Origin of the sequence: Mycolicibacter sp. MU0083 (assembly GCF_963378075.1) — a bacterium.
In the GTDB taxonomy this organism is placed as follows: Bacteria; Actinomycetota; Actinomycetes; order Mycobacteriales; family Mycobacteriaceae; genus Mycobacterium; species Mycobacterium kokjensenii.
In genome coordinates this window covers 4,000,841-4,116,183 of record NZ_OY726394.1, presented here as the reverse complement: position 1 = coordinate 4,116,183, position 115,343 = coordinate 4,000,841, and the positions used below count along the sequence as shown (strand labels likewise).

Here is a 115,343-nt window from a genome sequence, read left to right as displayed (position 1 = left end):
GCCCGGCGGTCGGCCGCCTTCACCCGGCGGCACCTGCCCGAGTCGCGTTCGGCCCGGGCGATCTGGGCCGGCTGCCTGGTGCCCGTGGTGAACCTGGCCTGGGCGCCGGTCTTCGTGATGGAACTGGCATCGCGGGAAGGCCGGCTGGAGCGGCTGCGGAAACCCATCGTGGTGTGGTGGGTGGTGTGGGCGGCCGCCACCGCGGTCGCGGTGTTCGCCACCGCCACCAGCCGCGCCGACGATGCCCAGGGCATCGCGAACAACGTGGTGGCCACGGTGCTGGCCTACCTGCTGGGTCTGGCCGCGGTGCTGACCGCGGCCCGGGTGGTCGAGGGATTCGAGCGGCGCTCGATCGGCCGGCCCGCCCACCACTGGGTGGTGGTCTCCGACGGTCGCGACAGCGCGCCGCCGGAACCGTCGGCCCCGCCGCGGGACACGGCGGCCGACCCGGATCCCGACGCCGAGCCGCCGACCGAGGTGCTCAAGTCGGCCGGGCGCGAACCGGCGGCATAGCGGCATGACACCGGCCGGCGATCTCGTCGCGGAGCACCCGTTCGTGGTCGCGCATCGGGGGGCGTCGGTCGACCGCCCGGAGCACACCCTGGCCGCCTACGACCTGGCGCTGGCCGAGGGCGCCGACGGCGTCGAGTGCGACGTGCGACTGACCAGCGACGGACATCTGGTCTGTGTGCACGACCGGCGGGTGGACCGGACCTCCGACGGGGTCGGCGTGGTGAGCGAGATGACGCTGGCGCAGTTGCAGCGCTTCGACTACGGCGCGCGGCACACCGGTTCCCGGTGGGACGGCGTCGGCGACACCGGCCTGCTCACGCTCGACGCGCTGGTCTCGTTCGTCCTGGACTGGCACCGGCCGGTGAAGATCTTCATCGAGACCAAGCACCCGGTCCGCTACGGCTCGATGGTCGAGCGCGAGGTGCTCAGCCTGCTGGACCGGTACGGGCTCGCGGCGCCGGCATCGGCCTCCCGGTCGCGGGCGGTGGTCATGTCGTTCTCGGCGGCGGCGGTATGGCGGGTCCGCCGGGCCGCGCCGCTGTTGCCCACGGTGTTGCTCGGCGAGGGCGCGCGTTACCTGACCGGCGGCACGGCGACGACGGTCGGCGCCACCGCGATCGGCCCGTCCATCGAGACCCTGCGGGAACATCCGGATCTGGTGGACCAGGCGGCGGCCCGGGGCCGGGCGCTGTACTGCTGGACCGTCGACCGGGCCGAGGACGTCGACTTCTGCCGGGACGTCGGCGTGGCATGGGTGGCGACGAATCAGCCCGCCCGAACCAAGGCGCGGTTGCGGGCGGGCTGATCGGCGGGTGCGGGGCGGGGTCTACCCGCCGGCGATACGTGGCGCGCCGGCCTCCGGGGTCACGGTGCCGATCTCGCGTGCGATGAAGGTCTCCAGTTCGAACATGTTGCCCGCGGCCCGGTCGGCGACCCGCAGCAGCCGGGTCATGGTGGCCACCTCTTCGACCTGCTCGCGCAGGAACCACTGCATGAACTGTTCGCCGAGGTGGTCGTTCTCGTCCCGGGCGACGCCGGCCAGCCGGGTGATCTGCTCGGTGACGGTGCGCTCCTGCTGAAGCATCAGTGCCAGCGCGTCCCGCGGCGCGTCGAACCGGTTGCGGACCGCGTCCACGCCGGGGATCTCCACCTCGATGTCGCGGTCGAGCAGGTACTGCACCAGCATCATCGCGTGGTTACGTTCCTCGACGGCCTGCGCGTAAAAGAATTTCGCCAATTGCGGATAATCCCCGCCGTCGAAATAAACCGCTACCGCCACATATTGCTGCGCCGCGGTGAATTCGTGATAGATCTGCTCCTGGAGCAGCGCATGGAATTTAGTCGTGTGGTTGTCGGTGTCGATCATGTTCGCCATGCTACCGCTGGTCAGCATGGGTGCGCATCCAAGGCGAGGCTTACTCAGGCCAGCGTTGCCTAAGTAAAGATAGGGTACGCTTCGAAATGGCGATTCGACGATCCGAATTGAGGTTTGGCTTAATTAACCCTATCTGATAGGGGGGGGCGGAATCCCGGCGTAATGCGTCGAATAGCCGGGCCGCGCTGGTGTGGTCCCACACCACCGCGTCGCCGGAGTCGGTGTAGACGAACTCGCCGATCGGCACGGTCAGCGACGTCGTCTCACCCCGCACCGCCCAGCCCAGGGCCGCCAGGTCCAGCACGCCGGTGTCGGCATCCACCGTCACCGCGTCCGCGGTCGCGCGCGGCACCGTGTACCAGCGCACCGGATTGAGCCAGACCGCCGGATCGGTCAGCCGGCTCAGCAGGGCGGCCAGGAACAGCCGTTGGTGCTCCATCCGATCCAGGTCGGCGCGCGGGGTGGCGCGACTGCGCACGTAGCCCAGCGCCGCCGCGCCGGACATCTGCCGGCAGCCGGCCGGCAGATCGAGCCCGGCCAGGGGATCCGCGATCGGCTCGTCCGGGCAGAGCGTGACACCGCCGAGCGCGTCGACCAGGCCGGCGAACCCGGCGAACCCGATCTCGAGGTAATGGTCCAGCCGCACCCCGGTGGCCTGCTCCACGGTTCGGGTCAGCAGCGCAGCGCCGCCGAGGGTGAACGCGGCGTTGATCTTGTCGTCGCCGTGACCGGGGATGGCGACATAGGAGTCCCGCGGCAACGACACCACCGTCGGCGCAACGCCCGAACCCGGCGCCGGCAGGTGGACCAGCAGCAGGGTGTCGGTGCGCCCGTCGCCGAGGTTCCCGCCGGTGCTCAGGTCCTGCTGTTCGGCCGGGGTGAGATCGGCGCGACTGTCCGAGCCGACCAGCAACCAGGTGGTCCCGCGTCCTGCCGTCGGGCGGTCGGGGTAATCGGCGAACGCCACGGTGCGACGCAGCGCGCCGTCGAGCCATACCGCGACCCCCGCCGCGCCCGCGGCACCGATCAGCACCACCAGCAGGGCGGACACGGCCAGCCGGCGGGGCCAGGAGCGTCGTCGCCGCCGACGGGATACCGGTGGCCGGGGCGCGGGGGCGACGAGCGGGCGCGGCGGGGCCTGGGGGACCGGGCGCGGCGGCGGCCGCCGGTTGCCGGGTGCAGCGGGTGGCGGGACCGGCCGGCCCGGCGCGGCCGGCGGCCGCCCGTGCGGGTCGCGGTAGAGCACCGGCGGCGGTTCACGGCGCGCGGGTCGCGGTGTATGCCGGGGCCGGCCCGGCCGGTGATCGCCGTTCACCTGCTCAATCTACGTGCCGGATACGCGTCCAGCGGTGGTCGCGCAACCGGCCGGGCCTCTCAGCTTTTATTAGCGATACTCCCAACAAATTGTTACTTTGACCCGGCCGGTCGTAGTCACGGCCGCGGAGAGAGGTCGAGGCGCAGATGGCGAGTCAGAGTCGCACCGAGCGGAAACGTCGGGTCGTCGGGCTGGGAACGGCCGTGGGGGCCTTCTTGGCCCTCGGAGTGACCCCGCTGGTCGCGGCCGCGCCGGCGTCCGCCGAGATCTTCGGCGACGTTTTCGAGCCGGAGCCGTTCGTGGCCACCGCCTTCGACGGGCCGGACTGGGCCGGGCTGCCGGCCGGTGCCGCCGACGCATCGATCCTGGACTTCTCCGACCCCACCGCGTGGTTGCTGGACTTCGTCTACACCCCGCTGCACACCGGTCTGGAGGAGTTGCTCGACAGTGCCGGCGTGGCCCCGCTCGTCGACGGGCTGAACCAGCTCAGCCAGACACTGGGGCTGGGGCTGATGATCGGTGACGGCGCGGCGGGCACCGCCGAGCAGGCCGCCGGCGGGGCGGGCGGCTGGCTGTTCGGTGACGGCGGGGCCGGCTGGGACAACACCGCGGCCGGCGGTGTCGGCGGCGCCGGTGGTGCGGCCGGCATGTTCGGCAACGGCGGGAGCGGCGGCGCCGGTGGCGAGGGCGGCGCCGGCGGGGTCGGCGGTGCCGGCGGCTGGCTGATGGGAGTCGGGGGCACCGGAGGTTTTGGCGGCGACGGGATCACCGGCGGGATCGGTGGCGGCGGAGGCGCCGGGATCGGCTGGCTGCTGGGTGTCGGCGGGACCGGCGGCGTCGGTGGCGACGGTAGCCATCTCGGTGGAAACGGCGGCGACGGCGGGGTCGGCTCGGCCTGGTTGGGCAGCGGCGGCGACGGCGGGGCCGCCGGTGACGGCGTCTACCTCGGCAGCGGAGATCTGCCGGCGCTGGGTGGGGCCGGCGGCACCGGTGGCCTGCTGGGCACCCACGGCGCGGTCGGTCACGCCGGTCTGCTGGACGGGGCCCCGGATAGGGGCCCGGCCGAACTGGCCACCGCCGGCGGCTGGATCGTCGATCACGACGGCCGGGTGGTCATCCTGCAGGGCGTCAACCAGGTGTACAAGTCCGCGCCGTTCTCCCCGGGCGGCAACGGATTCGACGCCGACGACGCGGCGTTCCTGGCCGCCAACGGTTTCAACGCGGTGCGGCTGGGCGTGTACTGGTCGGAGATCGAACCGCAGCCCGGTACCTACAACCTGGAATACCTGGACTCGGTCAAGGAGACCATCGAGACGCTGAAGGCGCACGGCATCGTCAGCGTCATCGACATGCACCAGGACCTCTACAGTGCCGCGATCGGCGGGCACGGCGCCCCGGACTGGGCGACCCTGTTCAACCCCGACGACAACGACACCAGCCAGGCGTTCCCGTTCGCCTACGCGCTCAACCCGGCGCAGAACCAGGCCTGGGATGCGTTCTGGTCCAACACGAAGGTCGACGGCGTCGGGCTGCAGAACTCCTACGCGCGGATGTGGCAGACCGTCGCCGACCACCTGGGCGGGACCCCCGGGGTGGCCGGCTACGAGATCATGAACGAGCCGTGGCCCGGTTCGCCGTGGCTGGGCAGCCTGTTCGGCCCGCACTTCGACGCCCAGACCCTGACGCCGTTCTACGACCAGGTGATCGCGGCGATCCGGTCGGTCGACACCGACACCACGGTGTACTTCGAGCCGAACGTGTTGTTGGGCAACGTCGCCCCGGTCACCCACCTGAACATGGTCGACGACGACAACACGGTGTTCGCGTTCCACGACTACTGCATCTTCGACGCCCTGGGCACCGGCAGTGCCGCGGGCTGCTCGCTCTGGGACGGGCTGATGATGAGCGCGGCCGACGCGTTCGCCGGCGCCCACGGCATCCCGGCGGTGGTCACCGAGTTCGGCGCCACCTCCAACACCGACACCATCGCCAGCCAGCTGGACTCCATCGACCCGCACCGGTTCGGCTGGCTGTACTGGGGCTACACCAACGAGGCGGGGTCGCTGGTGCACGACACCAACGCGGCGCCGACCGGGGACAACGTCAGCGAGTCCATCGTGGCGACACTGGCCCAGCCCTACCCGCAGGTGATCGCCGGCGTGCCGAACGCCTGGTCGTTCTCCGACGGCGTGTTCTCGTTCAGCTACTCCACCGCGATGGCCGACGGTTCGGGCAGCTTCGCGGCCGGGTCGCAGACCCAGATCTCGATCCCCGCCGTCCAATTCCCCGACGGGTATCAGGTCAGCGTGAGCGGCGGCGAGGTCGTCTCGGGCCCCAACGCCGCGGTGCTGGTCATCGAATCCGGTGCCGGAGCCGGCACCGTCACGGTGACCGTGACCCGTTAGCGCAGCCAGCCCAGCTGGTCGGCGAAGAGCGTGTAGCCGACGAACGCCACGGTGTCGATCAATCCGTGGGCCAGGATCAGCGGCCACAGCCGCCCGGTGCGCTGCCAGGCGTAGCCGAACACCAGGCCCATCGCGACGTTGCCCAGTCCGGCGCCGAAACCCTGGTAGAGGTGATACGCCCCGCGCAGCAGTGCCGAGCACACCAGCGCCACCGGGGCCGAGACCCGCAGTTGCCGCAGCCGGGTCAGCAGGTAGCCGACGACGATCACCTCTTCGGCCCACCCGTTGGCGAACGCGATCACGATCAGCATCGGCGCCCGCCACCAGCTGCCGTCGGCGGCCGCGGGCACCACGTCGGCGTTGAGTCCCAGCGTGCGGGCCAGTAGATACAGACCCAGCCCGGGCAGTCCGATCAGGGCGGCCAGCCCGAGGCCGCCGGCGACGTCGGTGCCCCGCGGTCGCCGGTCCAGCCCGATGCGGGCCGGCCCGTATCCGCTGCGCTGCAACAGATAGACCGCCAGCGCGCCCCACGCGATCAGCTGGACCGCCCAGGCGGCGTTGAGACCGAAGTCGATGACGTCGAAGTAGGACCGGCGGGGGTTCAGCGCGATCTTCTGGGCGCTCAGATCGCGCAGCACCGAGTCGGCCAGCTGCAGGATCGCGGTGACGGCGCTCAGGCCGTAGGTGACCGCGAGCACCAGCACGATCTCCAGGCGCAGTGCGCGTCGCTCAACCGGCGGCTCGGTCACCTCGTCACGGTAGCGGCTGGGCCGGCGGCCGCTAGAGACGGCGGGCCGGCAGCCCGTTGCGGAACGGGCAGCCCAGCAGGGCGCGCACCGCCCGGTTCAAACCCTGCACGTCGGTGACCGGGCGCGGGAAGCTCAGCCGGACATCGTGATCACCGTCGGCGGCCTCCACCCGCAGCCACATGCCGTAGCGGTCCACCGCGAGCGGGCGGGGGCGGCCCCGCCGCAGCCGCGGCGGCAGGGTGACCGCGGCCAGCCGGGCCACCATCTCCGGGTGGGCCGAATCCAGGTGCTGCAGCCAGTGCGCCTCGATCGCGCAGAACGGGTCGGGGCGCGCCGCCAGCAGGTCGGTCACCTCGACCGCCTCGGCCCCGGTGGTGTCGGCCAGCACGGCCGAGTCCGGGGTGAGTCGCAGCAGCGCGTAGCCGTCACCACCGTCATCCGGTGTCGGCCCGACACTCCGCGAATGGCTCGCCGACCGCGGTGAGAGGACCTGCAGCAGAGCCGGATTGGGGTCCACCGCGGCGATCTGGTCGAGCAGGACGGGGATGTCGGCGGCGGGCACCGGGTGCAGCAGGCCGCGGATCCATACCAGTGCGCGGACCCGCTCGCGTAGCCGTAGCGGGGCGTGGTCGGTCAACTCCAGCATCGCCTGCACGCCGGATTCGGCGGCGGCCACGGTGACCGGGTCGCCGGCGGGAACGGCGACCACCAGCGATCCGTCGGCCAGCAGGTGGCAGACCGGCGCGTCGACCGGTGCGGCATCGGCCGAGTCGGCGATCGCCAGGAGTGCCTGGCCGCGGATGCAGGCGCTGCGAATCCGCTCGGCGGAGGTCGGGACGGTGACTGCTGTCGTGGTGGCCATCTATCACCCTTTCGAAGTGAGGTAAGCCTAACTTAATTAAAGACCGGGGGGAGCGCAACAGCGGAATCCGGATTCGATTCGTCCCCCGGTGTCGCCGACGGCCGCGCCGGCGGGCCGCGGCCGATAGGGTTGAGCGGTGACCCGCATCAGCTATCTCGGCCCGGCGGGGACCTTCACCGAAGCGGCACTGCTCGCACTGACGCGTGCCGGATTGGTCCCCGGCGACGATCACCGCCCGGTTCCCGTCGACAGCACGCCGGCCGCCCTCGCGGCGGTGCGCGACGGTGCCGTCGACTACGCATGTGTGCCGATCGAGAACTCGATCGAAGGCGGTGTGACGCCCACCCTCGACGGGCTCGCCATCGGGACGCCGCTGCAGATATTCGCCGAAACCGCCTTGGACGTCGCGTTTTCGGTGGTGGTGCTGCCGGGCCGCACGCTCGCCGACATCCGCACCGTCGCCGCTCACCCGGTGGCCGGCGCCCAGGTGCGCCGCTGGCTGGCCGAGCGGCTACCGCACGCGCAGGTACTGCCGGCCAACTCCAATGCCGCTGCCGCGCAGCAGGTTTGCGACGGTGAAGTGGACGCCGGGGTCAGCACCGCGCTGGCCGCGCGGCAGCGCGGCCTGACGGCGCTGGCCGAGGGCGTCATCGACGAGGACAGTGCGCGGACCCGTTTCGTCCTGGTCGGCCCGCCCGCTCCGCCCCCGCCGCGCACCGGCTCGGATCGCACCTCGGTGGTGCTGCGGCTGAAGAACAAGCCCGGGGCGCTGGCCGCGGCCCTGATCGAGTTCGGCAGCCGCGGAATCGATCTCACCCGCATCGAGTCCCGGCCGACCAGGACCGGACTGGGCACCTACCTGTTCTTCCTGGACTGCGTGGGCCACATCGACGACGGTGTCGTCGGCCAGGCGCTGGAGGCGTTGCGGCACAGCTGTGACGACGTGCGCTATCTCGGTTCCTGGCCGGCCGGAACGGGGGCATCATGAGTGGACGGTTGATCCTGCTGCGGCACGGCCAGTCCGTCGGCAACGTCGCCCGCCGCCTCGACACCCGCCCGCCGGGATCCGAGCTGACACCGCTGGGGCGCGACCAGGCGCGGGCGTTCGCGACCTCGACCGCGGGCGTCCACCGCCCGATGCTGATCGCCCACTCGATCGCCACCCGGGCGGTGCAGACCGCCGCCGAGATCAGCGGCCGGCTCGGCGTGACCGCCCGCGCGCTCGACGGCATCCACGAGGTGCAGGCCGGCGCGCTGGAGAATCGCAGCGACGACGACGCGATCGCCGAATTCAACGAGACCTACAAGCGCTGGCACTGCGGCGAACCGGGGATCGCGCTGCCCGGCGGGGAGTCGGCCGAACAGGTGCTGGACCGGTACCTGCCGGTGGTGACCGACCTGCGGATGCGCTACCTCGACGACGACGACTGGACCGGCGACATCGTCGTGGTAAGCCACGGCGCGGCGATCCGGCTGGCCGCGGCGACGCTGGCCGGCGTGGACGGCGGGTTCGTGCTGGACAACCACCTGGAGAACGCCACCGCGGTGGTGCTCGCCCCGATCACCGATGGGCGCTGGAGCTGCGTGCAGTGGGGCGCGCTGACCCCGCCGTTCTATCCCGAGCCCGATGCGGACCCGGTCGGGGACGCGCTGCGCTCCGACACCGACCCGATGGGGTAGGGCGGTCAGCCCCAGCCCAGTTCGTGCAACCGGTCGTCGTCGATACCGAAGTGGTGGGCGATCTCGTGGATCACCGTGATCCGGACCTCGTCGACGACTTCTTCCTCGGATTCGCACATCTCCAACAGCGCCCGCCGGTAGATGGTGATGGTGTCGGGCAACGACCCGGCGTAGCTCGAATCGCGTTCGGTCAGCGCGATGCCCTCGTAGAGGCCCAGCAGATCCGGTTCCTCGGCGTTGCGGTCCTCCACCAGGATGACGACGTTGTCGAAGGCGGCGGCCAGCTCGGCCGGGATCAGGTCCAGCGCGTCGGCGACGAGTTCGTCGAACCGGCGCGGGTCCATCTCGACGCTCACCGTGGCTGCGGCAGTTGGTTCAGCCGTTCCGCGGGGATCGAGGGCGGCGGGACGGGTGGCTGGCCGTTGATCAGCAGCGGGCCGCGGGCGCTGTTGAGCAGTGCCGCCCAGCCGCCGTTGCCCAGCGCGGCACCCACGCTGCACGCCACCTCGCGGCTCCCCGCCGACCAGCTGGGCAGCGACAGGGTGGCGTAGGTCAGGGTCAGCGTGGTGTCGCGCAACTGCACCGGGTCGAGGTATTCGTCGGTGAGCCGGGTGCAAGTGTCCTTGATGTAGGCGTCCTGCTCGGGCTCGGGCGGCAGCACGTCGGGGAACCGCTCGGCCAGGTTGACCGTGCCGGTGACCTCCTTGGTGTGCGGTGCGGCGCAGTCGACCGGGACGTCGTTGGGCTGATTGGTGGCCGGGTCGATGCCCAGGCAGGTGCCCGGCGGCCAGACCTTGGACTGGTCGATGTCGGCGACTTTGCCGGTGAACGCGGCCTGTCGGCCGCCCTCGCCGGGCAGTTGCAGGCCGCAGAGCATCCGCCGTTCGCCGTGCAGGCGCCACGCCCGGTCGCCGGCCCACAGCATGCTGGCGACGAACTTGCTGTGCGGGTCGAACTTGGGCCCCAGGTAGCGGCGGACCGAGGACTCGCACTGCTCCTGGGTGATCTGCTCGATGCGGGCGGTCGACGGCGGCGGGGCGTCGGGCCCGTACTCGGATCCCGGGAACATGTTCATGTCCACCGGGCCGGCGACCTCGAACTTGTGCTCCTCGGCGCAGCCGACCACCGTGGCCCCGTCCAGGTCGTCGTCCGGCCAGTTCAGGCAGTCGCCGGCCAGCGCGCGGTCGATCGCCTCGTTGCCCTTGACCGGGCCCAGCCCCAGTGCCGGGGCCGCCGCTTTGCCGCCGGCCACCGCCACCGGTTCGGCGCCCAGGTGGCTCAGCAGGGCGGCCGGGCCCTCGTCGAGCAGCGGTGCGACGGTCACCAGACCGGCGATCAGCAGGCCGCCCAGCGCGGTCAGCAACAGCGTGCGGCGCGTGGAGGTGGCCCGCAGCGTGCGTCGCAACGACACCCGCTTGGCGGGTGGATCCGGCTGGTCGGCTGCCTTCGACATCGGGTCCATTCTGACAGGCAGTCCTCGACGCGTGACAAATGATGCGAAAGTGATGCCGTCCGCCAGGTTGTAGGGTTTTGCCGTGATCGACCTGAAGCTGCTGCGTGAAGACCCCGACCGTGTGCGCCGCTCCCAGGTGAGCCGCGGTGAGGACCCGGCCCTGGTGGACGCCCTGCTCACCGCCGACACCGCGCGCCGCGCCGCGATCGCGGCCGCCGACACCTTGCGGGCCGACCAGAAGACCGCCAGCCGGTCGGTGGGCAAGGCGTCGCCCGAGGAGCGGCCCGCCCTGCTGGCGCAGGCCAAGGAGCTTGCCGAACAGGTCAAGGCCGCCGAGACCGCCCAGGGCGAGGCCGAGACGGCGTTCACCGCCGCGCACCTGGCGATCGCCAACGTCGTCATCGACGGGGTGCCCGCCGGCGGCGAGGACGATTACGCGGTGCTGGACGTGGTGGGTGAGCCGCCGTCGATCGAGAACCCGCGCGACCACCTGGAACTCGGCGAAGCGCTGGGCCTGATCGACATGGGCCGCGGTGCCAAGGTCTCCGGCTCGCGGTTCTACTTCCTGACCGGCCGCGGCGCACTGCTGCAGCTGGGCCTGCTGCAGCTGGCGGTGCGGGTGGCCGTCGACAACGGCTTCACCCCGATGATCACCCCGTCGCTGGTCCGCCCCGAGGTCATGTCCGGCACCGGTTTTCTGGGGGCGCACGCCGACGAGATCTATCGCCTCGAAGCCGACGACCTCTACCTGGTGGGGACCTCCGAGGTGCCGCTGGCGGGCTACCACTCCGACGAGATCCTGGACCTGTCCGCCGGGCCGCTGCGCTACGCCGGCTGGTCGTCGTGTTTCCGCCGGGAGGCCGGCAGCTACGGCAAGGACACCCGCGGGATCATCCGGGTGCACCAGTTCGACAAGGTGGAGGGCTTCGTCTACTGCCGGCCCGAGGACGCCGAGGCCGAACACCAACGGCTGCTCGGCTGGCAGCGCGAGATGCTGGCCCACATCGAGGTGCCGTATCGGGTGATCGACGTCGCCGCAGGCGATCTCGGGTCCTCGGCGGCGCGCAAGTTCGACTGCGAGGCGTGGGTGCCGTCCCAGGCCACCTACCGGGAGCTGACCTCGACGTCGAACTGCACCACTTTCCAGGCCCGCCGACTGTCGACCCGCTACCGCGACGAGAACGGCCGACCGCAGACCGCCGCGACGCTGAACGGCACGCTGGCGACCACCCGCTGGCTGGTGGCGATCCTGGAGAACCACCAGCAGCCCGACGGCAGCGTGCGGGTGCCGCAGGCGCTGGTGCCCTACGTCGGGGTCGAGGTGCTGGAGCCGACGCGCTAGTCGCCGAGCGGCGACTCGACCCGGATCTTCTCGTCGCGGATCAGCCCGCGCAGCAGCGCCGTGCTGAACTCCGCGGCGATCTCCTTGGCGCTGCGCCGGCCACTGGGCCGCAACCAGCGGTAGGCGCCCAGCGTCATGCCGATGTAGCCGAGCGCCAGCACGTGCGAATCGCACGGGTAGAACTCGCCGCTGGCGATCCCGCGGTCGATCAGGCCGTGCACGTGCTCGTAGACCTGGGCTTCCTTCTCGCGGATCTCGGCGACCTGCTCCTCGGTGAACCACTCGGTGATGTAGGGCTGCTCCTGGAAGTAGACCGCCGCGCCCTCGGGATTGACCGCGATCTGGTCCAGTAGCCGCACGGTGTACTGGTACAGCGCCTCGCGTGCGGTCCAGGACGGGTCGTCGTGGACCGCGGCCAGGGTGCGTTCCGCCGCGCCCTGGTAGATGTCGTAGAGGATCAGCGACTTACTGGCGTAGTAGTGGTAGACGGTTGCCTTGTTCAGCCCCACCACGTCGGCGACGTCGTCCATCCGGGTGCCGTGGTAGCCGCGGGCGGCGAACAACTTGGTGGCGACCGCAAGCAGCTCCTCGCGACGGGAGGGACCCTGGGTGGATGCCCCCGGCGTAGCCTTGCCGTTTGCCATGTTCACTCGCTATCCGGCCGGCCGCGTTAACGGCGCGTCAATCAACTGGTTGGAAGGATTCTATGCAGTCCGGTGTCCCGACGTTGACGAGCGGACTAAACTGGGCGGATCCAAGCTAAGGGGATGACGACATGGGTCCTGGTTACGGTTACGATCCGAATCCGGATTACGAGATGAGCGACGAAGCCGAGTTCTTCTTCAAGTACCTGACCTGGGGTCTGCGCGGCGTCGACGGCGGCGGCGGTTACCCCCCGCAGAACTACCCGCCGATCTAAGGCGCCGGTACACCGCACGACCCCCGATCCCAGCGCGGATCGGGGGTTTTTGCGTCTGCGCGACGACGCCGCCGGCGCGGTGCCCTATCGTGGCCGGGTGACCTCCCAGCCGAATCTGCCCGGGGCGTGGAATTTTCGCGACGTGTCGGAGACCGCCGGCGCATTGCGTCCGGGCCGCCTGTTTCGCTCCAGTGAACTGAGCCGACTCGAGGACCGGGGCCGCGAGGTGTTGCGCAGCCTCGGGGTGGCCGATGTGGCAGACCTGCGCTCGCCCCGAGAGGTCACCCGCCGCGGGCCGGGCCTGGTGCCCGAGGGCGTCGGAATCCACCTGCTGCCCTTCCCCGACCTGGCCGGTGACCACGACCCCGACCCCGACGGCGCGGCGCCGCACGAAGACGCGTTCCGCAACATGATGGCGGAGAAGCCCGACGAGGACTCGGCCGCCGATGTGGCCGCACGTTTCATGCTCGAGGAGTACGAGCGTTTCCCCACCCTGGCGGGGTCGCGTCGCGCGGTGCAGACGGTGGTGTCGCTGCTGGCGACCGGCCGGCCGGTGCTGGCGCACTGCTTCGCGGGCAAGGACCGGACCGGTTTCGTCGTCTCGGTGGTGCTGCAGGCGGCCGGGGTGGACCGCGATGCGATCGTCGCCGACTATCTGCGCAGCAACGCCGCGGTGCCGGTGCTGCGCGACCGGATCATGGAGATGGTCCGGTCGCGGCCGGAGGCCGAGATCACGCCCGAGGTGCTGACCTTCACCGAGGCCCGGCTCTCGGACGAGGTGCTGGGGGTGCGGCCGGATTACCTCGACGCCGCCGACCGCTCCATCCAGCAGAACTTCGGTTCGTTCGACGCCTTCCTGGCGGCCGCCGGGGTCACCGACGCCGACCTGGACGGACTGCGCAACGCGCTGCTGCGCTGACCGCCCGGCCGGCGCCGGTGACCCGGCACGACAACCGGCTCGGCCGGGTTACTGCAGCGAGAAGTTCGCGGCCTTGGCCGCCGACAGGTCGGCGATGGTCGACCACTGCGCGGCGATCTCGTCGACCGACGGCGGGTTCTCGAAGACCGCGCCGGCGTTCTCGAACAGCGCCGCGCGCTGCACCTTGCCGCCGCCGGCGATGAACACCGAGCCGGTCTCGGCGACCTCTTCGGTGCACAGGTAGGCGACCACCGGCGCGACGTACTCGGGCTTGAGCTTGGCCAGCACCTCCGGCGGGAGGATGTCCTCGGTCATCCGGGTCGCGGCGATCGGGGCGATGGCGTTGGCCTTGATGTTGTACTTGGCGCCCTCGATGGCCAGCGTGTTGATCAGGCCGACCAGGCCGAGCTTGGCCGCGCCGTAGTTGGCCTGGCCGAAGTTGCCGAACAGCCCGCTGGTGGAGGTGGCCACGACCACGCGGCCGTAGCCCTGCTCGCGGAAGTGCGTCCACGCCGCCCGCACCACGTTGTAGCCCCCGTAGAGGTGCACCTGCAGCACGGCGTCCCAGTTCTCCGACGTCATCTTGTGGAAGGTGCCGTCACGCAGGATGCCGGCGTTGCTGACGACGCCGTCGATCTTGCCGAACTCGTCGACCGCGGTCTTGACGATGTTGGCCGCGCCGTCGGCGTCGGCGACACTGTCGTAGTTGGCGACGGCCCGGCCGCCGGCCTCCTTGATCTCGCTGACCACCTGGTCGGCCATGTTGTGCCCGGCACCGGTGCCGTCGCGGGCACCACCGAGATCGTTGACCACCACACAGGCCCCCTCGCGGGCCAGGGTCAGGGCGTATTCACGGCCCAACCCTCCACCGGCTCCGGTGACGACGACAACACGATCCTGCACTCCGGACATCAGATTCCTTCCTCGATTCGATCCAGGCCTTCTCTGTATACGGGGAGTGAATCGGCGACGCCAGGGCGGGTCGGGGTATGGGGGATCAGGCGCGCACCGCGGTGACGAAGTCCGAGAAGGCGTCGGCGTCGTCACCCATGGGCACCTCCACCCAACGGTTCAGCCGGCGCATCTCGGCGGCGGCGGGCTGGGCCGCGGCCCGCCAGCCGTGCCCGTCGAGCCACTCCCGCACCGGCGCGCGATCCTCGTCGGCGTAGATCAGGTCCTGGATGTCCACGCTCTGCGCCACGCCGATGGTGTCGGCGATCTTCTTGAACCGCTCGGACAGTTGCTCGCGGCGCTCGTCGGAACGGTGGTTGCCGGCGGTCTCCGCCGCGATTCGGCTGCCGGGCGCACTCAGGGCGGTGATCTGTTCGAACAACCGGTCCTGGGCGTCGGCGGGCAGATACATCAACAGCCCCTCGGCCAGCCACGCGGTGGGTGCCGCCGGGTCGAAGCCGGCCGCGGTCAACGCGGTGGGCCAGTCCTGCCGCAGGTCGATGGCGACCGTCCGGCGCTGCGCCGACGGCGTCACACCGGCCGCGGACAGCACCCGCTCCTTGTATTCGAGGACCTTCGGCTGGTCGATCTCGTAGACCGTGGTGCCGGCCGGCCAGTCCAGCCGGTAGGCCCGCGAGTCCAGCCCGGATGCCAGGATCACCACCTGCCGGATCCCGGCCGCGGTGGCGTCGGCGAAGAAGGCGTCGAAGAAGTGGGTCCGGACCGCCTGATAGTTGCGCATGTGGTGGTACACCGCGGCGATCTCCGGGTCGATGGCGGCCACCTTGTCGACCAGGCTGCCGTCGAGCAGCGTCTCCCAGATCCCGGTACCGGCGTCGGCGACCAGGAGGTGGGCGTACGGGTCGGAGATCAGCGGGTCCTGCCCGGCGGTCTCGGCCGCGCGCGCCGCGGCCACCATCACCGCGGTCGAGCCCACGCTGGTGGCGATGTCCCAGGTGTCGTCGTCGGTACGCAGTGCACTCATCGGGTTACCTCGCTTGGTTGCGGCCCGGGTCGTACCCCGGGGTCGCCGACCATGCTAGCGACGAAAGTTAGCCGGTCTATTAACCGTTGCCGTCGGCCGGCTGACGCAATTGCCAGAGTTGCTGAGACAGCAGGGCCTGCACGTTGGCGATCACGCGCGCCGAGGCGTCCTGGCTGTCCACCAGTGACACGTAGAAGCCGATACCCCAGAACACCGCCAGGACCGTCTCGGTCAGCTCATCGATCCCCGCCTCGGTGACCAACTCGCCTCGGTCGACGGCGTTGCCGAGCACACCGGACAGGAACTGGCGGGTGGGTGCCTGTAGGTCGCCGACCAGCTCCCGCAGTTCCGGGTCGCGCTGGGCGTCGAGCACCGCGGTCACCGCGAAGGCCGCCGCGGTGCGGTTCTCCTCGCCGAGCTGCGCGAAGGACAGGATCACCGACGACAACTGCCCGATCAGGGTGGTCTCCGAACGCGCCCGCTCGACCGCACCGTCGAACAACGCCCAGGTCTGCGCCAGGACCGCCTGGTAGAGCAGGTCTTTGCGGGGGAAGTAGTGGTTGATCGCCGGGCGGGTCAACTGTGCGCGTTCCGCTATCGCCTGGAAGGTGGTCGCGTGGTAGCCGAGCTCGCCGAAGATCCCCCCGGCGGCCGCCACGATGCGTTCCCGGGTCAGGCCCGACCGGGGCCCCCGGGGACGCCCGACCTGGCGAAATCCGGACTTCTGCATGAGAAGAATCCTGACATGAAGGGCGGTTACCCGGCAGTATTTCCAGAATATTCATTCACTTACCGGCGTCTGGGGGAGGCATCGTCGTATACCCGCCGCCCGCAGGTCACGCCAACTAAAGTCGACTTATGGCTCCGGTCCTCTCTCGTCAGGCGTATTTCGAGACAGGTCTCGACGTGCTGTCCGAACTGGGCTACGGCGGTCTCAAGCTGGCCGAGGTCTGCAATCGGCTCGGTGTGACGACGGGCTCCTTCTACCACTACTTCGCCAGCTGGCCGGTCTACACCCGTGACCTGATCCAGCACTGGCTGGAGGAGCGCACCGTCCAGCACGTGGAATTCGTACGGGCCATTCCAGATCCACGTCAGCGCGTCGGCAGCCTGATCGAGATCGCCATGACGTTGCCGCACGGCGCCGAAGGCGCCATCCGGTCGTGGAGTTCGGCCGATCCGCGGGTGTATGAGGTGCAGGCCGAGGTGGACCGGCAGCGCTACGACATCGTCTACCAGTCGGCGCGCGAGGTGCTGCAGCACGACCGCCAGGCCGAGTTGTTCGCCAACTGGGCGATGTACCTGCTGGTCGGGTTCGAGCAGGTCCTGTTGCCCCGCGACAACGCCGCGTTCGCCTGGATCGCCGACCAGTTGCTCGAGGCGCTGGACTCCGGCCGGTTCGCCACCGCGCCCCCCGTCGAAGAGCCCGGGCCGATCACCGGGAGCTGATCCGCTGCACCGGCAGGCGCGGGCCGCGGCGCCGGCCGTCGGCCAGCCCGCTCGCGATCAACAGGCGCACCACCCGGTACCGGTGCGGTCGCATCGGCTCCAGCAGTTCCACCATCGCCTCGTCGTCGATCGGATGGCCCAACAGCGTGCGACCGATCATCGGGGCCAGATGGTAATCCCCGACCGACAGTGCGTCGGCGTCGCCGAAGGCCCGCTGGGCGGTCTCGGCCGCCGTCCACCGGCCCACCCCCGGCAGTGAGCGCAGGGCGGCCCGCGCGTCGGCCGGCGACCGGCCCGCCAGCCGTTCCAGCGCGGCCGCCCGCCCGGCGCAGCCGACGATGGTGCGGGCCCGCCCGCCGTCGACGTTGGCGCGGTGGAACGTCCACGACGGAATGCGGCGCCACACCTCCGGCGACGGCGGCACCCGCATACCCGCCGGTGCCGGTCCGGGCGCCGCGGTGCCGAACTCGGTGACCAGCAGACGCCAGGACCGGAAGGCGTCGGTCCCCGGCACCCGCTGTTCGAGGACCGCCGGGATCAGCGCTTCGAGCACCCGCCCGGTCCGGCCCAGTCGCAGGTGCGGCAGTGCGCGCTGCGCGGCGAGCACCGTCGGCTCCGACGGGACGAAATCCGATGCGTCGTCGTCGGCGCCCAACAGTCCGGGCGCGGTGTCGAGGAATTCTGCGGCCCCGGCACCCCACGCGACGCACTCCACCGTCGTCGGCGACGTCCGCGCGATGCGTGCCGTCACCGGTCCGCCGGCCATCAGGCTGGTGCGCCAGATGGTGTCGCCGTCGACCCGCAGGCACGGATCGCCCGGCCCGCGGCGCAACGGCGCCAGGGTCAGCCCGGGGCTGACCGGGCCGGGAAAGGTGACGGTGCGGCGCACGGAACGGTCGATGACGCGATCATAGGTATGCGGTGTTCGCGTTGACCATCGCGTTTCCCCACGCCACCATGGGGGAGTGGCCACACCGTTCGATGACCCGCAGGCGGAACTGGCATGGATGTTTCTGCAGGGCATCTGTGGCGATGACGATCTGGACGACACCTTCGCGCTGGTCAGTGACGACTTCACCTGGTGGAGCATGCTGACGCGGCAGGACGTCGACAAGCAGACCCTGCGTCGGCAGGTGGAGCAGCGCCGTGCCGGGCTGCAGATCAGCCTGGATCTGGTCCGCTGCATCAACGAGCACGAGACCGTGGTGATCGAGGCGCTCGGGGAGTGCACGACCGCCGACGGTTCGCATTACGACAGTCCGCTGGCCTACATCGTCGACACCCGGGACGGCCGGATCGTCTCGGTGCGCGAGTACACCGACACCCGGTTCGCCGGGCCGGCGCTGGGGCTCTGACGCGGCTCAGCCGTCGGCGACGGTGATGTCGGCCTTGTCCGGGTAGAACGCGACGTGCCCGGCGATCGCGGCGACCGCGTCGAACGGCTGCTCGTAGGCCCAGATCGCATCATCGACGACCCTGCCGTCCGGGGTGGTCACCCGGTAGTAGACGGCATCGCCCTTGAACGGGCAGTAGGTGGTGGTGTCGGTCCGGCTCAGCAGGTCGCCCCGCACGTCGGCCATCGGCACGTACTGCACCGCGGGCCGGTCGGCTTCACGCAGCGTCAGGGCGTCGACGGTGTCGGCGACGATCTGGCCGCCGATCCGCACCGTGACCCGCCGGCCGGTCGGGGCCACGGTGATCGGGTAGTCGGCGGTCGGGATGTGCACCGGCCGCCGGTTCGAATCGCCGTGACTCATCGGCCATCACCTCACTTCTTGGCGTGCTTTCGGGCGTCGCGCATTTTCATCCAGAAACGCGCCGCTTCCCGGATCGATTCCTCGACCGGGCGCGGCTGCCAGCCCAGCTCGCTGCGCGCCTTGGTGCAATCCACCGGCGCCTCGGCGCGCATCATCCGCACCGATTTGAGGCTGAGCTCGGCGTCCTTGCCGGACAGTCGCGCCCGCAGGGTGCCCAGCGCGCCCAGCGCGTAGAGCACCGGCACCGAGATCGAGCGCGACGGCGGGGGAACCCCGGCCTCGTCGGCGGCGATTTTGATGACATCCGACAGTTCGATGAGTCGTTCGGAGACCAGGTAGCGCTGGCCGTTGCGGCCGTGTTCGGCGGCCAAGATCATCGCCCGGGCGGCGTCGTCGACCCCGACCACCTCCAGCTCGATGCCCTTCATCAGGAACGGCAGTTTGCCGAAGACCGCGCCGGCGATGAACGCGCCGTGCGGGGTGCGCCCCCAGTCGCCGTCGCCGTAGGTGGTGGACACACACATCGCCACCGCGGGCAGCCCGGTCTCGGCGGCGCTGCGCAGCACCAGTTCCTCGGCCTGCACCCGGGACTGCACGTAGGGGGTCAGCCCGCGCGGGTCGATGACGTCGGCTTCGGTGGAGACGTGCCCGCGCCGCCGATTGACCGTGGAGTAGCTGCTGGTGAACACGAACCGGCGCAGGCCGGCGGCGATCTCGGGTTCGGCGGCCACCGCCAGCACGTTGCGGGTGCCCTCGACGTTGGTGTGGAACAGCGGGCTCGGATCGCGCAGCCAGGCCCGGGTGTCCACCACGCAGTAGTAGACGTCGTCGCAGCCGGTCATCGCCTCGCGCAGCGTGGCGGAGTCGAAGATGTCGCCGTGGAAACGGGTGACGTCGAGGTCGTCGATGGCGACCGTGTTCGCACCGTCGCGCACCATCACGCGGACGTCCTCGCCGGCGTCGACCAGCAGGCGGGTGACGTGCGAGCCGAGGAATCCGTTGGCGCCGATGACGAGTTTGGGGTGGGCGCTCACGCGTTGCCTCCGAACTTCTTCATCCAGGCGGCTGCCTCGTCGTCGAGGGTGCCGAGCTCCTGGGCTTTGCGGCACCATTTCATCGACGCGGCGGCGAACCGCAGCGGGTTGTAGATGTCTTCCTGACGGCACCATAGGCCGTCGCCGGCGTAGGTGACGATCGAGATGTTGGTGGCGCTGATGACGGTGCCGTCGCCCGGGTCGCGCATCGGGTTGTCCAGTTCGCAGATGATGCGGCCGCCGGCCTCGTCGATGACCGACCAGCGCGACGGGAACTCGGTCATGTAGCTGCCGGGGAAGGTCGACATGGTGTTGCGGATCCAGGCGCGGACCTCGTCGCGGCCGTGCATGGTGCCCATCGCATGTTCGATGTATTCCACGTCCGGGGTGTAGTGCGCCACCCAGGCGTCCCAGTCTTTGGTCTCGGCGGCGCGGGCGACGGTCTGCTCGAACACCTCGAATGCGGCCGCCAGTTCGGCGCGGCTGAACTGCGGATTCGTCATGCGAAGAACTAGAACATGTTCTATCCGGGTTTGTCGAGGGCGCGCCAGCAGAACCGAATCTGATTTTAGATTCAGTTCTGGTGCTACGGTATCGCCGTCAGCCCCGCCGCGGTCCCCCGAGGAGGTTCGAGCGTCATGGCACTCCCCACCCCCGCGGCCGGGCTGCACCCCGCCACTCCCGCCCGCCGGCTCGGCTGAGCCGGGCCGACCGGCATGACGTCGACCGGAGGCGAGGCGCGGCCCACGATCCGCGGCCGCGACACCCAGGCCCGCCTGGAGCAGGCGGCCCGCGAGGTGATCGCCCGCAAGGGCTTCTTCAAGACGACCATCACCGACATCACCTCGGCCGCCCGGCGCTCGCCGGCGTCGTTCTACCACTACTTCGAGTCCAAGGAAGACCTGCTGGCCTCGCTGGCCGAGGACTTCCGGGCGCTGGCCCGCAGCCGGGCCGTGCAGGCGCTGCATCCCGGCCAGGATCTGCGGGAGATCATCGAGGAGTCGGTACGCGCGCACTGGGAGACCTACCGGGAGCATCGCGGCGTCATGGTCGGGGTGTTCCAGCTGGCCATGATCAACGACGACTTCGCCCAGCGCTGGCGCGACATGTGCGGCGACGCGATCGCCTGGGTCGCGCAGACGGTGCGGATGGCGCAGCGCAAGGGCTATGCACCCGACGCCGACCCGGAACTGGTCGGATCGGCGATCGTCGCCATGCTCAACCACTTCACCTACGTCTGGCTGGTGGCGGGCGGCGACGTCGCGGGCCGCGAACTCGACGAGGAAGCGGCCATCAAGACCCTCACCGACACCTGGTATCGCTCGGTGACCTGGCGCGAACAGAGCTGAAGGATCAAAGGAGTAACACAGTGGCGGTGACCCGCGAATTCGTCTCACTCACCTCGGCAACGGGGGTGGTGAACCCGGCCGGCTACCACCCGGCGCAGGGCCTGTACTGGACGCCGGCGGGCGCCGCACCGAAGGTGGCGGTGATCGCCGCCCACTACAACGTGGACTTCGCCGAGCATTACCTGGCGCCGCTGATCGCCGAACGCGGCTACGGATTCCTGGGCTGGAACACCCGCTACCGCAGCGGCGAGTCGCTGTTCCTGCTCGAACACGCGCTGTTGGACATCGCCGCGGGTGTGCAGTGGCTGCGGGAACAGCGCGGGGTCGACGTGGTGGTGCTGCTGGGCAACTCCGGCGGTGGCTCGTTGATGGCCGCCTACCAGTCGCAGGCGGTCGACCCGCACATCACCGCGGTCGGCGGTGGCCCGGTGCCCGACGCGGTGAACGCGCTGCCGCCCGGCGACCTCTACATCTCCACCCAGGCGCATGCCGGGCGTCCCGAGGTGCTGACCGCCTGGATCGACCCGTCGGTGACCGACGAGTCCGATCCGCTGTCGTGCGACCCGACCCTGGACATGTACGACGAGCGCAACGCGCCGCCCTACACCCCGGAGTTCATCGCCCGCTACCGGCAGGCCCAGCGCGACCGCAACGACCGGATCACCGCATGGGCGCAGGCCGAATTGGCGCGGCTGAAGGCCGGCGGCAGCTACGACCGGGCGTTCTCGGTGCACCGGGTGTGGGCCGACCCGCGCTACCTGGACCCGTCGCTGGACCCGTCGGACCGCCCGCTCAACACCTGCTACCTGGGGGATCCGCGTCGCGCCAACCGGTCGCCCTACAACATCGCCGCGCACTGCACGCTGCGCACCTGGCTGTCGATGTGGAGCCTGCAGACCTCGTTCTGCCAGGGCACCCCCCACCTGGAACGGATCACCCTGCCGTCGCTGGTGATTCAGGGCACCGCGGACACCGGGGTGTTCCCCAGCGACGCCCGCCACATTCACGATTCGCTGGCCGCCACCGACAAGCAGTTGCACTTCATCGCCGGCGACCACTACCTGGAGCAGCCGACCGACAGCCGTACCGTCTGCGCCGACCTGGTGGCGTCCTGGCTCGCCGAACGGACCTGATGGCGGGGCTCGACTTCGACTTCCGCGACCCGGACCTGCACGCCGATCCACTGGCGTACCAGCGCCGGTTCGCCGAAGCCGAGCCCGTGCACCGCAACAGCCAGGGCCTGTGGGTGCTGACCCGATACGCCGACGTGCTGGCGATGCTGCGCGACGATCGGGCCGGCACCGACAGGCGAAACCTGTACCGCCGCAAGCTCGACCCGGGACGGGCGTACCTGACCCATGTGGAGCACAACCTGTTCTACCGCTCCGGCGCGGATCACCGCCGGCTGCGGGCCCCGCTGTCGCGGGCCTTCACCCCGCGGGCCCTGGCCCCGCTGGAATCCGACGTCGACGCCCGGGCCCACCGGCTGGCGGCCGGCCTGGACGCGGACGGCTTCGACCTGGTCGCCGAGTTCGCCAAACCGCTGCCGCTCGGGATGATCGCCACCCTGCTGGGCGTACCCGACAGCGAGCTGGACAACCTGGCGGCCTGGTCCACGGCACTGATCGCCGCACTGGAACCGGCCGCACCGCGCAGTGTGTTCGGCGCCGCGGACACCGCCGCCGCCGCGATGAAGGACCTGCTGGCCGATCTGCTGAAGCTGCGCCGCGCCGCTCCCGGTCACGACCTGCTGTCGGTGGTGGCCACCGGCGGTCTGCCGCTCTCCGACGACGAACTGCTGCACAATGCCATCTTCTTGCTGTCGGCCGGCCACGACACCACCACCGCGGTACTGACCGGGGCGACCGCCGCACTGATCGACGACCCCGGGCAGCGGCGGCTGCTGGCGGATCCGGCCGCCGCCCCGCACGCCGTCGACGAACTGGTCCGGATGGTCAGCCCCGCCCTGATGGTCTCCCGGGTGGCCACCGCACCGATCGAGATCGGCGAGCACGTCATCGAGGCCGGCGCGCCGATCCTGCTCGGATTGGCCGCCGCCAACCGCGACCCGGCGGTCTTCGACGACCCCGATCGGCTCGACCTGACCCGGCCGCCGACCGGCCACCTGGGCTTCGGATTCGGCCCGCACGTCTGCCTGGGCGCGCCGCTGGCCCGGATGCAGATCCGGTCGGGCCTGCGGGCGCTGTTCGACCGATTCCCCGGCTTGGCCCCGCAGGCGCCGCCCAGCCGGGTGCCCAGTGCGGTGTTGACCAGCTATCGCTCGTATCACCTGGCGAGCGCCGCCTGAGTCCGGATAATCGGTGCCATGACCGATTACCCGAAAGCGATCCTGGCCGGCGGCTGCTTCTGGGGCATGCAGGATCTGATCCGCAGACAGCCCGGTGTGGTGAGCACCCGGGTCGGCTACACCGGCGATCCCGGGCTGCCCAACGCCACCTACCGCAACCACGGCAACCACGCCGAGGCCATCGAGATCAGCTACGACCCGGCGGTGACGCGCTACCGCGATCTGCTGGAGTTCTTCTTCGCCATCCACGACCCGACCACCCGCAACCGGCAGGGCAACGACGTCGGCGCCAGCTACCGTTCGGCGATCTTCTACCTCGACGACGAGCAGCGCCGGATCGCCTGCGAGACCATCGCCGACGTGGACGCCTCCGGGCGCTGGCCGGGCAAGGTGGTGACCGAGGTCAGCCCGGCGAGCGACTTCTGGGAGGCCGAGCCCGAACACCAGGACTACCTGGAGCGGTTCCCCAACGGCTACACCTGCCACTACCTGCGGCCGGACTGGCGGTTGCAGCCGCAGGGCTGACCGGCCTCAGCGCCGCGGGCGCACCGTGATCCGGCCGCCCCGTTTCGGGGTGAAGGCGATACCGCGGGAGTGGAACTTCTCCCCGGCTGCGGTGGTCGGCTCGATGGTCAAGTGCTGCAACACCGTTCGCAGCACCACGTCCATCTCCAGGTTGGCGAACGTCGAGCCCGGGCAACGCCGGCTGCCGCCGCCGTAGGGCATCCACTCGAACGCCCCGGGGTTGCCGTCCAGGTAGCGCCGGGGGTCGAAGTCGTCCGGGCCGGCGAACGCGCCCCGGTTCTGGTGGATCTGGTTGATCGCGACGATCACGCTGTAGCCGCGCGGAATCACCCATTCGCCCACCCGAATGCTGGGCGCGTAGATGTGCCGGCCGGCGAAGTCGATCACGGTCCGGGTGCGTTGCACTTCCCGAATGGTGGCGCGGCGCAGGATGTTTCCGCCCGCGTCGGCTTCGGCGGTCAGTTCGTCGAGCAGTTCGGGGTGGCGGCTCAGCCGTTCGAACACCCAGCCCATGGTCGACGCGGTGGTCTCGTGCCCGGCGGCCAGCAGGGTCAGCAACTCGTCGCCGATCTCCTGGCGGGTCATCATGGTGCCGTCTTCTTCGCACGTGCTGTTCAGCAGCATCGTCAGCACATCGGAGCGGTTCTCGAAGTCGGGATCGGCGCGGACGTCGGCGATCAGCTTGTCCAGGATGGTTTCGTACTCTGCACGCCACTTGGCCAGCCGGCCCCACGGGGTGAAGCGGCCGTAGTCGCCGATCGGAACCGGCAGGGCCGCCAGTTTGGAGCCCAGCGTCACCCACTTGGGCAGGCCGACCCGCAGCCGGTCCAGGTCGGCGCCCTCGGCGCCGAAGATGGCCCGCAGGATGACGTTGATGGTGATCCGGTTCATCGCGGGCAGGCTCGCAAAGGGCTTACCGATCGGCCAGTCCGCGATCTCGGCCAGGGTCTCCTCGACGATGATCTGCTCGTAGTTCTTCACCCGCTTGCCGTGGAACGGGGGACTGAGCAGATTGCGCCGGCGCCGGTGCGCCGCGCCGTCGAGCGCGAACACCGACCCCTCGCCCAGGATGCGCGAGAGGTTCGGCTGGACGTTGCCGACGTCGTCGGGGCTGGCCAGCAGCACCTGCCGGGCCAGTTCCGGTTCGGTGACGATGACGGCCGGCCCGAACAGCGGCATGTCGACGTTGATGGCCCCACCGTATTTGCGGGTCAGGCGTTGCAGCGCCCACCGCCGGTTGGCGATGAACAGCAGCCCGGAGAGTCCTTTGAACGTCCGCGGCCCGGGGGGCAGGTTGACCGGCGGCGAGGTCTCGGTGCTGTCCGCGGTGGTGCCGGCGATCGTGTGAGTCATGGGGCCTCTTCCGTCGCAACGTGTGGTACGAACGCGTACCAAATGCTTGCGGGACACGGTACTCTTTAGTACCAACCACTGGCAAGGGGTCCGAGCGAGGAGGCGCGACGATGACGATGCCCGCTGTCGACAGCCCGGCGACCGACTCCACCGACCCGTTCCGGCGTCGCCTGCTCGACGGCCTGGCCGAGTCGATCGCCGAACGCGGGTACCGGGCGAGCACGGTGGCCGACATCGTCCGGGCCGCCCACACCTCCAAGCGCACCTTCTACGACCACTTCGCCAGCAAGGAGGAGTGCCTGCTGGAGTTGCTGCGTGCCGACAACGAGGAACTGGCACTGCGCATCCGTGCCGACGTCGATCCGGAGGCCGACTGGCAGGTGCAGATCCGGCAGGCCGTGCAGGCCTACGTCGCGCAGATCCGGGCCCGGCCGGCGATCACGCTCAGCTGGATCCGGGACATGCCGTCGCTGGGCGAGGTGGCCCGGCCGGCGCAGCGTCGCGGCCTGGAACTGATGTCGAACCTGCTGATCGAACTCAGCGGCAGCCCGGGGTTCCGCCGGGTGAACCTGCCCGCGCTGAGCCCGCCGCTGGCGGTGATCCTGCTGGGCGGTCTGCGTGAGCTGACCGCGCTGGCGGTCGAGGACGGCACCGACATCGGGATGATCACCGAGCCGGCCGTGGACGCCGCGATCGCGCTGCTGGGCCCCCGGGGCTGAGCACCCGGGGGCCCGTCGGCGCCGCTCAGTTCCAGGGCAGCGCCAGTTTGCAGATCTTGCGGACCACGCTGCCGAACTGCCGCAGCAGCGGGCCGGAGTTGTAGGGCACGCCGTAGCGCTCGCAGATCTCGCGCACCTGCGGTGCGATCTCGGCGTAGCGGTGCGCCGGCAGGTCGGGGAACAGGTGGTGTTCCACCTGGAACGACAGGTTGCCGGTGAGGATGTGGAACCACTTGCCGCCGGTCAGGTTCGCCGAGCCGAGGATCTGGCGGTAGTACCACTGGCCGCGGGTCTCGTTCGCGGTCTCCTCGACGGTGAATTCCTGTGTGCCGTCGGGGAAGTGGCCGCAGAAGATGATCGAGAACGCCCACACGTTGCGCATCAGGTTGGCGGTCATGTTGCCGGCGAACACCAGCGGCGCGAACGGGCCGGCCAGCAGCGGGAACGCGACGTAGTCCTTCAGCGTCTGCCGCCGCACCTTCCGCCAGGTCTCCAGCAGCATCTCGCGCTTGTCGGCGAACCCGATCTCCCCGGCCCGGATGCGTTCGGTCTCCATCTCGTGCACGGCCACGCCGTACTGGAACAACACCATCAGCAGGAAGGCGTAGAGCGGGTTGCCCAAAAAGTAGGGCTCCCAGGGCTGCTTCTCGCTCATCCGCAGGATGCCGTAGCCGACGTCGCGGTCCATCCCGACGATGTTGGTGTAGGTGTGGTGCATGTAGTTGTGCGAGTGCCGCCACTGGTCGGCCGGGCAAGCGGTGTCCCACTCGAAGTGCTTGCCGTACAACGCCGGTTCGCCCATCCAGTCGTACTGGCCGTGCATGACGTTGTGGCCGATCTCCATGTTGTCGAGGATCTTCGACAACCCCAGCATCACCGTTCCGGCCAGCCAGGCCGGCGGCAGGATCCCGAAGAACAGGCACGCGCGCCCGCCGACCTCCAGGGTGCGCTGCGCTTTGATGATCCGGTGGATGTAGTCGGCGTCGCGCTCGCCGAGGTCGTCGAGAACACGCTGCCGGAGGGCGTCGAGTTCGGCGCCGAACGCGTCGAGACGGTCGGGCTGCGGTGCCGTGGTGGGCAGTTCGAGAGTTGCTGTGCTCATGATGGGCTCCCTGGGGGTTTCTAGAGGTCGATGTCGACGTCGCCGACGGGCACCGACACGCAGATCTGGATGTCTTCGCTCTCGGCGGTGGAGATCGCGCCGGTGATCAGGTTGCGCACCGTGCCACCGGTTTTGCGGCAGGTGCAGCTGTGGCAGATGCCCATCCGGCATCCGCTGGTCGGGTTCAGGCCGGCCGCCTCGGCCTGCTCCAGCAGCGGCCGGCCGTCGTCGACCACCGAGACGGTGCTGCCCAGGAACGTGACCCGCCCCCCGGAGGCCTCGGCGGGCGCGCTGAACTCCGGGGGCACGAAGCTCTCCGAGAGCGCGTCCGGACGCAGTTCGCGCACCGCCGCCACCAGTGCGGGCGGCCCGCAGACGTAGACCGCCTCGGCGTCGGGCATCGCTGCCTGAAGGTGTTCGGCACCGAAGTGGCCCGCCAGCTCGCCGGCCTCCGGTGTGCGGGTGTAACCGTGCAGCACCCGCACCCGCGGCATGGCGGCGAGTTCGGCGCGGTAGCAGGCCTCTTCGGGGTTGCGGGCGTAGTGGACGAACGCCACCCGGCCGGCGTACTGCTCGGCGTGCAGGGTGCGCAGCATCGACATCATCGGGGTGATCCCGCTGCCGCCGGAGATCAGCAGGATCCGCCGCGGGCGGATCGCCGGGAGCACGAAGTCGCCCCCGACCTTGTCCAGTCCGACGGTCATGCCGGGCCGGGCGTTGCGGTACAGGTGCTCGGAGACCAGCCCGCCGTCGTGCCGGCCGATGGTCAGCTCGATCGGGCGCCGGCCTTCCGCGCTGGCCGGCGAGTAGCACCGGGTGCGGCGGCGGCCGTCGATGTCGACCGAGAGGTTGATGTGCTGGCCGGCGGTGAAGCCGCCGAACGCGTCGTTGGGTTCCAGCAGCAGGGTCACGCTGCGCGGGGTGGCGCGCCGCACGGCGACCACCCGGGCGCGGGCGTCGCCCTGGGTCCAGGTCGGGTCCACCAGCTCGGTGTAGCGGTCGACCCCGTGCGGGCCGGTGAGCAGATCGACCAGGCCGGAGCCCAGTACCCGCCGCGTCAAAGTTTGAGTGAACATATGTACACAGTGAACACTTGTTCACGACGAGTCAAGGGCTTTACGCCCGCTGTGTTACGCTTCACAACAGTGAACAGTCGTACGCCGAATTCACGGTCCGGGCGCGCGCGACCACCCCGTCCGCCCCGGCCCGAACGCCCGCCCCGTCCGGAACGGCCGGAGCGGGTTTCGCGTGAGGAACGCAAGGAAGCCACCCGGCGCGCCATCATCGGCGCGGCGCTCACCCTGCTCGACGAACGCAGCTTCAGCGCCCTGAGCCTGCGCGAGGTCACCCGCGCGGCCCACATCGTGCCCGCGGCGTTCTACCGCCATTTCGAGTCGATGGACGCCCTGGGGTTGGTGCTCATCGACGAGTCGTTCCGGGCCTTGCGGGACACCCTGCGCGACGCGCGCAGCGGCGGGGTCGACCCCAGCCGGGTCATCGAGTCCTCGGTGGACATCCTGGTCGACAGCGTGGCCGAACGCCACGAATACTGGCGGTTCATCAACCGGGAACGCTTCAGCGGAATGACGGTGCTGCGCTACGCCATTCGCACCGAGATCCGGCTGATCACCTCCGAGTTGGCCACCGACCTGGCCCGCTTTCCCAAACTGAGCGGCTGGAGCACCGAGGACCTCAACGTCTTGGCGGGGCTGTTCGTCAACGCCATGATCGTCACCGCCGAGGCCATCGAGGAGGCTCCGGATGCCGAGACGCTCACCGAGATCAAACACGTTGCGGTCAAACAACTCCGGATGATCGCCGTCGCGGCGGGCAACTGGCGTAGTAAACCTTGACCGGTGTGCCCCGCCGTGCGGAATACCCCCGGGAAGCTGACCGACGTCACCGGCCCGGGCATCACCGACCGTTGGGGCGTCACCTGCGCCGACCTGGGCGCCTCGGTGCTGGCCCCCGACGGAGCCCTGGTGTCGGTGTTCGGCGACACCTTCGCCGGGCCGAAGGTGGGCCACGGCGACTGGCGCTCCCCGGTGGTCCTGATCGGCACCGGCGACGCCGCGCACCCGGTGCGCTACCGGCGGGCCGGCGGCGCCGAGCCCGACTACGCCCGGCAGTTGTGGCACTACCGGCACCGTGAGCCGTCGTCGCGGCTGGACCGCAGCGCGATCAGCACCGTGATCCCGTCGGATCTGCTGCGGGTGGACCAGAGCCTCTACTTACACGCGATCGTCAACCGGGGCTTCGGAAACGTGGCGTGGACCGAGATCTGGCGATCGGACGACAGCGGCATCGGCTGGCGCAACACCGGCGCCCGGTTCTCGGCCCGACTGCACCGCGGCCACGCCCAGTGCTGGTCCTGGGACTACGACCCCGACGACGGCTGGGTGTATGTGGTCTCCACCGGTTTCCAGCGCGACAAGGGCGTCATCCTGCGCCGCGTGCGCCCCGCCCACCTCGCGGATCCGCGCAAATACTCGGGCTGGGGCTACCGCGACGGCCGGCGCGCCTGGGGCCGGACCCCGGTGCCGATCACCCCGCCCGGCGAGCGGTGGGGGGAGCTGACGCTGCGGCGGCTGGCCCCGCGCACCTGGGTGCTGGGCGGATTCCTCGCATCCCGCTACGCGCTGGGCTACCGGGTGCTGGACGCGCCGAACACCGACCTGGCCGCCGCGGAGCTGCAACTGCCGGTGGTCGGTTGCGGGTGGGACGACGAGGACCACGCCGGCGGCCGGGTCGCCCAGCTCTACGGCGGCTATGTGCTGCCCGGGTCACGGGTGGACCGCGTCGGCGGGGTGGGGCTGATGGTGTCGCAGTGGAACACCGCGGTCGGCTGGCCGTATCGGGTGATGCAGTTCCGGGCGACGCTGACCGGCGGCGCCGCCCGCGCCGCAGGTGCCCGCCCCACCGCAGGTCCCGGCCCCAGATCCGGCCAAACCCCAGAGAATATTTAGTAACTTCCAGCCGAAACGGCCCGCCACGCCGAGAAGCCTGAAATTTTCCTGGGAGTGACTGCTAGCATCGCCGGGATTGATTCGGGGATCTTCGGTAAGGAATTTCGATCGTGGCAACAGTCAAGCAGTTTCTGTGCAGTGCGGCCGTCGCGGGCCTGGTCGCCGGGACCGGTGCCGCCGTCGGGACCCAGGCCGGGCCGTCGGCCCTGACCGCCGACGTGCTGCTGGCCGCCGAGCACGTGCTGCTGATCGGCTTGGACGGCGTGACCCTGTCGAAGGTTCTGGAATACGCCTACGACGACGACAGCGGCTTCAAGACGGCGATGGAGCAGGGCATCACCGGCGCCACCAGTCTGGTCGACCACACCACGCTGTCCGGGCCGTCGTGGTCGACGGTGCTCACCGGTGTATGGGACGACAAGCACGGGGTCTTCAACAACGTGTTCCGGCCCGAGCCGTACAACGCCTGGCCGACGGTGTTCAACCAGATCGAGTACCACAAGCCCGAGATCGACACCACGATCATCAGCAACTGGGCGTACCTCAACGAGTTGGCCGACGCCGGGAGCTACCCGGTCGACAACAACATCGCCGTCGGCCCCGGCGACAGCCCGGCCGACTCCGACGAGATGGTCACCGCACTGACCATCGAGCAGATCCTGGCCACCGCCGACAACCCCGACGACGTTTCGAGTTTCCTGTTCTCCTACCAGTCCCAAGCCGACCACGCCGGGCACGAGTTCGCCGGCGGGTCGGAGGAGTACATGCAGTCGATCATCAACCTCGGGGCCAACCTCCAACAGATCCTGGCCGCGATCGCCTCGGTGCAGGCCATCACCGGCGATGACTGGTCGGTGATCGTCACCACCGACCACGGACACCAGGAGTCACCGACCCTGCCCGGTCTGAGCATCGGCCACGGCTTCCAGTCGCCCAATGAGACGACGTCGTTCGTGATCTTCGACCAGGCCGGCCAGGACGCCTCCGACGGCGGTCAGAACCTGCACTACTCCACGGTCGACATCACGCCGACCATCCTGTCGCTGTTCGGCGTCCCGTTGCGCTCGGACTTCGACGGTGTCTCGCTGACCGACGACCCGACCGTCCTGGACAGCCACATCACGCCCACCGATCCCGAACAGGCGCTGCGCGCGGCGATCGCGATGTTCGGCTACCCCAATATCGGCAACGACATCACGCTGGGGATCCGGACGGTGTTCGGGTCCGTGCCGTACTTCATCGACAAGTTCATGACGATGATCGACGGCTACCTCCAGTCGGTCGTCGACGAGGACATCTTCCTGGTCAGCGATCTGGCCGAGGTCGCCCAGCAGATCAACGGCTTCTTCGGCGGCCTGTCGGTCGACGTCACCAATGCGGTGGCCATGGGAGTCGCGCACCTGCTGGGGTCGGGTGTCATCGCACCGACGGACGACCCGCTGCCGCTGCCGGGTGGCGCCGAGTTCACCGAGCTGCCCGAGCTGCTCGACGTCGCGGCTCTGCTGGGCTGATCCGCTTACCGCGGCAAGGGAGTCCGATCGTGACAACAGTCAAGAAGTTTCTGTGCGGCGCAGCGGTCGCCGGTCTGGTGGCCGGGACCGGCGCCGCGGTCGGAACCTCCCCGGTGGCGTTGTCGGCGGTGACCGCCGAGTGGATGCTGGCCGCCGAGCATGTGCTGCTGCTCGGCACCGACGGCACCAACCTGGACAAGATCCTCGAGTACGCCTACGACGACGACAGCGGCTTCAAGATGCTGATGGACCGCGGTGTCACCGCGGCCACCTCCATCGTCGGCCACCAGACCATGTCCACCCCGTCCTGGTCGACGATCCTGACCGGGGTGTGGGACGACAAGCACGGGGTGGTCAGCAACGTCTACCGGCCCGAGCCGTATACGACCTGGCCGTCGGTGTTCAACCTGATCGAGTACCACAAGCCCGAGGTCGACACCACGGTGATCTCCGGTCGCGGCCTGTTCACCGAGATGGCCTCCACCGGCGGCTACCCCGCCGACCACATCGTCGGGATCTCCGGTGGGGCGACCTCGGAGGAGATGGACGCCCTGGTCACCGCAGAGACCATCTCCCGGATCTTGGCGACCACGCAGAACCCGAACCTCGACACGTTCATGTTCTCCTACCAGTCCCAGGTCGACCATGCCGGACACTCGTTCAGCGGCGGGTCGGAGGAGTACCGGGACGCGGTCATCAACGTCGGGGACAACTTCCGGCAGATCCTCGAGGCGGTGGAGCAGGCCGAGGCGGCCACCGGCGACAAATGGACCATCATCGCGGTCACCGATCACGGTCACCACCAGACCGTGACGCTGCCCGGTTTCAGCCTGGGTCACGGCTTCCAGTCGCCCAACGAGACGTCGAGCTTCATCATGTTCTCGCTGGCCGGCAACGAGGCGCAGAACGGCGCGCAGAACCTGAGCTATCAGACCGTCGACATCACGCCGACCATCCTGCAGGCCTTCGGGATCCCGATGCGGTCGGACTTCGACGGCACCCCGATGCAGCTCGACCCGGAGATCCTGAACAGCACCGTCTTCCCCGACGATCTCAAGCAGGCGCTGACCGATGCCATCGACAGCTACGGCTACCCGAACATCGGCACCGACATCGCGCTGAGCATCCGGGCGCTGGCCGGTGGTGCCGGCTTCTTCATCGGGAGCTACCTGCTGCCGCCCATCATCGACTACCTGCAGACGATCGTGGACAAGGACATCTTCCTGATCAGCGATCTGGCCGAAGGCGTCCAGTGGGTGCTCAACACGGTGGGTCCGGTGGTGGCCGACGTGGCCACCGAGGTGGGCCGGGCGATCGCCTACCTGACCGGTGCCGGAGTGATCGCCCCGAACGACGATCCGCTGCCGCTGCCGGGCGGCGCGGAGTTCACCGTGCCCGACTTCGGCGACCAGGACGTGCCGCTGCTGGACATCGACGCGCTGCTGAGCTGATAGCGCTCCTCAGTTACGCACTGCACAGATAAGCGGATTTGTCCGCAAAACTAAGTTTTCGCTGGGTGACTGCTAGCCTTATTCCCAATTGTCCTGCGCAACTTCGACGAGGGAATCCGATCGTGACAACAATCAAGAAGTACCTCACCGGAGCAGTCGTCGCAGGTCTGGTCGCCGGCACCGGCGCCGCGGTCGCAGCACCGGCCGGACTGTCCGCCACCACCGCCGATTGGTTGCTGGCCGCCGAGCATGTGCTGCTGATCGGCACCGACGGCACCAACCTGTCGAAGATCCTCGAGTACGCCTACAACGAGGACAGCGGCTTCAAGACCGCCATGGACCAGGGCATCACCGGCGCCGCCACCGAGGTCAACCACACCACGATCTCCGGTCCCTCCTGGTCGACCATCCTGACCGGGGTGTGGGACGACAAGCACGGCGTGATCAACAACGTGTTCTACCCGCAGCCCTATGACAAGTGGCCGACGGTGTTCAACCTGCTCGAGAACCACGACTCGAACATCGAAACCACGGTGATCGCCGACTGGGACTTCATCAACGACATCGGCGCCGCGGGCAGCCAGGGCGCCGACAACAACCTGTTCATCCCCGAACAGGGCACTTGGGCCGAAACGGACCACGCGGTCACCCTCGAGACCATCTCCCAGATCCTGGCCACCACCGAGAACCCCAACATCGACACCTTCATGTTCTCCTATCAGGTGCAGGTCGACGAGGCCGGACACGAGTTCGGCGGTGGGTCGGAAGAGTACGAGCAGGCCGTCATCAACGTCGCGGCCAACATCCAGGCGATCCTGGCCGCGGTGGCCCAGGCCGAGCAGGCCACCGGTGACGAGTGGTCGGTGATCATCACCACCGACCACGGCCACCAGCAGTCAGTGGGCTTCGGGCACGGCTTCCAGTCGCCCAACGAGACGTCGCAGTTCGTGATCTTCGACCAGGCCGGTGACCACACCAACGACGGCACGCAGAACCTGAACTACTCCATCGCCGACATCACGCCCACCATCCTGGCCCTGTTCGGTGCACCGATGCGCTCCGACTTCGACGGCGCCCCGATGTTCAGCGACCCGGCGATCGTCGACAGCCTCGTCCGGCCCGACAATCTCGAGCAGGCGCTGCTCTCGGCGATCGCGATGTACGGCTACCCGAACATCGGCAATGACATCGCCCTGGGCATCCGCACCGTTGTCGCCACCATCCCGTACCTGGTCAACGGCGTGGTCACCCAGATCGACGACCTGCTGCAGGGGCTCGTCGACAAGGACATCTTCTTGATCAGCGATCTGGCCGCGTTCGGCATCCAGGTCAACGACTTCTTCGGCGGCATCACGGTCGATGTGCTCCAGGAGATCGCCCGCGGAGTCGGCTACCTGACCGGTGCCGGCACCATCGCGCCGACCGACCCGCCGCTGGAGGTCCCGGGCGGCTCGGAGTTCACTCCGCTGGAGTCCCTCGACCTCGACGCCCTGCTGGGCTGACAGATCAGCGTGTGACGGTGCCGCCGGGTCGGATGACTCGGCGGCATCGTCGTTTTCGGGCCGCGCTGGCGTCCCGGCAGTTCTTCGACGAAGGAGCGGTGCGACCGTGAAGACCCCCATCTGCGAGCAGTACGGCATCGACTTCCCGCTCTTCGCCTTCAGTCACTGCCGCGACGTGGTGGCCGCGGTGACCAACGCCGGCGGTTTCGGCGTGCTCGGCGGCGCCGCCTACACCCCCGAACAGCTCGACCGGGAGTTGAGCTGGATCGACGAGCAGGTCAAGGGCAGGCCCTACGGCATCGACATCATCGTGCCCGCCAAATTCGAGGGCAAGGGGGAGAACCTGTCCCGCGGCCAGCTCTCCGACCGGATCCCCGACGAGTTCAAGGCCTTCATCGCAGAGTTGTTGGCGCGCCACGACATCGAGCCCGAGGAGCAGCCCCGGGTGGGTTCGGCGCTGCTGGCCGGCGGCGACGGTGAGCGCCTGCTCGAGGTCGCCGTCGCGCACCCGATCAAGATGATGGCCAACGCGCTCGGCGTGCCCCCGGACTACATGATCGCCGCCGGCAAGCAGCACGGCATCCCGGTCGCGGCACTGGTCGGCGCGAAAGAGCATGCCCTGAAGCAGGTCGCGGCCGGGGTGGATCTCATTGTGGCGCAGGGCACCGAGGCCGGCGGGCACTGCGGCGAGGTCTCCACGCTGGTGGTCGTCCCCGAAGTCATCGAGGCCATCGACGACGCGGTGCCGGTGCTGGCCGCCGGCGGGATCGTCACCGGCCGGCAGATGGCGGCCTGCGTCGCGCTGGGCGCCGCCGGCGCGTGGACCGGATCGGTCTGGCTGACCACCGAGGAAGCCGAGACCGAACCGCACACCGTTGCCAAGATGCTGGCGGCCACCTCCCGCGACACCATCCGCTCCACCGGGCGCACCGGCAAACCGGCGCGGCAGTTGATCTCGGACTGGACCGACGCGTGGCGGCCCAACGAGGCCGGGCACCCGACGCTGCCGCTGCCGTTGCAGTCCATGATCGCCGAGCCCACCCTGCGCCGCATCGACAAGCTCGCGGCCGCCGGGCATCCGGGCGCCCGGGCCCTGTCCACCTACTTCGCCGGGCAGGGGGTGGGCCTGATGAACAAGGTCAAGCCGGCCCGCGACGTGGTGTTCGAGTTCGTGCAGGACTACCTCGCCGCGGCCGAGCGGCTCGGCGGATCGGTGCGCGACTGAGTCGTTCGAGGGCCTACGGGCGCTGCGGTTCCCGCCACATCTTCCACAGGGTGGGGCCGCCGCCGGGCAGGGTGATCTCGCCGATCACCCGGAAACCGAACCGCTCGTAGTAGGGCACGTTCTCGGCCTTGCTGGACTCCAGGTAGGCCGGGCACAGTTCGGCGTCGCACCGATCCAGCCGTGGCTGCATGACGGCCTGGCCGAAACCCTTCCCGCGCACCGACGGATCACTGCCGAGGACCGCCAGGTACCAGTGCGGCTCCTCGGGATGGTTGCCGTCCAACAGATCCGAGAGCGCACGGCCCCTGGCCAACTGCGAGCCGAACGACCGGAGCAGCGACGGCACCATCCGCAGCTGCGACCACATCGACTGCTTCCAGCGGTTCGGCGGATCCCACAGCGCCGCGGCGCCGACGACCGGACCGTCGTAGGCCACCTCGACTCCGCCGCCGGCCAGGTGGTGTACCCGGGTCGAGGTGCCGAAGTACGTGGTCAACTGCGCGGTGCGGTCGGCGTCGTCGGGAAGCATCCACATCGACACCGGGTCGTCGTAGAACGCCCGCCCCAGTGCCACCGCGAGCGGGGTGATGTCCGATTTCTGCGCGGCCCGCGCGGCGATTCCCATCCGGCTAGGTTAATGCGTCGGGGCCGGGTGCTGCGCGGCGACGAACGGCGCGATCACGTCCAGGAACTCCGCCGGCTTCTCCACCTGGGGACTGTGCCCGGACCCGGCGATGATCACCGGCTGTAGGCCCGCGGTGCGATAACGCGCCACGTTCCTGTCGGTCGGGGTCAGCACGTCCGCATCGCCCCACACCACCAGCACGGGCTTGCCCAGGCCGGCGAGCCGGTCGGCGACCTCCCGCTGCTCGTTGATCCGGCCCGCGGTCCGTGCGTCACACAATGCGTTGTGGGTCATGCGTTTCAGCGACCGGTAGGCCAACTCCGGGACCGGGAAGCCGGCGGCGAATCCGGTCTGCAGCGAACTCCGGTCGACGGCGTCGAAGCGGCGCACCCGGTCCAGGGCGGCGCCCAGCACCGGCCAGCACGCCGCGTTGCCCAGTGCCGGCATCGCGACCATGCCCTCGCCGGCGGGGGTGTCGGCGACCACCACGCGCTCGACCAGGCCCGGGGAGCCCTCGGCCAGCGCCGCGGCCACCACCCCGCCCATCGAGTGCCCCACCACCGTCGCGTGCCGCACCCCCAGGGCGTCCAGCGCCTGACGCACCGCGCCGGCCTGCGCGGCGGCGCTGTAGGAATCCGTGTCGCTCGGGGACTCCGAGCCGCCGTGGCCGATCAGGTCGACGGCGATCACCCGGTTGGTGCGGGCCAGCGCCGGCGCCACCTGCTCCCACCACTGGATCGACGCCGAGTAGCCGTGCAGCAGCACCACGGCACGGTCGCCGCCCGCGCCGTACTCGCGCACGTTCAGGTCCGGCCCGGCCAACTCCAGCACCCGTCCGTCGGCGAACGGCTCGGCGGGTCGGGTGACGCGGCCGGTGAGCACCGCGTTCACCAGCAGTAAGACCAGGACCCCGGCGATGCCCACAGCGGCGATTCGCTTACCCACCCGTAAACGCTATCGCGGGCTTAGCCTGGGGGCGAGATCGAACCCACAGGAGGTAGCACGTGAGCCACGACATCCGGATGATCGTCTTGTCCACCGACGACCTGGACGAGTCGATCAAGTTCTACAGCGAAACCCTGGGCATGCCACTGAAGTTCCGCGACGGCGCCCACTTCGCCGCGCTCGACGGCGGCTCGGTGACCCTGGCGCTGGCGACCGCCGTGGACCACCCGATCCACGGCCAGGTGGTGGTCGGGGTCAAGACCGACGACGTCGACGCCGCGGCGAAGGCCATCGAGGCCAGCGGCGGCGGAATCGTCAAGGCGCCCTACGACGACGCCCACGAGCGCCGCGCCGTGGTCTACGACAACAAGGGCAACGGCCTGGTGTTCTACAAGCCGCTCGCACGCTGAGCCGGCTCGCCCCGCGCCGCCCTGACCCGCCACACCGTTACCCCGCCAGTCCCCAGTTGTCGGGTGGTTGGGTGTTTTCGATGAAGTGGTAGGGGTTGGTGCGGGGTTGGCCGTGGTCTTGGTGGGGTGGGGGGATCCATTCGACTTTGCCGGTGGGTCCGAGTCGGGTGGTCCAGTGTTGGTCGGTGGCGGTGCGGTTGTCGGGGCCGCAGGCGAGGGCGAGGGAGTCGATTTCGGTGTGTCCGCCGTGGGCCCAGTCGTTGTCGAGGTGGTGGGCTTGGCAGCGGTAGCCGGTGGCGGGGCAGCCGGGTTTGGTGCAGCCGCGGTCGCGGGCGTGCAGGACGATGCGTTGGTCGGCGGTGGCCAGGCGTTTGGTGCGGCCGAGCCATAGGGCGCGGCCGTTGCCGTCGAAGATGGCGAGGTAGTGGTAGGCGTGTTCGGCCATGCGCAGCAGGTCGCGCATGGGTAGCACGGTGTCGCCGGCGGTGTGGGCTTTGCCGGTGATGGGTGTGGTTTCAGGCGTGGGGTGGCCGGTGGCCGCTTCGATTTCGGCGAGTGTGGTGGTGACGATGACGGTGACGGGCAGGCCGTTGAGTTGGCCGAGGTCTTTGGAGGCCAGCAGGGCGCGGACGGCGGCCAGGAGGGCGTCGTGGTTGCGTTGGTCGGGTCGGCGGTGATCGTTGTGGATCTGTTCTTCGGTGGGGGTGCCGTGCACGCAGGGGTGTTCGTCGTCGCTGTTGGCCATGCCGGGGGCGGCGAGTTTGGCCAGGATGGGTTCGAGGTGTGCGCGTAGTTCGGGGGTGAGTTTTCCGGTCAGGGTGCTCAGGCCGTCGGGGCCTTGGCGGCCCAGGCGCAGGCCGCGGTGGGTGTGGCGGTGGTGGTCGCTGTATTCGGTGTCGTCGGTCAGGACGGCGATGAGGTGGTTGGCGAAGCGGGTGAAGGTTTCGGGGTCGTAGTCGGCGGCGAGGGTGGCCAGGTAGGCGTCGGCCTGGTCGCGTTTGGTGGCTGGGGTGGTGGCCGGGATCTTGTGGTGGGCTTTGCGGGCGATGGTGATGTGTTCGGGGCTGATGTGGCCGGCGGCTTGGGCGGCGGCCAGGGCGGGCAGGACGGGTGGCAGGGGTTCGCCGGTCATCGCGGTGCGGGGTCCGAGGTCGGCGGCTTCGGCGATGCGTCGGCGGGCGTCGGTGCGACTGATGCGCAGGCGTTCGGTCAGGTCGCGGCTCAGTGAGCAGGCGCCCAGGGGGCCGGGGTGGGCTTCGGTGGTCAGTCGGGCCAGGATCCGGTGGTCGACGGTCGGGGCCTGCCAGGTGAGTTTTTCCCGGCGGGCCAGGATCGTCAGCAGTTCCTCGGCGTCGAAGCCGTCGAAGCAGCACCCCGCCAACTGGGCCGAGGCGGTCTCGATCGTTTCCAGGCACCGCAGGACGGTGTCTCGGTCGGTGACGGCACTCCCTGTCATGGTTCGAACACTAGTGCGAACAACCGACAGGAAACCGCCCCGGAACCCCACCCGGAAATTAAGAGATCAATGAGAAAAATCGGGCCTCAGCCGACCAGGCGCCGCGAGCACTCCAGCAGCATCCGGTGCAGTTCCTCGTTGGGGATGTCCGCGGCCTCCGGGTCGGCGGCGGCGCCGAAGATCCCCGACACCAGCACTGCCGCCGTCGTCCGCGCGACGGGATCGGGGTCCGGGCCGGCCAGGATGGCGCGCAACCGGTGGAAGGCATCGCGGAACTCGGTGATCGCCTGGATCAGCACCGCCACCGCTGGATCGGTGTGAACCAATGCGGTGGTGCGCCGATGCCGCACCGCGAGTTCGATCATGCCGCTCAGCGTCGCCTCCCGCCGCACCTCCGGCGACTCGATCGCCTGGGCGATGGCGAGCACCCGGGTGATGTCCTCGAACGCCGGACGGAACACCTCGGCGACGATGTCGTCCTTGGAGTGGAATTGGTAGTACACCGCGGACTTGTTGACGCCCAATCGGTCGGCGATCATCTGCAGCGACGTGCCGCTGACGCCGTGCTCGGCGAAGAGTGCCTGCGCGGCTTCGAGCACGCGGTCCCGCGCGAAGCTGCGAGGCGCCACCGCCTTGGTCACCGCACACCTCCCGTCGGCCCGGGCCGGTAGTCGCCCGGGGCATTTTTGTGAGCCACACCGCATATTTGGACTGGCCGATCGCTTGATCGTACTTTACTGTTCGTATAACTTCGCAGGGATCTCAACCCGTGATCGGTTCCGCACAAGCTAAGGGGGGCTTCGCGATGTCGAAACGCTCGACGAATCCGCTGCGGCGCGCCTGGCTGCCGCTGCTCATCGTCGTGGTCCTAACGCTCGGGACTCTCGTCGTGCTCCGGATCCGCACCTTCTTCGGCGCCGAGAATCCCAACCTCATCAGCGAGAAGGTCGACGACACCAAGCCCTACAACCCCAAGATCGTCACCTATGAGGTCTACGGCGAGCCCGGCGCGACCGCCGACATCAGCTACCTCGACCTGGAGAGCAGGCCGCAACGCGTCGACGCTGCGACGCTGCCCTGGTCGGTGACGTTGAGCACCACCCTGTCGGCGGTGTCGCCGAACCTGTTCGCGCAGGGCAAAGGCGACACCCTGAGCTGCCGGATCATCATCGACGACGAGCTCAAAGACGAACGAACCGCCACCGGCGCCAGCGCCCTGACCTTCTGCTTGGTGAAATCCGCATGAGCACTTCGACGCACGGCTCCCCGCCCGGCCGCATCGCCAAATGGATTCGCCGCCTGGCCATTCCGATCATGCTGGGCTGGATCGGCATCATCGTGCTGGCGAACGTGACCGTCCCGCAGCTGGAACAGGTCGCCGAGACGGCCGCGGTGCAGATGACCCCCGACGAGGCGCCGTCGATGATCGCGGTCAAACGCCAGGGCGAGGTGTTCAAAGAGTTCACCTCGAACAGCTCGGTCATGCTCGTCCTCGAGGGTGATGAACCGCTGGGCGACGACGCCCACCACTACTACGACCAGATCGTCGCCAAGCTCAGAACCGACACCGTCCACGTCGAGCACATCCAGGACTTCTGGGGCGACCGGCTGACCGCCGCCGGGGCGCAGAGCCCGGACGGCAGATGCGCCTACGTGCAGATCTACACCGCCGGAAACCAGGGCGAGGCGCTGTCCAAGGAATCGGTCAAGGCCGTGCAGCAGGTGGTGGACAGCTTCACCGCCCCGCCCGGCGTCACCGCCTATGTGACCGGTGGTGCCGCGCTGGTGGCCGACCAGAGCAAGGCCAGCGCCCGCAGCATGAAGCTGATCGAGGGCCTGACCTTCGCGGTCATCATCACCATGATGCTGATGGTCTACCGGTCCATCACCACGGTGCTGCTGGCGCTGTCGATGGTGATCACCGGTCTGATGTCGGCCCGCAGCATCGTGGCGTTGCTGGGCTACCACAAGCTGATCGGGTTATCGCCGTTCGCGACGAACCTGTTGGTGACCCTGGCGATTGCGGCGGCCACCGACTACGCCATCTTCCTGATCGGCCGCTACCAGGAAGCCCGCAACGCCGGCGAGGACAAAGAACAGGCGTACTACACCATGTTCCGCAGCACCGCGCACGTGGTGCTGGGTTCCGGGATGACCATCGCCGGCGCCACGTTCTGCCTGCACTTCACCCGACTGCCGTATTTCCAGTCGCTCGGGATTCCGCTCGGGATCGGCATGACGATCGTGGTGATCACCTCCCTGACCATGGGGTCGGCGGTGATCTCGGTGGCCAGCCGGTTCGGCACGCTGCTGGAACCCAAGCACGTCGACCGGGGCCGCGGCTGGCGCAAGATCGGTGCCGCCGTGAGCCGTTGGCCGGGGCCGATCCTGGTCGCCGCCACCGGTGCCGCACTGGTCGGTATCCTGGCGCTGCCCGGCTACAAGCCCGGTTACAACGACCGCGCCTACATGCCCGACGACCTACCCGCCAACCAGGGCTTCCTGGCCTCCGATCGGCACTTCCCGTCGGCGCGGATGAACCCCGAGATGTTGATGATCGAAACCGATCACGACATCCGCAACTCCGCGGACTTCCTGGTGCTGGAGCGAATCGCCAAGCGCGTCACCGCCGTTCCCGGCATCTCCCGGGTCATGACCATCACCCGCCCGCAGGGTGTCCCGATGGAACACTCCACGTTCGGCTACATGATGGGCATGCAGGCCGTCAGCCAGGAGCTGACCCGGAAGTTCAACGAAGACCGCACCCAGGAGATGCTGTCCCAGGCCGAGGAGATGCAGGTCAACATCGACACTATGAGCCAGATGATCGCGCTCATGGAGAAGATGAACGCCACCATGCAGCGCATGGTCGGCAAGATGCACCTGATGGTCGACGAGATCGAGGAACTGCGCGACGACATCGCCGAGTTCGACGATTTCTTCCGGCCGATGCGCAGTTACTTCTACTGGGAGCCACACTGTTACGACATCCCGGCCTGCCACTCGCTGCGCTCGATCTTCGACGCGATGGACGGCGTGGACACCATGACGGAGAGCTTCCGGGGAATCATTCCCGACATGGACGAGATGGCCGCGCAGCTGCCCCAGATGCTCCGGCTGATGCCGCCGATGATCCAGATGATGAAGAACACCAAGGCCATGATGCTGACCATGTATGCCACCCAGGACGGGCTGGCCAAGCAGCAACTCGAGGCCCAGGGTGATCCGTCGGCGATGGGGGAGGCGTTCGACAAGGCGAAGAACGACGACTCGTTCTACCTGCCGCCGGAGATCTTCGACAACGAGGAATTCCAGCGGGGCATGAAGAATTTCATCTCCCCGGACGGTCGCGCGGTGCGCTTCATCGTCACCCACGAGGGCGATCCGCTCAGCGCCGACGGTATCGAGCACATCGACGCCATCAAGCTCGCCGCCAAGGAAGCCATGAAGACCACGCCGTGGGAGGGCTCCAAGATCCACGTCGGCGGTACCGCGGCCATGTTCAAGGATCTGCAAGAGGGGTCCAACTACGACATGATGATCGCCGGAATCGCCGCGCTGTGCCTGATTTTCATCATCATGCTGGTGATCACCCGGGCGGTGGTGGCCTCGTTGGTGATCGTCGGCACCGTGGTGCTCTCACTCGGCAGCGCCTTCGGGCTGTCGGTGTTGCTGTGGCAGGACATCATCGGCCTGCACGTGCACTGGATGGTGATGGCGATGGCGGTGATCATCCTGCTGGCCGTCGGCGCCGACTACAACCTGTTGCTGGTGTCGCGGCTCAAGGAGGAGATCCACGCCGGACTGCACACCGGCATGATCCGGGCGATGGGCGGCAGCGGGTCGGTGGTGACCGCCGCCGGACTGGTGTTCGCGTTCACCATGATGACGATGACGGTCAGCGACCTGCGGGTGGTCGGGCAGGTCGGCAGCACCATCGGCATGGGGTTGATGCTGGACACCCTGATCATCCGCGCGTTCATGACCCCGGCGGTGGCGACCCTGCTCGGCAAGTGGTTCTGGTGGCCGCAGGTGCCGCGGATGCGGCCCAAGCCGTCGCCGTGGCCGTCGCCGCGCCAGGTCGAGGCCGATCCCGATGCCGATCCCGAACTCGTCGGGTCCGGCGGCGGCGCCCACCGCCGCTAGCCGGCGCTGCCGGGCTCAGGCCAGCGGCTGTATCACCCGGCGCGCCGTCTCCAGCAGGATCTGGTGCAGTTCCTCGTCGTCGATGTCGTCGAGGGCGGGATCGGCTGCGGCGGTGAAGGTTCCGGACATGAGGGCCCGGGTGATGATCCGGGCCGCCGCGTCCGGATCGGGGCCCTGCAGCAGTGCGGCGGCGTCCTCGCCGGCGGCCCGGAAGTCCTCGCGGGACTGCAGGGCGTGCTCGACGGCGCGGTCGTAGAACAAGAAGGTCAGCCGGCGGTAGCGGACGGCCAGCTCCACCACGCCGCTGACCGTCACATCGCGCTTGCCCTGCGGGGACGGCATGGTCTCGGCGATCTTGATGACGCGGACGATGTCGTCGAGCATCGGTTCCACCAGCGCGACGACGATGTCGTCCCGGGACCGGAACTGGTAGTACACCGCCGGTTTGCTGACGCCCAGCCGGTCGGCGATCATCTGCATGGACGTGCCGCCGACGCTGTGCTCGGTGAATAGCTCAAGGGCTGCTCGCAGTACCCGTTCGCGCGCGGATCCACGCGGCGCAACCGGCTTGGCCACGACATCCCTCCCGTCGTCGCGGTTAGCTTAGCCCGGTCGCCGCGGGCCGGCCGGTCAGCGGTCGAGCAACTCGTCGAGCAGCGCCCGGAACGCCTCCGGGTCCGCCGGGGTGAACGCCGGCCGCGGCCACGGGTCACCGTCGAGGTCCAGGGTGATCAGCGTGCTGCGGGTCGGGCGTTTGATGTCCAGCGGCAGCCAGCGCCGCAGATCCGAGCTGCCCCAGATCCGGAACCGGTGGGTCAGCATGCCCAACGGCTCGGCCCGATAGCCCCGGATCGCCGACAGCGGGATGATCTTCGACGTGCCGGAGGGGAAATGGTAGCGGCGCAACGTGATAGCCCGGCGGTCCAAGACCACCAGGCCGTCATCGTAGGAGCCGGTCACAGCTTTTCGCAGCGCAATTCGTGGCCTTTGGCCGTCAGGCAGCGACCGGTCTTGAGGTCCCACTCCCAGCCGTGCTGATTGCAGGTCAGGACGTCGCCGTCGACCACCCCGACCTTGGACAGGTCGGCCTTCATGTGCGGGCAGCGGCGCTGCATCTGCCAGCCGCCCAGCGTGATCGTGGCGCTGTCGTCGTGGCTCTCGCCGAACCAGCCCTCGGCGTAGACGATCCGGTCCTCGGTCAGGCACTTGAAGAACGTGTAGAGGTACTCGTTGTATCCGCCGACCCGCCACGCCCGGAACCGGGTGGACAAGAAGATGGTGTTGACCCAGTCCGGTTCGCCGTCGCGCAGCACGGTGCGCACCAGTTCGGGCGGAATGCCGAAGCCGTAGCGGAACTTCTCGCCGTCGACCGGTTCGCGCACCACCCGGTCGGGGAAGTCCAGCACCACCGTCTCGGTGTGCTCCGGGCCGTCCATCCGCAATTCGACGGGATAGCCGATGCCGTCGCAGATCTCGTCGCTGCGGGCCATGATCGGCTCGAACAGCGCACGCAGGTCTTCGATCATCGCGGGCCCGGCGGCCGGCGCCCAGGAGGCCTTCTCCGCGGCCAGCACCGGTGCCATCCGCTCGGCATAGGCCGCGATGTAGTCGGCCTTGCCGGTGGTGAAGATGGCTTCGACGTCGGCCTCGGGAATCGGATGGACCAGCGAATCCAGTTGCGCCCCGGTGAAACTCGCGGTCGATCCGGGGATCATCAGCAGTCCGCGGTCGTGGCCGTTGCGGCGCAGCTGATCGAGGAACACCACCTCGTCGGGGAAGATGTTCGCCGGGTCGCCGTGGTCGTCGTTGAGGTAGCGCAGCTCGTCGTCCAAAAAGCACGGCGGGCCGGCCGACGGCACCACCCAGGTGGCGTCGACGTGGGCGATGTACTGGCGGGCGCGGTCCATCTGCCGCTGGCGCTTCTGGGTGCCGAACGCCTCCTTGGCCCGATCCGGCATGTCGTAGACCATCGGATACCAGATCGCGCCGGAGTACTGCACCAGATGCACGTCGATCGAGCCGAACGCGTTCAGCACGTCCAGGTCGATCGGCCGGGAGTCGTTCATGTTGAAAACGGTCGTCACACCGTCGGACACCACCAGGCCCGAGTCGCCGATCGGCCCGTCGGCCGGGGCGCGCAGCGCGATGATCATCACGTCCAGCTCGCCCTTGGGGCCGGACACGGTGTGGCGCACCGAGTCGGTGGTCTCGAAGAACCGGTGAAAGCCCAACTTCTCGAGCTCACCGCGCAGATCGGGCACCGGGTAGTCCGGCAGCAGCACCACGGCGTCCTTGTTGACGTGGGCCGCCAGGTGCCGCGGGTCGAAATGGTCGTGGTGCAGGTGCGAGATGTAGAGGTAGTCGCAGTCGCCGAGGGCGTTCCAGTCCAGCGCGGAGTTGTCCGGGAACGGGAACCACGAGGCGAAATAGGCCGGGTTCACCCACGGGTCGCACAGGATGCTGCCGGCGGCCGTCTCGATCCGGAAGCCGGCGTGCCCGACGCTGGTGACCTGCACGTGTACCTTCTCCCGACGCTGAAAGAGACCTCCCGCGAGCTTACCGGCGGTCCGGTCGCCGGTATCGCCTAGGCTTGGGCACTGTGGAGGCTTGGTACAGCAGTGTCGCTGTCGCGGCGCGCACGCTGTGGCGTTATGAGGGCTTGAAGATCACCGTCACCGGCGGGGAGCACATCCCCACCGGTGGCGGTGGCGTGATCGCGATCAACCACACCGGCTACTTCGACTTCCTGTTCGCGGCGTTGGCCGCCTACCGGACCGAACCCCGGCGGTGGGTGCGCTTCATGGCCAAGAAGGAGACCTTCGACAACCGGTTCACCGGGCCGATCATGCGCGGGTGCAAGCACATCGCGGTGGATCGCAGCCAGGGGGCGGAGTCCTACGCCGCCGCGGTCGAATACCTCAAATCCGGCGAACTCGTCGGGGTCTATCCGGAGGCGACCATCAGCCGCAGCTTCGAGCTCAAGGAGTTCAAGAGCGGCGCGGCGCGGATGGCGGTCGAGGCGCAGGTCCCGATCATCCCGCACATCGTGTGGGGCGCTCAGCGGATCTGGACCAAGGACCACCCGAAACGGCTCGGCCGCACCAAGGTGCCCATCACCGTCACCGTCGGCGAACCCATCGCGCCGACGCTGCCGGTCGACGAGCTGCGGACGGTGCTGCAGAGCCGGATGCAGCAGCTGCTCGAACAGGCTCAGGAGGCCTATCCCGACGGCCATCCGGCGGACGCCTTCTGGGTGCCGCGCCGGCTGGGGGGCAGTGCTCCCACGCCCGCCGGGGCGCTGGAACTCGACGCCGCCGAGGCCGCCCGCAAAGCCGAGCAGCGCGCCGCCGGCCGCAAGCAGCCCCCACGTCCGACGGGCACGTCGGGCTAGAGCGGCAGCGGATGGCCGAACCCCTCTTCCGGTTGCTGGAGATAGTGCTGCCGCGGGTGGTGAACGCCAACGGGCCCCATGTGACCTATCAGGGTCTGGAGAACATCCCCGAGCACGGCGGGGCGGTGATCGCGGTCAACCACACCAGCTATGTGGACTGGTATGCGGCCTCGACCGCGGCGATGTACCGGGGCCGCCGGCTGCGGTACATGCTCAAGGCCGAGATGACGCGGGTGCCGGTGATCGGCTACGTGGTCAGGCATATCGGGTTGATCCCGGTGGACCGTTCGGCGGGTGCGGGCGCCCTGGACGTCGCGGTGCAGCGGCTGCGGGCCGGCGAGCTGGTCGGGGTGAACCCGGAGGCCACCATCAGCCGCAGCTTCGAGCTGATGGAGTTCAAGTCCGGTGCCGCCCGGATGGCCCACGCCGCCGAGGTTCCGCTGATCCCGGTCATCGTCTGGGGGATGCAGCGGGTCTGGACCAAGGACAATCCGAAACGATTGTGGCGCAATCATATTCCCGTATTGGCGAAGATCGGTGCGCCGATGATGCCCACCGGAGACGTGGCGGCGACCACCGCCGCGTTGCGCAACACCATGGCGACCATGCTCGAGGAGGCTCAATTGGAATACCCACATCCCGCCGGCGCGTTCTGGGTGCCGCGCCGGTTGGGCGGCAGCGCGCCGACGATGGCCGAAGCGCTGGCGCTGCGGGAGGCCGAACTGGCCGAACGTGACCGGCAGCGGCTGGAGCGGTCCCGCGGCGGCCGGCTGCGCAGGGCGATCGCCCGACGGAGCGGACGCTGATGACGCAGTGGAGCGGGCCGCCCCCGCTGATCGCCAGTGACGTCGACGGCACGCTGCTCGACGGCAACGAGCAGATCTCCGCGCGCACCCGTGCGGTGGTGCGCGCCGCGGTCGACGACGGTGCCCGTTTCGTGCTGGCGACCGGTCGCCCACCGCGCTGGATCCCGCCGGTGGTCGAGGCCCTCGGGTTTGCGCCGATGGCGGTCTGCGCCAACGGTGCGGTGATCTACGACCCGGCCACCGACCGGGTGGTCTCTGCGCGGACGCTGTCGGTCGACGCCCTGGTCAAGCTGGCCGAGGTGGTCGGGCGGGCCATCCCGGGCGCGGGCCTGGCGGTGGAGCGCATCGGCAGCAGCGCGCACGACGCGGCGACCCCGCAGTTCGTCAGCTCACCCGGATACGAGCACGCCTGGCTCAACCCGGACAACACCGAGGTGTCGCTGGAGGACCTGCTGTCCCAGCCGGCGATCAAGCTGTTGGTGCGTCAGGCCGGGGCGTCCAGCGCCGACATGGCGAAACGGCTGACCACGCATATCGGGACGGCCGCCGAGCTGACCTATTCCACCAACAACGGGCTGATCGAGATCGTGCCCACCGGCATCACCAAGGCGACGGGCCTGGCGGAGCTGATCGCGCCGCTGGGCATCGAGGTGGGGCAGGCGGTGGCGTTCGGGGACATGCCCAACGATCTGCCGATGCTGACCCGCGCGGGCCACGGGGTGGCGATGGGTAACGCCCACCCCGAGGTGCTGGCGGCGGCCGCCGAGATCACCGCGCCGAATACCGAAGACGGCCTGGCGCGGGTGCTGGAGCGGTGGTGGGGCTGACCATTTCGCGTTGATTCTGCGCTGGTGGCGGGGTCTACTCGCACTTCTGCGCCCTGAGCGCAGAGTCAACGGGGGGAGGCGTCAGCCGAACGGGTCGATCACCCGCGAGAAGCGCTCCAGCTGCACCGGCGGGCCCTCCGGCGGCGGCGGGGGCAGTTCCTCGGCGTCGCCGTCGATCACCCGGATGACGGCCGCGGTGGCCCGGTTGTAGTTCAGCGTGCCGTGCTGGAAGTTCTGGCCCACCCACTCCGGTTCGTGGATCTCGGCGCTGGTCGGCAGCCCGAGCGCCCCGCGCTCGTAGCCCAGCGACGCCCAGGCCGCGTAGATGGCTCCGGTGATGGGTTGCGCGCCGGTCTCCGGTGACCAGTACATGGCGCCGTGCTCGAAGGTGGCGTAGCGCGTCGACCCCTCGCCGACGCCCTCCGGTGAGGTCGGCGAGCCGAGCATGCCCTCCGCGCCGCCCAGTTCCAGCCAGCGGGTGTGGATGGCGCCGCCCTCCATCGTCCGCAGCAGATCCTCGGGACCGGCCGGCTCGCCGAAGTGGGCGGCGATCTCGCGGATCTCGTTGAGTGCGACGTAACCCTGTTCGCCGGGGCATTCGGTGGCGTCGACGTCGCGGTGGCCGATGATCGAGGGCAGCGTCAGCGACGCCCCGCGCGGAAAGTGCGTGTAGTTGCCGCCGGACGAGGTCAACTGTGCGACGCCCCGCGGATCGGTGCGGTCCAGGCTCAACCGCCAGCCCAGCAGCCGGCCGACGGTGTCGACCTGGATCGCCGGGGGTGGCTCGTGGTCGAAGCTGCCGATCATCGACACGCCCCAGGTGTTGCGGTTGAAGCCGCCGGCGTGGCTGCCCATGATGCCCTTGGTGAGGCCGCCGGCCCGGCCCTCGAAGACCTGGCCGTACTTGTCCACCAGGGCGTTGTAGCCGATGTCGCACCAGCCCAGGGTGCGGGTGTGATACGCGTAGATGGCCCGGATGATCTCCGCGGAGTCCTCCGGGGCGTAGTCGTTGGAGCCCGCCGTGTGATGCACCACCGCCGCCTGGACCGGGCCGCTCTCCACCGGTTTGCCGCACCGGCCGTTGGCGCCGACGCCCCAGTGACTGCGCGGGATGATGTTCGGCGGCTGGCCGGGGGCCAGCACCGCGGCCGGCGGCGACCAGTGCGCGTCGACCGGGGCCTTGGGCGGGGTGATCAGCACGGCGGAGACGTCGCGGGCCAGCGGTTGCGCCGCCGTGGCCGGCACGTAGCCGAGGTCGGGCTGCGCCTGCTTGGCCCCGGCTTTCGGCGCGGTCGTGGTCGCCGGCTTGGCCCCCGGCTTCCCGGCTTTGGCCGCGGGCGCCTTAGGCCCGGTGCGGGTCACCGCGATCTGCACCGCGGTGGTCCGGCCGACGAACACCGGTTCGGTGCCGTCTGGGCCGGGGGCGGGCGCGTGGGGCCCGGCAGGTCCCGGCGTCTCCTGCTTGGTCTCGTGCGCGGTGGTGTACCAGGGCCCCCACGATCCGTCGGCGCGCTTGGCGCGGATCCGTGCCGACGTCCCGCTGAGGTCGGCGCCGGTCAGCGCCACCATGGTGAACGGTTCGTCCTGGGTGACCTCGCGGATCGTGACGCCCGGCTCCAGGTCGTCCAGCGGCTGCTGGTTCAACTTGGTCGCCGCGGGGCTGGGGGGAGTGTCGGAACTCGACGGCCGAAATCCCGACCCGGAGTTCAGTGCCCACGGCAGGATCAGCACGGTCGCGATGGTCGCGGTCAGCTTGATCGTCGGCGGGGGACGACGACGGGTTGGCACGTGCTGATGTTACGTATGGGTCATGTGTTGTTGGTGATGCGACACGCGACCGCCGGCCACCGGGTGAATCCGGACCCCGCGCATTGTTAACGGCACCGCAGAGTCCCAGGGTGTCCGCCGGTTGCGGACTGACTCTGCGGTGCCGTTGGGGGAAATGCGGCTTGTGTCGGTTACGGCAGCGGCATCGGCATGGGCGGCGGCGGGGCCGCCACGGCCGGGCCGGCGCCCTGTGCGGCCTGCGCGATGGACGGCATCACCACACCCTTGAGCAGGTCGATGGCCTGTCCGGCGCCCAGCTGGTTGGCGACGCTCATCATGTCGCTGACCAGCCCGCCCTTCTCTTCCGGCATGCCCAGGGACGGGTCGCCGAGGATCGGGTAGGTGCCGTCCAGGCCCGGGTCCAGGCCCAGCGGCGAGGTCAGCGGCAGGCCGTCAGAACCCAGCAGGCCGGTGTCCGTGCCGAGGCCGGGGCTGGTCAGACCCGGGTTGGTCAGCGGGTCGTTCAGCGTCGGCGTGGTCAGGCCCGGGCTGGTCAGCCCCGGGGTGCCCAGTGCCGGCGTGGTCAGGCCCGGCGTCAGGCCACCGGTGGTCGAGACCCCCGGGGTGCCCAGCGGCGGCGTCGACAGCGACGGCGAGGTCAGCGACGGGTCGGTGAGTCCCGGCGTGGTGAGTCCCGGCGAGGTGAGCCCGGTGGTGTCCAGCCCCGGAGTGCCCAGACCCGGCGAGGTCAGGCCGGGGGTGCCCAGCGACGGGTCGCCCAGGCCGGGGTACATCCCGGTGGTGGACGGGTACATCCCGGTGCTCGCCCCGTTGCCGAAGCCCGGCACCGGCGGCAGGTTCACCCCGAACTGGGACAGGCCCTGGGACAGGGCGGAGATCAGTTCACCGGGCAGGTCGGCCACGGACGATGCCGCGACGAAGTCATGGTGCTGCGGCGCGCTGTTGTGCGCGACGAGCTCGGTCACTGCGACAGCTGCAAACGGACTCGCGACCGCGAGGGCGGCGACTGCGCTCATGGTGGTCGAGAGCCTGCGTCGACGTCGGTTCGGCACGGAAGTCTCCTCAATATGTTTTGCCGTCCGGTTCCCGTTCGTCGTTGTCGCGGGGGCCTTCGGGCGTTCACTGCACTTGCATTCGGACCTACGCGTTTGACGGTACGCGTGTGACTCGTGTGAAAGGTGTGACGAGATTGAATCGTGAGGAAACCGCTACCAACCCTTTCTCCGGCCGGGGTGAGCCGGCCGCGAGGTCCGGCGGTCCTGTCGGGGCGCCGACGATGCGTGTGGCCGCTGGTCGGCTACCCTTGGCGCCGATGACCGCTCGTTTTGACCTCTTTGTCGTGGGTTCCGGATTCTTCGGCCTGACCATCGCCGAGCGCGTTGCGACGCAGCTCGGGAAGCGCGTTCTCGTCGTCGAGAAGCGGCCGCACATCGGCGGCAACGCCTACTCGGAGCCGGAGCCGCAGACCGGGATCGAGGTCCACAAATACGGCGCGCACCTGTTCCACACCTCTAATAAGAGGGTCTGGGACTACGTGCGGCAGTTCACCGAGTTCACCGGCTACCAGCACCGCGTCTTCGCCATGCACGGCGGGCAGGCCTACCAGTTCCCGATGGGGCTGGGCCTGGTGTCGCAGTTCTTCGGCCGGTACTTCACCCCCGACGAGGCGCGGGCGCTCATCAAGGAGCAGGCGGCCGAGATCGACACCGCCGAGGCGGCCAACCTCGAGGAGAAGGCGATCAGCCTGATCGGCCGCCCGCTGTATGAGGCGTTCGTCAAGGACTACACCGCCAAGCAGTGGCAGACCGACCCCAAGGAACTGCCCGCGGCCAACATCGCCCGGCTGCCGGTGCGCTACAACTTCGACAACCGCTACTTCAACGACACCTACGAGGGCCTGCCCGTCGATGGCTACACCGCGTGGCTGGAGAACATGGCCGCCGACGACCGCATCGAGGTCCGGTTGGACACCGACTGGTTCGACGTCCGCGACGAACTACGGGCGGCCAGCCCGGACGCGCCGGTGGTCTACACCGGCCCGCTGGACCGCTACTTCGACTACGCCGACGGCAAGCTGGGCTGGCGCACCCTGGACTTCGAGCTCGAAGTGCTCGACACCGGTGATTTCCAGGGCACCTCGGTGATGAACTACAACGACGGCGACGTCCCGTTCACCCGGATCCACGAGTTCCGCCACTTCCACCCCGAACGCGACTACCCGACCGACAAGACCGTGATCATGCGGGAGTACTCGCGCTTCGCCGACGACGCCGATGAGCCGTACTACCCGATCAACACCGAATCCGACCGCGCGCTGCTGGCGTCCTACCGGGCCCGGGCCAAAGCCGAGCTGGACTCGGCGAAGGTGCTCTTCGGCGGGCGGTTGGGCACCTACCAGTACCTGGACATGCACATGGCCATCGCCAGCGCCCTGAGCATGTACGACAACGTCCTGGCGCCGCACCTGACCGACGGGGTGCCGCTGGGGGAGGGCAGTAAGGCATGACCGACAGTTCGCTTGCGGTGAGCCGCCTTTCGCGGATCATCCTGCCGCGCCAGGGTGAGCCGCTGGACGTGCGCAAGCTCTACATCGAGGAATCCGACACCAACGCCCGCCGCGCGCACCCGGCGACCCGCACCAGCCTGGAGATCGGCGAAGAGTCCGAGGTGTCGTTCGCGACGTACTTCAACGCCTTCCCGGCGTCCTACTGGCGACGCTGGTCGATCCTCGAGTCGGTGGTGCTGCATCTGGAGCTGACCGGTTCCGGCCGGGTCGACGTCTACCGCTCCAAGGCGACCGGCGCGCGGATCGCCGTGGACGGCCGGCCCTTCGGACCCGCCGACGACGGGGCCGGCCCGACGGTGGTCGAGTTCGAGGTGGGCCTGCAGCCGTTCGAGGACGGCGGCTGGATCTGGTTCGACATCACCACCGACACCCCGGTCACGCTGCACCGCGGCGGGTGGTACGCCCCGATCGAGGCGCCCGGCCGCGCCGACGTCGCGGTGGGCATCCCGACCTTCAACCGGCCCGACGACTGCGTCAACGCGCTGCTGGCGCTGACCTCCGACGCCGACGTCGACGCGGTGATCTCCGCGGTCATCGTCCCCGACCAGGGCACCCGCAAGGCCTGCGACCACCCGGGCTTCGCGGCGGCCGCCGAACGACTCGGCGACCGGCTGACCATCCACAACCAGCCCAACCTCGGCGGCTCCGGCGGCTACAGCCGGGTGATGTACGAGGCGCTGAAGAACACCGACTGTGAACAGATCCTGTTCATGGACGACGACATCCGCATCGAGCCGGACTCGATCCTGCGGGCGCTGGCGCTCAACCGGTTCGCCAAGACGCCCACCCTGATCGGCGGGCACATGCTCAACCTGCAGGAGCCCTCGCACCTGCACGTGATGGGCGAGGTCGTCGACGCCGGCGTGTTCATGTGGACCAACGCCCCGCACACCGAATACGACCACAACTTCGCCACCGATCCGCTGGCCGAGAGCCCGGAGTTGCACCGGCGGATCGACGTCGACTTCAACGGCTGGTGGATGTGCATGATCCCGCGCGCCGTCGCCGAGGAGATCGGCCAGCCGATCCCGTCGTTCATCAAGTGGGACGACGCCGAATACGGCATCCGCGCCGGCAAGCACGGCTACCCGACCGTCACCCTGCCCGGCGCGGCGATCTGGCACATGGCCTGGAGCGACAAGGACGACGCCATCGACTGGCAGGCCTACTTCCACCTGCGCAACCGGTTGATGGTCGCCGCCCTGCACTGGGACGGCAACGTCTCCGGGCTGATCCGCAGCCACCTCAAGGCGACCCTGAAACACCTGGCCTGCCTGGAGTATTCGACGGTCGCGATCCAGAACAAGGCGCTCGACGACTTCATGGCCGGCCCCGAGCACATCTTCTCGATCCTGGAGTCGGCGCTGCCCGACATCCACGCGCTGCGCAAGACCTACCCGGATGCGGTGGTGTTGCCGGCGGCCAGCGAGCTGCCCACCCCGTCTCGGCGCGGCAAGGCGATGCGGCCCCCGGTGCAGCCGCTGTCCATCGGCTACCGGCTGGCCCGCGGCATCGCCCACAACCTCAAGGCCACCGACACCGAGCACCACCGGCGCCCGCAGCTCAACGTGCCCACCCAGGACGCCCGCTGGTTCCTGCTGTGCACCCAGGACGGCGTCACCGTCACCACCGCCGACGGTCGCGGCGTGGTCTACCGGCAGCGGGACCGGGAGAAGATGTTCGGCCTGCTGCGCGAATCGCTGCGCCGCCAATACCAGTTGGCGCGCCGGTTCGATGCGCTGCGCGCGACCTACCGCCGGGCACTGCCCACACTGTCCAGCAAGCAGCAGTGGGAGACGGTGCTGTTGGAGAGCCATGACTGAGCCGGTGGTCGGCCCGCCGCACGGTGAGGACGCCGTGCTGGTCGCCGTGCAGTCCGCCCTGGCCGGCCGCCCCGGTGTGCTGCCGGTGGCACGCGCCATGTCGCACTTCGGCGAGCACGCCCTGGGCTGGCTGGCACTGGCGGGGATCGGCGCGGTGACCCAGCCGCATCGGCGCCGCCGCTGGCTGCTGGCCGGGATCGGGACCTTCGTCGCGCACGCCGCCGCCGTCGTCGTCAAGCGCGTGGTGCGCCGCACCCGCCCGGACCACCCGGCGATCGCGGTCAACGTGGGCACCCCGAGCGCGTTGAGCTTTCCGTCCGCGCACGCCACCTCCACCGCGGCCGCGGCGGTCCTGCTCGGCCGGGCCCTGGGGCTGCCGGCCCGGATGCTGCCGTCGCTGCTGGTGCCGCCGATGGCGTTGTCGCGCCTGGTGTTGGGTGTGCACTATCCCAGCGACGTCGCCGCGGGCGCCCTGATCGGCGCGACGGTGGCGGTGCTGACCGATCGAGTGGGGGAGTGGACGGAGGCCACCGATGACTGACCGGCCACCGGCGAACCTGTTCGCCGGCATCGTCAAGGCCGTCCGGCCCCGCCAGTGGGTGAAGAACGTCCTGGTGGTCGCGGCCCCGCTGGCGGCACTCGGCGGCGGCGTGCAGTACGACTACGCCGACCTGGCGTTCAAGGTGCTGATCGCGTTCGTGGTGTTCAGCCTGGCGGCGTCGGCGATCTATCTGGTCAACGACGCCCGTGACGTCGAGGCGGACCGGGCGCATCCCACCAAGCGGTTCCGGCCGATCGCCGCCGGGGTGGTCCCCGAGTCGCTGGCCTACGCCCTGGCCGCCGTCCTGGTGGTGGCGTCGCTGGGCATCTCCTGGCTGCTGACCCCGAACCTGGCGCTGGTGATGGCGATCTACGTCGCCATCCAGCTGGCCTACTGCTTCGGCCTCAAACATCAACCGGTGCTGGACATCTGCATCGTGTCCTCGGGATTTTTGATCCGGGCCATCGCCGGCGGTGTGGCCGCCAACATCCCGCTGTCGCAGTGGTTCCTGCTGGTGATGGCGTTCGGATCGCTGTTCATCGCGGCCGGAAAGCGTTATGCGGAGCTGCAACTCGCCGAGCAGACCGGCGCCAAGATCCGCAAGTCGCTGGAGAGCTACACCAGCACCTACCTGCGGTTCGTCTGGACCATGTCGGCCACCGCGATGCTGGTCTGCTACAGCCTGTTCGCCTTCGAACGCGACAACGGCAACGGGTCCTGGTTCGCGGTGACGATCATCCCCATCACCCTCGGGGTGCTGCGTTACGCGGTCGACGTCGACGGCGGCATGGCCGGCGACACCGAGGACATCCTGCGACGCGATCGGGTGCTGCAGCTGATGGCGCTGGCCTGGATCGGAACCATCGGTGTTGCCGTCGCCTTCGGCTAGCCGACGCGAGCGAGGCAACACACCGGACCAGCGGGTCCGGCCCCTGGGCTGGCCGGCGGTCCGCTACAGCCCGTCGGTGCGGCTGAGCTCGTGGCTCGCCGTGGCCGTCGTGCTGCTGATGTTCGCCATCGGCGCGTGGCGGCGACGCTGGATCTCCGATGACGGGCTGATCGTGCTGCGCACCGTGCGCAACCTGCTGGCCGGCAACGGGCCGGTGTTCAACGCCGGCGAGCGGGTGGAGGCCAACACCTCCACCGCCTGGACCTATCTGATGTATCTGGGCAGCTGGCTGGGCGGGCCGGTGCGACCGGAGTATGTGGCGCTGGTGTTCGCGCTGGTGCTGAGCCTGGCCGGGGTGGCGATGCTGATGCTGGGCGCCACCCGGCTGTACGCGCCGGGCCTGCAGGGCCGCCGCGCGGTGCTGCTGCCGGCCGGCGCACTGGTCTACGTCGCGATCCCGCCGGCCCGCGATTTCGCCACCTCCGGGCTGGAGAACGGTCTGGTGCTGGCCTATCTGGGCCTGCTGTGGTGGATGCTGGTCTGCTGGTCGCAGGCGCTGCGGATGCCGCGGTCGCGGGCCCGCGGCGTCTGGTTCACCGGATGCCTGGCCTTTGTGGCCGGCGCCAGCGTGCTGATCCGGCCCGAGCTGGCGCTGATCGGCGGCGGCGCCCTGATCATGCTGCTGATCGCCGCGCGCGACTGGCGGGGCCGCGCGGTGATCGTGGTGGCCGGCGGCGCGCTGCCGGTGGCCTACCAGATCTTCCGGATGGGCTACTACGCGCTGCTGGTGCCGGGGACGGCGCTGGCCAAGGACGCCGCCGGCGACAAGTGGTCGCAGGGAATGACCTACCTGGCCAACTTCAACGCCCCCTACGCCCTGTGGGTGCCACTGGTGCTGCTCGCGGCGTTGGGCGCCGCCCTGTGGATCGGCGCCGCGGTCCGGCAGCGGCCCCGCCGCCCGGTGCCGTCCGGGGTGGGCGCCTGGGCGCGGCTGGCGCAGAGCCCCGGGGCGGTGGTCTTCTTCTTCGTCATCAGCGGGCTGGTGCAGGCCGCCTACTGGGTCCGCCAGGGCGGCGACTTCATGCACGGCCGGGTGCTGCTGGCGCCGTTGTTCGCCATGCTGGCGCCGGTGGCGGTCGTGCCGGTGCTGCTGCCCGACGGCCTGCGCTACCGCCACGAGGCCGGGTACCCGCTCAGCGGTGCGGTCGGGCTGCTGTGGGTGGCGGTGGCGGGCTGGGCGCTGTGGGCGGCCAATTCGCCCGGGATGGCCGACGACGCTACCCGGGTCACCTACTCCGGGATCGTCGACGAGCGCCGGTTCTATTCGCAGGCGACCGGCCACCCCCACCCGCTGACCGCCGCGGACTACCTGGGTTATCCGCGGATGCGCGCGGTGCTCAGCACCATCGCCGCCACCCCGGACGGTGCGCTGCTGCTGCCGTCGGGCGACTACGACAAGTGGGACGTGGTCCCGGTGATCCTGCCGCCGCCGCCGGGAATCGGCGTGCCGGAGGAACCCGACCCACACGGATCCGGGCCGCACACCGTCTTCTTCACCAACCTGGGCATGCTCGGCATGAACACCGGCCTCGACGTCCGGCTGCTCGACCAGATCGGCCTGGCCAACCCGATCGCCGCCCACACCGAACGCCTGGAGCACGGCCGGATCGGCCACGATAAGGACCTGTTCCGGGACTGGGTGGTGGCCGACGGCCCGTGGGTCAAGTGGTATCCGCTGATCCCCGCCTACCTGGAACAGGACTGGGTTGCCCAGGCCGAGGCCGCGCTGCGCTGCCCGGACACCGCGGCGGTACTCGGCTCGGTGCGGGCGCCGATGGGACCGCGCCGGTTCCTGTCCAACGTGCTGCACTCACCGAGCTTCACCCGGTACCGGATCGAGCGGGTCCCGCGCGACGAGCTGATCCGGTGTGGCCTGGCGATACCCGAGCCCACCACCCCGCCCTACACCGGGATGCCGCCGGTCCTCCCGTGACCTGCGCGGGGGACGTCCCGCGAAACTGTGACCGACATCATGGCGGATCGCCGGTGGCAACCGGCCACGCCCGTTCCTACCGGCTGGAATGCTGACCCGAGCGCAGTCCTTAGGTCGTCACAAAAGCCGGTGATACGCCGGTCGGGGCGACCCGCTAAGGTGGCTCGGCTCCTCGATGCCGGTGTTTCTGTGGTTGACTACACCGGCACTGTCGCGTTTCTGCGCACAGATCGGGTCCGACTCGGACCGAGACATGAGCTAAATACGGCAACGAATGAATGAGGGATCCCAAGGATGAAGTTGCTTGACAGGTTGAAGGTCGTCGCCACCGGCGCGGCCGTGCTGGCGGGGTTGGTCGGTTTCGTCGGCGGTACCCCCGAAGCCAACGCCTTCTCCCGGCCCGGGCTGCCCGTCGAGTACCTGCAGGTGCCGTCGGCCGCCATGGGTCGCGACATCAAGGTGCAGTTCCAGAGCGGTGGTTCGGACTCCCCGGGCCTGTACCTGCTCGACGGCATGCGCGCCCAGGACGACTTCAACGGCTGGGACATCAACACCCCGGCGTTCGAGTGGTACCTGAACTCGGGCATCTCGGTGATCATGCCCGTCGGCGGCCAGTCCAGCTTCTACAGCGACTGGTACAAGCCGGCGTGTGGCAAGGCGGGTTGCTCCACCTACAAGTGGGAGACCTTCCTGACCAGCGAGCTGCCGGCTTACCTGGCCTCGGAGTACGGCGTGAGCCGCAGCCGCAACGCCGCGGTCGGCCTGTCGATGGCCGGTTCGTCGGCCATGACCCTGGCCATCTACCACCCGAACATGTTCACCTACGCCGGTTCGCTGTCGGGTTACCTGAACCCGTCCACCGGTAAGGGCTGGATCGGTCTGTCCATGGGCGACGCCGGCGGCTACAAGAAGGAAGACATGTGGGGTCCCGACAGTGACCCGGCGTGGCTGCGCAACGACCCGACCGTCAACATCGACAAGCTGGTGGCCAACAACACCCGCCTGTGGGTCTTCTGCGGCAACGGCAAGGCCAACGAGCTCGGTGGCGACAACATCCCCGCCGTGTTCCTGGAGCAGAACTTCATGATCGGTGCGAACAAGAAGTTCCAGGAGCTCTACACCGCGGCCGGTGGCAACAACGCCGTCTTCAACTTCCCCGAGTACGGCACCCACAGCTGGGAGTACTGGGGCCAGCAGCTGCAGGCCATGAAGGGCGACCTGCAGAGCCACCTCGGTGCGACGCCGAGCAGCGGCGACTCGGGCGAGTAGTCCGAAACCAAGATGTACCGCCGGCGGCGGCGACCTTCGGGTCGCCGCCGTCGGTCGTTTCCTGTCCTGCCCACCGGCGCCGTGTGGTTGACTACCTCCCGGGGTCCGGGCGCGTGACCGGCGGGTGGGGCGAATCTGTGCCGACGAGTGAGGTGGATATGAGCGGACTGTCGAAGATGCTGCGGGCACTGTGTGTGGCCGTACTGATGCTGGGCATGTGGAGCGGCGGCGCGATCGTCGGCGCGGGCGCACAGGCGGCACAGTTCGAGAACCTCATGGTCCCGTCGCCGTCGATGGGCCGGGACATCCCGGTGGCGTTCCTCAACCAGGGCCCGCACGCGGTCTACCTGCTCGACGCGTTCGACGCCCACCCCGAGCTGAGCAACTGGGTGACCGCGGGCAACGCGATGAACACCCTCGCCGGCAAGGGCGTCTCGGTGGTCGCCCCGGCCGGTGGCGCCTACAGCATGTACACCAACTGGGAGCAGGACGGCTCCAAGCAGTGGGACACCTTCCTGTCTTCGGAGCTGCCGGACTGGCTGGCGGCCAACCGCGGCCTGGCGCCGGGCGGGCACGCCGTCGTCGGGGCCTCGCAGGGCGGCTACGGCGCGCTGGCGCTGGCCACCTTCCACCCGGACCGGTTCGGCTTCGCCGGCTCCATGTCGGGCTTCCTCGGGCCGGCCAACACCACCGAGAGCGGTGTGATCAGCGCGGGCCTGCAGAACTTCGGCGGCGTGGACCCCTACGGCATGTGGGGCGCGCCGCAGTTGGGCCGCTGGAAGTGGCACGACCCGACGGTGCACGCCACGCTGCTGGCCCAGAACAACACCCGGGTGTGGATCTACGCCCCGCTCGGTGGCGCGTCCAACCCGGCGGCGATGATCGGCGACCCGTCGGAGGCCGCCGGTAGCGGCCGGTACTTCCACATGCAGTACCGCCAGGTGCGCGGCAAGAACGGGCACTTCGACTTCTCCCCGGGCGACAACGGCTGGGGCTCGTGGTCGGCGCAGCTGGGCGCGATGGCCGGCGACATCGTCGGCGCGATTCGCTAGCGCGGCGTCAGCCGGGCGAAGCGGGATCGCGCTTAGGCAGAGCGATCCGCTGATTTTCCCCCGTTGACTCTGCGTTCAGGGCGCAAAAGTGCGAGTAGGCACCGCCCTGAGCGCAGAGTCATCGCGGTTGTAGCGCATTCCACGCGGCCCGGACGCGGCGCACGACGTCCTCGCCGCGATGTTCCTTGACCACCTTGATGTGCGTCCAGCCGACCGCGTAGACGTACTCCTGCCGGGTGGCGTCCCAGACGTACTGCGACCGGTCGTTGAGGTGATGCTCGCCGTCGTACTCGACCGCGAGCATGATGTCCTCCCACCCCATGTCCAGGAAATACTTCGGGCGACCGTCCGGCCCGAGGACCGGGATCTGGGTGGCCGGTGGCGGGAAACCCGCATTGATCAGTAGCAGCCGCAGCCAGGTCTCCTTCGGGGAGTCGGCGCCGCGGTCGTAGCGGGCCAGCGCCGCCTCCAGCTGGCGCAGACCTCGGGTGTGCCGGTGCCGGCGGGCCACCGCCAGCACGTCGTCGGCGGTGAATCCGGTGGCGTTGCCCAGCGCGTCCAGCCGTGCCACCGCCTGCCCGAGGCGTCCGCGCCGGCCGAGGTCGAAGGCGGTGCGCGCCACCGTGGTCACCGCCATACCGCGGTGCCGCGAGATCTCGCCGTCGAGCAGGAGGTCGGCGCGGGTCAGCACGCCGTCGGGAGGTCTGGCGTTGGGCCAGATCAACTCGATCGGGGTGGTGTCGTCCACCCATTTCGCGCCGTGCATCGCGGCGGCGGCGGACCCGGCGATCACGGCTTGGCCGCCCGACCACAGCCAGGCGGCGACGGTCCGCTGCCGCAGCGTGGGCTGCACGTGGGCGTCGACGTAGACGTTCGGCAGGATCGCGGTGTAGTAGCGGCGCAGTTCGTGGCGGGTCAGCCGTCCCGCGGCCAACGCCTCGGTGCCCAGGAAGGGCTGTGCTGGCTTCGTCATGCCGCGATGCTGGCAGCAGGGGGCGCTCTCGCGTCGACGTCTATCCACAGGCCCCGCCCGGTCGCCGGCGCCCCCGGTCGCCCCACCCCCCAACGGCCAACGGTGCACGAGCCCGCCGATCTGTACCGTGATAGGCGCTATGGCTGACAAACCACGGAAGTCCCCTCGTAAGGCGCCCGCGAAGAAATCAGCGGCGAAGCCCGCCCGGAAAGCGCCCGCGAACGCGCCGCGCAACCGTCGGCGCCTGCTCGCCTGGATCGCCGCCGGTGCGATGGCGCTGGCCGTGCTACTGGCGGTCGTGGCACTGGTGATCTTCATCCGACGCCCGGACACCCCGCCGGCCCCCGAGCCGCCGGTCGCCGGTGTGCCGCCCACCGGCTCGGTGCCGTCACGGCCGCACAAGCCGCGGCCCGCATCGCAGCCCGCCGACTGCCCGGATGTGCAGCTGGTGTCGGTGCCGGGCACCTGGGAGTCCTCGCGGACCGACGATCCGCTGAACCCGACGGAGTTCCCGCGGGCGTTGCTGCTCAGCGTCACCCGGCCGATCGCCGGGGAATTCGGGGCCGAACGGGTGCAGACCTACACGGTGCCCTACATCGCGCAGTTCCGTAACCCGCTGGTCGACGACGGGCAGATGGACTACAACAAGAGCCGCGCCGAGGGTAAGAAGGCCACCGTCGACGCGATGACCGCGATGAACGACCGGTGCCCGCTGACCAGCTATGTGCTGGTGGGCTTCTCGCAGGGCGCGGTGATCGCCGGTGACGTGGCCGGTGACATCGGCAACGGGCGCGGTCCGGTCGACGAGGACCTGGTGCTGGGGGTGACGTTGATCGCCGACGGCCGTCGCCAGATGGGTCCGGACGCCGGGGTGGACGTGCCGCCGACGCCGCCGGGTCAGGGGGCCGAGGTCACGCTGCACGAACTGCCGCTGCTGTCCGGTCTGGGGCTGACCATGACCGGCGCCCGCGACGGCGGGTTCGGCGACCTGTCCGCGCGCACCAACGAGATCTGTGCCCGCGGTGACCTGATCTGCGCCGCCCCGCGCGAGGCGTTCAGCATCGCCAAGCTGCCCGGCACCCTGGAGACGCTGGCCGGCGGGGCGGCGGCGCCGGTGCACGCGCTGTATGCGACCACCGACTTCTGGGAGCAGGACGGCAAGTCCGCCACCGAGTGGACGCTGGATTGGGCGCGGGGCGTGATCGCGGATGCGCCGCGTCCGCCGCACGGGTGACAAGGAGAGGCGAAGCTGGAACCGCCGCGTGATCTTCGGTGGTTTAGCGAGGCTCGACGAAGGAGAGGCGAAGCTGGAACCGCCGCGTGATCTTCGGTGGTTTAGCGAGGCTCGACGAAGGAGAGGCGAAGCTGGAACCGCCGCGTGATCTTCCGACCCCGGAGACCGTCGTCACACGCGGTACCGTTTGATTTGGCATGATCCGCACCGACCTCTAACATTAAGAACAATTTAAGAGCTGCGGCTCGTGGCCGCACGGCAGCGGCGCGTCGCCGGGTAGCCGGAAACCCATTACCATCTGTGAGGTTCCGGACCTGCCTGGTGTAACGGACCAGCACGATCCCGACGCGCCCGGCAGCCGATATGAACGTTTGTTCGCGACAGGAGATTCTGCATGGCCCCGGCTACACAGGCCAGTTACCACAACCCCTTCGTCAAGGACGGCAAGATCCGGTTCCCGGACAACGCCAACCTGGTGAAGACGGTCGAGCGCTGGGCGGCGCTGCGCGGCGAGAAGGTGGCGTACCGCTTCCTGGACTTCTCCACCGAGCGCGACGGCCTGGCCCGCGAGATCTCCTGGGCGGACTTCGGCGCCCGCAACCGTGCCCTGGGCGCCCGGCTGCAGCAGGTCACCGAGCCCGGTGACCGGATCGCGATCCTGTGTCCGCAGAACCTGGAGTACCTGATCTCCTTCTTCGGGATCATGTACTCCGGCCGTATCGCGGTGCCGCTGTTCGACCCGAGCGAGCCGGGACACGTCGGCCGGTTGCACGCGGTGCTCGACGACTGCACCCCGTCGGCCGTGCTGACCACCAGCGACTCCGCCGAGGGCGTGCGCAAGTTCTTCCGCAGCCGCCCGGCCAACGCCCGGCCGCGCGTCATCGCCGTCGACGCGGTGCCCGACGAGGTCGGCTCCACCTGGGTGATGCCCGAGACCGACCGGTCCGCGGTGGCCTACCTGCAGTACACCTCCGGCTCCACCCGCACGCCCACCGGCGTGAAGATCTCGCACCTGAACCTGCCCACCAACGTCGTGCAGTTGCTGGACTCGCTCAAGGGCCGCGAGGGCGACCGCGGTGTCACCTGGCTGCCGTTCTTCCACGACATGGGCCTGGTCACCATTCTGCTGTCGTGCGTGATGGGCCAGCAGTTCACCTTCATGACCCCCGCGGCGTTCGTCCGCCGGCCCTACCGGTGGATCCGGGAGATGGCGCGCAAGGAGGGCGAGACCGGCGAGTGCTTCTCGGTGGCCCCCAACTTCGCCTTCGAGCACGCCGCGGCCCGCGGTCTGCCCAAGGAGGGCGACCCGCCGCTGGACCTGAGCAACGTCCGCGCCATCCTCAACGGCAGTGAGCCGGTGTCGGCGGCGTCGGTGCGTAAGTTCAACGAGGCGTTCGGCCCGTACGGGTTCCGCGAGGAGGCCATCAAGCCGTCCTACGGTCTGGCCGAGGCCACCCTGTTCGTCTCCACCACCCCGCCCGACGAGGGCCCGCGGATCGTCTACGTCGACCGCGAGGAGCTCAACAACGGCAACCGCTTCGTCGAGGTGCCGCAGGATGCCCCCAACGCGGTCGCGCAGGCTTCGGCCGGCCGGGTGTCGGTGGATCAGTGGGCGGTGATCGTCGACTACGAGACCGGCGCGGAGCTGCCCGACGGCCAGATCGGCGAGATCTGGCTGCAGGGCAACAACATGGGCGTCGGCTACTGGAACCGCGACGAGGAGTCCAAGGACACCTTCCAGAACGTGCTCAAGTCGCGCACCACGCCGTCGCGCGCCGAGGGCTCCGACGAGAACGGCTTCTGGGTTCGCACCGGCGACTACGGCGCCTACTACCAGGACGACCTCTACATCACCGGCCGGGTCAAGGATCTGGTGATCGTCGACGGCCGCAACCACTACCCGCAGGACCTGGAGTACTCCGCGCAGGAGGCCAGCCGGGCGCTGCGGGCCGGCTACGTCGCCGCGTTCTCGGTACCGGCCAACCAGTTGCCGGCCGAAGCCTTCGACAACCCGCACTCGGGGCTGAAGTTCGACCCCGAGGACTCATCCGAGCAGTTGGTGATCGTCGCCGAGCGTGCGCCGGGCGCCCACAAGCTGGAGTACCAGCCCATCGCCGACGACATCCGGGCCGCGATCGCGGTGCGCCACGGCGTGACCGTGCGCGACGTGCTGCTGGTGTCGGCGGGCACCGTGCCGCGTACCTCCAGCGGCAAGATCGGTCGCCGCGCCTGCCGGGCCGCCTACCTGGACGGCAGCCTGCGCGGCGGCACCACCGGCCCGAACGCCTACCCCGACGAGGTCTGATCCCAGAATGAGCGAGGCTCCGCAGATGACCGGCGACGGCGACGACGCAATCCTGCGCGGCACCAGCCGCACCGACCTGACCGTCGCAGACATGCGGACCTGGCTGCGGAACTGGGTGGCCAACGCCACCTCCCAGTCGCCGGAGAAGATCAACGAGACGGCCCCGCTGATCGAGCTGGGGCTGTCGTCGCGCGACGCGGTGGCGATGGCCTCCGACATCGAGGACTTCACCGGGGTGACGCTGTCGGCCACGGTGGCGTTCCGGCACCCGACGATCGAGGCGCTGGCCACGGTGATCGTCGAGGGCGAACCGGTGGTGGTCGACGACTCCGACGGCGAGGACTGGTCGCGTGACGCCGACGTCGCCGACATCGCGGTGGTCGGTCTGGCCACCCGCCTGCCCGGGGACATGAACACCCCCGAGGACACCTGGGAGAAGCTGCTGGCCGGCTTCGACGCCATCACCGACCTGCCCGAGGGCCGCTGGTCGGAATTCCTGGAGGAGCCGCGGATCGCCGAGCGGGTCGCCAAGGCGCGCACCCGCGGCGGCTACCTCTCCGATATCAAGGGCTTCGACGCGGAGTTCTTCGCGCTGTCGAAGATGGAAGCCGACAACATCGACCCGCAGCAGCGGATGGCGCTCGAATTGACCTGGGAAGCCTTGGAGCACGCCCGGATTCCGGCGTCGTCGCTGCGCGGTGAAGCGGTCGCGGTCTACATGGGATCGACCAACGGCGACTACCAGAACCTGGCGTTGTCGGACCCGAGCGTCACCCACCCGTACGCGATCACCGGCAACTCGAGTTCGATCATCGCCAACCGGGTCAGCTACTTCTACGACTTCCGCGGGCCGTCGGCCACCATCGACACCGCCTGCTCGTCGTCGCTGGTCGCCGCGCACGCCGGTGTGCAGGCACTGCGCAACGGCGAGGCCGACGTGGCGGTGGTCGGCGGCGTCAACGCGCTGGTCACCCCGCTGGTGACGGTCGGTTTCGACGAGGTCGGCGGGGTGCTGTCCCCGGACGGCCGGATCAAGTCGTTCTCCGCCGACGCCGACGGCTACTCCCGCGCCGAGGGTGCCGGGGTGCTGATCCTCAAGCGCGTCGACGACGCCCGCCGCGACGGTGACCAGATTCTCGCGGTGATCGCCGGTTCGGCGGTCAACCACGACGGCCGCTCCAACGGCCTGCTGGCGCCGAACCCGGACGCCCAGGCCGCGGTGCTGCGCAAGGCCTACAAGAACGCCGGTATCGACCCGCGCACGGTGGACTACATCGAGGCGCACGGCACCGGCACCATTCTCGGTGACCCGATCGAGGCCGAGGCGCTGGGCCGGGTGGTCGGCCGCGGCCGCGCCGCCGACAAGCCCGCACTGTTGGGTGCGGTGAAATCCAATGTGGGACACCTGGAGTCGGCCGCCGGTGCGGCGTCGCTGGCCAAGGTGGTGCTGGCGATGCAGCACGACAAGATCCCGCCGTCGATCAACTACGCCGGGCCGAACCCCTACATCGACTTCGCCGGCACGCATCTGAAGGTCGCCGACACCGCGTGCGACTGGCCGCGCTACGGCGGCTACGCGGTGGCCGGGGTCTCCGGCTTCGGCTTCGGCGGGGCGAATGCGCACGTGGTGGTGCGCGAGGTGCTGCCGCGCGATGTGATCGAGCGGGAGCCGGAAGCGCCTGCGGTCGAAGAGGTTCCCGAGGAGATCGTCCACGAGGCGCCCCGCTTCGACGAGTACGGCGAGTTCATCGCACCGGAGAACCCCTACGGTTCCGGCGACGACGACTACGAACTGCCCGGTCTGACCGACGAGGCGCTGCGGCTGCGCGACGAGGCGCTGGCCGAACTGGCTGCTTCGGAACCGGTGCAACCCCTTATCCCGCTGGCGATCTCGGCGTTTCTGACCTCTCGTAAGAAGGCCGCCGCCGCCGAGCTGGCCGACTGGATCGACAGCGAAGAGGGCCGCGCCACCCCGCTGACCGCGATCGGCCGGTCGCTGTCGCGGCGCAACCACGGCCGCTCGCGTGCCGTGGTGCTGGCCCACGACCACGACGAGGCCGTCGCCGGCCTGCGCGCGGTGGCCGCCGGTAAGCAGAAGCCGGGGGTGTACTCCGCCGACGGCCCGGTCACCAACGGGCCGGTGTGGGTGATGGCCGGTTTCGGTGCGCAGCACCGCAAGATGGGCAAGAACCTTTACCTGCGCGACCCGATCTTCGCCGAGTGGATCGAGAAGGTCGACGCGCACGTGCAGGACGAGCGCGGCTACTCCGTGCTGGAGCTGATCCTCGACGACTCGCACGACTACGGCATCGAGACCTCCAACATCGCGATCTTCGCCATCCAGATCGCCCTCGGCGAGGTGCTCAAGGCGCACGGGGCACGCCCCACCGCCGTCATCGGCCAGTCGCTGGGTGAGCCCGCCTCGGCGTACTTCTCCGGCGGGCTGTCGCTGGCCGACGCCACCCGGGTCATCTGCTCGCGCGCGCACCTGATGGGTGAGGGCGAGGCGATGCTGTTCGGCGAGTACATCCGGTTCATGGCGCTGGTGGAGTACTCCGCCGAAGAACTCGAGACCGTGTTCGGCGACTTCCCCGGCCTGGAGGTGTGCGTCTACGCCGCGCCGTCGCAGACCGTGATCGGCGGGCCGCCCGAGCAGATCGACGAGATCGTCGCGCGCGCCGAATCCGAGGGCCGCTTCGCCCGCAAGCTGCAGACCAAGGGCGCCGGGCATACCTCGCAGATGGATCCGCTGCTGGGTGAGTTCACCGCCGAGTTGCAGGGCATCGAGCCGCAGGTGCCGAACATCGCGATCTTCTCCACCGTGCACGAGGGCAGCTACGTCAAGCCCGGCGGCGAGCCGATCCACGACGTGGACTACTGGAAGAAGGGGATGAGGCACAGCGTCTACTTCACCCACGGGGTCCGCAACGCCGTCGACAACGGCTACACCACGTTCCTGGAGTTGGCGCCGAACCCGGTGGCGCTCATGCAGGTCGGGCTGACCACGGCCAGCGCCGGGCTGCACGACGCCCAGCTGATCGCCACCCTGGCCCGCAAGACCGACGACGTCGACGCCATGACCATGGCGATGGCGCAGCTCTACGTGTTCGGCCACGACCTGGACTTCCGCACCCTGTTCCCGCGGGAGGTGCAGGGTCCGGTCAGCCCGGCGGAGTTCGCGAACATCCCGCCGACGCAGTTCAAGCGCAAGCCGCACTGGCTGGACGCGCACTTCTCCGGCGACGCCACCGGCGTCATGCCCGGATCGCACGTGGCCACCCCGGACGGCCGGCACGTCTTCGAGTACGCCGCCCGCGACACCGAGGTGGACCTGGCCGCGCTGGTGAAAGCCGCTGCGGCGGCGGTGCTTCCGGATGCGGTGCTGGTGGCCTCCGAGCAGCGGGCGGTGCCCGGCGAGGGGTCGCGCCTGGTGACCACGCTGACCCGGCATCCCGGCGGCGCGGCGGTGCAGGTGCACGCCCGGATCGGCGAATCGTTCACGCTGGTCTACGACGCCCTGGTGAGCCGCAGTGGCGCCGAAGGGGTTTCGCTGCCGATCGCGGTCGGTGCCGGTACCGCGGTGGTGTCCTCGGGTGCGGTGGCTGCGCCGGCCGAGCCCGAGGTCGATGATGCCGCGATCCTGCAGGACAACCTGACCGCCGGTGCCGGCCTGGCCGCCGGTTTCGCCAAGTGGTCGCCGGAATCCGGTGAGACCGTGGCGGAGCGGTTGGGCACGATCGTCGGCAGCGCGATGGGCTATGAGCCCGAGGACCTGCCGTGGGAGGTGCCGCTGATCGAGCTGGGCCTGGATTCGCTGATGGCGGTGCGGATCAAGAACCGTGTCGAATACGACTTCGACATGCCGCCGATCCAGCTGACCGCGGTGCGCGACGCCAACCTCTACAACGTCGAGGAGATGATCCGTTACGCGGTGGAGCACCGCGACGAGGTCGAGGCGCTGCACGCGCACCAGCAGACCATGACCGCCGACGAGATCGCCGCCGAGCAGGCCGCGATCATCGCCGCGGCCAAGGCTGCCGAAGCGGGCGAGGCGCCTGCCGCGCCGACCGAGCCGGCCGCACCTGCCGAGCCTGCCGAGCCGTCGTCGTCGCCGGAACCCGTTGCGGCACCGCCCGCCTCGGACATTCCGATCCCGCCGCCGCCGACCGACCCGTCGGGCCCCCGATCCCGCCGCCGCCGACGAATCCGGCCGGCCCCGGCGCGGGCGACTCCGGGATCAGCTCCAAGACCGCCGCCGCGGCGGCCGCCAAGGTGCTGACCCAGGAAGCGGTGACCGAGGCGCTGGGCGCCGACGTTCCCCCGCGTGACGCCGCCGAGCGGGTCACCTTCGCGACCTGGGCCATCGTCACCGGCAAGTCGCCGGGCGGCATCTTCAACGAGCTGCCGGCCATCGACGACGACACCGCGGCCAAGCTCTCCGAGCGGCTCTCCGAGCGGGCCGAGGGCATCGTCACGGTCGAGGACGTGAAGTCCGCGACCACCATCGAGGGTCTGGCGACCATCGTCCGCGACCAGCTCGAGGACGGCGTGGTGGACGGCTTCGTCCGCACCCTGCGCGCCAAGAAGGAAGGCTCCGACCAGGTTCCGCTGTTCGTCTTCCACCCCGCGGGCGGCTCGACGGTGGTCTACGAACCGTTGATGAAGCGACTGCCCGCCGACCTGCCGGTGTACGGCATCGAGCGGGTGGAGGGTTCCATCGAGGAGCGGGCCGCCGAGTACGTGCCCAAGCTGCTGGAACTGCACGACGGGCCGTTCCTGCTCGCGGGCTGGTCGTTGGGCGGGGCGCTGGCGTACGCCTGCGCGATCGGGCTCAAGCAGGCCGGTGCCGACGTGCGCTACATCGGCCTGATCGACCTGGTGCTGCCCGGCGAGCCGATCGACCAGAGCAAGGAAGGCATGCGGGCCCGCTGGGACCGCTACGCCCGATTCGCCGAGCGCACCTTCAACGTCGAGGTCCCCGAGATCCCTTACGAGGAACTGGAGAAACTCGACGACGAGGGTCAGGTCAAGTTCGTCCTGGAGGCCGTCTCGGCCAGCGGGGTGCAGATCCCCGGCGGCATCATCGAGCACCAGCGCACGTCGTACCTGGACAACCGGGCCCTGGACACCATCGAGATCCAGCCCTACGACGGGCACGTCGTGCTCTACATGGCCGACCGCTACCACGACGACGCCATCGTGTTCGAGCCCGCCTACGCCACCCGTAAACCGGACGGCGGCTGGGGGGAGTACATCTCCGACCTGGAGATCGTGCACATCGGCGGCGAGCACATTCAGGCCATCGACGAGCCCTACATCGCTAAGGTGGGCGCTCACATGACCGAGGCGATCAACCGCATCCAAGCCGAGAGCGAGTCCAAGTGAGCAACAAGACCACGGCCGAACTGCTCGCCGAACTCCGCGAAAAGCTGGAGTTGGCAAAGGAACCCGGCGGTGAGGCGGCCGCCGCCAAGCGTGCGAAGAAGGGCATCCCCAGCGCCCGCGACCGCATCCACGCGCTGCTCGACCCGGGCACCTTCATGGAGGTCGGCGCGCTGTGCAAGACCCCCGGCGACCCCAACGCCCTCTACGGCGACGGCGTCGTCACCGGCCACGGCCGGATCAACGGCCGGCCGGTCGGCGTCTTCAGCCACGACCAGACCGTCTTCCAGGGCTCGGTCGGGGAGATGTTCGGCCGCAAGGTGGCCAAGCTGATGGAGTGGGTGGCCATGGTCGGCTGCCCGATCATCGGCATCAACGACTCCGCCGGTGCCCGCATCCAGGACGCCGTGACGTCGCTGGCCTGGTACGCCGAGCTGGGCCGCCGCCACGAGATGCTGCGCGGCCTGGTCCCGGAGATCTCCATCATCCTCGGCAAATGTGCTGGGGGAGCGGTGTATTCGCCCATCCAGACCGACCTGCTGGTGGCCGTGCGCGACCAGGGTTACATGTTCATCACCGGGCCCGACGTGATCAAGGACGTCACCGGTGAGGACGTCACCTTCGACGAGCTGGGTGGCGCCGACGTGCAGGCGCAGCGCGGCAACATCCACAAGGTGGTCGCCGACGAGGCCGAGGCGTTCCAGTACGTGCGCGACTACCTGTCGTTCCTGCCGGCCAACCACTTCGACGACGCGCCGGTGGTCAACCCCGGGCTGGAGCCCGAGATCACCCCGCACGACCTGGAATTGGACTCGATCGTGCCGGACGCGGACAACACCGCCTACGACATGCACGAGATCCTGCTGCGGATCTTCGACGACGGCGACGTCTTCGAGATCTCCGAGCAGCGTGGCCGGGCGATGATCACCGCGTTCGCTCGCGTCGACGGGCATCCGGTCGGCGTGATCGCGAACCAGCCGATGTACATGTCCGGCGCGGTCGACACCGAGGCGTCGGACAAGGCGGCCGGGTTCATCCGGTTCTGCGACTCCTTCAACCTGCCGCTGGTGTTCGTCGTCGACACCCCCGGCGCCATGCCCGGCGTCTCCGAGGAGGCCAACGGGATCATCAAGCGCGGCGGCCGGTTCTTCAACGCGATCGTCGAGGCCGACGTGCCGAAGGTGACCGTGATCATCCGCAAGGCCTACGGCGGCGGGTATGCGGTGATGGGCTCCAAGCAGCTGTCGGCGGATCTGAACTTCGCCTGGCCGACGGCGCGTATCGCGGTGATCGGCGCCGACGGTGCCGCCCAGTTGCTGGTGAAGCGCTTCCCGGATCCGACCGCGCCCGAGGTGCAGAAGATCAAGGCGGACTTCATCGCCGGCTACAACGAGAACATGGCGATTCCGTGGACCGCCGCCGAGCGGGGCTACATCGATGCGGTGATCCAGCCGCACGAGACCCGGCTGTTGCTGCGCAAGTCGCTGAAGCTGCTGCGGGACAAGCAGAACTTCCCCAAGGTGCAGCGCAAGCACGGCCTGCTCCCCATGTAGCCCCCTTTGGCGCGAGCCCCCTTCTTTCGCGCGAGCGCCCTTTGGCGCGTGCGCCCTTTGGCGCGAGCGTGCGTGTCTGCCCGGCGACACGCCGTGTCAGGCGTACAACCATGCACGTTCGCGCCCCGCCGACGCCCGCCAACCGTCGCTAAGTTTCGACTCAGAATGCGAGCACGCCGGGCCTTGGTGTGCTAGCGAAATAGCCGCATTCCCGCTGGTGAGGCAAGGTGCGGGGATGAAGTGAACCTTAATTTGACATAACAGTTCCCGGTTGTCAGTATTCAGGTTCGAGGTTGCCGCGTACCCCCGCGCGGCCCGACACCCTGGCGAGGACTTCTGGATGTTCGATGCGGCCGCCACCCAGCCCAGCTCCAGCGTCAACCGCGTGTGCGCCGCACTGGCCGCCGCCACGTTGGTGGCCGGCCTCAGTGCCGGCCCGACGCAGGCATCGCAGCAGCCCACACCCGAGCACGTCGCGGTAACGCTGACCGCCGATGACTCGCTGGCGGGTTCGGGCATCGCGTTGATCATGGGTCCGAGCATGATCCCGACGCCGACCGAGCACTACGCCGAGACCGTCAGCGAGCTGTTCCTGCAGCCGCGCGGGTTCGCCGGCGAGCTGGAGGTTCTCACCACTCCCCAGGAGGCCTACCTGCTGGACGAGTCGATGGCCAAGGGTGCCCAGATCGTCGTCGACCGGGTGCTGGAGCTGATCGACCAAGGCCTGGTCGACGAGGACCACCCGGTGACGATCTTCGGGTACTCGCAGAGCGCGGCGCTGACCACCATGGCGATGGAGAAGCTCGTCGCCGCCGACGTGGACTACGACGCGGTGCACTTCGTGCTGATCGGCAACTCCGCCAATCCCAACGGCGGCCTGCTGGTCGGGTTCTCGGAGTTCCCGGGCATCACCTCGAACCTGGCAGATGACGGTGTGACGCTCGGCAATCCGACGCCGAACGACATGTATCACACCGACATCTACTCGATGGAGTACGACGGGTACGCCGACTTCCCGCAGTACTGGCTCAACCCGCTGGCCACCATCAACGCGATCATGGGCATGGCCATTCAGCACATCTCCTACCTGGGCTTGACCCCCGAGCAGGTCGCCGACGCCGTCGAACTGGAGACCAGCCCGGGCAGCGCGATCGACTCCTACGTGATCGAGAGCGAATTCCTGCCGATCCTGTGGCCGCTGCTGTTCACCCCTTTCATCGGAAAGCCGTTGTACGACTTGCTGGAACCGACTGTGCGGATGCTGGTGAACCTCGGCTACGGCGACTATCACACCGGCTGGAACGACGGCCCGGCCGACGTGCCGACGATGGTGTCGCTGGACTCGCAGGACGTCGACTGGGACGAGTTCAACGCCGGGCTGGCCACCGCGGCGCAGGAAGGCTGGGACGCCTTCGTCGCCGGCCTGCTGGACCCGGACACCTATCAACTGGTGAACCCCGAAGACAATCCGGCGGTGGCCGGCCTGATCGCCGCGGGCTACGGCATGGGCCTAGGGGCGGGCGACGACCCGTCGGTGCAGGACATGCTCCGTGACCTGACGGATCTGATGTGGAACTCTTTGGTGGGGCAGTACTTCGACCCGGCCTACTGGGCGGACGCGTCGTAGGAGCGTAGGCGCCCTTTCCGTCGACGCAGACTCAGGTCGCGTAACCCGGTAATAACCGGTCTCGAACCCGTAAGTGTTTCGTAACGCTTCGGCAACCCCGGTATTCAGGCCGGGATAGCAATTATCGTTTCCCCCAGGCGATCCCACGCACGGGATCGCCCGCCGAATGACCGGTTGCGCGGCAAGGGGGACGACGTGGTTGTTAGCGACGTTGCCCTATGAGCCTGCTGCTTCCGGAGCGGCGGGCGGCGCCGCCGGAGTCACATCGGCGGCCAGACGGCGACGCGCGTAAACGTCTGCTGCACAAGGCGATCACCGCCTCAGCGATCGGTAACGCCACCGAATGGTATGACTACGGCGTCTACGCGGTGCTGGCCACCTACTTGACCGAGGCGTTCTTCCCGGACACTCTGGGCAGTCTCGGCACCATGCTGGGGTTCGCGGTGTCGTTCGTGTTGCGCCCGCTCGGCGGTATGGTCTGGGGCCCGATCGGTGACCGGTTCGGCCGTAAATCGGTGCTGGTGGCGACTATTCTGCTGATCGCGGTCGCCACCACCCTCATCGGTGTCCTGCCCACCTATGCGTCGGTCGGGTGGTGGGCGCCGGGGTTGCTGATCGCACTGCGGGTGGTGCAGGGATTCTCCACCGGCGGCGAATACGGCGGTGCGGCAACGTTCATGGCCGAGAGCGCGCCCGACGACAAACGTGGAACCTACGGCAGCTTCCTGGAGTTCGGCGCCGTCGGCGGCTTCGTCATGGGCAGTGCCGTGGTGCTCCTGCTTGAAGCGCTGCTCACCCATGAGCAGATGACGGCATGGGGCTGGCGTATCCCGTTCCTTCTAGCGCTGCCCCTGGGCGTGCTCGGGCTGATCCTGCGCAGCCGGATGCCGGAGACGCCGGTGTTCTCCGAATGCGTTGCCTGCGATGCGATCACCGGTTCGGCGTGGGATCGGCTGGTGGACCTGGTCACCAACTACACCCGGCCGATCCTGGTGACGTTCGCCCTGCTGGTCGCCCTGAACATCATCGACTACACCCTGGTGACCTATCAACCCACCTATCTGCACGCCACCGCCGGCCTCGATGAACGCAGTCGCACCGCCGTGGTGCTGGTCGGCGAACTGGCGATGTTGGCGTGCATACCGTTCGCGGGAGCCTGGTCGGACCGGGTCGGCCGCAAACCGCTGTGGCGGGCCTCCCTGATCGGCTTCGCGGTACTGGCGCTGCCGATGTACTGGTTGATGGGCCAGGGATTCGCCTGTGCCCTGGTCGGATTCACCGTGCTGAGCGTGTTGTTCGCGGCGCCGCTGGCCACGGTGGCGGCGACGTTCCCGGCGATGTTCCCCACCCAGGTCCGGTATGCGGGCTTCGCGATCGCCGACAACGCCGCGGTGGCGATGTTCGGCGGCACCGCGCCGGTGCTGGCCGACTCGGTGATCGATCAGACCGGCTGGCAGCTCTTTCCGGCGGCCTACCTGGTGGTCGCCGCCGCGCTGGGCCTGGGCGCCCTACGGTTCCTGCCGGAGACGGCCGGATATTCGCTGCGGGGCACCGAGACTCCCGGCGTGCAGGGTGAGCTCGAGCGGGAGCTGGCCGCGGTGATCGCCGGTCAGGGCGTCAGCACCCGCAGTCCGTAGAGATAAGTGGTCAGGTATTCCTCGATCACCGGCGTCCGCAACTCCTTGGCTTCCGGAACGGTGATGAGCAGCGCGTAGAGCCCGACCAGAAACGAGATGCCGTTGTGCATCACGTCCACGTCGGCGGGGATGTCGCCGCGGTCGCGGGCACGTTCCAGCTCCTCGATGACCGCGACGATCACCGGGTGGGTGGGCCAGACCTCCGCCGGCGGCCGGGTGGGGGAGAAGTGCAGTACCAGAAGGTCTTTGAACAAGAGCCCGCCCAGCCGCCGTTCCATGCGCTCCAGAGCCCGGACGATCTCGGTGAGGGTGGCCCGCACGTCGTGCTCGGCGGCGAAGAAGCGGGCGAGTTCGGCGGCCACCCGTTCTTCTTCGCGCTGCTCCAGTTCCAGTAGGACGTGTTCTTTGGTGGGGAAGTGAAAGAAGAACGTGCCGTGGGCAACTCCGGCGGCAGCGACGATGACCCCGATGTCGGCGGCGGCCATGCCGGTCCGGCTGAACTCGGCGACGGCGGCGCCCAATAGCCGCTCATGGGTCTGCTGGCCCTTGCGACCACGGTGGTCGGGTTTCGGGTTCGCCACGCCGGTTGTCTCCGAGTCTTGCCGTAGGGGTCTCGGACAGCCTAACCCATCTCATAACTGACTGAAATCAGTTTGGGGGTTGGAATCGGCGACGCTGCCGGTTACGGCACGGAGGGTCAGAGGCGTTGTTGTCAATGGATATGCCCATGCGACATGCCTCACAAGAGACCGGTGTGACGATTCGATACTGACCAGGGTCAGTTAGGAGGAGTGCGGTGCAGATCCTGCAGGACGTTCAAGACCTGCCCGTCGCAGGCAACATCAAGGCCCAATGGGTCAGCCTGTGGACGGGCCCGGCGGTGGGATTGGTGCTGGTGGTGGCGATGCTGGCGTACCCGGGCTTCTGGCCACCGATGTCGCCGACGATGACCGCCGACCAGGTCGCCGCCTTCTACGCCGATCACACCGCCTGGATCCGATTCAGCCAGGTGACGTTCAACCTCTGCGGAATCATGGTGTTGCCGTTCTTCATGGTGATCGTCGTGCAGATGAAGCGGATGCGGACCCAGAGCCACATCTTCGCCTACTGCTACCTGACCGCGATCGTCAGCGGCGCCACCTTCTTCGCGCTGTCGAACGTCTTCTTCCTGGTCGCGGCGTTTCGGCCGGACCGTGATCCGAGCCAGATCATGCTTCTCAACGACCTGGCCTGGATCATGTTCATCGCGCCGACCGGCATGGTGCTGGCGCAGTTCCTGCTGCTGGCCGCCGCGGTCCGTTACGACGACGGACCCGACCCGGTCTTCCCGCGGTGGGTGGGGCCCTATTCGCTGGTCACCGGCCTGGCGATGATTCCGGCCACCGGCGCCGCGGTGTGCCAGACCGGGCCGCTGGCGTGGGACGGGCTGTTGTCGTTCTGGCTGCGCAACGGAGCACTGGCGGCGTTCGTCGTGGTGATGTTCTTCGTGCTGCGCCGCAGCGTGCTGCGCCAGGCGGTGGACGAAGGCGTGGTGGCCGGGTGAACCTGCTGACTCCCGACCGGTTCGTCGTCGACGCCGACGGCGCCCCGGCCGGCAAGCCCGACGTCCGGTTCCTGACGTGGTTCTTCCCGGTCTGGTACGTGGTTTTCGGTGTCATCATCTGCGTGCTGACCCGCGTCACTCCGCCGCCGCGCGCCGACGTCACGACGGCCGAGAAGGTCGCATTCTTCACCGATCATCACCTGTCCATCCAGGTCGGATTCGTCGCGCTGCTGATCCTGCTGGGTGGCGCCCCGATCACCAACGGCCTGGTGATGTACCACATGAAACGCATGTCGGTGGGCTCGGTGTTCGCCTACGGCTACATCGGCGGGATGGGCGTCGGCGCACTGCCCGGGTTCTTGCTGGTCGGGGTCTGCTTCCTGACCGCGACGTTCCGCCCGGACCGCGACCCGGAACTCATCGGCTGGCTCTACGACGTGGGCTTGTTGTCCTACAACGGATCGATGGGCTGCTTCACCACCGCCTATATCGTGCTGGCCATCGCGGTGCTGTACGACAAGAACGAGATCTTCCCGAAATGGTTTGGCTACGTGACGGTTTGGCAGGTCATGACCGAGGTGATCGCCACCCAGTTCTTCGTCTTCGACGCCGGGCCGCTGGCCTGGAACGGCGTGCTCGGCCTGTGGTGGGCGGTGGTGGTGTTCTCGGTGTGGCTCGGTGCGCTGGTCTTCGTGCTGCGCGACGCCACCGCTCGTGAACCGATCGACTCGCCGGGACTGGACTGAGACCGGGGAAGGAAAACCAATGCTGCAACTCGACGCTCTGACCGCCCCGCGGACCCGCCTGCCGGGCGACGTCCACATCTGGGTGATGGTGCTCGGCGATCTGGTCATCTTCGCCGGCTACTTCCTGATCTTCCTGGTCTACCGCGCCATGAGCCCGGACGAATTCCTGGCGGCCCAACAACATCTCAACGTCAACATCGGCGTCATCAACACCGTGGTGCTGTTGACCAGTTCCTGGTTCGTGGCCCGCTGCGTGCTGGCTGCGCGAGCCGACAACACTGACTCGGCGGTGCGGCTCGCCTATGCCGGGGCCGCGGGCGGCGTGCTGTTCATGATCTTGAAAAGCTATGAGTGGGCCACCAAGATCGTTGCCGGACACACCAATTCCGAGATGTTCTTCTCGTTTTACTACGTGATCACCGGAGTACACCTGGTGCACGTGCTGATCGGCCTGATCGTGTTGGGGATTGTGGTGCGAGAGCTGGGGAATCCCGGCCGCCGCCGCATCATGATCATCGAGTCGGGCGCACTCTACTGGCACATGGTGGATCTGCTGTGGGTCATCATCTTCGGTCTGCTCTACGTGATGAGGTGAACATGACAGTCTTGGCATCCCCCCGACCACCCGAGGAGACCGCGCGGTCGTTGACCTGGGTCTGGCTGGCGTTGGTGGCGATCACGCTCGGCTCGTGGACTCTGGCCCCGGCTCACCTGACGCACACCGCGCAGGCCAGTACGCCGGTCACGGCGCTGGTGCTGGTGCTGACGTTCGTGAAGTCGCGGATGATCTTCAGCCACTTCATGGAGGTCCGCACCGCGCCGCGCTGGGTTAAGCGGGCCACCGACGGTTGGCTGGCCGCGCTGCTGGTGACGGCGTTCGTGATCTACCTGTTCTGAGGTCGGTTCTGGGCGGGCCGATCGCCGGGCGCGAGCGTGCGTAGAATGCCGGTTTGACCCGGCGTGTCGTGTACAGACACGCACGCTCGCGCCAGTGAGGGCTAAGCCTTGATGCGGATCTCGCCGGGGGACCACCAGCCGCTGCGGGTGACGCTGCCGAGCTCGAGCTCCGCGGTCGTCGCCGGGGCGATCACCTCGAACTGCCGCAGCGAACCCCAGTCGCGGCCCCAGTCGTGGTTGAGGTAGGTCGCCATGACGTGCGCCCGCAGCAGCATGTCGGAGATGCCCAGCAGGCCGCCGTTGACGCCGTCCTGCCAGCTGTCGGTGTCCTGCTTCTTGGCGTTGTAGTCCGGGGTGATCCGGTACTTGGGCACCTCGGTGACGCCGTTGGCGTGCAGCATCGGATGCTGGCACGGGAACGCCAGGCCCACGGCCCAGTCCAGCAGCACCGGCTGCTCGGAGCCGACGTACTCCTGGAGGGTCTTGACCTCCGGCAGCCGCGGCGGGGTGAACGCGATCCAGTCCCGCGGGTTCAGCGACTTGTCCACCGCCACAATGCGAACGGCGACGGCGTCGGCCGGGATGTCGGCCCGCGGGTAGCGCAGGTTGCGCCACATCCGCGGCCACTCGCCGAACAGGTCGTAGGGCACCAGCCGCCCGCCGGGCACCACCGTGCCGTCGGGTCCGGGCACGCCGTATTCGAGCTGCACGTCCTGGCCGGTGGTGTAGCCCTTGAGCACGCTGTTGCCGGCGATGGTGCCGGCGGCGGTCACCGCGATCAGCGGATGCGCGTCATCGGCCGCGGGTAGCGAGTACCAGGCCGAGGTCAGCTTGGACTCCTGCTGGCCGTCGGTGGAGTAGCTGCCGGCCAGCGGGATGCGGGCCGGGTCCAGCCCGTAGGGCAGCGGCACCTTGGAACCGTTGACACCGGCCGTCTTCAGCTTCTTCGGGGCGTCCCAGTCGTAGTCGGTGCCCGGCTGGGTGACGGTGATCCGCAGCGACTCGGCCACCACCTTCTCCGGCACCCCGTTGGCGGTGAACCCGACCGGGTCACTGCCGCCCAGCGGGCCCAGCTCGCCGTACTCGCCGGGCAGCGGGGTCAGCGCGCCGTCGTTGGGGTCGGGCTCGACCAGCACGTAGTCGGCTTGACTGCAGCCGCCGAACAACCCGCGCACGTTGGCCAGGCCGTTGGAGTAGGTCGGGTATTCGCGCACGATCCCGGCCACCATCGACCCGACGAACACGCACACCATGAAACCGGCGGCCACCGGCACCGGCGCGGCGGTCAACAACCGCGCCGCCCGGCCCTCGCCGCGGTCCCGCGGCGCGAAGTGCAGCCAGGCCGCCCAGCCGGCCGTCACCGCGAACATCGCGAACAAGATGGTGCTGACGGTCATCCCGCCGATCCGCGGCATGTCGGCGTTGAACGGCACCCCGTAGCTGGAGACGTACCACCAACCGTTGGTGGTGGCGAAACACAGTGCCAACACGAACAGGACGGCCGCGGCGAACGCCATCCGGTTCCGCGACCAGCGCACCACCTGCCGGGAGACCAGCACCGTCGTCAGCGCCGCCATCGCCCCGGCCACCGCGGCGAACAGGCCCAGGTGGTGCACCCACTTGGTGGGGGCGAACATCAGCGAGAACATGGTCGCGAAGATCACGCCCATCAGCCGCCACACCGGCCCGCTGGCGATCCCGGGAATCCGCTTGCGCCGCAACATGACGAACATCGCGGTGAACAGGCACAGCAGGCAGATCAGCATGCCGAAGCGTCGCGACAGCGAACCGTCCACGGTCGGCAGGAACAGGTAGTAGTAGCGCAGGTTCTCGGTGTACCAGGCCTGGCTGGGGCCGATCGCGGTGCGCACCTTGGTGGCTTCCAGCACGGCGCGAATGGTCTGGTCGGCGAAGACCACGGTCAGGATCACCGCGCCGGCGGCCAGCAGCGGCGACACCAGTGGCCAGGTGCCGTGTACCCGGTGGCGGCGCACCAGGATTCGCAGCAGCGGGCGGCCACCGGCCAGCAGCGCGGCCACCGCGATCAGCCCGGTCGGCTGGATGCCCAGGGTGAACGCCGCGCAGATGATGGCCAGCGCCGCCGGGGTCAGCCGGCCGGAGATGATGGCCCGCTCCACCAGCACGTAGGTGATCAGCGAGCCGACCGCGATGATGCCCTCGGGGCGCAGGCCGTTGTTGAACGGCATCCAGGCCGCCAGCAGTGTCATGCCGGCCGCCCACAGCGCGGGCCGCGACGCCGCGACCGCCGGACCGAACCGGGGCAGCACTTCGCGGCTCAACAGCAGCCAGCACAGCAGCCCGGCGACCAGGTCCGGCAGTCGGATCCACAGGCTGGTGTCGGAGACGTGCGTCATCAGCGCCAGCAGGTTGTAGTACCAGCCGAAGGGGTCTTCGGGGCTGCCGAACCAGCGGAAGTAGTTGCTCATGTAGCCGGCGTGGTCGGCGACGCGCGCCATGCCGAGGATGTAGCCGTCGTCGCTGGAATTGGCCCCGATCACGTACCAGACCACGAAGCCCAGGACCACGGCCACGTCGGCGGCGCTGAAGAACCGCCAGCGCGACGGGATCAGCTTGTGCATCCGCCGGCCGTCGAGGCGGTCCAGGCGCCACAGCGCCAACACCGCGATCACCGTCGCCAGGATGGCGGTGTAGATCGCGATCCGCTTCAACGCGGTCGGCTGGGTGGTGAATCGGGTGTCGATCTCGGCGGTCAGTGAAAGACCCTCGGGGGCGGGGCCTTTCAGGTCGGAGAACACGCCGACGATCTGCGGGCGCAGGTTCGGGTCGCCCCAGCCGTAGCGTTGCGTGATCCCGCCGATGGTGGCGTAGGTGCCCTCGTGCGAGGAGGTGACCTCGATGTCGGTGCAGTCCGGTCCCTCCACCTTGGCCCGCGGGGCGGTGGCCAGCACCACGTTGCGGTCGGTGACGTCCACCCGCTTCTCGGTGACGGTGATGAACAGCCCGTTGAGCGCGGCGTCCTTTCCTTTGGCCGGCGCGGTGGACAGCAGCGTGCCGCCTTCTGCCGGCAGATCGCGCACCAGCGCGCACGGCGCCGTGACCGTCAGCGAGATCGGGGTCTGGGAGATCAGCGGGGCGTTGACGCTGCCCAGGTCGCCGTGTTGCGGCCAGTTCAGCGTGGCGGTGGTCTGCACCACCGGCAGCAGGGGGGTGGCCACCGACAGCAGGAAGCCCACCAGGCCGGCGATGACGGCCACCCAACGGGTCAGTGTGATGTCGCGGTCGGTCACGGGCGGCGTCATGGCAGTGCTCGAATCGGTCCGGGCCGGCTCCAGCCGGAAGCGGTGACGGTGCCCTGCTCGATCTGCGCGTCGGGCGCCGCCTTGGCGGGGATCAGTCGGTGGTAGGCCTCGACCGCACCCCAGTCGCGATACCAGTCATCGCGCAGGTAGGTCGGGACGGTGGTGGTCCACAGCATCGCCTGGGTGATCATGAACGGCCCGCCGTCCTCGGCGGACTGCCACAGGTTCGACGACGCCGCGGTCTGCTTGTGATCCGGCATGATCCGGTACTCGGGCAGTTCGGCGACGCCGAGATGTTCGCTGAACGGCCGCTGGCACGGGAAGTTCGCGGCGACGGCGATGTCCATCAGCACCGGGGTCTGCGAGCCCATCAGTTGCTGGATGGTCGCCACCACCGGCACCCGCGGCGGGGTGAACGCGATCCACTGTTCGGTGGACAGGTTGGGGTCGTTGGCGACGATGCGCACCACGTCGGTGCCCGGCGGCGCCCACGCCAGCGGGAACCGCAGGTTGCGCCAGGAGTTCTGCGGGCCGATGTCGATGGGCTCGACCTCGCCGCTGGACTGCACGGTGCCGTCGTCGGCGGTGGTGCCCCACTCGAGTTTCAGCGGCTGGCCGTAGTCGAGCTTGCCGTCCTCGCCGTGCGACCAGATGGCGCCGGCGGCGGTGACGACGACGATGGGCGCCCGGTCGCTCGACGGTTCCGGCAGCCGGTACCAGACCGAGGTGGCGTGCGCGGCCACCTGCTCCTGGTAGGAGCCCAGCACCGGGGTGAGCGCCGGATCCAGGCCGAACGGCAGGGCCACCCGGGAGCCGTTGACGCCGTCGGGGGCGTCGTCGGGGATCGTGCCGCCGGCGGTGCCCGCCGCGTCGCTCTGGTTCGCGCTGGGCTTGTTGGGGGAGGCGTCGGCGTTGGGCACACCGGGCTTGGCGATCACCGCCAGGCTGGTCAGGTCCTCGTCGACGGCGTTGGGGTCGAAGCCGTACGGGTCGGCGCCGCCCAAGGGGCCCAGCTCGCCGTAGGTCTGGCCCGGAACCGGTTGCAGCAGGCCCGCATTGGTGTCGGGTTCGGCCAGCACGTCGTCGGCCATGGCGCAGCTGCTCAGGCCCGACATCAGGGCTTCGGCGTTGGCCCGGGCGGTGGTGTAGGCCGGGTAGCGGCCGGCTGCGGCCTTGGCCATCGAGCCGACCATCAGCAGCACCATCAGGCTGGACACCACCAGTAGTGGGGTGGACGCCAGGATCCGGTTGCGCCGGGTCGGGGCCACCTGGGTGTGGCCGGCGTAGTCCAGCCGGAAGTGCTGCCAGCCGGCGAGCAGGCCGCCGGCGATCGAGGCCGCCAGGAACATCGACGTCACCGGGCGGCTGGCGATCACCGGGGGGATGTCGAACCACGGCACGCCGTAGCCGCCGACGTAGAACCAGCCGTTGACGCCGGAGGTCGCCCAGGCCACCAGGAACAGCAGCGCGGTGACGTAGAGGGTCATGTTGCGTCGGCTGTGCAGCCCGACGCGGGCGAAGGTGAACGCGGTGACCGCGGCCAGCGCGCCGGCCAGCCCGGCGAACCCGCCGAACTGCACCGCCCATTTGGTGGGGGTGAACGTCAGCAGCAGCAGGCCCACCGCGGTGGAGCCGATCAGCCGCCAGGCCGGGCCACCGGCCACCCCGCTGATCCGGCCGCGCCGCAGCAGGATCACCAGCATGGCGAACATGCAGAACAGCAGCACCAGCACGGCGAAGCGCCGCGTCATCGAGGCGTCGACGTTCTCCTCGACGGTCAGGAAGTAGTAGCGCAGGAATTCCTGGTACCAGGCGATGGTGGGGCCGACGACGTATTTGATGCGGGCGGATTCGGCGACCGCTGCCAGGCTCTGGCACCGGCACACCACGACCGCGATCAGCGAGGCCGCCGCGGCCAGCACCGCCAGCGGGGCCAGTAGGCCGTCGGTGCCGCGGCGTCGGCGGATCACGCCTTCGATGGCGCGCGAACCGGTCAGCAGCGGGGCCAGCGCGATCAGCCCGTGCGGGGCCAGCGTCACGGTGAAGACCGCCACCACGATGGCGAGCGCCGCGGGAACCAGTCGCCGGGTGGCGATGGTGCGCTCCACCAGCACCCAGACTCCCAGCGTGCCCAGGGCGATCAGCGGTTCGGGCCGCAGGCCGTTGTTGAACGGCAGCCACGCGGCCAGGAACATCATCGCGGCGGTGAGTACCGCGACCCGGTTGCCGGAGAGTCGGCCCAGGCGGGGCAGCATCACGCGGCTGATGATCAGCCAGCAGGCCATGCCGGCCAGCGTGGCGGGCAGTCGCATCCACACCCCGGCGGTGCTGATGGTGCTCAGGTGCCCCAGCAGGGTGGGGTACCAGTCGAACGGGGCCTCGGTGGTGCCGAAGAACCGGTAGTAGTTGGCGACGTAGCCGGCCTGGGCGACGTTGCGCGCCATGGTCAGGTTGTAGCCGTCGTCGCTGGAGATGGCGCCGATGACGTGCCACAGCGCCAGGGCGGCCAGCACGCCGGCATCGGCCAGCCAGATGACGGGGTTGGCCTTGAGCCGATGCCGCCAACTGCGCGGGGCGCGGTGTTGGCGGCGGTCCAGCACGCTCAGTGCCAGGATCGCGGCCAGCACCGCGAGCACGCCGAGGGCCATCACGGCGGCTTTGAGCGTGGTGGGGGCGGTGATGAACCGGGTGTCGATGTCGATGCGGGCGCTCAGGCCCGGCTGCGGGCCGATCTTCAGGTCGGTGAAGACGCCGCCGATCTGCGGTTTGTTCTCGGTCGGCAGGGTGCCGTTGGCGTCGGCGATGCCGACGAAGTCCGCGCCGACACCGCCGGCGTCGGCCCACAGGTGCAGTTCGGTGCAGTCGCCGAGCTTGCTGCGGGGGATCGCCGCGGCGACGTGGTCGCGGTAGGCGGCGGTGACGGTGGTCTTGTTGGCCAGCACGAACAGGCCGTGCGCGGTGGCGTCGACGCCGCCCGCGGGCACGGTGGACAGCACCAGGCCGCCCTTGTCGGGCAGGGTGGCGATGGCCGCGCAGGGGACGGTGATGTCCAGGCTGCGGGGTGCACCGGAGACCAGCGGGGCGGTGACGTCGGTGATGTGGCCGTCGGCGTCGAGTCCCTGCGGCCAGGCGATGGTCGCGGTGGTCTGTTCGACCGGGAGCAGCGGGGTGACGCCGCAGAGCAGGACGCCGGCGATCCCGGCTATCACCGCGATCAGCCGGGCGATCCGATAACGCTGCTGGGGCTGGTCCTGGGGCCGTTCTTGGGTGGAGGACACGAGCCTCGATGTTATGCGACCGGACTACCGGTACGGGGAACCCGTCCCGGCCGGGGCCGAACCGGTTCCGCGGGGCCCCGTTGCCCCCACCCGTCTCATCGGCCCCGGATGTCCCGTGCGTCCCGGGTCTGGACCATAGGGAGTTGTGCCCGCCTCTGAGCGACAGCTGGACGTTATGTCAGGCCGCGGGAGGGGTGGGGCGGCTACGGCGGCGCGCTCGGGACGTTGAGTTCGGCGGCGCGGGCGCGCAACGCCATCACGCGCTGATGCATCCGATGCTCGGTACTGCGCGGCATGTACGCCGGCCCGTAGCGGCCCCGCCCGCGGCGGTACACCCGGCCGATGTTGCATTCCCAGCGCAGCGCGTCCGAGATCGCCTTGGACGGCCGCCCGCGAACCGTGAAGCCGCGCGACTGCAGTTCGTCGGCCATCTCGCCGATGCTGGCCGGGCAGTCGCGGTGGTGCAGGAAAAGGGTGAGGACGTAGCGCAGTTCGATGCCGCGCAGTGTTATCGCGTTCGTCATGCACCCACGCTGGCACCGGGGTCCGACATGGTCGCCCGCGATAACGCGTTGTCGCTCAGAGGCGGGCACAACGCCACATGGTCCAGACCGGGGGCGCGAGGGGCAGGTGGGAACCGCGAGTCCGGTGGGGTGCCCGAGACGACGCCGGGTGGTACCCGAGGTAACGCGTTGTCGCTCAGAGGCGGGCACAACGCCACATGGTCCAGACCGGGGGCGCGAGGGGCAGGTGGGAACCGCGAGTCCGGTGGGGTGCCCGAGACGACGCCGGGTGGTACCCGAGGTAACGCGTTGTCGCTCAGAGGCGGGCACAACGCCACATGGTCCAGACCGGGGGCGCGAGGGGCAGGTGGGAACCGCGAGCCGGGCGGGACGCGCGGGACGACGCCGGGCGCCGGCTCAGTGCCGCAGCGGCGCCGGGCTCCACAACCCGGACCGCACCGCGGTCCCCAACTCCAGCTCCGCGACCGTCGCCGCCGGGTAGTACGGCGTCAACTGCTGCAGCGCGCCCCAGTCCCGGAACCAGTCGTGGTTCAGATAACTGGGCACCGTCGTCGCCCGCACCAACAACTCGGTGATCCCCAGCGGGCCACCACCGTTGTTGTCCATCACCGGCGAGTTCGCCTCCGCGCCGAAGCGGTCCGGCAGGATCCGCCACCTGGGCACCTCGGTCACCCCGTTGCGGTGCCCGAACGGCCGCTGGCACGGGAACGCCAACCCCACCAACCAGTCCAGCAGCACCGGATCCGACGAGCCCACCGTCTCCTGCAGCGTCTGCAGCTGCGGCACCCGCGGCGGGGTCACCGCGATCCAGTGCTGGGGCGCCAGGTCGTCGTCGCGGACCACCAGGCGGATCTGGGTGGCCTCGGCCGGAATCGCCGACAGCGGCGTCCGCAGGTTGCGCCACGCCGGCACCGCCCCGATGTCGCCGAAGTCCACGGTGCCGCCGGGCTTGTCCTTGGCGGCCCCCTCGTCGGTGGCCCACTGCGCGGTCACCTCGCCGCGGTCGAAACGGCCCGCGGCGGCCACCACCAGCAGCGGCCCGGCGTTGGCCCGGTCGGCCGGCAGCCGGTACCACGCCGAGCGCAGCTGCGCCGGCACCTGAATGCCCGCCCGCCAGCTGCCCAGCACCGGCACCCGGGCCGGATCCAGCTTGTAGGGCAGCCGCGCTCGGGAGCCGTTGATGCCCTCGCGGGCCGTGGTGCCGCCCTCGGTCCCGGCCTCGCCGCCGGAGACCTCCGCGTCGTCGTCGGCCAGCCGGCCCAACCCGGGCGGGCCGATCACCTGGTCGGCGGAGACGTCGGCGGGAATCCCGTTCGGCGTGAAGCCGACCGAGAACGTCGCCCCCAGGGCCTCGTCGACGGGCGCCGTGACCGGCGCGAGCATCCCGGCGTTGGGGTCCTGCTCCACCAGCACGTCGTCGGCCAGCCCGCAGGTCCGGCCGCTGCCCAGCACCGGGATCGCGGCCAGGTTGGACCGTCCCACCGTCCACGCCGGGTACTGCCCGATCATCGACGCCGTCAGCGACACCACCTCGAACAGGATCAGCACCCAGGAGGCGATCGCCAGCGGATACCCGGACAGCCCGGGCCGGCGCGGCGGCCGTTCGGCGCCGTCGACGAAGTGGAACCAGGCCGCCACCAGCAGCGCGCACACCGTCAGCCCCACCCCGATGGTGGCGAACGCCAGATGCCACTTGGGGAACGCGTTGGACCACGGCACCCCGAAGTTGGAGACGTACCACCAGCCGTTGACGCTGGCGAACGACAGCGCGGTGATGAACAGCACCACCGCGGTGAACATCGTCCGGTTGCGCCGCGAATGCATGGCTGCCGACGTCACCGCCACCGCGGCCAGCGCGCCCAGCGACCCGGCCAGCCCGGCGAACACCCCGAAGTGGTGCGTCCACTTCGTCGGCGTGAACATCATCGCGATGAACGAGATGATGGTGATCCCGATGATGCGTCGGCTCGGGCCGGCCGCGGTGCCGGGAATCCGGCCCTTGCGCAGCGCCATCGCCACGCTCACCGCCAGCGCCACCCCCAGCGCCAGCACCGGGAAGCGGCGCGCCACCGAACCGTCGGGCGTGGCCAGGAACAGCCGCTCGTAGCGGACGTGCTCCTCGAACCAGGCCAGGCTGGGCCCGACCGCCGACTTCAGCGTGGAGGCCTCGATCTCGCCGGCCAGGGTCTGATCGCGGAAGATCACGATCGCGGTGATCGACACCGCCGCGGCGATCGGCGCCAGCAGCGGCGCCAGCCCGAACTGCTTGGACCGCCGGTGCAGGATCGTGCGCAGCGGCCCGATCGCCACCAGCAGCGCGCCGATGGACGCGATCCCGGTCGGCCCGGAGAACAGCGTCATCGCGCCGATGATGCAGGCGATCGCCAACGGCAGCAGCCGGCTGGTGGCCACCGCGCGCTCCACCGAGCACCAGGTCGCCAGGATGCCCAGCGCGATGATGGGCTCCGGCCGCAGACCGTTGTTCAGCGGCAGCCAGAACGCCAGGAACATGCCCGCCGCGGTCCAGGCCGCCGGCCGACTGTGTTTGACCGCATGACCCAGGCGCGGGATCACCTCGCGGCTGATCAGCCACCAGCAGGCCAGCGCCATGCCCAGGGTGGGCAGTCGCATCCAGATGCTGGTGGTCGAGACGTGCGACCACACCGACAGCAGGTCGTAGTACCAGCCGAACGGCGCCTCGGGCGTGCCGAACCAGCGATAGAAGTTGGCCATGTAGCCGGCGTCTTCGGAGATGCGCGCCATGGTCAGGATGTAGCCGTCGTCGCTGGTGTTGGCGCCCACGAAATGCCACCACACCAACACCGCGGCCACCAGGGCGTCCAACGGCGTCGCCGACCACCAGCGGGCCGGCAGGAACCGCCGGTGCCGGGTGTGGTCGGCGGTGTCCAACACGTGCAGGGCGATCAACGCGATCAGCGTCATCGCGACCCCGAGGATCATCGCGGCCAGCTTCAGCGGCGTCGGCGCCGAGGAGAACCGGGAATCGACGGTGGCGTGGAATTCCAGGCCGTCCGGCGCCGGGCCGGCCAGGTCGGTGTAGACGCCGACGATCTGCGGCCGGAAGTCATAGCCGCTGCGGGTCCCGGTCAGCGGCGAACCGGGCTTCTCGGCGGTGGGCCCGTACTTGAGGCCGACGAACTCGGCGGTCACCCGGTCGGCGTGCGCGGTGAAGGTCAGCTTCTGGCACGCCGGGCTCAACACCTGGGCCAGCGGTGCCACCACCACCGGGACGTTGCGCACCACCAGCACCAGGTCGTCGTTGACGCGCTCGATCAGCAGCCCGCGGTCGACGGCCTTGGGCGCCTGCTTGGGCACCGTGGACAGCAGCACCGACTTGGCCGGGGTCAGCCCGGCGGCGGCCTGGCACGGCACGCTGATGTCCAAGTCGGTGGCGACGTAGCTGATCAGCGGAGCCTGCACGCTGGACAGCTGGCCGTTCTGCGGCCAGTTGAGTTCTGCGGTGGTCTGTTTGACCGGCAGTAACGGGGTGAGGATCGCCAGGAGGGTGCCCAGTACGCCGGCGATGACGGCGACGGCCCGAGCGATACGGTAATCGGCGCGCGTATCGGTCACGGACCAGATGCTATCGGGGAGCCCGTGGCGACCTGTCAGGTGCGGACGGCCAGCACGAACGGCCCGATCTTCTCGACGCGGAATCCCGGCCCGGCGAACAGCGCCGCATCGAGTTCCACGGTGTAGCGCCGCACGTTGGGATGGTTGGGGTAGACGTCTTTGGCGAGCCGCAACGTGTAGGTGTCACCGGCGCCGGGTCGCATCAAAAACACCGTCGGCGCCGGCCAGGCCAGCTGGTCGAGTGCCCGGGTGAACTGTGCGGGCGTCTCCAGCTTCGACCAGGACTCGATGGCGGCGGCGCGTGCGGAGAACTGCGCCAGCGGGTTGGCGTAATGGCTTGTCAGCCCCTGGAAGCCCCAGTAGGGGTAGTAGGACAGGAAGCTGTAGTCGGCGGTGAGCACCACGGTCTGGTTGCGGGGCTTGCCGGTGGCTTTCGCGATGGCGGCGTCGACGGCCTCGTAGTACTTGGCCGGGCCGGGCGGGCGGCGGTCGCCGCGTTCGCCGTGGCCGTCGGTGTCGGTGTAGGCCACCGTGATGTCGGGCCGCAGCACCTCGGGGATGTCCTGGGTGAAGGCCAGCGCCCCGGCCAGCCCCACCGCCGTCGCCGCCGGATGCACTAGTCGGTGCCAGCCCTGGGCGGCCTGCCCGAGCGCCCGCGCACCCTCGACGAAGCCGAACACTCCGGCGGTGGCCAGCAGCACCGTCAGCGTCGGCTGCAGCCGGAAGCTCAGCAGTGTGGTGCGGGCCAGCGTGGACAGCATCGACAGCAGCGACCACAGGTAGATGCCGATCACGCCGACGGCCAGCGCGCCCGCCCGCGTCGAGGAGCGCGCCTTGACCACCAGCCACAGCGTGCCCAGCAGACACAGCGCGCCGAGCAGGGTGAACTGCAGCATCGGGAAGGACAGTTCGGCGCCGTCGCCGGGCAGGTAGTGCAGCGCGCTGCCGGTGTCGCTGACCGGGTGGTGACGGGTGGCCAGCAGGTAGGGCGTCCAGGTGATGGCGGCGATGGCGGTGGCGATCACCCCGATCACCGCCAGGCGGGCCAGCGGGGCCAGGGTGCTGCGCAGCCCGGCGCGGCGGTAGGCCCGTGACGCGGCCAGCAGCAGCGCCATCAGCACCACGGTGAACGCGCTGTAGGCCACCAGCAGCGTGTAGAAGGTGGCGGCGAAGCCCAAAAACACCCCGGCGCCGGCGATCGCGCCCCAGCCGCGGCCGCGTGCGCGCAGCCCCGACCAGGTCAGGATCAGCACCGGCGGCAGCAGCAGGGTGATCATCGCCGCGTAGGGCTCCGGTGAGCTGTAGGCCAGCGTTACCGCGACGCCGGCGAGCGTGGCCAGTAGCGCGTACTCGAAGCGGATCATCCGGTTCCACAGCACCAGGGCGATCGCGGCGGCCACCGCCATCGAGGTGATCGCCCACGGCTTGTACATCTCCCACGCCGGCATCCCGGTCCACGCCGCGGCGCGCCCGCCCAGCCAGAACCAGCCCGGCGGGTAGTACGGCGGCAGACCCAGATAGGTCATGTCGGCCAGCGCGGGGCTGTCGGTCAGCCGGGTCAGGTATTCGGTGCGGAACTGCTGGTCCACCGAGATCCCGAACAGGTAGAGCTTGGTGGCGCCCAGCGGCATCGCCAGTGTCACCACGCTGAACGCGCTGGTGAAGGTGATCGCCGCCAACCACGCCAGGGCGCGTCGGCCCCGTCGCCAGGCCAGCCCGGCGGCGGCCAGCCCGGCCAGGCAGCCGACCTGCCCGACGGTGGTCAACGCGTGCAGTTGGTTCGACGACGGATATGCCGGCCACTGCACGCGGGCGATGGCCACCAGTGCGACGGCGGCGACGACGACGGCGATGGCGGCGGCCAGCAGCATCTGGGCCAGGGTGTTCAGGACACTACGCACGGTCACCTCCAGCCCCAACTGTCACGGGAAAAGGGATGTATGCCGTGATGCCCGCCTCTGAGCGACAACGGTTGTCGCTCAGAGGCGGGCACCTCGTTACAGCCTTCCGCCGCGAGACGCGTGTGACGCACGAGGCCGGCGCGGCTCATCGGCTAGATCGGCAGCCGGCGGAAGATCGCTCGCGGCACATGCCGCAGCGCCATCATCACGTAGCGGAACGCCCCGGGCGCCCAGACGATCTCCTTGCCGCGAGCCGCGGCGGCCACCGCCAACTCGGCGACGTCTTCCTTGTCGACGGTCAGCGGCGCCTCTTTGACGTGTGCGGAGAACCGGGTGCGCACCTGGCCGGGGCGGATCACCAGCACCCGCACCCCGTCGTCGCGCAGCGCGTCGCTCAGCCCCAGATAGAAGCCGTCGAGCCCGGCTTTGGTGGAGCCGTAGACGAAGTTGGTGCGACGCACCCGCTCGCCGGCCACCGAGCTCATCGCGATGATCTGCCCGGAGCCCTGGGCGCTGAGCTTGCCGGCCAGCAGCACGCCCACCGACACCGCCGCGGTGTAGTTGATCGAGGCGACCGCCACGGCCTTGGCCTGGTTGTGCCAGAGCTCCTCGGCGTCGGCGTCCATGCCGAAGGCCACGATCGCCACGTCGATGTCGCCGGCGCTGAAGGCGTCCTCGATCATCGCCGGGTGCCCGGCGGTGTCGAGGGCGTCGAAGTCGATCACCCGCACCGAGCGCGCCCCGGCGGCCTGCATCGCGGCCACCGCGTCGTCGCGGCCGGGGTCGCCGGGCAGGCAGGCCAGCACCACGTTGGCCGCGGCGTTGCGCAGGTAGCGCGCACAGATCGCCAGGCCGATCTCGGATGTGCCACCCAGCACCAGAATCGACTGGGGGTTACCGGTCGCGTCGAACACCATTTACACAAGCTCCAAACGTCGGGCCATATCGGATACGAAGACCCCGTCGGGGTCGACGCGACGGCGCACCGCGATCCACTCGTCGATACGCGGGTACATCGCGTGGAAGTTCTCCGCCGTGGTGCGCGAGTCCTTGGCGGTGTAGAGCCGCCCGCCGAACTGCAGCACCCGCCGGTCCAGGTCGTTGAGGAACTCGTTGAGCCCGGGCTTGATCCGGAAGTCCACGCAGACGTTCCAGCCCGGAATTGGAAAGCTCAGTGGCGCTTGGTTTCCCGGTCCGAACAGCTTGAACACGTTGAGGAACGACGAGTGTCCGCTGGCCTGGATGTCGCGCATGATGGCCTTGAACTCGTCGACCGCTTCGGTGGGCACCACGAACTGGTACTGCGCGAAACCGGCCGAACCGTAGGCCCGGTTCCACTCACCGACCATGTCCAGTGGGTGATAGAACTGCGTCAGGTTCTGCGCCTTGGCCCGGTAACTGGCGGATTTGCGGTACCACAGCTCGGTCATGGCGCCGAAGATCAACTTGTTGCCCAGCCCGCTCGGGAAGATGTCGGGGGCGGTGAAGAACTGCGGCGCATCGAATTTCAGCGGATCGCGGGCCAGCTTGTCCGGCAACTGGTCCAGCGTCGCCAGCGAACCCCGCGAGATGGCGGCCCGGCCCAGCTTGGGTGGCGCGCTGATCGCGTCGAACCACGCCGAGGAATAGGTGTAGTTGGCCTCGCTGCCGTCGCTGTGGAAGGCGATGGTCTCGTCCAGCCCGGAGGTCACGTCGCCGTCGGCGATGAAGTACGCGGTCTCGGTGGGGGTCATCGCGATGACCACCCGCAGGATGATCCCGGTCAGCCCGTTGCCGCCGACGGTGGCCCAGAACAGGTCGGCCTCGGGGCCGTCGGGGGTCAACTCCCGCACCGTGCCGTCGGCGGTCAGCAGTTGCATCGACACCACATGGTTGCCGAAGCTGCCGGCGCTGTGGTGGTTCTTGCCGTGGATGTCGCTGGCGATCGCGCCGCCGACGGTGACCTGCCGGGTTCCTGGCAGCACCGGCACCCACAGGCCCAGCGGCAGGGCGGCGCGCATCAACTGGTCCAGGTTCACCCCGGCGTCGACGTCGACCAGCGCGGTGTCGGCGTCCATCGAATGGATCCGGTTGAGCGCGGTCATGTCGACGACCAGCCCGCCGCCGTTCTGGGCGTTGTCGCCATAGGAGCGGCCCAGCCCGCGGGCGATCACACCGCGTTGGTTTGCGGGACCCCCGGAATCGGCCGCGTGGGCCACCGCCTTGGCGATGACGTCGACGTCCGGGGTCGACAACACCTGCGCCACGCTCGGTGCGGTGCGGCCCCATCCGGTCAGGCGGTGTCCGGTGGTTTCGAAATCAGTGCTCGACATCGCACATGAGGGTACCGCCCACCCGCCGGAACCCGGTTCGGCGTGACTAATCGGGTATCGCCCGTTAGGATCGCGCAATGCCTGAGACTCCTGCTTCTGATTCTGCCCCGACGGCCAAGACTGCCAAGCCCAAGACCGGCGGTTTTCCGCAAAGTTCCACCTCAGCCCCCGGGCTGTCGGTGCCGACCATCGCGGCGCTGGCGCTGGCTGTGATCGGTATCGTTCTGGCGATCTTCGGCTGGTTCTACCCCTCGTCGACGCCGAAGTTCTCGGCCGAGCAGACCGCCGAGGCCAAGGACAAGGTCTGTGCCGCGCAGGAGACCGTGCGTCGCAGCAACCAGCTGAACACCAACATGCGCAACCCGCTGCCGGGCGAGATCCTCGGTGACATGGCGGTGGGCACCAGCGCCCGCCTGGCGCTGCTGGCCGGTGGCACCTACCTGCACCAGAGCCTCGAGTCCAACCCGGCCACCCCGGCCGACCTGGCCGCCGAGGTCGCCGCGGTGGGCGACACCCTCGAGGCGCTGAGCGTCAACTACCTGGCCGGCCACGCCCCCAACGACGAGGTGCAGCAGCCGCTGCGCGACCAGCTCGGTGAGGGCCTGCAGAAGGTGTTCGAGCTCTGCAAGTCGGAGTGATCCGCTTCTAGATTCGGGATTTCAGCCCCGGTTGCGCCACTGGCGCGGCCGGGGCTGATTCATTGGGGGTAGGGGAGCCCAGGGGGCGGGTCGGGGCAGAGGCAGTGACGGACCGGCGAGAGGCCGCGGCGGGCCGGGGAAGACGGCTGCAGCGCCTCGTCGAAGCCGGCCGCGACAGGCCTTCCGGGCGTCCCGCGGCTATCTACTGATAAGTTTCCTTATCGTAAATAAGTGACGTTATCGCAGGTGAGAGTAGGTGCTCGGGTAACACCCGTTAACTGTCGAGTAGTTGCGAGTAACCTGGAAGATGTCTGCAACTAGCAGATTACTCATTAACATCTGTCCAGCGGGTGACCCGTATCACCGCAGGTGAGAGTAGATTTCCCGCCGTCCTACCGTCGCGATCTCCACAAGATTCGACTCGGGTTGACCGAAGACGATTCACTGTTAACATCCCTTTTCGTTCAGGTTGAGCACACGAATTTCGAATTCAATTAGGGGTGGGTGTTATGGCGCGTCATCGCCGGAGCAATTTCAAGGGCCGTCGCAGTAGCCGGCTGTTCGGGGCGGGCAGCGCTATCGGCGCGTTCTTCGCCTTCGGGATGGGACCGTGGGCTCCGCCGCCGGCGCATGCGGACTTCGACGACGTGCTGATCGACCTGTTCGGGACGGACCTGGGCGAGGGCTTCGCCGCGCTGGGCGCGAACCTGGGCGACCAGGACGCCTGGGCGACGGTGCTGGACCCGGCCGACTGGACGGCCTTCTTCGGCAGCCTCGGCGACCAGTCCACCTGGGACGCGGTGCTGGCCGACCTGGACCTGAACGCCGGCGCGGCCGACTTCAGCCTGCCGGGCGCGGCGGACGGCTCCTTCGACTGGAGCCAGGTCAACTGGCTGGTGCCGTTCGGTGACGGTGCCGACGGCACCGCCGCCGACCCCGACGGCGGCGCGGGTGGCTGGCTGTACGGCAGCGGCGGCGACGGCTGGGACGCCGACGGCACCGATGGCGACGACGGCGGCAACGGGGGTCAGGCCGGCCTGTTCGGCGGGGACGGCGGTAACGGCGGCGACGGCTACGGCAGCGGTGACGGCGGCGCCGGTGGGGCCGCCGGGCCGTTCTCCTGGTTCACCTCCGGCGGTAACGGTGGTGCCGGCGGTGACGCGGGCGGCAACGGTGGCGCCGGTGGCGACGCCTCGCAATGGGGCGGCTTCAGCACCGCCGGTAACGGCGGCGACGGCGGCGCGGGCGCGGTTGGACTCGCCGGTGCGGTGGGCAGCTTCGCCAATGGCGGCGACGGCAACGGGGGCACCGGCAAGGCTGGCGGCACGGGCGGTAACGGTGGCGCCGGCGGTAAGGGCTCGATGCTGTTCGGCGCGGGCGGCAAGGGCGGTGCGGGCGGTATCGGTGGCGCCGGTGGCGTCGGCGGTACCGGGGCGGCCGGGACCGCCGGCACCGCGAGTGACCCGGACGGCACGGACGGCGGTAACGGCGGTCAGGGCGGCGAAGCAGGGGTCGGCGGCAAGGCCGGTGCCGGGGGCGCCGGCGGCTGGTTCGCCGCCAAGGGTGCCGACGGCGCCGCCGGGACCGAGGGCGCCGGCGGTAACGGCGGCCAGGGCGGCGTCGGTGGCGCCGGATACGACGCGGCCGGCGACCCGACTGCGGAGCCGGGCACCGACGGCGGAAACGGTGGTTCCGGTGGCAATGGTGGCGCTGGCGGTGAGGGCGCCACGGAGGGCGAACACGGTGCCGGTGGAATCGGTGGCGCGGGCGGGAGCGGCGCCGACGGTGCCGAAGGCCGGACCGGCGACGCCGGTACGGCCACCGACCCGACCGGTGGTGCGGGCGGCAACGGCGGTACGGGCGGTAACGCCGGAGCCGGTGGTGCCGGCGGTGACTCCGGTGATGGCGAGCACGCCGCAGCCGGTGCGGACGGCCACGCCGGTGTGGGTGGCAACGGCGGCGTCGGTGGCGCCGGCTATGACGCCGCCTCCGACCCGGACGCGGTGCCCGGTACCAGCGGTGGCGACGGCGGCGTCGGCGGTAACGCGGGCCTGGGCGGCCTCGAGGTCGGCGGCACCCGGGCGGCGGCCGGTGCGGCCGGCGTCGGCGGCGACGGTGGCGACGGCGCGGCCGGTGCAGCCGGCAACGCCGGGGTGGCCGGCACCAACGGCGGCAACGGCAGCACCGGTGGCCGCGGTGGCGACGGCGGCAACGGCGGGCAGGGCGGCCTGGAGGCCGACGGCGAGACGCAAGCCCTTCGGGGTGACGGTGGCAACGGCGGTGCGGGCGGTGTCGGCGGTGACGCCGCCAAGGACGCCGATGGCGACTTCATCGGCAACGGCCTGAGCCCGGCGCACACCGACGCCACCGGCGTGGGCGGTTCCGGTGGTGTCGGTGGCACCGGTGGCACCGGCAACCAGGCCGGCAGCGGCGGCACCGGTGGTGCAGGTGGCCGCGGTGTCTACGGCGGTACCGGTGGCAACGGCGGTACCGGCGGCGCGGTCGGTGACGACGGTGTCGGTGGCAACGGCGGTACCGGTGGTGCCGGTGGTGAGGGTTCCGGCCACGGCGGCTACGGCGGCCAGGGTGGTGCCGGCGCGAACGCGACCGGCAGCGACACCGGCGGCCGGGGCGGTGACGGTGGCGTCGGCGGTGACACCACCGGCGACGGCAACATCGGTTCCGAGGGAACGCTGGCCGGCGGGCACGGCGGCAACGGCGGCGTCGGCGGCAGCTCCGAACAGGGCCAGGCCGGTGCCGGTGGAAACGGTGGCGACGGCGGCGCCGGTGCGCCGGTCGACAGCACCGACCTCGACAGCCTCTCGACGGCGAGCACCGGGGGGTCGGGCGGTACCGGCGGCGACGGTGGTGAGACCACCGACGGCACGGCCGGTGCAGGTGGCACCGGTGGTGACGGCGGCGCGGGTGCGCTCACCGGTGGTCACGGTGGCGCCGGCGGTAACGGTGGCGCGGTGGCCACCGACGGTGACGGCACGGCCGGTGCGGGCGGCAACGGTGGGGCCGGCGCCGACGGCGGTGCCATCGGTGACGGCACGACCGGCGGCAACGGGGGCGCCGGTGGGGCCGGGGCGGCCGCCGACGGTGCGACCGCGGGCCGGGGAGGCGGCGGTGGCGGCGGCGGGGGAGGCGCCGTCATCGCCGGCCTGGACGGCGCCACCGTCACCGACAGCACCGCGACCGGTGGTGACGGCAGCGACGGCGCGGCCGGCAGCACCACCGGCGTGGGCAGCGACGGCTCCACCGGCGGTGGCGCGGCCATCGTGGCCAATGGCGCCGGCAGTGGTATCGCGCACAGCAGTGCTACCGGCGGCAACGCCGGATCCGGTGACGCCAAGGGCGGCATCGGCGGTGGTGGCGGCGGCGCGCTGATCGTGGCTGCCGACGGCGGGTCGGTGAGCTACGCCGACGCGGTCGGCAACTCCGGTGGGGACGGCACCGACGGCGGGACCGGCGGGCTCGGCGGCGCCGGGCTCATCCAGGCCAACGGCGGCGTGATCACCGGTGACACCGACACCGGCGTCAACAGCACCGCCACCGGCGGGGCCGGCGGTGACGGCAGTGACGGCGGCCAGGGCGGCGTCGGCGGTCAGGGCGACCTGTGGGCCAACTCGGGTGGTACCTCTTACGGCCAGGTCACCGGTGGTAATGCCGGCGACGGCACCGGTGCGGACAGCCTCGGCGGTGACGGCGGCCAAGGCGGCATCCAGAGCGCCGACGGCGCCATCGCGCACGGTGTTGGTACCGGCGGCGATGGCGGCGACGCTACCGACGGTGGTACCGGCGGCACCGGCGGCATCGGCGCGGTGGGTGCCAACGGAGTCGGGTCCAACGCCTTGGGCACTGCGCAGGGCGGTGACGGCGGTGACGGCGACGGCGCTGTCGGGACCGGCCTCGGCGTCACCGGCGCGATGGGCGCGGTGGGAGCCGGGAACGGCGGCATCGTCGCGGACAGCACAGCCAGCGCCGGTGATGCCGTCGGCGAGCAGGCCGGCGGCAGGGCGGTGGTGATCGCGTCCAACGGCGGCTCCATCACCGGCAGCACCGCGACCGGCACCGACGCCAGCGGCACCGCTATCGGTGGTTCGGCCGAGATTACCGCCACCGGCAGCGGCACGGTGATCGACAGCACCGCGACCGGCGGCAACGCCGGCACCGGTGACGACAACGGTGGCACGGGCGGCGCCGGAGGTTACGCGATGATCGGCGCGGACCAGGGCGGTACCGTTCACGACGCCTCGGCCACCGGCGGCAACGGCGGCGACGGCACCGACGGCGGTGCCGGTGGTGGCGGCGGTAGCTCCGCGGTCACCGCGGGCATGTCCCTCGGTGCCGGGGGTACGACCACCGGCGCGGGAATCGGTGGCGACGGTGGGGACGCCGACGGCGCCGGCAGCACCGGGGGCATCGGCGGGGCCGGCAGCCTGGCATCGGGCTACGCCAAGTACGACCTCGGCGGCGACAACGGATCGGTCGACGGCACCGCGCGTGGCGGTGACGGCGGCGACGGCCACGGCGGTAGCAACGGCGGTGGCCACGGCGGCAACGGCGGACAAGCCAGTGTGATCGCCGGTGGAACCGATGCGAAGGCCACCGGCGAGGCCTACGGCGGCCAGGCCGGTGACGGCTACGACGGCGGCACCGGCGGCAACGGCTACAGCGGCCAGGTCGGCGCGCTCAACGACGGCGCCACGGCTGATGGCATCGCCACCGCAGGTCGGGGCGGCGACGGCACCGGATTGACGTCCGGCGGCGACAGCGTGGTGGGTGGCCAGGGCGGTTACGCCTACATGCAGGCTCTGGGTAAGGACTCGGAGATCTCAGGCAGCACCGTCACCGGCGGTCGGGGCGCCGATGGCGAAGACGGCGTCAACGGGAAGGTGGCCTCCGACACCAAGATCCGGGCCGAGGGCGAGGGTGACACCGTCGTCAACACCCATGTCACCGGTGGCGACAGCCTGGGCGACGTGCAAGGGCCGGGCGCGCAACTCGTCGTCACCGGCGGCCATGTCGCCGACAGCACGATAACCGCGGGCCAGACCTCGGAGACCGCGCTGGGCGGCTCGACCCAGCTGCACGTCACCGGCGGCGGGACCGTCACCGACACCCACCTCACCGGCGGCGACGGCGATTCCGGCGGCACAGGTAAGGGCGGCGCGGCCAACCTCAGCGTCGACGGTGGGACGGTCTCCGGCACCACCTTCGACGGCGGCGATGGCAGTGACACGGCCAACGGTGGAGCGGCCGTCGGCACGGTCTCCGGAGCGGACAGTTCGGTGAGCGACACGCAGGCGACCGGTGGTAACGCCGGATTCGGCGACGACAGTGGCGGTAAGGGCGGTGCCGGCGGCAAGGCGGTCGTCACCGCGACGAACGACAGTGCGGTGCACGATGCCACCGTGCACGGCGGCAATGGTGGAAGCGGCACCGACGACGGTACCGGTGGAGCCGGTGGCGAAGCGGATGCCGAGGCTACCGGCGTCAACAGTGACGTCTCGGGCACCGTGACCGGTGGCGCGGGCGGTACCGGCGATGCCGGCAAGGGCAACACCGGTGGTAAAGGGCAGATCTTGGCCTTCGGCAACGAGTCCTCGGCCTCCGGCGAGGCGACCGGCGGCCGCGGCGGCGACGGTATCGACGGCGGTACCGGTGGAACGGGCGGCCTGGGCGATGTCATCACCTTCAACGCGTCGAGCACCGCATCGGGTACCAGCTTCGGCGGAGACGGCGGGGCCGGTCACGACGGCGGCATCGGCGGTGCCGGTGGGCAGGGCCACATCTCCACCGACGTCGACGAATACACCCAGCCGGGCGGGTCGGCTAGCGGTACCACCTACGCCGGTGACGGCGGCGACGGCTACGGCGCCAAGGGTGGCGCCGGCGGCATGGCCTGGGTTGACAGCTTCCGGGCCGGCGACGCCAGCGGCACCAGCACTGCCGGTGACGGCGGGGACGGTGGCGCCAACGGTGCCGACGGCAGCCACGGCGGGGCCGGCGGGGACGCAGGCATGGCTCTGATCCAGAACGCCGCCAACGCCGAGGTGACCAGTGGTGACGGTGGCGACGGCGGTGCCGGGGGCGTCAACGGTGCGGTCGGCGGCCAGGGCGGTGCCGGCGGTCTGGCCAGCATCAAGCACGGTGACGGGCTCAGTGCCACCAGTGGTAGCGGCGGCGACGGCGGCAACGGCGGCACCAAAGTCACCAGCGCGTCCAACGGCGCCGGTGGGGCCGGCGGTGCTGGCGGTGCCTCGCAGAACGCCCCCGAGGGCGGCACGGCCGGCGACGGGCAGGACGGCACCGACGGCCAGGCGGATGGCACGAAGGGCACCGCCGGCGCCGCCGGGACGCCCGCGACCTAAACCAACCCAACTCCACCAACCCCCTCGGCCCGGTCACCACGACCGGGCCGAGGTGCGTTCGGCGTCGCCGCCCTCATCCGGGTACCACCCGCCGTCTGTGACGCCGATCACACCCTAGGTCGGTGCGCGGCCCCGAGGGGATCCTGTCGGGCTTCTCCCTGAGCGAAACCCCATACGGGGTGAACGGGTATTTCAAATCGGCTGGATTTTCGCTAAGCGGACCCAGAATCCTGAAAGCCAGTTCAACGCCCATTTCTCCGGGCTACTCCACTGCGGTTTGGGGTAATTCTCTACTCATAGACAAGCTATGACCCAGCAAACCGGTTGGTCGACCGGTGAATCGCGCTCCAGTTCCCTAAACCGGACTCCAGTTGACGTGTCTCGAATCACTGTTAACCTTCGATTCCAACAGGTTTCCTGTGCTGTCAGTGAGTGCTAGTTAAGGGGAATTTCGCCATGGCCCGTCATCGTCGTCAAAGTGCTGCCAAGCGTCGGATCAACCAGGTCTTCGGTGCCGGCAGCGCATTGAGCGCCTTCCTTGCGTTCGGGTTCGGGCCGTTGACGCCCATGCCCAAGGCGTACGCCGACTTCGACGACGTGCTGATCGACCTGTTCGGTGAGGGTCTGGGCGACGCGTTCGCCGACCTGAGCGTGAACTGGGGCGACCAGGACGCTTGGGCGGAGGTGCTGGACCCCACCAGTTGGAGTCCGTTCCTGGACGGACTCGGTGACGGCTCCGCCTGGGACGCGATCCTGGGTGATCTTGGCCTGAGCGGGATCGGCGCCGAGGCGCTCGACCTGCCCGGCGCTGCGGATTCCTCTTTCAACTGGAGCGAGATCAACTGGCTCAAGCCCTTCGGTGACGGCGCCGACGGCACGGCCGAGCACCCCGACGGCGGCGCGGGTGGCTGGCTGTGGGGTGACGGTGGTGACGGCTGGGACAACGATGGCTCGATCGCAGGCTTGGACGGCGGTGCCGGTGGGCAGGCCGGTCTGTGGGGCGGCGACGGTGGAGCCGGCGGTGACGGCTACGGCAGCGGCCACGGTGGCGATGGTGGCGCCGCGGGCCTGTTCTCGTGGTTCAGCTCCGGTGGTGCCGGCGGTAACGGCGGTACTGCTCTCGAAGAAGGCGCTGTCGGCGGCAACGGTGGCCGCGGTGGTGACGCCGCGCTGTGGGGTGTCTTCAGCGACGCCGGTGCCGGTGGCGCCGGCGGCGCGGGTGTGGCCGGTGCCGCGGGTGTCGCCGGCGCGATCGCGGGTGCGGCGGGCACCAACGGTGGCAACGGTGGAGCCGGCGGTAACGGTGGCGCCGGCGGTAAGGGCTCGTACTTCTTCGGTAAGGGCGGTGCCGGTGGTGCCGGCGGTGTCGGTGGCGAGGGCGGCGAAGGTGGCGCCGGTGCCGACGGTGAAGCCGGTGACGCGACGAACCCCGACGGTACGGCCGGTGGCAATGGTGGCGCCGGCGGTAACGGCGGTGCCGCGGGTACGGCCGGTGCCGGCGGTTCCGGTGGCTGGTTCGCCAGCAATGGCACCGCAGGTAAGGGCGGGGTCGAGGGCGCCGGCGGTATCGGTGGTGAAGGTGGTTCCGGTGGTGTGGGTGCTGATGGCGCCGACGGTGCGGACGGCACCGCCGACCACATCGATGGTTTCGACGGCCAGGCCGGCGGAGCCGGCGGTAACGCCGGTGTCGGTGGCGCCGGTGGTCAGGGTGCGGGTGGCCAGGCAGCCGACGGCGCCGACGGTGTGGCCGGTGCCGGTGGCGCGGGTGGTGAAGGTGGTGCGGGCTTCGCCGGTACCGACGGCACCGCCGCGGACCCGGACGGCACGGAGGGCGGTAAGGGTGGCGCCGGTGGTGCGGGCGGCCTGGGCGGCCTAGAGGCCGACGGCGAGACCCGTGCCGCGCAGGGTGACGGCGGTAACGGTGGCGCCGGTGGCGCCGGTGGTGCCGGGTATGACGCCGCCGCCGATGCCAACGCCGCGGCCGGTACGTCCGGTGGTAAGGGTGGCGCCGGCGGTGACGGTGGTGCCGGGGGCCTAGGTGCCAACATCGGCGCGCACGGCGTCGGTGGCGTGGGTGGTGCCGGTGGTAGCGGCACCGACGGCGCCCACGGTGACGCCGGTACGGCCGGTGACGCCGACAACCCCGACGGCGGTGCGGGCCAGTCCGGTGGCAACGGTGGTGACGCCGGTGCCGGTGGTGCCGGTGGTGCATCCGGGAACGGCGCGTTCGCGCAGGTGGGTGCGGACGGTTCCGCAGGTAAGGGCGGCAACGGTGGTGCCGGTGGCGCCGGCTACGACGCCGCGGCTGACACGGCTGCCGCCGCCGGTACCGCGGGTGGTCACGGTGGACTCGGCGGCAACGCCGGTCTGGGCGGTCGCGAGGTCGACGGAACGCGCGCGGCGGCGGGCACCGCCGGTGTCGGCGGTAACGGTGGTGACGGTAAGGACGGCGCGAACGGCAACAACGGCACCGTCGACAGCCCCGACGGGCAGGCCGGTCAGGCCGGTGGCGCCGGTGGCAACGGTGGCCTGGGCGGCCTGAAGGCCGATGACACTCGGGCGGCCAGCGGCGACGGCGGCAACGGTGGTGCCGGCGGTCGCGGTGGCGACGGCCACGAAGGCGAAAACGGCGACGCTCCCGGCGCGGCCGGTGAGAGCGGCGGCAACGGCGGCGCAGGTGGTGACGGTGGCGTCGGTGGTAGCGGTGCCACCGCCGGCTCCCACGGTGCCGGTGGCGAGGGCGGCAACGGTGGATCCGGTGGTGACGGCGCCGAAGGTGCAGTCGGTGCCGCGGGTACCGCCGACCGCATCGACGGCGGCGCGGGCCAGGCCGGTGGCGCCGGTGGTAACGCCGGGCACGCCGGTGTCGGTGGCTCCAACGGCGACGGCACCCGTGCAGCCAGTGGTACCGACGGTTCTGCCGGTGCCGGTGGCGCCGGTGGCGCCGGTGGCCAGGGCTACCAGGGTGTCGACGGCACCGCGGAGCGGATCGACGGCGGCAACGGTGGTGCCGGTGGCACCGGTGGCGCCGGTGGCCTCGGTGGTCTGGAGACCGACGGCAGCCGCGCCGACCAGGGCGACGGCGGCGATGGTGGCGCCGGTGGCCGCGGTGGCCACGGCTACAACGGTGTCAACGGCGACACCATCGGCGCCGGTGCGTCCGGAACCCACGGTGGTTCCGGCGGTAACGGTGGCGTCGGCGGTGTCGGCGGCCAGGGCCTCAACGAAGGCGACGCCGGCGCCGGTGGCGTCGGCGGTAACGGTGGCAACGGTGGTGACGGCGCCAAGGGTGCCAACGGCACCGACGGCACGGCTGACCACGTCGATGGCACCGATGGTCAGGCCGGTGGCGCCGGTGGTAACGCCGGCAAGGCCGGTATCGGCGGCCTGAGCGGCGATGGCGTCAAGGCCGCCGACGGTACCAACGGCCACGCGGGTGTCGGTGGCGCCGGTGGTAACGGCGGCGAGGGCTTCGACGGCGAAAACAGCGACACCGCAGGAGTTTCCGGCGGCAACGGTGGTGCCGGTGGTGACGGTGGCACCGGTGGCCTCGGCGGCCTGGAAGTTAACGGCGGCCGCGCCGCGCAGGGCGTCGGCGGTAATGGTGGTGCCGGTGGTGACGGTGGCGACGGCTACGACGGCGATGCGGGGCTGAATGCAACTCAGGGCTCCGGTCACGGCGCTGCCGGTGGCGCCGGTGAGTCCGGTACCGCCGGCGGTAACGGCGGCGCCGGCGGTAAGGCCGGTTCCGGCAGCACGTCCGGCCAGGCCGGCGCCGGTGGTGTCGGTGGCGACGGCGGTGACGGTGGCGAAGGTGGCGACGGCGCCGACGGTGCCAAGGGCAACGCCAGCCACCTCGACGGCTTCGACGGTGGCGCCGGTGGCGCCGGCGGTAACGCCGGCAAGGCCGGCCTCGGTGGACTCAACGGTGACAGCGGCCGGGCCGCCAGCGGCACCGACGGCACGGCCGGTGTCGGTGGTGACGCCGGTAACGGTGGTGACGGCTTCAACGGCGCCGACAGCCACACCGCGGGGGTGGCCGGTGGTAACGCCGGTAACGGTGGCGCCGGTGGCGACGCGGGCCTGGGCGGCCTGAAGGCCGACGGTTCCGGTCGTGCCGACAGTGGTGTCGGTGGCGACGGCGGTAACGGTGGCACCGGCGGCAAGGGCTACACGGGCACGAACGGCCAGAACGCGACCGAAGGCTCCGGCAACGGGGCGGCCGGTGGCGACGGCCAGCACGGCACCGCCGGTGGTAACGGTGGTAACGGCGGCCAGGGTGGTTCTGGTCGGGTTCAGGGCGCGGAGGGCCTCGGTGGCGAGGGTGGCGCCGGTGGTTCCGGCGGTAACGGTGGCGAGGGTGCCGACGGTGCCGACGGCAATGTCGCGCACGTCGACGGCTACGACGGTGGCGCCGGTGGTGCCGGTGGTAACGCCGGCCACGGTGGTGTCGGCGGTACGGGCCGAAACGGCCCGGCCGCCAGTGGCACCGACGGTACGGCCGGTGTCGGTGGTGACGCCGGTTCCGGTGGTGACGGCTTCGCCGGTGCGAACAGCCAGACCGCGGGGCTGGCCGGCGGCAACGGCGGTAACGGTGGCCAGGGCGGCCAGGGCGGTCAGGGTGGCCTGAAGACCGACAACACCCGTGCGGCCCAGGGTGCCGGTGGTGACGGCGGTAACGGTGGAGCCGGTGGCGAGGGCTACACCGGGCAGGCAGGCGCGAACGCTGAGGAGGGCACCGGCAACGGCGCTGCCGGTGGTGCCGGTGAGTCGGGTACCGCCGGTGGTAACGGCGGTAACGGTGGCCTGGGCGGCAGCGGAAGCAGCACCGGCCAGCAGGGCCTCGGTGGCGAAGGTGGCGCCGGTGGTTCCGGCGGCAACGGTGGCGAGGGTGCCGACGGCGCCAACGGCACGGCCGGTCACGTCGACGGTTACGCCGGTGGGGCCGGTGGTGCCGGTGGTAACGCCGGCCACGGTGGTGTCGGTGGTACGGGCCGCAACGGCCAGGCCGGCGACGGTGCCGACGGTACGGCCGGTGTCGGTGGTGACGCCGGTGACGGTGGTGACGGTTTCAACGGCACGAACAGCCAGACCGCAGGGGTGGCCGGCGGCAACGGCGGTAACGGTGGCGCCGGTGGTGACGCGGGCCTGGGCGGCCTGAAGACCGACAACACCCGTGCCGACAGTGGTGTCGGTGGCGACGGCGGTAACGGTGGCACCGGTGGCAAGGGCTACACGGGCCTCAACGGCCAGAACGCGACCGAAGGCGCGGGCAACGGCGCTGCCGGTGGCGACGGTCAGCACGGTACCGCCGGTGGTAACGGTGGTAACGGTGGCCAGGGCGGCAGCGGCAAGACCAACGGAGTCGAGGGCCTCGGCGGCGAGGGTGGCGCCGGCGGTTCCGGCGGCAACGGTGGCGCCGGTGCCGATGGTGCCGATGGCACCACCGGCCACCTCGACGGCTACGCCGGTGGCGTCGGTGGTGCCGGCGGTAACGCCGGCCACGGCGGTGTCGGTGGTACGGGCCGCACCGGCCAGGCCGATGACGGTGCCGACGGTGCGGCCGGTATCGGTGGCGCCGGTGGCAAGGGTGGCGACGGCCACGAAGGCCTCGCCAGCACGACCGAAGGTGTGGCCGGTGGTGCCGGTGGCAACGGTGGCGCCGGTGGTGACGGTGGCCAGGGCGGCCTGAAGACCGACAACACCCGTGCCGCGCAGGGCGATGGTGGTGCCGGTGGTGACGGTGGCGTCGGTGGTCGCGGCTACGACGGCCAGAACGGCACCGATGCGGTACTGGGTGCCGGTGACGGCGCCGCCGGTGGCGACGGTGAGTCCGGTTCCGCCGGTGGTGTCGGTGGTAACGGTGGCGCCGGCGGTCAGGGCACCAACAACGGCCTAGAAGGCCTCGGCGGCGAAGGTGGCGCCGGTGGATCCGGTGGTCGCGGTGGACACGGCGCCGCCGGTGCCGACGGCGATGCGTCGCACGTCGACGGCTACGCCGGTGGTTCCGGTGGCACCGGTGGTGACGCCGGCGTCGGTGGTGCCGGCGGCCAGGGTCGCGACGGCCAGGCCGACAGCGGCTCCGACGGTGTCGCCGGTAACGGTGGCAACGGTGGCGCCGGTGGTACCGGTGCCGACGGCCAGCACGGCACGGCCGACGCCTCCGGCGTCGAGATCTCTGCCCCGACTGCCGGTGGTGACGGTGGCCGGGGTGGCGATGGCGGCCACGCCGGCACCGGCGGCACCACGCAGGCAGTCGGCGGTAACGCCGGTGCCGGTGGCAACGGTGGAAACGGTGGCAATGGCGCCACCGAGGGCCTGCTCGATGACGACAGCGGCTTCGCGCAGGCCGGCGCGGCCGGTGGCACCGGTGGAGAAGGCGGTGTCGCCTACGACGGTGGTCGCTTCGGCGATGGCGGTAACGGTGGCGCCGGTGGCACGGGTGGCACCTACGGCTTGAACACCACCGGTGGTGCCGGTGGTGTCGGTGGCCAGGGCAGTGCCGGATCGACCACCGCAGCCGGCAACGGCGGCGGCGGTGGCGGTGGCGGTGGTGGCGCCAGCGTGCTCGGCGGCGGCGCGGTGACCGACGGCCTCACCGGCGGTAAGGGCGGCGACGGAGCCAACGGCACCGCGGACGGTCCGGGCGAGACCGGTGGCACGGGCGGCAGCGTCCAGGCCAACCTCGACGCGGGCAGCACCATCGCCGGCAACACCATCCTCGGCATGGACGCCGGGACCGGTATCAACGGCGGCAACGCGACACTGAAGGCGACCGGCGGCGCGTCGATCACCGGAAACACCTTGCAGGTCGGTGCCGGCTCGGAGACCGCCAACGGCGGCGACGTCACCATCACGGCCGACGGCACCGGTACTCAGGTCACCGACAACACCTTCACCGCGGGTAACGCCGGTGAGGGCTCCGACGGCGGTGCCGGCGGGGACGGCGGTTCGGTGCTGGTCACCGCGGCCAGCGGTGGTGTTATCAGGGACACCGAGGCCACGGCCGGCGACGGTGGTGTGGGCAGTGACAGCGGCAGCGGTGGTCTCGGCGGCAACGCGATCGTGAGGTCGAGCGAGGGCAGCGTCGTCTTCGACGGCGTCCTGCAGGCCGGTAACGGTGGCGACGGTTCCGACGGCGGTACCGGTGGTACCGGTGGTGACGCCGAGATGCACGGTTCGTACGAGTTCGCGGGTGAGTCGGCGACCGGTAGTGCGACCGCGGGCAACGGCGGTGACGCGACCGGCACCAACGCCGTCGGTGGTCTTGGCGGTGATGCGCGTATCGCCAGCGGTTACGGGGACGTTGGCGGCTCGACCGACGGCACGGCGATCGGCGGTAACGGTGGTAACGCCTACGGCGAGGACAGCACCGGTGGTGGCGGTGGTTCGGCCCGCATCTACGCCGATGGTGTCGGGTCCAGCGTGGATGGGTCCGCGATCTCGCATGCGGGTGACGGCGGTGACGGTTACGACGGCGGCACCGGTGGCACCAGTGCCTACTCGCTGGTGGTGGCGTTCGGTGACAACGCGCACGTCAGTGGTGCGGCGTACTCCGGTGACAGTGGTGACGGTTACGACGGTGGCACCGGTGGTGCCGGTGGCCTCGGCGAACTGCGGGCCAACGGTGATGACGCTGATGTCCAGGGCGTAGCCACCGGTGGTAACGGTGGCGACGGTCATGACGACTTGACCGGTGGTAAGGGCGGTATCGGCCTCATCGGCATGGGCGCTGGCGGCACCATCATCGACGGTGTGGCGACCGCCGGAAACGGCGGCAACAGCGGTATCGGCGTCAACGGTGGCGGCGGTGGCACCGCTGCGATCGGTGTCGAGACGAGTACGACCAGCAACGGTGCGGTGATCTCCGACTCCACCGCGGTTGGCGGTCACGGTGCGGCCGGGAAGGCCGGTGGTAGCGCCGGCATCGGCGCAAACAGTGATGGTCACGTCAGCGACAGCCACGCTGTCGGTGGTAACGCCACCGAGGGTGGCGCCGGTGGTTCGGTGACGATCAAGGCTGACGGCGCGGGCAGTGAGATCGACGGTGTCAACGCCTCCGGCGGCAACGCCGGGGCGGGCGGGGCCGGTGGCGGCGCCACGGCGTCCGCTTCGGCCGGTGGCCGGATCATTGACAGCACCCTGACTGGTGCTGAGGGTGGTGACTCCTCGGCTGGTGGTGCGGCGTCGATGTCCGCCGCGGGTGGTCAGATCGAGGACAGCAAGGCGTTCGGCGGCGAGGCCGGTCTGGGCAGCGACGGCGGCGCTGCCGGTGCTGGTGGTATCGGCCGGATCGTCGTCAACGGTGGCTTGGTCACCGACTCCATCGCGACCGGTGGTGTCGGTGGTGCGGGCGCCGACGGTGGTGTCGGCGGTGCCGGTGGTGTCGGTGAGATCAACTCGGCTGATGCCGGTAGCAAGGTCGATGGCGCTACCGCCACCGGTGGTGTCGGTGGTAGCGGCGGCACTGATGACGGTGCGGCCGGCGGTAAGGGTGGTACCGGCGGCACCGGCCTGATCGCGGCGGCCGGCGGTGGCGAGGCCACCGGTGTGGTCACCGGCGGTGTCGGTGGTTCCGGTGGTGCGGGCAACTCCGACGGTGTCGGTGGTACCGGCGGTAAGGGTGGCACGGCGACGATCCGGGCGACCGGGGGCACGGCTTCCGGTGAGGCCACCGGTGGTGAAGGTGGTGACGGTGGTGTCGGCGGTGCCGGTAACGCCGGCGGCAACGGCAGTGCCGGTGGTGCGGCCACCATCGCCTCCGTGGGTGGCGACGCGAGTGGCACCGCGACCGGTGGTAATGCCGGCAACGGTGGTGCCGGTGATGTCGGCGGTAAGGGCGGCACCGGCACTACCGGTGGTGCAGCCACCATTACGGCCAACGGTGGCACGGCTTCTGGTGAGGTCACCGGTGGTAACGGCGGTAACGGTGGCGACGCGACCGCGACTGTGGCTGGTGCTAACGGTGCAACGGCGGGTGCTGCGAGCATTACGGCCAACGACACCAGTTCGGCGACGGGCACGGTGGTCGGTGGCGACGGCGGCAACGCCGGCCCGAGCGGGCAGACGGCCGGGGCCGGTGGTACGGCGTCGATCACCGCCAGCAACGACAGCACCGTCGAGGGCGGCACTGTTCTCGGTGGTGACGGCAGCAACGCCGACGGCGGCAAGGGCGGTGCCGGTGGCGTCGCGAGCATCACCGCGGACAACGGTGGCACGGTGACCAACACCGTCGACGGTGACGGCAAAGACTCCACGGTGGTCACCGGTGGTGACGGCGGCAGTGCCGGTGACGGCTTCGGTGCCTTCCTCGGCGGGACCGGCGGCAAGGGTGGCGCGGCCACCCTGACCGCAGACGACGGCACGGCCAGCGGCGTGGTGACCGGCGGTAACGGTGGAACCGGCGGTGACGCCAGCGCGGCCAGGGCTGGTGGTGCCGGCGGGGTCGGTGGTGCAGCCGAGATCTCGGCGACCGGCAGTGATGTGACCGGCACCGCGATCGGCGGCACCGGCGGGACGGGCGCCCTGGGCGGCACTCAGGCCGCCGGAGCGGGTGGCGCGGCCACCATCTCCGGCACCGATGGCAGCACCATCGAGGGCGGTACCGCCACCGGTGGTAACGGCGGCCAGGCCGGCGACGGCGAAGGCGCCGTCAACGGCGGTTATGGCCGGACTGGTGGTGCGGCCACCATCGAGGCCACCAACGGCGGCGTGATCACCAACTCGGTGGACGGTGACGGTAACGACACCACCACTGCGACTGGTGGAACCGGTGGTAGCGGTGCTGATGCGTTCGGCGGCAAGGCGGGTGCGCACGGCGGTAACGCGGGTGCGGCCAGCGTCACCGCTGACGGGGGCACCGCTAGCGGTGCCGCGACCGGTGGTGACGGTGGTGACGGTGGTGCCGGGACCGTCGGCTTCGCCGGTGGTGCCGGTGGTGACGGTGCGGCCGGCTCCATCACCGCTACCGGTGGCACGGCTGGTGGTTCGGCGACCGGTGGCGACGGTGGTGACGGTGGTGCGGCCAGCGCCACCAGGATCGGTGGCGCCGGTGGCGCCGGTGGTGTCGCTTCGGTGTCGGCTACCGACACCAGCAGTGCCACGGGTAACGCCATCGGCGGTGACGGTGCGACCGGTACCTTCGGCGGCAACCAGGCCACCGGTGTCGGTGGTGCGGCCACGATCTCGGCCAGCGGTGCCAGCACGGTTGCGGGCGGTACCGCCACCGGTGGCAACGGCGGGCAGGGCGGCCACGCGGATGGCACGCGTAACGGCGCTGCCGGCGCTGCCGGTGGTGCGGCCACCATCGAGGCCACCGACGGTGGCACGGTGACCAACACCGTCGACGTCGACGGCAAGGACACCACGTTCGCGACCGGTGGTAACGGTGGCGCCGGCGGTGACGCTCTCGGCACCAGGAACGGCGGTGCCGCGGGTGCCGCGGGTACTGCGACCATCACCGCGGACGCCGGTACGGTCGGCGGTTCGGCGACCGGCGGCAACGGCGGTGACGGTGGCGACGCAACCGCGGCAGCTAACGGCACGGCCGGTGCCGCGGGCGGCGCGGCCGGCCTCACCGTGCACGGCGCCGGTAGCGCGATCAGCGGTAGCTCGGCGGTCGGCGGCAACGCCGGCGCTGGGACCGACGGCGGCACCGGTGGTGCCGGCGGCAATGCCGATGTGATCGCCGAGCTCGGCGGCACCGTGACCAACGGTCACGCGATCGGTTCGGCCGGTGGCGACGGCAGCGACGGCGGCATCGGCGGCAACGGTGGTCTGGCTCGCGTCGGCGCCTGGGGTGAGGACTCCAGCACCGAGGGCACCGCGAAGGGCGGCGCCGGCGGTGACGGCACCAACGGCGGCAAGGCCGGCAACGGTGGCGCGGCCTACGTCGACGCCGGTATCACCGACCAGGGTGGAAAGGTCGGGGTCGACGAGTTCGCTTCGGGTAACGCCACCGGTGGTGCCGGTGGTAACGCGGACGGCTCTGGCAGCACCGGCGGTGTCGGTGGTGAGGCGCGGTTGCGGGCACCGGACGGCAGTGTCGGTGTTGCGGGCCACGCGGAGCTGACCCACGCCATCGGTGGTGACGGCGGTAACGGCTCGTTCGGTGAGGACGGCACCAGCGGCGGCAAGGGCGGCGCCGGTGGTAACGGGTACGTCTTCGTCAGCGCCGGCGGCTCGGTCACCGGCGACCCCGATGGCGAAACGGTCACCTTCGGCAAGGGCGGTGTCGGTGGCGACGGCTTCGACGGCGGCACCGGCGGTAACGGCATGTATGCCATGGTGACGGCCGGCTCGGGTGCGACGGCCTACGGTCAGTCCACCGCGGGTGACGGCGGTGACGGCACCGGTATCGGCAGCGTGGGTGGTAACGGCGGCGTCGCCAACATCCAAAGCGCATACCCGGGCAGTGGATCCGCTGGCCCCGGTGGCCTCGCGCACGGTAAGGCGTTCGGCGGTGACGGCGGTGACGCCACCCGGGGTACTGCCGCAGTCGGCGGTACCGGTGGTGAAGGCGGCCGGGGCAGCATCCTCTCCAGCGGCACGGGTGCCGAAGCTGAAGGCACCGCGCGTGGCGGTGACGGTGGTGACGGACTCAACGGCGGTAAGGGCGGTGGCGCCACGGCCAACGGCGGTGGTTCGATCACGGCCAATGGTGGCGGCGCCTACAGCAACGGCACTGCGACCGGCGGTAACGGCGGTGACGGCGATGGTCAAGGCAAGGTCGGCGGCGAGGGTGCGGCCGGCTGGATGCAGGCCCAGGCCAAAGACAGCGTGGTAACCGGTAGCGCGACCGGCGGCAACGGCGGCAACAGCAACGCCACCGCCAACGGCGGCAACGGTGGCCGCGCTGCGCTGCAAGCCGTCGACGAGGGCAGTGAGATCAACAGCAGCTCCGCGACCGGCGGTGACGGTGGTGCGGGCCACGGCGGCGGTGCCGCCGAGGTCCAGATCTATGACGGGGCGAAGGTCACCGACCTGCACGTAACGGCCGGTGACTCCAACGACAACGCCAGCGGTGGTTCGGCCACCGTCACCGTTCACGACGCCGCGAGCGAGATCAACGACAGCAGCATCACTGCGGGCAACGCCGGTTCTGGCGGCGCCGGCGGTAGTGCCACGCTGACCGTCGACAACGGCGGCTCGGTCTCTGGAGTGGATGGCACCGCGAGGGCCGGCAGCGACAGCGCCGCCGGTGGCTCGGTCACCATCACCGCCAACGACGGCACCATCAAGAACACGGATGTGACCGGTGGCCAGGCCGGCGGTAAGGCCGGCGGTTCGGCGACGGTGACCGCCAACAGCGGCGGCACCATCGAGGGCAGCTCTGCGACCGGCGGTGACGGCGGCAGTGCATCCAACGGCGGTACCGCCGGCACGGGTGGTAGGGCTGATGTGATCGCTGAGCTCGGCGGCACGGTGACCAACGGTCACGCGATCGGTGCGGCCGGTGGCGACGGCAGCGACGGCGGCGTCGGCGGCAACGGTGGTCTGGCTCGGGTCGGCGCCTGGGGTGCGGATTCCAGCACCCAGGGCACCGCGCGCGGTGGCGAGGGTGGCGAAGGCACCGACGGCGGCAAGGCTGGCAACGGTGGCGCGGCTTACGTCGATGCCGGGATCACCGATGATGGTGACAAGGTCGGGGTGAACGAGCACGCCTACGGAAATGCCACCGGTGGTGTCGGTGGTGACGCCGATGGCGCTGCCAGCACCGGTGGTGCTGGTGGTCAGGCGATTGTTCGGGCTTCCGATGGCAGTGTCGGGAAGGCGGGTAGCCCGGAGCTAGCGCACGCCAAGGGCGGTGCCGGTGGTTCGGGTGAGGACGCCGGTAAGGGTGGTGTCGGCGGCAACGGGTACGTCTTCGTCACCAACGGTGGCACGGTCACCGCGGATGGCACTGAGGCCACGGTCGCTCAGGGTGGCGTCGGCGGTGCCGGTAGCGACGGCGGCACCGGTGGCAACGGCTCCTACGCCCAGGTGACGGCGGGCCAGGGTGCGACGGCCTACGGTCAGGCCACGGCCGGCAACGGCGGCGCCGGCACGGGGGCGGCCGGTAAGGGCGGCAACGGCGGCAGCGCCAATGTCGAAGGTGCGTTCGGCAAGTCTGGCCAGGGCGGTTCTGCGCACGGTGAGGCGTTCGGTGGTCACGGCGGTCTCGGTGAGAGTGGTACCGGCGGCAACGGTGGCATCGGCAGTGTGGTTGCCACCGGTGTCAACGCCGAGGCCAGTGGTACTGGTACCGGCGGTGACGGTGGTGCCGGGTACGCCGGCGGCAAGGGCGGTAACGGCTTCAGTGGCCAGGTTGCGGCCCTGAACGACGGGGCTCGTGCGGACGGCACCGCGACGGCCGGAACCGCGGGTAGCGGCACCGGTACCGGTGTTGTCGGCGGTAACGGTGGCTACACCTACATTCAGGCCACGGGTAAGGACTCGGAGGTTTTGGGTGCCACGGCTACCGGTGGTGATGGCAGTGCCGGTGCCAACGGTGTCAGCGGCAAGGTCGCGTCCGACACCACCATCATTGCTAAGGGTGAGGGTGACTCCATCACCAACAGCAGCGCCACCGGCGGCAACAGTGTCGGTAACCAGCAGGGTCCCGGTGCCCGGATCACGGTGGACGGTGGATCGGTCGCCGACAGTTCGGTTACTGCCGGGGTGAGCTCCGACAGTGCCCTGGGTGGCTCGGGCAGCATCACCGTCACCGGCGGCGGCAGCGTCACCGGTGTCGAGGTGAGCGGCGGTGACGCCGGTGCCGGCGGTACCGGCAGCGGTATCGGCGGCCGGGGCGGTAGCGCCGAGGTCACCGTGGACGGCGGGATTCTCGACGGCGCCGAGGCCACGGGCGGCAATGGTGGTAGCGGCGGCGTCGACGCGGATGGTCACACCGGCGGCAAGGGCGGCGCCGGTGGCGCCGCCAGCATCAGCGTCGACAGCGACGGCGTCATCAAGTCCGAAACCGGCGACAGCCGTGCAGTCGGTGGCAACGGTGGCAACGGTGGTGCCGGCTCGGCCACCGCCGACGGCGGCGACGGCGGCAGCGGCGGTTCGGCGACCATGTCGGCGTCCAACGAGGGCCTGATCGACGGCGGCGTGGTCCTGGGCGGTCACGGTGTCAACGGCGGCGCCAACGGTGCCAACGGCGACAACGGCGCGAACAACTCGCTGAACGTCGACGGTGCCGGCAGTGGCGTCGAAGACACCACCTTCCAAGCCGGTGCGAACAGCGAGAACTTCGCCGGCGGCGGGGCGACCGCGACCATCAGTGGCGGCGGCAAGATCAGTGGCAGCACCATCATCGGCGGTAACGCCAGTGAAACTGCAGCCGGTGGCTCGGCCAACCTGACTGCGGAAGGTGAAGGAAGTGCCATCACCAACAGCTCCGTGACCGGCGGCAACGCCGGAACTGGTGATGACAACGGTGGCACCGGCGGCACCGGCGGCTTGGCTGAGATTGTTGCCAAGAACGGCTCGCAGGTCACCGATACCCACGTCTTCGGCGGTGTGGGCGGTAGCGGCACCAATGGCGGTGCCGGCGGCACCGGTGGTGTGGCCAGCGTGCAGGCGGAGAACGGCGGCAAGATCGACGGCGTCGAATCCACCGGCGGTAATGGTGGTGACGGTAAGAACGGCGGCGATGGTGGTGCCGGCGGCCGAAGCCTGGTCCAGGCCAACAAGGCCGGCAGCACCGCGACCGGCATCTCGACCGCCGGCAACGGTGGCGAGGCCGACGGTGAGGGCAGTGAAGGCGGTGACGGCGGCCAGGCATGGCTGGGTGCGATCGCAGTCGACAGCAGCGTTGAAGGCGAAGTCATCGGCGGGAACGGCGGTACCGGTGAGGACGGCGGCGTCGGCGGTGCCGGTGGCCAGGGCGTCCTGCTGTCGCACTCGCTGGCCGTTGGTAGCAGCACCGGTGATGCCGACACCCTCGCGCAGGCTGGCAACGGCGGCAACGCCACCGGTGAAGGCAGTGTCGGCGGCAAGGGCGGCGATGGGAACATCGGCACCTACGGCAACTACACGTCCACCGAGGATGAGACGGGGACGGTGACAGGAACCGCGACTGGCGGTAACGGCGGTAGCGCTATCAACGGCGGCCATGGCGGTAACGGCGGTCAGGGGCACCTGTCCTCCGAGACCATCAACTCCTACGCCTCGGGTGAAGCCTTCGGCGGTCACGGCGGTAACGCCGACGGCGGCACCGGCGGCAACGGCGGCATGGGCTGGGTCCAGGCGCAGAACGGAACCGCTTCCGGTATCGGTCGGGGCGGTGACGGCGGTGAAACCGGTGAGA

82 protein-coding genes and 1 pseudogene (2 of these 83 running past the window's edge) are annotated in these 115,343 nt (G+C 70.0%); 48 read left to right on the top strand and 35 right to left on the bottom strand.

The window, feature by feature from the left end; translation table 11 throughout:
- Together RCP38_RS19015 and RCP38_RS19010 are read left to right on the top strand one after the other, a co-directional pair.
- A protein-coding gene (locus tag RCP38_RS19015; RefSeq protein ID WP_373692400.1) for a DUF4328 domain-containing protein crosses the window boundary here: on the top strand, positions 1 to 513 show its 3' portion. Its footprint begins 597 nt before the window's first position; only the last 513 of its 1,110 coding nucleotides appear in the window; its start codon lies off the left edge, out of view; the stop codon is at positions 511 to 513.
- Positions 514 to 517: 4 nt separating this feature from the next.
- Entirely contained in the window at positions 518 to 1,318 is an 801-nt protein-coding gene (locus RCP38_RS19010; protein WP_308474449.1) for a glycerophosphodiester phosphodiesterase, read from the top strand.
- A 21-nt stretch (positions 1,319 to 1,339) separates the two neighbouring features.
- Here RCP38_RS19010 and RCP38_RS19005 read toward each other — a convergent pair whose 3' ends face one another.
- Together RCP38_RS19005 and RCP38_RS19000 are read right to left on the bottom strand one after the other, a co-directional pair.
- Positions 1,340 to 1,879, bottom strand: coding sequence for a ferritin (locus tag RCP38_RS19005; RefSeq protein ID WP_308474448.1), 540 nt, complete (start codon positions 1,877 to 1,879; stop codon positions 1,340 to 1,342).
- A 148-nt stretch (positions 1,880 to 2,027) separates the two neighbouring features.
- A pseudogene (locus tag RCP38_RS19000) lies at positions 2,028 to 3,203 on the bottom strand (LCP family protein); the annotation flags it as partial.
- A 146-nt stretch (positions 3,204 to 3,349) separates the two neighbouring features.
- Here RCP38_RS19000 and RCP38_RS18995 point away from each other — a divergent pair.
- A complete protein-coding gene (locus RCP38_RS18995) occupies positions 3,350 to 5,608 on the top strand; it encodes a cellulase family glycosylhydrolase (RefSeq protein ID WP_308474447.1) in 2,259 nt (752 codons plus the stop codon).
- Here the strand turns inward: RCP38_RS18995 and RCP38_RS18990 are convergent.
- Entirely contained in the window at positions 5,605 to 6,357 is a 753-nt protein-coding gene (locus RCP38_RS18990; protein ID WP_308474446.1) for a CPBP family intramembrane glutamic endopeptidase, read from the bottom strand. The two genes, RCP38_RS18995 and RCP38_RS18990, sit on opposite strands and share 4 nt — an antisense overlap.
- Before the next feature lie 31 nt (positions 6,358 to 6,388).
- Positions 6,389 to 7,219 (bottom strand): DUF2470 domain-containing protein, encoded by an 831-nt coding sequence (locus tag RCP38_RS18985; protein ID WP_308474445.1) that lies wholly within the window; start codon positions 7,217 to 7,219, stop codon positions 6,389 to 6,391.
- Positions 7,220 to 7,355: 136 nt separating this feature from the next.
- On the opposite strand from RCP38_RS18985, the gene pheA reads away from it, so the two are divergent.
- Both pheA and RCP38_RS18975 read left to right on the top strand, forming a co-directional pair.
- Positions 7,356 to 8,207: a prephenate dehydratase gene (gene pheA, locus RCP38_RS18980; RefSeq protein WP_308474444.1), complete on the top strand. Its 852-nt coding sequence runs from the start codon at positions 7,356 to 7,358 to the stop codon at positions 8,205 to 8,207.
- Positions 8,204 to 8,899 carry a histidine phosphatase family protein gene (locus RCP38_RS18975; RefSeq protein WP_308474443.1) on the top strand — a complete coding sequence of 232 codons (696 nt, stop codon included), beginning with the start codon at positions 8,204 to 8,206 and terminating at the stop codon, positions 8,897 to 8,899. Before pheA ends, RCP38_RS18975 begins: the two co-directional genes overlap by 4 nt.
- Positions 8,900 to 8,904: 5 nt before the next feature.
- On the opposite strand, the gene RCP38_RS18970 is transcribed toward RCP38_RS18975, so the two are convergent.
- Positions 8,905 to 9,255 carry a metallopeptidase family protein gene (locus RCP38_RS18970; protein WP_308474441.1) on the bottom strand — a complete coding sequence of 117 codons (351 nt, stop codon included), beginning with the start codon at positions 9,253 to 9,255 and terminating at the stop codon, positions 8,905 to 8,907.
- Complete coding sequence (locus tag RCP38_RS18965; RefSeq protein WP_373692399.1) at positions 9,252 to 10,352, bottom strand: septum formation family protein; 1,101 nt, start codon at positions 10,350 to 10,352, stop codon at positions 9,252 to 9,254. The genes RCP38_RS18970 and RCP38_RS18965 overlap by 4 nt, the downstream gene beginning before the upstream one ends.
- An 82-nt stretch (positions 10,353 to 10,434) precedes the next feature.
- Here RCP38_RS18965 and serS point away from each other — a divergent pair, with 82 nt between their 5' ends.
- Complete coding sequence (gene serS / locus RCP38_RS18960; RefSeq protein ID WP_308474440.1) at positions 10,435 to 11,694, top strand: serine--tRNA ligase; 1,260 nt, start codon at positions 10,435 to 10,437, stop codon at positions 11,692 to 11,694.
- Here serS and RCP38_RS18955 read toward each other — a convergent pair.
- Positions 11,691 to 12,338: a TetR/AcrR family transcriptional regulator gene (locus RCP38_RS18955; protein ID WP_308474439.1), complete on the bottom strand. Its 648-nt coding sequence runs from the start codon at positions 12,336 to 12,338 to the stop codon at positions 11,691 to 11,693. The genes serS and RCP38_RS18955 overlap by 4 nt on opposite strands.
- A 131-nt stretch (positions 12,339 to 12,469) precedes the next feature.
- On the opposite strand from RCP38_RS18955, the gene RCP38_RS18950 reads away from it, so the two are divergent.
- Both RCP38_RS18950 and RCP38_RS18945 read left to right on the top strand, forming a co-directional pair.
- The gene (locus RCP38_RS18950) at positions 12,470 to 12,613 is read left to right on the top strand and encodes a hypothetical protein (RefSeq protein WP_224863966.1); all 144 of its coding nucleotides are present in this window, start codon (positions 12,470 to 12,472) and stop codon (positions 12,611 to 12,613) included.
- Between the two features lie 97 nt (positions 12,614 to 12,710).
- Positions 12,711 to 13,532: a tyrosine-protein phosphatase gene (locus RCP38_RS18945; RefSeq protein ID WP_308474438.1), complete on the top strand. Its 822-nt coding sequence runs from the start codon at positions 12,711 to 12,713 to the stop codon at positions 13,530 to 13,532.
- Positions 13,533 to 13,580: 48 nt separating this feature from the next.
- Here the strand turns inward: RCP38_RS18945 and RCP38_RS18940 are convergent, their stop codons facing one another.
- From RCP38_RS18940 to RCP38_RS18930, 3 genes are all read right to left on the bottom strand, one after another.
- Positions 13,581 to 14,444 carry an SDR family oxidoreductase gene (locus RCP38_RS18940; RefSeq protein ID WP_308474437.1) on the bottom strand — a complete coding sequence of 288 codons (864 nt, stop codon included), beginning with the start codon at positions 14,442 to 14,444 and terminating at the stop codon, positions 13,581 to 13,583.
- Positions 14,445 to 14,529: 85 nt separating this feature from the next.
- The gene (locus RCP38_RS18935) at positions 14,530 to 15,468 is read right to left on the bottom strand and encodes an SAM-dependent methyltransferase (RefSeq protein ID WP_308474436.1); all 939 of its coding nucleotides are present in this window, start codon (positions 15,466 to 15,468) and stop codon (positions 14,530 to 14,532) included.
- Positions 15,469 to 15,547: 79 nt separating this feature from the next.
- Complete coding sequence (locus RCP38_RS18930) at positions 15,548 to 16,198, bottom strand: TetR/AcrR family transcriptional regulator (protein ID WP_308474435.1); 651 nt, start codon at positions 16,196 to 16,198, stop codon at positions 15,548 to 15,550.
- A 128-nt stretch (positions 16,199 to 16,326) separates the two neighbouring features.
- Here RCP38_RS18930 and RCP38_RS18925 point away from each other — a divergent pair, with 128 nt between their 5' ends.
- Positions 16,327 to 16,917 carry a TetR/AcrR family transcriptional regulator gene (locus RCP38_RS18925; RefSeq protein ID WP_308474434.1) on the top strand — a complete coding sequence of 197 codons (591 nt, stop codon included), beginning with the start codon at positions 16,327 to 16,329 and terminating at the stop codon, positions 16,915 to 16,917.
- Here RCP38_RS18925 and RCP38_RS18920 read toward each other — a convergent pair.
- Positions 16,904 to 17,806, bottom strand: a complete 903-nt coding sequence (locus tag RCP38_RS18920) for a DNA-3-methyladenine glycosylase family protein (RefSeq protein ID WP_308474433.1) — start codon at positions 17,804 to 17,806, stop codon at positions 16,904 to 16,906. The two genes, RCP38_RS18925 and RCP38_RS18920, sit on opposite strands and share 14 nt — an antisense overlap.
- 76 nt (positions 17,807 to 17,882) lie before the next feature.
- Between RCP38_RS18920 and RCP38_RS18915 the strand changes: the two genes are divergently transcribed.
- Positions 17,883 to 18,272, top strand: coding sequence for a nuclear transport factor 2 family protein (locus RCP38_RS18915; RefSeq protein ID WP_308474432.1), 390 nt, complete (start codon positions 17,883 to 17,885; stop codon positions 18,270 to 18,272).
- A 6-nt stretch (positions 18,273 to 18,278) separates the two neighbouring features.
- Here the strand turns inward: RCP38_RS18915 and RCP38_RS18910 are convergent, their stop codons facing one another.
- Genes RCP38_RS18910 through RCP38_RS18900 form a run of 3 tightly spaced genes read right to left on the bottom strand, consistent with a single transcriptional unit; the run spans position 18,279 to position 20,211 of the window.
- Positions 18,279 to 18,674, bottom strand: coding sequence for a DUF427 domain-containing protein (locus RCP38_RS18910; RefSeq protein ID WP_308474431.1), 396 nt, complete (start codon positions 18,672 to 18,674; stop codon positions 18,279 to 18,281).
- 11 nt (positions 18,675 to 18,685) lie between these two features.
- The gene (locus RCP38_RS18905; protein ID WP_308474430.1) at positions 18,686 to 19,708 is read right to left on the bottom strand and encodes an NAD-dependent epimerase/dehydratase family protein; all 1,023 of its coding nucleotides are present in this window, start codon (positions 19,706 to 19,708) and stop codon (positions 18,686 to 18,688) included.
- Positions 19,705 to 20,211: a nuclear transport factor 2 family protein gene (locus RCP38_RS18900; RefSeq protein ID WP_308474429.1), complete on the bottom strand. Its 507-nt coding sequence runs from the start codon at positions 20,209 to 20,211 to the stop codon at positions 19,705 to 19,707. Before RCP38_RS18900 ends, RCP38_RS18905 begins: the two co-directional genes overlap by 4 nt.
- Positions 20,212 to 20,424: 213 nt before the next feature.
- Here RCP38_RS18900 and RCP38_RS18895 point away from each other — a divergent pair, with 213 nt between their 5' ends.
- The 4 genes from RCP38_RS18895 to msrA are packed head-to-tail and all read left to right on the top strand — an operon-like array spanning position 20,425 to position 23,890.
- On the top strand, positions 20,425 to 21,057 hold the full coding sequence (locus RCP38_RS18895; RefSeq protein ID WP_308474428.1) for a TetR/AcrR family transcriptional regulator: 633 nt from the start codon (positions 20,425 to 20,427) through the stop codon (positions 21,055 to 21,057).
- Between the two features lie 20 nt (positions 21,058 to 21,077).
- Positions 21,078 to 22,190 (top strand): alpha/beta hydrolase, encoded by a 1,113-nt coding sequence (locus RCP38_RS18890; RefSeq protein WP_308474427.1) that lies wholly within the window; start codon positions 21,078 to 21,080, stop codon positions 22,188 to 22,190.
- Positions 22,190 to 23,365 carry a cytochrome P450 gene (locus RCP38_RS18885; RefSeq protein WP_308474426.1) on the top strand — a complete coding sequence of 392 codons (1,176 nt, stop codon included), beginning with the start codon at positions 22,190 to 22,192 and terminating at the stop codon, positions 23,363 to 23,365. Before RCP38_RS18890 ends, RCP38_RS18885 begins: the two co-directional genes overlap by 1 nt.
- Positions 23,366 to 23,383: 18 nt before the next feature.
- Positions 23,384 to 23,890, top strand: a complete 507-nt coding sequence (gene msrA, locus RCP38_RS18880) for a peptide-methionine (S)-S-oxide reductase MsrA (protein ID WP_308474425.1) — start codon at positions 23,384 to 23,386, stop codon at positions 23,888 to 23,890.
- 6 nt (positions 23,891 to 23,896) lie between these two features.
- Here msrA and RCP38_RS18875 read toward each other — a convergent pair whose 3' ends face one another.
- Positions 23,897 to 25,243 (bottom strand): cytochrome P450, encoded by a 1,347-nt coding sequence (locus tag RCP38_RS18875; protein WP_308474424.1) that lies wholly within the window; start codon positions 25,241 to 25,243, stop codon positions 23,897 to 23,899.
- 116 nt (positions 25,244 to 25,359) lie between these two features.
- Here RCP38_RS18875 and RCP38_RS18870 point away from each other — a divergent pair, with 116 nt between their 5' ends.
- Positions 25,360 to 25,962, top strand: a complete 603-nt coding sequence (locus tag RCP38_RS18870) for a TetR/AcrR family transcriptional regulator (RefSeq protein WP_373692532.1) — start codon at positions 25,360 to 25,362, stop codon at positions 25,960 to 25,962.
- Positions 25,963 to 25,987: 25 nt separating this feature from the next.
- Here the strand turns inward: RCP38_RS18870 and RCP38_RS18865 are convergent, their stop codons facing one another.
- Positions 25,988 to 27,064 carry a fatty acid desaturase family protein gene (locus RCP38_RS18865; protein ID WP_308474422.1) on the bottom strand — a complete coding sequence of 359 codons (1,077 nt, stop codon included), beginning with the start codon at positions 27,062 to 27,064 and terminating at the stop codon, positions 25,988 to 25,990.
- Between the two features lie 20 nt (positions 27,065 to 27,084).
- Complete coding sequence (locus RCP38_RS18860; protein WP_308474421.1) at positions 27,085 to 28,140, bottom strand: ferredoxin reductase; 1,056 nt, start codon at positions 28,138 to 28,140, stop codon at positions 27,085 to 27,087.
- 69 nt (positions 28,141 to 28,209) lie between these two features.
- Here RCP38_RS18860 and RCP38_RS18855 point away from each other — a divergent pair, with 69 nt between their 5' ends.
- From RCP38_RS18855 to RCP38_RS18830, 6 genes are all read left to right on the top strand, one after another.
- Positions 28,210 to 28,917, top strand: a complete 708-nt coding sequence (locus RCP38_RS18855) for a TetR family transcriptional regulator (protein WP_308474420.1) — start codon at positions 28,210 to 28,212, stop codon at positions 28,915 to 28,917.
- Between the two features lie 15 nt (positions 28,918 to 28,932).
- The gene (locus tag RCP38_RS18850) at positions 28,933 to 30,030 is read left to right on the top strand and encodes a DUF4185 domain-containing protein (RefSeq protein ID WP_308474419.1); all 1,098 of its coding nucleotides are present in this window, start codon (positions 28,933 to 28,935) and stop codon (positions 30,028 to 30,030) included.
- A 110-nt stretch (positions 30,031 to 30,140) separates the two neighbouring features.
- Positions 30,141 to 31,541, top strand: coding sequence for an alkaline phosphatase family protein (locus RCP38_RS18845; protein WP_308474418.1), 1,401 nt, complete (start codon positions 30,141 to 30,143; stop codon positions 31,539 to 31,541).
- 29 nt (positions 31,542 to 31,570) lie between these two features.
- A complete protein-coding gene (locus RCP38_RS18840) occupies positions 31,571 to 32,992 on the top strand; it encodes an alkaline phosphatase family protein (protein WP_308474417.1) in 1,422 nt (473 codons plus the stop codon).
- A gap of 122 nt (positions 32,993 to 33,114) precedes the next feature.
- Positions 33,115 to 34,494 carry an alkaline phosphatase family protein gene (locus RCP38_RS18835; RefSeq protein WP_308474416.1) on the top strand — a complete coding sequence of 460 codons (1,380 nt, stop codon included), beginning with the start codon at positions 33,115 to 33,117 and terminating at the stop codon, positions 34,492 to 34,494.
- 106 nt (positions 34,495 to 34,600) lie between these two features.
- Positions 34,601 to 35,719, top strand: a complete 1,119-nt coding sequence (locus RCP38_RS18830) for a nitronate monooxygenase (protein ID WP_308474415.1) — start codon at positions 34,601 to 34,603, stop codon at positions 35,717 to 35,719.
- A 13-nt stretch (positions 35,720 to 35,732) separates the two neighbouring features.
- Here RCP38_RS18830 and RCP38_RS18825 read toward each other — a convergent pair whose 3' ends face one another.
- Positions 35,733 to 36,344, bottom strand: a complete 612-nt coding sequence (locus tag RCP38_RS18825) for a GNAT family N-acetyltransferase (RefSeq protein WP_308474414.1) — start codon at positions 36,342 to 36,344, stop codon at positions 35,733 to 35,735.
- A 9-nt stretch (positions 36,345 to 36,353) separates the two neighbouring features.
- Positions 36,354 to 37,289: an alpha/beta fold hydrolase gene (locus RCP38_RS18820; protein ID WP_308474413.1), complete on the bottom strand. Its 936-nt coding sequence runs from the start codon at positions 37,287 to 37,289 to the stop codon at positions 36,354 to 36,356.
- Positions 37,290 to 37,366: 77 nt separating this feature from the next.
- Between RCP38_RS18820 and RCP38_RS18815 the strand changes: the two genes are divergently transcribed.
- Positions 37,367 to 37,699: a VOC family protein gene (locus RCP38_RS18815; protein ID WP_308477421.1), complete on the top strand. Its 333-nt coding sequence runs from the start codon at positions 37,367 to 37,369 to the stop codon at positions 37,697 to 37,699.
- Between the two features lie 37 nt (positions 37,700 to 37,736).
- Here RCP38_RS18815 and RCP38_RS18810 read toward each other — a convergent pair whose 3' ends face one another.
- Both RCP38_RS18810 and RCP38_RS18805 read right to left on the bottom strand, forming a co-directional pair.
- The gene (locus RCP38_RS18810) at positions 37,737 to 39,155 is read right to left on the bottom strand and encodes an HNH endonuclease signature motif containing protein (protein ID WP_308474412.1); all 1,419 of its coding nucleotides are present in this window, start codon (positions 39,153 to 39,155) and stop codon (positions 37,737 to 37,739) included.
- A gap of 86 nt (positions 39,156 to 39,241) precedes the next feature.
- Positions 39,242 to 39,796, bottom strand: coding sequence for a TetR/AcrR family transcriptional regulator (locus RCP38_RS18805; protein WP_308474411.1), 555 nt, complete (start codon positions 39,794 to 39,796; stop codon positions 39,242 to 39,244).
- 164 nt (positions 39,797 to 39,960) lie between these two features.
- Between RCP38_RS18805 and RCP38_RS18800 the strand changes: the two genes are divergently transcribed.
- Both RCP38_RS18800 and RCP38_RS18795 read left to right on the top strand, forming a co-directional pair.
- The gene (locus RCP38_RS18800) at positions 39,961 to 40,401 is read left to right on the top strand and encodes an MmpS family transport accessory protein (RefSeq protein ID WP_308474410.1); all 441 of its coding nucleotides are present in this window, start codon (positions 39,961 to 39,963) and stop codon (positions 40,399 to 40,401) included.
- Positions 40,398 to 43,301 carry an MMPL/RND family transporter gene (locus RCP38_RS18795; protein ID WP_308474409.1) on the top strand — a complete coding sequence of 968 codons (2,904 nt, stop codon included), beginning with the start codon at positions 40,398 to 40,400 and terminating at the stop codon, positions 43,299 to 43,301. The genes RCP38_RS18800 and RCP38_RS18795 overlap by 4 nt, the downstream gene beginning before the upstream one ends.
- 15 nt (positions 43,302 to 43,316) lie before the next feature.
- On the opposite strand, the gene RCP38_RS18790 is transcribed toward RCP38_RS18795, so the two are convergent.
- From RCP38_RS18790 to RCP38_RS18780, 3 genes are read right to left on the bottom strand one after another with little or no spacing between them, the layout of a single operon-like run.
- On the bottom strand, positions 43,317 to 43,877 hold the full coding sequence (locus RCP38_RS18790; protein WP_308474408.1) for a TetR/AcrR family transcriptional regulator: 561 nt from the start codon (positions 43,875 to 43,877) through the stop codon (positions 43,317 to 43,319).
- A gap of 54 nt (positions 43,878 to 43,931) precedes the next feature.
- The gene (locus tag RCP38_RS18785; RefSeq protein WP_308474407.1) at positions 43,932 to 44,261 is read right to left on the bottom strand and encodes a hypothetical protein; all 330 of its coding nucleotides are present in this window, start codon (positions 44,259 to 44,261) and stop codon (positions 43,932 to 43,934) included.
- Positions 44,258 to 45,817 carry an MBL fold metallo-hydrolase gene (locus tag RCP38_RS18780; protein ID WP_308474406.1) on the bottom strand — a complete coding sequence of 520 codons (1,560 nt, stop codon included), beginning with the start codon at positions 45,815 to 45,817 and terminating at the stop codon, positions 44,258 to 44,260. The genes RCP38_RS18785 and RCP38_RS18780 overlap by 4 nt, the downstream gene beginning before the upstream one ends.
- A gap of 83 nt (positions 45,818 to 45,900) precedes the next feature.
- On the opposite strand from RCP38_RS18780, the gene RCP38_RS18775 reads away from it, so the two are divergent.
- The 3 genes from RCP38_RS18775 to RCP38_RS18765 are packed head-to-tail and all read left to right on the top strand — an operon-like array spanning position 45,901 to position 48,325.
- On the top strand, positions 45,901 to 46,692 hold the full coding sequence (locus tag RCP38_RS18775; protein ID WP_308474405.1) for a lysophospholipid acyltransferase family protein: 792 nt from the start codon (positions 45,901 to 45,903) through the stop codon (positions 46,690 to 46,692).
- A gap of 11 nt (positions 46,693 to 46,703) precedes the next feature.
- Positions 46,704 to 47,498: a lysophospholipid acyltransferase family protein gene (locus tag RCP38_RS18770; RefSeq protein ID WP_308474404.1), complete on the top strand. Its 795-nt coding sequence runs from the start codon at positions 46,704 to 46,706 to the stop codon at positions 47,496 to 47,498.
- The gene (locus tag RCP38_RS18765) at positions 47,498 to 48,325 is read left to right on the top strand and encodes an HAD family hydrolase (protein WP_308474403.1); all 828 of its coding nucleotides are present in this window, start codon (positions 47,498 to 47,500) and stop codon (positions 48,323 to 48,325) included. Before RCP38_RS18770 ends, RCP38_RS18765 begins: the two co-directional genes overlap by 1 nt.
- Before the next feature lie 81 nt (positions 48,326 to 48,406).
- Here RCP38_RS18765 and RCP38_RS18760 read toward each other — a convergent pair whose 3' ends face one another.
- Both RCP38_RS18760 and RCP38_RS18755 read right to left on the bottom strand, forming a co-directional pair.
- Positions 48,407 to 50,113, bottom strand: a complete 1,707-nt coding sequence (locus tag RCP38_RS18760) for an N-acetylmuramoyl-L-alanine amidase (RefSeq protein WP_308474402.1) — start codon at positions 50,111 to 50,113, stop codon at positions 48,407 to 48,409.
- Between the two features lie 170 nt (positions 50,114 to 50,283).
- On the bottom strand, positions 50,284 to 51,165 hold the full coding sequence (locus RCP38_RS18755) for a hypothetical protein (protein ID WP_308474401.1): 882 nt from the start codon (positions 51,163 to 51,165) through the stop codon (positions 50,284 to 50,286).
- Between the two features lie 260 nt (positions 51,166 to 51,425).
- Here RCP38_RS18755 and glf point away from each other — a divergent pair, with 260 nt between their 5' ends.
- From glf to RCP38_RS18720, 7 genes are all read left to right on the top strand, one after another.
- Positions 51,426 to 52,619: a UDP-galactopyranose mutase gene (gene glf, locus RCP38_RS18750; protein WP_308474400.1), complete on the top strand. Its 1,194-nt coding sequence runs from the start codon at positions 51,426 to 51,428 to the stop codon at positions 52,617 to 52,619.
- Positions 52,616 to 54,502: a glycosyltransferase gene (locus RCP38_RS18745; RefSeq protein WP_308474399.1), complete on the top strand. Its 1,887-nt coding sequence runs from the start codon at positions 52,616 to 52,618 to the stop codon at positions 54,500 to 54,502. Before glf ends, RCP38_RS18745 begins: the two co-directional genes overlap by 4 nt.
- On the top strand, positions 54,495 to 55,043 hold the full coding sequence (locus tag RCP38_RS18740; protein ID WP_308474398.1) for a phosphatase PAP2 family protein: 549 nt from the start codon (positions 54,495 to 54,497) through the stop codon (positions 55,041 to 55,043). The genes RCP38_RS18745 and RCP38_RS18740 overlap by 8 nt, the downstream gene beginning before the upstream one ends.
- A complete protein-coding gene (locus RCP38_RS18735) occupies positions 55,036 to 55,932 on the top strand; it encodes a decaprenyl-phosphate phosphoribosyltransferase (RefSeq protein WP_308474397.1) in 897 nt (298 codons plus the stop codon). The genes RCP38_RS18740 and RCP38_RS18735 overlap by 8 nt, the downstream gene beginning before the upstream one ends.
- Positions 55,910 to 57,925, top strand: coding sequence for a terminal beta-(1->2)-arabinofuranosyltransferase (gene zomB / locus RCP38_RS18730; protein ID WP_373692397.1), 2,016 nt, complete (start codon positions 55,910 to 55,912; stop codon positions 57,923 to 57,925). The genes RCP38_RS18735 and zomB overlap by 23 nt, the downstream gene beginning before the upstream one ends.
- 294 nt (positions 57,926 to 58,219) lie before the next feature.
- A complete protein-coding gene (locus RCP38_RS18725; RefSeq protein WP_308474396.1) occupies positions 58,220 to 59,194 on the top strand; it encodes an esterase family protein in 975 nt (324 codons plus the stop codon).
- Positions 59,195 to 59,352: 158 nt separating this feature from the next.
- Positions 59,353 to 60,246 (top strand): esterase family protein, encoded by an 894-nt coding sequence (locus RCP38_RS18720; RefSeq protein WP_308474395.1) that lies wholly within the window; start codon positions 59,353 to 59,355, stop codon positions 60,244 to 60,246.
- A gap of 118 nt (positions 60,247 to 60,364) precedes the next feature.
- Here the strand turns inward: RCP38_RS18720 and RCP38_RS18715 are convergent, their stop codons facing one another.
- Positions 60,365 to 61,219, bottom strand: a complete 855-nt coding sequence (locus tag RCP38_RS18715) for an endonuclease domain-containing protein (protein ID WP_308474394.1) — start codon at positions 61,217 to 61,219, stop codon at positions 60,365 to 60,367.
- A gap of 271 nt (positions 61,220 to 61,490) precedes the next feature.
- Between RCP38_RS18715 and RCP38_RS18710 the strand changes: the two genes are divergently transcribed.
- The 7 genes from RCP38_RS18710 (at position 61,491) to RCP38_RS18685 (ending at position 74,957) form a co-directional block, all read left to right on the top strand.
- Positions 61,491 to 62,453 carry a cutinase family protein gene (locus tag RCP38_RS18710; RefSeq protein ID WP_308477419.1) on the top strand — a complete coding sequence of 321 codons (963 nt, stop codon included), beginning with the start codon at positions 61,491 to 61,493 and terminating at the stop codon, positions 62,451 to 62,453.
- Positions 62,454 to 62,847: 394 nt separating this feature from the next.
- On the top strand, positions 62,848 to 64,758 hold the full coding sequence (gene fadD32, locus RCP38_RS18705; protein WP_308474393.1) for a long-chain-fatty-acid--AMP ligase FadD32: 1,911 nt from the start codon (positions 62,848 to 62,850) through the stop codon (positions 64,756 to 64,758).
- A gap of 25 nt (positions 64,759 to 64,783) precedes the next feature.
- On the top strand, positions 64,784 to 69,037 hold the full coding sequence (gene pks13 / locus RCP38_RS18700) for a polyketide synthase Pks13 (RefSeq protein ID WP_373692531.1): 4,254 nt from the start codon (positions 64,784 to 64,786) through the stop codon (positions 69,035 to 69,037).
- Entirely contained in the window at positions 69,031 to 70,143 is a 1,113-nt protein-coding gene (locus RCP38_RS20005; RefSeq protein WP_373692396.1) for a thioesterase domain-containing protein, read from the top strand. The genes pks13 and RCP38_RS20005 overlap by 7 nt, the downstream gene beginning before the upstream one ends.
- Entirely contained in the window at positions 70,140 to 71,693 is a 1,554-nt protein-coding gene (locus RCP38_RS18695; protein WP_308474392.1) for an acyl-CoA carboxylase subunit beta, read from the top strand. The genes RCP38_RS20005 and RCP38_RS18695 overlap by 4 nt, the downstream gene beginning before the upstream one ends.
- 340 nt (positions 71,694 to 72,033) lie before the next feature.
- Positions 72,034 to 73,320 carry a PE-PPE domain-containing protein gene (locus RCP38_RS18690; protein WP_308474391.1) on the top strand — a complete coding sequence of 429 codons (1,287 nt, stop codon included), beginning with the start codon at positions 72,034 to 72,036 and terminating at the stop codon, positions 73,318 to 73,320.
- A gap of 218 nt (positions 73,321 to 73,538) precedes the next feature.
- Positions 73,539 to 74,957, top strand: coding sequence for an MFS transporter (locus tag RCP38_RS18685; RefSeq protein ID WP_308474390.1), 1,419 nt, complete (start codon positions 73,539 to 73,541; stop codon positions 74,955 to 74,957).
- On the opposite strand, the gene RCP38_RS18680 is transcribed toward RCP38_RS18685, so the two are convergent.
- Positions 74,930 to 75,538 carry a TetR/AcrR family transcriptional regulator gene (locus RCP38_RS18680; RefSeq protein ID WP_308474389.1) on the bottom strand — a complete coding sequence of 203 codons (609 nt, stop codon included), beginning with the start codon at positions 75,536 to 75,538 and terminating at the stop codon, positions 74,930 to 74,932. The two genes, RCP38_RS18685 and RCP38_RS18680, sit on opposite strands and share 28 nt — an antisense overlap.
- Positions 75,539 to 75,753: 215 nt before the next feature.
- Between RCP38_RS18680 and RCP38_RS18675 the strand changes: the two genes are divergently transcribed.
- From RCP38_RS18675 to RCP38_RS18660, 4 genes are read left to right on the top strand one after another with little or no spacing between them, the layout of a single operon-like run.
- Entirely contained in the window at positions 75,754 to 76,500 is a 747-nt protein-coding gene (locus RCP38_RS18675) for a hypothetical protein (protein ID WP_308474388.1), read from the top strand.
- Positions 76,497 to 77,246 carry a hypothetical protein gene (locus RCP38_RS18670; RefSeq protein WP_308474387.1) on the top strand — a complete coding sequence of 250 codons (750 nt, stop codon included), beginning with the start codon at positions 76,497 to 76,499 and terminating at the stop codon, positions 77,244 to 77,246. Before RCP38_RS18675 ends, RCP38_RS18670 begins: the two co-directional genes overlap by 4 nt.
- Positions 77,247 to 77,265: 19 nt before the next feature.
- Positions 77,266 to 77,841, top strand: a complete 576-nt coding sequence (locus tag RCP38_RS18665) for a cytochrome c oxidase subunit 3 (protein WP_308474386.1) — start codon at positions 77,266 to 77,268, stop codon at positions 77,839 to 77,841.
- 2 nt (positions 77,842 to 77,843) lie between these two features.
- Complete coding sequence (locus RCP38_RS18660) at positions 77,844 to 78,143, top strand: cytochrome C oxidase subunit IV family protein (RefSeq protein ID WP_308474385.1); 300 nt, start codon at positions 77,844 to 77,846, stop codon at positions 78,141 to 78,143.
- A gap of 101 nt (positions 78,144 to 78,244) precedes the next feature.
- Here RCP38_RS18660 and RCP38_RS18655 read toward each other — a convergent pair whose 3' ends face one another.
- From RCP38_RS18655 to RCP38_RS18625, 7 genes are all read right to left on the bottom strand, one after another.
- A complete protein-coding gene (locus RCP38_RS18655; protein ID WP_308474384.1) occupies positions 78,245 to 81,424 on the bottom strand; it encodes an arabinosyltransferase domain-containing protein in 3,180 nt (1,059 codons plus the stop codon).
- Positions 81,421 to 84,702: an arabinosyltransferase domain-containing protein gene (locus RCP38_RS18650; RefSeq protein WP_308474383.1), complete on the bottom strand. Its 3,282-nt coding sequence runs from the start codon at positions 84,700 to 84,702 to the stop codon at positions 81,421 to 81,423. Before RCP38_RS18650 ends, RCP38_RS18655 begins: the two co-directional genes overlap by 4 nt.
- A gap of 203 nt (positions 84,703 to 84,905) precedes the next feature.
- Complete coding sequence (locus RCP38_RS18645; protein ID WP_308474382.1) at positions 84,906 to 85,226, bottom strand: hypothetical protein; 321 nt, start codon at positions 85,224 to 85,226, stop codon at positions 84,906 to 84,908.
- Between the two features lie 396 nt (positions 85,227 to 85,622).
- Positions 85,623 to 88,859 carry an arabinosyltransferase domain-containing protein gene (locus tag RCP38_RS18640; protein ID WP_308477418.1) on the bottom strand — a complete coding sequence of 1,079 codons (3,237 nt, stop codon included), beginning with the start codon at positions 88,857 to 88,859 and terminating at the stop codon, positions 85,623 to 85,625.
- Positions 88,856 to 90,691: a galactan 5-O-arabinofuranosyltransferase gene (locus tag RCP38_RS18635; protein WP_308477417.1), complete on the bottom strand. Its 1,836-nt coding sequence runs from the start codon at positions 90,689 to 90,691 to the stop codon at positions 88,856 to 88,858. The genes RCP38_RS18640 and RCP38_RS18635 overlap by 4 nt, the downstream gene beginning before the upstream one ends.
- A gap of 182 nt (positions 90,692 to 90,873) precedes the next feature.
- Positions 90,874 to 91,638 carry a decaprenylphospho-beta-D-erythro-pentofuranosid-2-ulose 2-reductase gene (locus RCP38_RS18630; RefSeq protein WP_308474381.1) on the bottom strand — a complete coding sequence of 255 codons (765 nt, stop codon included), beginning with the start codon at positions 91,636 to 91,638 and terminating at the stop codon, positions 90,874 to 90,876.
- Complete coding sequence (locus RCP38_RS18625; protein ID WP_308474380.1) at positions 91,639 to 93,033, bottom strand: FAD-binding oxidoreductase; 1,395 nt, start codon at positions 93,031 to 93,033, stop codon at positions 91,639 to 91,641.
- A gap of 77 nt (positions 93,034 to 93,110) precedes the next feature.
- Between RCP38_RS18625 and RCP38_RS18620 the strand changes: the two genes are divergently transcribed.
- The 3 genes from RCP38_RS18620 to RCP38_RS18610 all read left to right on the top strand — a co-directional run.
- The gene (locus RCP38_RS18620) at positions 93,111 to 93,671 is read left to right on the top strand and encodes a hypothetical protein (RefSeq protein WP_308474379.1); all 561 of its coding nucleotides are present in this window, start codon (positions 93,111 to 93,113) and stop codon (positions 93,669 to 93,671) included.
- Between the two features lie 509 nt (positions 93,672 to 94,180).
- Positions 94,181 to 100,048 (top strand): beta strand repeat-containing protein, encoded by a 5,868-nt coding sequence (locus RCP38_RS18615; protein WP_308474378.1) that lies wholly within the window; start codon positions 94,181 to 94,183, stop codon positions 100,046 to 100,048.
- A gap of 456 nt (positions 100,049 to 100,504) precedes the next feature.
- Positions 100,505 to 115,343: the 5' portion of a beta strand repeat-containing protein gene (locus RCP38_RS18610; RefSeq protein ID WP_308474377.1), read on the top strand. 2,042 nt of this gene lie beyond the right edge of the window; the window shows 14,839 of its 16,881 coding nt (coding positions 1-14,839); it begins with the start codon at positions 100,505 to 100,507; its stop codon lies beyond the right edge, outside the window.

Coding starts and splice junctions, on each gene's coding strand:
- RCP38_RS19010 (WP_308474449.1), top strand. CDS start 518: ATGACACCGGCCGGCGATCTCGTCGCGGAGCACCCGTTCGTGGTCGCG.
- RCP38_RS19005 (WP_308474448.1), bottom strand. CDS start 1,879: ATGATCGACACCGACAACCACACGACTAAATTCCATGCGCTGCTCCAG.
- RCP38_RS18995 (WP_308474447.1), top strand. CDS start 3,350: ATGGCGAGTCAGAGTCGCACCGAGCGGAAACGTCGGGTCGTCGGGCTG.
- RCP38_RS18985 (WP_308474445.1), bottom strand. CDS start 7,219: ATGGCCACCACGACAGCAGTCACCGTCCCGACCTCCGCCGAGCGGATT.
- RCP38_RS18975 (WP_308474443.1), top strand. CDS start 8,204: ATGAGTGGACGGTTGATCCTGCTGCGGCACGGCCAGTCCGTCGGCAAC.
- RCP38_RS18965 (WP_373692399.1), bottom strand. CDS start 10,352: ATGTCGAAGGCAGCCGACCAGCCGGATCCACCCGCCAAGCGGGTGTCG.
- RCP38_RS18955 (WP_308474439.1), bottom strand. CDS start 12,338: ATGGCAAACGGCAAGGCTACGCCGGGGGCATCCACCCAGGGTCCCTCC.
- RCP38_RS18950 (WP_224863966.1), top strand. CDS start 12,470: ATGGGTCCTGGTTACGGTTACGATCCGAATCCGGATTACGAGATGAGC.
- RCP38_RS18940 (WP_308474437.1), bottom strand. CDS start 14,444: ATGTCCGGAGTGCAGGATCGTGTTGTCGTCGTCACCGGAGCCGGTGGA.
- RCP38_RS18935 (WP_308474436.1), bottom strand. CDS start 15,468: ATGAGTGCACTGCGTACCGACGACGACACCTGGGACATCGCCACCAGC.
- RCP38_RS18930 (WP_308474435.1), bottom strand. CDS start 16,198: ATGCAGAAGTCCGGATTTCGCCAGGTCGGGCGTCCCCGGGGGCCCCGG.
- RCP38_RS18925 (WP_308474434.1), top strand. CDS start 16,327: ATGGCTCCGGTCCTCTCTCGTCAGGCGTATTTCGAGACAGGTCTCGAC.
- RCP38_RS18910 (WP_308474431.1), bottom strand. CDS start 18,674: ATGAGTCACGGCGATTCGAACCGGCGGCCGGTGCACATCCCGACCGCC.
- RCP38_RS18900 (WP_308474429.1), bottom strand. CDS start 20,211: ATGACGAATCCGCAGTTCAGCCGCGCCGAACTGGCGGCCGCATTCGAG.
- RCP38_RS18895 (WP_308474428.1), top strand. CDS start 20,425: ATGACGTCGACCGGAGGCGAGGCGCGGCCCACGATCCGCGGCCGCGAC.
- RCP38_RS18885 (WP_308474426.1), top strand. CDS start 22,190: ATGGCGGGGCTCGACTTCGACTTCCGCGACCCGGACCTGCACGCCGAT.
- msrA (WP_308474425.1), top strand. CDS start 23,384: ATGACCGATTACCCGAAAGCGATCCTGGCCGGCGGCTGCTTCTGGGGC.
- RCP38_RS18875 (WP_308474424.1), bottom strand. CDS start 25,243: ATGACTCACACGATCGCCGGCACCACCGCGGACAGCACCGAGACCTCG.
- RCP38_RS18870 (WP_373692532.1), top strand. CDS start 25,360: ATGCCCGCTGTCGACAGCCCGGCGACCGACTCCACCGACCCGTTCCGG.
- RCP38_RS18865 (WP_308474422.1), bottom strand. CDS start 27,064: ATGAGCACAGCAACTCTCGAACTGCCCACCACGGCACCGCAGCCCGAC.
- RCP38_RS18860 (WP_308474421.1), bottom strand. CDS start 28,140: ATGTTCACTCAAACTTTGACGCGGCGGGTACTGGGCTCCGGCCTGGTC.
- RCP38_RS18825 (WP_308474414.1), bottom strand. CDS start 36,344: ATGGGAATCGCCGCGCGGGCCGCGCAGAAATCGGACATCACCCCGCTC.
- RCP38_RS18815 (WP_308477421.1), top strand. CDS start 37,367: ATGATCGTCTTGTCCACCGACGACCTGGACGAGTCGATCAAGTTCTAC.
- RCP38_RS18810 (WP_308474412.1), bottom strand. CDS start 39,155: ATGACAGGGAGTGCCGTCACCGACCGAGACACCGTCCTGCGGTGCCTG.
- RCP38_RS18800 (WP_308474410.1), top strand. CDS start 39,961: ATGTCGAAACGCTCGACGAATCCGCTGCGGCGCGCCTGGCTGCCGCTG.
- RCP38_RS18795 (WP_308474409.1), top strand. CDS start 40,398: ATGAGCACTTCGACGCACGGCTCCCCGCCCGGCCGCATCGCCAAATGG.
- RCP38_RS18770 (WP_308474404.1), top strand. CDS start 46,704: ATGGCCGAACCCCTCTTCCGGTTGCTGGAGATAGTGCTGCCGCGGGTG.
- RCP38_RS18765 (WP_308474403.1), top strand. CDS start 47,498: ATGACGCAGTGGAGCGGGCCGCCCCCGCTGATCGCCAGTGACGTCGAC.
- glf (WP_308474400.1), top strand. CDS start 51,426: ATGACCGCTCGTTTTGACCTCTTTGTCGTGGGTTCCGGATTCTTCGGC.
- RCP38_RS18745 (WP_308474399.1), top strand. CDS start 52,616: ATGACCGACAGTTCGCTTGCGGTGAGCCGCCTTTCGCGGATCATCCTG.
- RCP38_RS18740 (WP_308474398.1), top strand. CDS start 54,495: ATGACTGAGCCGGTGGTCGGCCCGCCGCACGGTGAGGACGCCGTGCTG.
- RCP38_RS18735 (WP_308474397.1), top strand. CDS start 55,036: ATGACTGACCGGCCACCGGCGAACCTGTTCGCCGGCATCGTCAAGGCC.
- RCP38_RS18725 (WP_308474396.1), top strand. CDS start 58,220: ATGAAGTTGCTTGACAGGTTGAAGGTCGTCGCCACCGGCGCGGCCGTG.
- RCP38_RS18720 (WP_308474395.1), top strand. CDS start 59,353: ATGAGCGGACTGTCGAAGATGCTGCGGGCACTGTGTGTGGCCGTACTG.
- RCP38_RS18715 (WP_308474394.1), bottom strand. CDS start 61,219: ATGACGAAGCCAGCACAGCCCTTCCTGGGCACCGAGGCGTTGGCCGCG.
- RCP38_RS18710 (WP_308477419.1), top strand. CDS start 61,491: ATGGCGCTGGCCGTGCTACTGGCGGTCGTGGCACTGGTGATCTTCATC.
- fadD32 (WP_308474393.1), top strand. CDS start 62,848: ATGGCCCCGGCTACACAGGCCAGTTACCACAACCCCTTCGTCAAGGAC.
- pks13 (WP_373692531.1), top strand. CDS start 64,784: ATGACCGGCGACGGCGACGACGCAATCCTGCGCGGCACCAGCCGCACC.
- RCP38_RS18690 (WP_308474391.1), top strand. CDS start 72,034: ATGTTCGATGCGGCCGCCACCCAGCCCAGCTCCAGCGTCAACCGCGTG.
- RCP38_RS18685 (WP_308474390.1), top strand. CDS start 73,539: ATGAGCCTGCTGCTTCCGGAGCGGCGGGCGGCGCCGCCGGAGTCACAT.
- RCP38_RS18665 (WP_308474386.1), top strand. CDS start 77,266: ATGCTGCAACTCGACGCTCTGACCGCCCCGCGGACCCGCCTGCCGGGC.
- RCP38_RS18660 (WP_308474385.1), top strand. CDS start 77,844: ATGACAGTCTTGGCATCCCCCCGACCACCCGAGGAGACCGCGCGGTCG.
- RCP38_RS18655 (WP_308474384.1), bottom strand. CDS start 81,424: ATGACGCCGCCCGTGACCGACCGCGACATCACACTGACCCGTTGGGTG.
- RCP38_RS18645 (WP_308474382.1), bottom strand. CDS start 85,226: ATGACGAACGCGATAACACTGCGCGGCATCGAACTGCGCTACGTCCTC.
- RCP38_RS18635 (WP_308477417.1), bottom strand. CDS start 90,691: ATGCTGCTGGCCGCCGCCATCGCCGTCGTCGTCGCCGCCGTCGCACTG.
- RCP38_RS18630 (WP_308474381.1), bottom strand. CDS start 91,638: ATGGTGTTCGACGCGACCGGTAACCCCCAGTCGATTCTGGTGCTGGGT.
- RCP38_RS18625 (WP_308474380.1), bottom strand. CDS start 93,033: ATGTCGAGCACTGATTTCGAAACCACCGGACACCGCCTGACCGGATGG.
- RCP38_RS18620 (WP_308474379.1), top strand. CDS start 93,111: ATGCCTGAGACTCCTGCTTCTGATTCTGCCCCGACGGCCAAGACTGCC.
- RCP38_RS18615 (WP_308474378.1), top strand. CDS start 94,181: ATGGCGCGTCATCGCCGGAGCAATTTCAAGGGCCGTCGCAGTAGCCGG.